This window comes from Streptomyces sp. NPDC032822 (genome assembly GCF_055578825.1).
The window spans coordinates 1-94,682 of sequence record NZ_JBVIOL010000024.1; the positions used below are offsets into that span (position 1 = coordinate 1).

General features: G+C 70.6%; 99 protein-coding genes and 2 pseudogenes. 51 read left to right on the plus strand and 50 right to left on the minus strand.

Annotation, left to right across the window (positions count from 1 at the left end; all coding sequences use genetic code 11):
- Positions 1 to 267 (plus strand): annotated as a pseudogene (locus ACZ5VD_RS38625) (ABC transporter); the annotation flags it as partial.
- The gene (locus ACZ5VD_RS38630) at positions 264 to 1,049 is read left to right on the plus strand and encodes an ABC transporter permease (protein ID WP_468553142.1); all 786 of its coding nucleotides are present in this window, start codon (positions 264 to 266) and stop codon (positions 1,047 to 1,049) included. The pseudogene ACZ5VD_RS38625 and the gene ACZ5VD_RS38630, both read left to right, overlap by 4 nt.
- Positions 1,050 to 1,269: 220 nt before the next feature.
- Here the strand turns inward: ACZ5VD_RS38630 and ACZ5VD_RS38635 are convergent, their stop codons facing one another.
- Both ACZ5VD_RS38635 and ACZ5VD_RS38640 read right to left on the minus strand, forming a co-directional pair.
- Entirely contained in the window at positions 1,270 to 1,455 is a 186-nt protein-coding gene (locus ACZ5VD_RS38635; protein ID WP_468553241.1) for a hypothetical protein, read from the minus strand.
- 164 nt (positions 1,456 to 1,619) lie between these two features.
- Positions 1,620 to 1,958 carry a winged helix-turn-helix transcriptional regulator gene (locus tag ACZ5VD_RS38640; protein WP_468553144.1) on the minus strand — a complete coding sequence of 113 codons (339 nt, stop codon included), beginning with the start codon at positions 1,956 to 1,958 and terminating at the stop codon, positions 1,620 to 1,622.
- Positions 1,959 to 2,015: 57 nt separating this feature from the next.
- Between ACZ5VD_RS38640 and ACZ5VD_RS38645 the strand changes: the two genes are divergently transcribed.
- Both ACZ5VD_RS38645 and ACZ5VD_RS38650 read left to right on the plus strand, forming a co-directional pair.
- Positions 2,016 to 2,987: an NAD(P)-dependent oxidoreductase gene (locus ACZ5VD_RS38645; RefSeq protein ID WP_468553145.1), complete on the plus strand. Its 972-nt coding sequence runs from the start codon at positions 2,016 to 2,018 to the stop codon at positions 2,985 to 2,987.
- A gap of 206 nt (positions 2,988 to 3,193) precedes the next feature.
- Positions 3,194 to 4,039: a nitroreductase/quinone reductase family protein gene (locus ACZ5VD_RS38650; RefSeq protein WP_468685131.1), complete on the plus strand. Its 846-nt coding sequence runs from the start codon at positions 3,194 to 3,196 to the stop codon at positions 4,037 to 4,039.
- A 61-nt stretch (positions 4,040 to 4,100) separates the two neighbouring features.
- Here the strand turns inward: ACZ5VD_RS38650 and ACZ5VD_RS38655 are convergent, their stop codons facing one another.
- The 4 genes from ACZ5VD_RS38655 to ACZ5VD_RS38670 form a co-directional block, all read right to left on the minus strand.
- Positions 4,101 to 6,155, minus strand: coding sequence for a HelD family protein (locus ACZ5VD_RS38655; protein WP_468685133.1), 2,055 nt, complete (start codon positions 6,153 to 6,155; stop codon positions 4,101 to 4,103).
- Between the two features lie 73 nt (positions 6,156 to 6,228).
- Entirely contained in the window at positions 6,229 to 6,837 is a 609-nt protein-coding gene (locus tag ACZ5VD_RS38660; RefSeq protein WP_468685136.1) for a TetR family transcriptional regulator, read from the minus strand.
- 60 nt (positions 6,838 to 6,897) lie between these two features.
- A complete protein-coding gene (locus ACZ5VD_RS38665; RefSeq protein ID WP_468685137.1) occupies positions 6,898 to 9,099 on the minus strand; it encodes a phosphotransferase in 2,202 nt (733 codons plus the stop codon).
- Between the two features lie 160 nt (positions 9,100 to 9,259).
- A complete protein-coding gene (locus ACZ5VD_RS38670) occupies positions 9,260 to 10,345 on the minus strand; it encodes a phosphotransferase (protein WP_468685139.1) in 1,086 nt (361 codons plus the stop codon).
- Positions 10,346 to 10,600: 255 nt separating this feature from the next.
- Between ACZ5VD_RS38670 and ACZ5VD_RS38675 the strand changes: the two genes are divergently transcribed.
- Positions 10,601 to 11,365 (plus strand): HAD family hydrolase, encoded by a 765-nt coding sequence (locus ACZ5VD_RS38675; protein WP_468685141.1) that lies wholly within the window; start codon positions 10,601 to 10,603, stop codon positions 11,363 to 11,365.
- Here the strand turns inward: ACZ5VD_RS38675 and ACZ5VD_RS38680 are convergent.
- Positions 11,355 to 12,236, minus strand: coding sequence for a GntR family transcriptional regulator (locus tag ACZ5VD_RS38680; protein WP_468685142.1), 882 nt, complete (start codon positions 12,234 to 12,236; stop codon positions 11,355 to 11,357). The genes ACZ5VD_RS38675 and ACZ5VD_RS38680 overlap by 11 nt on opposite strands.
- Positions 12,237 to 12,406: 170 nt before the next feature.
- Between ACZ5VD_RS38680 and ACZ5VD_RS38685 the strand changes: the two genes are divergently transcribed.
- Positions 12,407 to 12,589, plus strand: coding sequence for a hypothetical protein (locus tag ACZ5VD_RS38685; protein WP_468685143.1), 183 nt, complete (start codon positions 12,407 to 12,409; stop codon positions 12,587 to 12,589).
- Positions 12,590 to 12,619: 30 nt separating this feature from the next.
- On the opposite strand, the gene ACZ5VD_RS38690 is transcribed toward ACZ5VD_RS38685, so the two are convergent.
- Together ACZ5VD_RS38690 and ACZ5VD_RS38695 are read right to left on the minus strand one after the other, a co-directional pair.
- Entirely contained in the window at positions 12,620 to 13,420 is an 801-nt protein-coding gene (locus ACZ5VD_RS38690) for an HAD family hydrolase (protein WP_468685144.1), read from the minus strand.
- Positions 13,369 to 14,253 (minus strand): winged helix-turn-helix domain-containing protein, encoded by an 885-nt coding sequence (locus ACZ5VD_RS38695; protein ID WP_468685147.1) that lies wholly within the window; start codon positions 14,251 to 14,253, stop codon positions 13,369 to 13,371. The genes ACZ5VD_RS38690 and ACZ5VD_RS38695 overlap by 52 nt, the downstream gene beginning before the upstream one ends.
- 280 nt (positions 14,254 to 14,533) lie before the next feature.
- Between ACZ5VD_RS38695 and ACZ5VD_RS38700 the strand changes: the two genes are divergently transcribed.
- On the plus strand, positions 14,534 to 14,722 hold the full coding sequence (locus ACZ5VD_RS38700) for a hypothetical protein (RefSeq protein WP_468553156.1): 189 nt from the start codon (positions 14,534 to 14,536) through the stop codon (positions 14,720 to 14,722).
- Positions 14,723 to 14,779: 57 nt separating this feature from the next.
- On the opposite strand, the gene ACZ5VD_RS38705 is transcribed toward ACZ5VD_RS38700, so the two are convergent.
- Positions 14,780 to 15,622, minus strand: a complete 843-nt coding sequence (locus tag ACZ5VD_RS38705; RefSeq protein WP_468553157.1) for a winged helix-turn-helix domain-containing protein — start codon at positions 15,620 to 15,622, stop codon at positions 14,780 to 14,782.
- Positions 15,623 to 15,887: 265 nt separating this feature from the next.
- On the opposite strand from ACZ5VD_RS38705, the gene ACZ5VD_RS38710 reads away from it, so the two are divergent.
- The gene (locus ACZ5VD_RS38710; protein ID WP_468553158.1) at positions 15,888 to 16,064 is read left to right on the plus strand and encodes a hypothetical protein; all 177 of its coding nucleotides are present in this window, start codon (positions 15,888 to 15,890) and stop codon (positions 16,062 to 16,064) included.
- 231 nt (positions 16,065 to 16,295) lie between these two features.
- Here the strand turns inward: ACZ5VD_RS38710 and ACZ5VD_RS38715 are convergent, their stop codons facing one another.
- The 3 genes from ACZ5VD_RS38715 to ACZ5VD_RS38725 all read right to left on the minus strand — a co-directional run bounded on the left by ACZ5VD_RS38715 (position 16,296) and on the right by ACZ5VD_RS38725 (position 19,502).
- Entirely contained in the window at positions 16,296 to 17,636 is a 1,341-nt protein-coding gene (locus tag ACZ5VD_RS38715) for a GNAT family N-acetyltransferase (RefSeq protein ID WP_468553159.1), read from the minus strand.
- Between the two features lie 193 nt (positions 17,637 to 17,829).
- Positions 17,830 to 18,822: an asparaginase gene (locus ACZ5VD_RS38720; RefSeq protein ID WP_468553235.1), complete on the minus strand. Its 993-nt coding sequence runs from the start codon at positions 18,820 to 18,822 to the stop codon at positions 17,830 to 17,832.
- A gap of 86 nt (positions 18,823 to 18,908) precedes the next feature.
- Positions 18,909 to 19,502, minus strand: a complete 594-nt coding sequence (locus ACZ5VD_RS38725; protein WP_468553160.1) for an RsiG family protein — start codon at positions 19,500 to 19,502, stop codon at positions 18,909 to 18,911.
- Positions 19,503 to 19,659: 157 nt separating this feature from the next.
- On the opposite strand from ACZ5VD_RS38725, the gene dtd reads away from it, so the two are divergent.
- Positions 19,660 to 20,085 (plus strand): D-aminoacyl-tRNA deacylase, encoded by a 426-nt coding sequence (gene dtd, locus ACZ5VD_RS38730; RefSeq protein ID WP_468553161.1) that lies wholly within the window; start codon positions 19,660 to 19,662, stop codon positions 20,083 to 20,085.
- Between the two features lie 13 nt (positions 20,086 to 20,098).
- Here the strand turns inward: dtd and ygfZ are convergent, their stop codons facing one another.
- The 6 genes from ygfZ to ACZ5VD_RS38760 all read right to left on the minus strand — a co-directional run bounded on the left by ygfZ (position 20,099) and on the right by ACZ5VD_RS38760 (position 25,086).
- Complete coding sequence (gene ygfZ, locus ACZ5VD_RS38735) at positions 20,099 to 21,064, minus strand: CAF17-like 4Fe-4S cluster assembly/insertion protein YgfZ (protein ID WP_468685148.1); 966 nt, start codon at positions 21,062 to 21,064, stop codon at positions 20,099 to 20,101.
- Between the two features lie 10 nt (positions 21,065 to 21,074).
- Complete coding sequence (locus ACZ5VD_RS38740) at positions 21,075 to 21,530, minus strand: Fur family transcriptional regulator (RefSeq protein ID WP_468685150.1); 456 nt, start codon at positions 21,528 to 21,530, stop codon at positions 21,075 to 21,077.
- A gap of 16 nt (positions 21,531 to 21,546) precedes the next feature.
- Positions 21,547 to 22,122 (minus strand): heme-binding beta-barrel domain-containing protein, encoded by a 576-nt coding sequence (locus tag ACZ5VD_RS38745; protein WP_468553164.1) that lies wholly within the window; start codon positions 22,120 to 22,122, stop codon positions 21,547 to 21,549.
- 242 nt (positions 22,123 to 22,364) lie between these two features.
- The gene (locus tag ACZ5VD_RS38750; RefSeq protein ID WP_468685199.1) at positions 22,365 to 23,213 is read right to left on the minus strand and encodes a hypothetical protein; all 849 of its coding nucleotides are present in this window, start codon (positions 23,211 to 23,213) and stop codon (positions 22,365 to 22,367) included.
- Between the two features lie 254 nt (positions 23,214 to 23,467).
- Positions 23,468 to 24,310, minus strand: a complete 843-nt coding sequence (locus ACZ5VD_RS38755; protein ID WP_468685152.1) for a hypothetical protein — start codon at positions 24,308 to 24,310, stop codon at positions 23,468 to 23,470.
- Positions 24,307 to 25,086, minus strand: coding sequence for a hypothetical protein (locus ACZ5VD_RS38760; protein ID WP_468685154.1), 780 nt, complete (start codon positions 25,084 to 25,086; stop codon positions 24,307 to 24,309). The genes ACZ5VD_RS38755 and ACZ5VD_RS38760 overlap by 4 nt, the downstream gene beginning before the upstream one ends.
- Positions 25,087 to 25,189: 103 nt before the next feature.
- Between ACZ5VD_RS38760 and ACZ5VD_RS38765 the strand changes: the two genes are divergently transcribed.
- Positions 25,190 to 25,552 carry a DsrE family protein gene (locus ACZ5VD_RS38765; protein WP_468553167.1) on the plus strand — a complete coding sequence of 121 codons (363 nt, stop codon included), beginning with the start codon at positions 25,190 to 25,192 and terminating at the stop codon, positions 25,550 to 25,552.
- Between the two features lie 172 nt (positions 25,553 to 25,724).
- Here the strand turns inward: ACZ5VD_RS38765 and ACZ5VD_RS38770 are convergent, their stop codons facing one another.
- The 8 genes from ACZ5VD_RS38770 to ACZ5VD_RS38805 all read right to left on the minus strand — a co-directional run bounded on the left by ACZ5VD_RS38770 (position 25,725) and on the right by ACZ5VD_RS38805 (position 31,062).
- Positions 25,725 to 25,985: a DUF3099 domain-containing protein gene (locus tag ACZ5VD_RS38770; protein WP_468553168.1), complete on the minus strand. Its 261-nt coding sequence runs from the start codon at positions 25,983 to 25,985 to the stop codon at positions 25,725 to 25,727.
- Positions 25,986 to 26,089: 104 nt separating this feature from the next.
- Positions 26,090 to 26,377, minus strand: coding sequence for a DUF1416 domain-containing protein (locus tag ACZ5VD_RS38775; protein ID WP_004986406.1), 288 nt, complete (start codon positions 26,375 to 26,377; stop codon positions 26,090 to 26,092).
- Between the two features lie 62 nt (positions 26,378 to 26,439).
- Complete coding sequence (locus ACZ5VD_RS38780; protein WP_468553169.1) at positions 26,440 to 27,279, minus strand: sulfurtransferase; 840 nt, start codon at positions 27,277 to 27,279, stop codon at positions 26,440 to 26,442.
- A gap of 135 nt (positions 27,280 to 27,414) precedes the next feature.
- Positions 27,415 to 27,495, minus strand: coding sequence for a putative leader peptide (locus ACZ5VD_RS38785; protein ID WP_350310325.1), 81 nt, complete (start codon positions 27,493 to 27,495; stop codon positions 27,415 to 27,417).
- Between the two features lie 203 nt (positions 27,496 to 27,698).
- On the minus strand, positions 27,699 to 28,436 hold the full coding sequence (locus tag ACZ5VD_RS38790; RefSeq protein ID WP_468553170.1) for an LmeA family phospholipid-binding protein: 738 nt from the start codon (positions 28,434 to 28,436) through the stop codon (positions 27,699 to 27,701).
- 176 nt (positions 28,437 to 28,612) lie between these two features.
- The gene (locus ACZ5VD_RS38795) at positions 28,613 to 29,821 is read right to left on the minus strand and encodes a hypothetical protein (RefSeq protein WP_468685155.1); all 1,209 of its coding nucleotides are present in this window, start codon (positions 29,819 to 29,821) and stop codon (positions 28,613 to 28,615) included.
- 2 nt (positions 29,822 to 29,823) lie between these two features.
- Positions 29,824 to 30,078 (minus strand): MoaD/ThiS family protein, encoded by a 255-nt coding sequence (locus ACZ5VD_RS38800; RefSeq protein ID WP_468553172.1) that lies wholly within the window; start codon positions 30,076 to 30,078, stop codon positions 29,824 to 29,826.
- 102 nt (positions 30,079 to 30,180) lie between these two features.
- Positions 30,181 to 31,062, minus strand: a complete 882-nt coding sequence (locus ACZ5VD_RS38805; protein ID WP_468553173.1) for an alpha/beta hydrolase — start codon at positions 31,060 to 31,062, stop codon at positions 30,181 to 30,183.
- Between the two features lie 217 nt (positions 31,063 to 31,279).
- On the opposite strand from ACZ5VD_RS38805, the gene ACZ5VD_RS38810 reads away from it, so the two are divergent.
- The 8 genes from ACZ5VD_RS38810 (at position 31,280) to ACZ5VD_RS38845 (ending at position 40,339) form a co-directional block, all read left to right on the plus strand.
- Complete coding sequence (locus ACZ5VD_RS38810) at positions 31,280 to 32,068, plus strand: response regulator transcription factor (protein ID WP_468553174.1); 789 nt, start codon at positions 31,280 to 31,282, stop codon at positions 32,066 to 32,068.
- A 105-nt stretch (positions 32,069 to 32,173) separates the two neighbouring features.
- On the plus strand, positions 32,174 to 33,196 hold the full coding sequence (locus ACZ5VD_RS38815; RefSeq protein WP_468553175.1) for a LacI family DNA-binding transcriptional regulator: 1,023 nt from the start codon (positions 32,174 to 32,176) through the stop codon (positions 33,194 to 33,196).
- A 142-nt stretch (positions 33,197 to 33,338) separates the two neighbouring features.
- Positions 33,339 to 34,544 (plus strand): S1C family serine protease, encoded by a 1,206-nt coding sequence (locus ACZ5VD_RS38820; RefSeq protein WP_468685157.1) that lies wholly within the window; start codon positions 33,339 to 33,341, stop codon positions 34,542 to 34,544.
- Between the two features lie 35 nt (positions 34,545 to 34,579).
- Positions 34,580 to 34,762, plus strand: coding sequence for a hypothetical protein (locus ACZ5VD_RS38825; protein ID WP_468553177.1), 183 nt, complete (start codon positions 34,580 to 34,582; stop codon positions 34,760 to 34,762).
- A 136-nt stretch (positions 34,763 to 34,898) separates the two neighbouring features.
- A complete protein-coding gene (locus ACZ5VD_RS38830) occupies positions 34,899 to 35,633 on the plus strand; it encodes a response regulator transcription factor (protein ID WP_468553178.1) in 735 nt (244 codons plus the stop codon).
- Positions 35,630 to 37,084, plus strand: a complete 1,455-nt coding sequence (locus ACZ5VD_RS38835; RefSeq protein WP_468553179.1) for a HAMP domain-containing sensor histidine kinase — start codon at positions 35,630 to 35,632, stop codon at positions 37,082 to 37,084. The genes ACZ5VD_RS38830 and ACZ5VD_RS38835 overlap by 4 nt, the downstream gene beginning before the upstream one ends.
- An 18-nt stretch (positions 37,085 to 37,102) precedes the next feature.
- Positions 37,103 to 38,059, plus strand: coding sequence for an aminoglycoside phosphotransferase family protein (locus ACZ5VD_RS38840; protein WP_468553180.1), 957 nt, complete (start codon positions 37,103 to 37,105; stop codon positions 38,057 to 38,059).
- Between the two features lie 78 nt (positions 38,060 to 38,137).
- Entirely contained in the window at positions 38,138 to 40,339 is a 2,202-nt protein-coding gene (locus ACZ5VD_RS38845) for a pectinesterase family protein (RefSeq protein WP_468553181.1), read from the plus strand.
- Between the two features lie 17 nt (positions 40,340 to 40,356).
- Here the strand turns inward: ACZ5VD_RS38845 and ACZ5VD_RS38850 are convergent, their stop codons facing one another.
- On the minus strand, positions 40,357 to 40,509 hold the full coding sequence (locus tag ACZ5VD_RS38850; protein WP_468685159.1) for a hypothetical protein: 153 nt from the start codon (positions 40,507 to 40,509) through the stop codon (positions 40,357 to 40,359).
- A gap of 46 nt (positions 40,510 to 40,555) precedes the next feature.
- On the opposite strand from ACZ5VD_RS38850, the gene ACZ5VD_RS38855 reads away from it, so the two are divergent.
- A complete protein-coding gene (locus ACZ5VD_RS38855; protein WP_468685161.1) occupies positions 40,556 to 40,957 on the plus strand; it encodes a response regulator transcription factor in 402 nt (133 codons plus the stop codon).
- Positions 40,958 to 40,969: 12 nt separating this feature from the next.
- Here ACZ5VD_RS38855 and ACZ5VD_RS38860 read toward each other — a convergent pair whose 3' ends face one another.
- On the minus strand, positions 40,970 to 42,211 hold the full coding sequence (locus ACZ5VD_RS38860; protein ID WP_468685162.1) for a serine hydrolase domain-containing protein: 1,242 nt from the start codon (positions 42,209 to 42,211) through the stop codon (positions 40,970 to 40,972).
- 175 nt (positions 42,212 to 42,386) lie between these two features.
- Between ACZ5VD_RS38860 and ACZ5VD_RS38865 the strand changes: the two genes are divergently transcribed.
- Entirely contained in the window at positions 42,387 to 43,577 is a 1,191-nt protein-coding gene (locus ACZ5VD_RS38865; protein ID WP_468553185.1) for an MFS transporter, read from the plus strand.
- Here ACZ5VD_RS38865 and ACZ5VD_RS38870 read toward each other — a convergent pair.
- Both ACZ5VD_RS38870 and ACZ5VD_RS38875 read right to left on the minus strand, forming a co-directional pair.
- On the minus strand, positions 43,549 to 43,764 hold the full coding sequence (locus ACZ5VD_RS38870; protein ID WP_468553186.1) for a DUF397 domain-containing protein: 216 nt from the start codon (positions 43,762 to 43,764) through the stop codon (positions 43,549 to 43,551). The genes ACZ5VD_RS38865 and ACZ5VD_RS38870 overlap by 29 nt on opposite strands.
- On the minus strand, positions 43,748 to 44,590 hold the full coding sequence (locus tag ACZ5VD_RS38875; protein WP_468553187.1) for a helix-turn-helix domain-containing protein: 843 nt from the start codon (positions 44,588 to 44,590) through the stop codon (positions 43,748 to 43,750). Before ACZ5VD_RS38875 ends, ACZ5VD_RS38870 begins: the two co-directional genes overlap by 17 nt.
- A gap of 183 nt (positions 44,591 to 44,773) precedes the next feature.
- Here ACZ5VD_RS38875 and ACZ5VD_RS38880 point away from each other — a divergent pair, with 183 nt between their 5' ends.
- From ACZ5VD_RS38880 to ACZ5VD_RS38890, 3 genes are read left to right on the plus strand one after another with little or no spacing between them, the layout of a single operon-like run.
- On the plus strand, positions 44,774 to 45,088 hold the full coding sequence (locus ACZ5VD_RS38880) for a hypothetical protein (protein ID WP_468685163.1): 315 nt from the start codon (positions 44,774 to 44,776) through the stop codon (positions 45,086 to 45,088).
- The gene (locus tag ACZ5VD_RS38885; RefSeq protein WP_468685165.1) at positions 45,085 to 45,396 is read left to right on the plus strand and encodes a hypothetical protein; all 312 of its coding nucleotides are present in this window, start codon (positions 45,085 to 45,087) and stop codon (positions 45,394 to 45,396) included. Before ACZ5VD_RS38880 ends, ACZ5VD_RS38885 begins: the two co-directional genes overlap by 4 nt.
- Complete coding sequence (locus ACZ5VD_RS38890; RefSeq protein WP_468685167.1) at positions 45,393 to 45,644, plus strand: hypothetical protein; 252 nt, start codon at positions 45,393 to 45,395, stop codon at positions 45,642 to 45,644. Before ACZ5VD_RS38885 ends, ACZ5VD_RS38890 begins: the two co-directional genes overlap by 4 nt.
- A 13-nt stretch (positions 45,645 to 45,657) precedes the next feature.
- Here ACZ5VD_RS38890 and ACZ5VD_RS38895 read toward each other — a convergent pair whose 3' ends face one another.
- From ACZ5VD_RS38895 to ACZ5VD_RS38915, 5 genes are all read right to left on the minus strand, one after another.
- Positions 45,658 to 47,433, minus strand: a complete 1,776-nt coding sequence (locus tag ACZ5VD_RS38895; protein WP_468685169.1) for an ABC transporter ATP-binding protein — start codon at positions 47,431 to 47,433, stop codon at positions 45,658 to 45,660.
- A gap of 186 nt (positions 47,434 to 47,619) precedes the next feature.
- The gene (locus ACZ5VD_RS38900) at positions 47,620 to 47,748 is read right to left on the minus strand and encodes a hypothetical protein (RefSeq protein ID WP_468553192.1); all 129 of its coding nucleotides are present in this window, start codon (positions 47,746 to 47,748) and stop codon (positions 47,620 to 47,622) included.
- 99 nt (positions 47,749 to 47,847) lie between these two features.
- Positions 47,848 to 47,976, minus strand: a complete 129-nt coding sequence (locus tag ACZ5VD_RS38905) for a hypothetical protein (RefSeq protein ID WP_468685170.1) — start codon at positions 47,974 to 47,976, stop codon at positions 47,848 to 47,850.
- A 163-nt stretch (positions 47,977 to 48,139) separates the two neighbouring features.
- The gene (locus ACZ5VD_RS38910) at positions 48,140 to 49,390 is read right to left on the minus strand and encodes an LmeA family phospholipid-binding protein (RefSeq protein WP_468685172.1); all 1,251 of its coding nucleotides are present in this window, start codon (positions 49,388 to 49,390) and stop codon (positions 48,140 to 48,142) included.
- Positions 49,391 to 49,472: 82 nt separating this feature from the next.
- Positions 49,473 to 51,299 carry a bifunctional metallophosphatase/5'-nucleotidase gene (locus tag ACZ5VD_RS38915; RefSeq protein WP_468553195.1) on the minus strand — a complete coding sequence of 609 codons (1,827 nt, stop codon included), beginning with the start codon at positions 51,297 to 51,299 and terminating at the stop codon, positions 49,473 to 49,475.
- A gap of 203 nt (positions 51,300 to 51,502) precedes the next feature.
- On the opposite strand from ACZ5VD_RS38915, the gene mshD reads away from it, so the two are divergent.
- Both mshD and ACZ5VD_RS38925 read left to right on the plus strand, forming a co-directional pair.
- Positions 51,503 to 52,429: a mycothiol synthase gene (mshD, locus tag ACZ5VD_RS38920; protein WP_468685173.1), complete on the plus strand. Its 927-nt coding sequence runs from the start codon at positions 51,503 to 51,505 to the stop codon at positions 52,427 to 52,429.
- 1 nt (position 52,430) lies between these two features.
- Complete coding sequence (locus ACZ5VD_RS38925) at positions 52,431 to 52,844, plus strand: hypothetical protein (RefSeq protein WP_468553197.1); 414 nt, start codon at positions 52,431 to 52,433, stop codon at positions 52,842 to 52,844.
- 111 nt (positions 52,845 to 52,955) lie between these two features.
- Here the strand turns inward: ACZ5VD_RS38925 and ACZ5VD_RS38930 are convergent, their stop codons facing one another.
- The 5 genes from ACZ5VD_RS38930 to ACZ5VD_RS38950 form a co-directional block, all read right to left on the minus strand.
- On the minus strand, positions 52,956 to 53,624 hold the full coding sequence (locus tag ACZ5VD_RS38930) for an ABC transporter (RefSeq protein ID WP_468685175.1): 669 nt from the start codon (positions 53,622 to 53,624) through the stop codon (positions 52,956 to 52,958).
- 88 nt (positions 53,625 to 53,712) lie between these two features.
- Positions 53,713 to 55,257: an ABC transporter permease gene (locus ACZ5VD_RS38935; protein ID WP_468553199.1), complete on the minus strand. Its 1,545-nt coding sequence runs from the start codon at positions 55,255 to 55,257 to the stop codon at positions 53,713 to 53,715.
- The gene (locus ACZ5VD_RS38940) at positions 55,254 to 56,117 is read right to left on the minus strand and encodes an ABC transporter ATP-binding protein (RefSeq protein ID WP_468553200.1); all 864 of its coding nucleotides are present in this window, start codon (positions 56,115 to 56,117) and stop codon (positions 55,254 to 55,256) included. Before ACZ5VD_RS38940 ends, ACZ5VD_RS38935 begins: the two co-directional genes overlap by 4 nt.
- A 73-nt stretch (positions 56,118 to 56,190) precedes the next feature.
- Entirely contained in the window at positions 56,191 to 57,030 is an 840-nt protein-coding gene (locus ACZ5VD_RS38945) for a cupin domain-containing protein (RefSeq protein ID WP_468553201.1), read from the minus strand.
- Between the two features lie 31 nt (positions 57,031 to 57,061).
- Complete coding sequence (locus tag ACZ5VD_RS38950; protein WP_468553202.1) at positions 57,062 to 57,604, minus strand: RNA polymerase sigma factor; 543 nt, start codon at positions 57,602 to 57,604, stop codon at positions 57,062 to 57,064.
- A 110-nt stretch (positions 57,605 to 57,714) separates the two neighbouring features.
- On the opposite strand from ACZ5VD_RS38950, the gene ACZ5VD_RS38955 reads away from it, so the two are divergent.
- The 11 genes from ACZ5VD_RS38955 (at position 57,715) to pstB (ending at position 69,725) form a co-directional block, all read left to right on the plus strand.
- The gene (locus ACZ5VD_RS38955) at positions 57,715 to 58,122 is read left to right on the plus strand and encodes a GntR family transcriptional regulator (protein ID WP_468685176.1); all 408 of its coding nucleotides are present in this window, start codon (positions 57,715 to 57,717) and stop codon (positions 58,120 to 58,122) included.
- Entirely contained in the window at positions 58,119 to 59,009 is an 891-nt protein-coding gene (locus tag ACZ5VD_RS38960; RefSeq protein WP_468553204.1) for an ABC transporter ATP-binding protein, read from the plus strand. The genes ACZ5VD_RS38955 and ACZ5VD_RS38960 overlap by 4 nt, the downstream gene beginning before the upstream one ends.
- Positions 59,006 to 60,082, plus strand: a complete 1,077-nt coding sequence (locus tag ACZ5VD_RS38965; RefSeq protein WP_468685177.1) for an ABC transporter permease — start codon at positions 59,006 to 59,008, stop codon at positions 60,080 to 60,082. Before ACZ5VD_RS38960 ends, ACZ5VD_RS38965 begins: the two co-directional genes overlap by 4 nt.
- The gene (locus ACZ5VD_RS38970) at positions 60,079 to 61,008 is read left to right on the plus strand and encodes a hypothetical protein (protein ID WP_468685178.1); all 930 of its coding nucleotides are present in this window, start codon (positions 60,079 to 60,081) and stop codon (positions 61,006 to 61,008) included. The genes ACZ5VD_RS38965 and ACZ5VD_RS38970 overlap by 4 nt, the downstream gene beginning before the upstream one ends.
- A gap of 333 nt (positions 61,009 to 61,341) precedes the next feature.
- Positions 61,342 to 63,573 carry an RNA degradosome polyphosphate kinase gene (locus ACZ5VD_RS38975; RefSeq protein ID WP_468553207.1) on the plus strand — a complete coding sequence of 744 codons (2,232 nt, stop codon included), beginning with the start codon at positions 61,342 to 61,344 and terminating at the stop codon, positions 63,571 to 63,573.
- Complete coding sequence (locus ACZ5VD_RS38980) at positions 63,554 to 64,717, plus strand: CHAD domain-containing protein (protein ID WP_468685180.1); 1,164 nt, start codon at positions 63,554 to 63,556, stop codon at positions 64,715 to 64,717. The genes ACZ5VD_RS38975 and ACZ5VD_RS38980 overlap by 20 nt, the downstream gene beginning before the upstream one ends.
- Positions 64,718 to 64,742: 25 nt before the next feature.
- Positions 64,743 to 65,237: an NUDIX hydrolase gene (locus ACZ5VD_RS38985; protein WP_468685182.1), complete on the plus strand. Its 495-nt coding sequence runs from the start codon at positions 64,743 to 64,745 to the stop codon at positions 65,235 to 65,237.
- 337 nt (positions 65,238 to 65,574) lie between these two features.
- A complete protein-coding gene (gene pstS, locus ACZ5VD_RS38990) occupies positions 65,575 to 66,699 on the plus strand; it encodes a phosphate ABC transporter substrate-binding protein PstS (RefSeq protein ID WP_468553210.1) in 1,125 nt (374 codons plus the stop codon).
- 139 nt (positions 66,700 to 66,838) lie between these two features.
- Entirely contained in the window at positions 66,839 to 67,849 is a 1,011-nt protein-coding gene (gene pstC, locus ACZ5VD_RS38995; protein ID WP_468553211.1) for a phosphate ABC transporter permease subunit PstC, read from the plus strand.
- The gene (pstA, locus tag ACZ5VD_RS39000; RefSeq protein WP_468553212.1) at positions 67,846 to 68,901 is read left to right on the plus strand and encodes a phosphate ABC transporter permease PstA; all 1,056 of its coding nucleotides are present in this window, start codon (positions 67,846 to 67,848) and stop codon (positions 68,899 to 68,901) included. The genes pstC and pstA overlap by 4 nt, the downstream gene beginning before the upstream one ends.
- 47 nt (positions 68,902 to 68,948) lie before the next feature.
- Entirely contained in the window at positions 68,949 to 69,725 is a 777-nt protein-coding gene (gene pstB, locus ACZ5VD_RS39005) for a phosphate ABC transporter ATP-binding protein PstB (RefSeq protein WP_468553213.1), read from the plus strand.
- A gap of 525 nt (positions 69,726 to 70,250) precedes the next feature.
- Here the strand turns inward: pstB and ACZ5VD_RS39010 are convergent.
- Entirely contained in the window at positions 70,251 to 71,249 is a 999-nt protein-coding gene (locus tag ACZ5VD_RS39010; RefSeq protein ID WP_468553214.1) for an inorganic phosphate transporter, read from the minus strand.
- A gap of 7 nt (positions 71,250 to 71,256) precedes the next feature.
- Positions 71,257 to 71,877, minus strand: coding sequence for a DUF47 domain-containing protein (locus ACZ5VD_RS39015; protein WP_468553215.1), 621 nt, complete (start codon positions 71,875 to 71,877; stop codon positions 71,257 to 71,259).
- Between the two features lie 199 nt (positions 71,878 to 72,076).
- Between ACZ5VD_RS39015 and ACZ5VD_RS39020 the strand changes: the two genes are divergently transcribed.
- Complete coding sequence (locus ACZ5VD_RS39020; RefSeq protein WP_468553237.1) at positions 72,077 to 72,454, plus strand: metal-sensitive transcriptional regulator; 378 nt, start codon at positions 72,077 to 72,079, stop codon at positions 72,452 to 72,454.
- An 8-nt stretch (positions 72,455 to 72,462) separates the two neighbouring features.
- Here the strand turns inward: ACZ5VD_RS39020 and ACZ5VD_RS39025 are convergent, their stop codons facing one another.
- Both ACZ5VD_RS39025 and ACZ5VD_RS39030 read right to left on the minus strand, forming a co-directional pair.
- Positions 72,463 to 72,642, minus strand: coding sequence for a hypothetical protein (locus ACZ5VD_RS39025; protein WP_468553216.1), 180 nt, complete (start codon positions 72,640 to 72,642; stop codon positions 72,463 to 72,465).
- A gap of 116 nt (positions 72,643 to 72,758) precedes the next feature.
- Complete coding sequence (locus ACZ5VD_RS39030) at positions 72,759 to 73,601, minus strand: SCO4651 family lipoprotein (protein ID WP_468553217.1); 843 nt, start codon at positions 73,599 to 73,601, stop codon at positions 72,759 to 72,761.
- A 680-nt stretch (positions 73,602 to 74,281) separates the two neighbouring features.
- On the opposite strand from ACZ5VD_RS39030, the gene ACZ5VD_RS39035 reads away from it, so the two are divergent.
- Positions 74,282 to 75,838, plus strand: a complete 1,557-nt coding sequence (locus ACZ5VD_RS39035; protein ID WP_468685184.1) for an FAD-binding oxidoreductase — start codon at positions 74,282 to 74,284, stop codon at positions 75,836 to 75,838.
- 111 nt (positions 75,839 to 75,949) lie between these two features.
- On the opposite strand, the gene ACZ5VD_RS39040 is transcribed toward ACZ5VD_RS39035, so the two are convergent.
- From ACZ5VD_RS39040 to ACZ5VD_RS39050, 3 genes are all read right to left on the minus strand, one after another.
- Positions 75,950 to 76,657 (minus strand): phosphatase PAP2 family protein, encoded by a 708-nt coding sequence (locus ACZ5VD_RS39040; protein ID WP_468553219.1) that lies wholly within the window; start codon positions 76,655 to 76,657, stop codon positions 75,950 to 75,952.
- A 170-nt stretch (positions 76,658 to 76,827) separates the two neighbouring features.
- A complete protein-coding gene (locus tag ACZ5VD_RS39045) occupies positions 76,828 to 77,772 on the minus strand; it encodes a C40 family peptidase (RefSeq protein ID WP_468685200.1) in 945 nt (314 codons plus the stop codon).
- A 163-nt stretch (positions 77,773 to 77,935) separates the two neighbouring features.
- Positions 77,936 to 78,673 (minus strand): trypsin-like serine peptidase, encoded by a 738-nt coding sequence (locus ACZ5VD_RS39050; RefSeq protein ID WP_468553220.1) that lies wholly within the window; start codon positions 78,671 to 78,673, stop codon positions 77,936 to 77,938.
- 66 nt (positions 78,674 to 78,739) lie between these two features.
- Here ACZ5VD_RS39050 and ACZ5VD_RS39055 point away from each other — a divergent pair.
- Positions 78,740 to 78,994: pseudogene (locus ACZ5VD_RS39055) on the plus strand (DUF397 domain-containing protein); the annotation flags it as partial.
- Between the two features lie 117 nt (positions 78,995 to 79,111).
- Here the strand turns inward: ACZ5VD_RS39055 and ACZ5VD_RS39060 are convergent.
- Positions 79,112 to 80,098 carry an oxidoreductase gene (locus ACZ5VD_RS39060; protein WP_468685186.1) on the minus strand — a complete coding sequence of 329 codons (987 nt, stop codon included), beginning with the start codon at positions 80,096 to 80,098 and terminating at the stop codon, positions 79,112 to 79,114.
- A 79-nt stretch (positions 80,099 to 80,177) separates the two neighbouring features.
- Between ACZ5VD_RS39060 and ACZ5VD_RS39065 the strand changes: the two genes are divergently transcribed.
- The 8 genes from ACZ5VD_RS39065 (at position 80,178) to ACZ5VD_RS39100 (ending at position 90,144) form a co-directional block, all read left to right on the plus strand.
- On the plus strand, positions 80,178 to 80,783 hold the full coding sequence (locus ACZ5VD_RS39065; protein ID WP_468685188.1) for a TetR/AcrR family transcriptional regulator: 606 nt from the start codon (positions 80,178 to 80,180) through the stop codon (positions 80,781 to 80,783).
- Between the two features lie 328 nt (positions 80,784 to 81,111).
- A complete protein-coding gene (locus tag ACZ5VD_RS39070) occupies positions 81,112 to 82,443 on the plus strand; it encodes a S53 family peptidase (protein WP_468685190.1) in 1,332 nt (443 codons plus the stop codon).
- 393 nt (positions 82,444 to 82,836) lie between these two features.
- A complete protein-coding gene (locus tag ACZ5VD_RS39075) occupies positions 82,837 to 83,145 on the plus strand; it encodes a hypothetical protein (protein ID WP_468553239.1) in 309 nt (102 codons plus the stop codon).
- A gap of 204 nt (positions 83,146 to 83,349) precedes the next feature.
- Entirely contained in the window at positions 83,350 to 84,183 is an 834-nt protein-coding gene (locus tag ACZ5VD_RS39080; RefSeq protein WP_468685191.1) for a DUF8175 domain-containg protein, read from the plus strand.
- Positions 84,173 to 85,507, plus strand: coding sequence for a hypothetical protein (locus ACZ5VD_RS39085; protein WP_468685193.1), 1,335 nt, complete (start codon positions 84,173 to 84,175; stop codon positions 85,505 to 85,507). The genes ACZ5VD_RS39080 and ACZ5VD_RS39085 overlap by 11 nt, the downstream gene beginning before the upstream one ends.
- Positions 85,504 to 87,063 (plus strand): SCO6880 family protein, encoded by a 1,560-nt coding sequence (locus tag ACZ5VD_RS39090; RefSeq protein ID WP_468553227.1) that lies wholly within the window; start codon positions 85,504 to 85,506, stop codon positions 87,061 to 87,063. The genes ACZ5VD_RS39085 and ACZ5VD_RS39090 overlap by 4 nt, the downstream gene beginning before the upstream one ends.
- 11 nt (positions 87,064 to 87,074) lie before the next feature.
- Positions 87,075 to 88,490 carry an ATP-binding protein gene (locus tag ACZ5VD_RS39095; protein WP_468553228.1) on the plus strand — a complete coding sequence of 472 codons (1,416 nt, stop codon included), beginning with the start codon at positions 87,075 to 87,077 and terminating at the stop codon, positions 88,488 to 88,490.
- Positions 88,491 to 88,578: 88 nt separating this feature from the next.
- Positions 88,579 to 90,144 (plus strand): type IV secretory system conjugative DNA transfer family protein, encoded by a 1,566-nt coding sequence (locus tag ACZ5VD_RS39100; RefSeq protein ID WP_468685195.1) that lies wholly within the window; start codon positions 88,579 to 88,581, stop codon positions 90,142 to 90,144.
- A 49-nt stretch (positions 90,145 to 90,193) separates the two neighbouring features.
- Here the strand turns inward: ACZ5VD_RS39100 and ACZ5VD_RS39105 are convergent, their stop codons facing one another.
- Positions 90,194 to 90,748 (minus strand): GNAT family N-acetyltransferase, encoded by a 555-nt coding sequence (locus ACZ5VD_RS39105; RefSeq protein ID WP_468553230.1) that lies wholly within the window; start codon positions 90,746 to 90,748, stop codon positions 90,194 to 90,196.
- Between the two features lie 93 nt (positions 90,749 to 90,841).
- Here ACZ5VD_RS39105 and ACZ5VD_RS39110 point away from each other — a divergent pair, with 93 nt between their 5' ends.
- The 4 genes from ACZ5VD_RS39110 (at position 90,842) to ACZ5VD_RS39125 (ending at position 94,582) form a co-directional block, all read left to right on the plus strand.
- Positions 90,842 to 91,762: an ABC transporter ATP-binding protein gene (locus ACZ5VD_RS39110; protein WP_468553231.1), complete on the plus strand. Its 921-nt coding sequence runs from the start codon at positions 90,842 to 90,844 to the stop codon at positions 91,760 to 91,762.
- The gene (locus tag ACZ5VD_RS39115; protein ID WP_468685197.1) at positions 91,759 to 92,550 is read left to right on the plus strand and encodes an ABC transporter permease; all 792 of its coding nucleotides are present in this window, start codon (positions 91,759 to 91,761) and stop codon (positions 92,548 to 92,550) included. The genes ACZ5VD_RS39110 and ACZ5VD_RS39115 overlap by 4 nt, the downstream gene beginning before the upstream one ends.
- A gap of 86 nt (positions 92,551 to 92,636) precedes the next feature.
- Positions 92,637 to 93,902, plus strand: coding sequence for a sensor histidine kinase (locus ACZ5VD_RS39120; RefSeq protein WP_468685202.1), 1,266 nt, complete (start codon positions 92,637 to 92,639; stop codon positions 93,900 to 93,902).
- A complete protein-coding gene (locus tag ACZ5VD_RS39125; protein WP_468553233.1) occupies positions 93,899 to 94,582 on the plus strand; it encodes a response regulator in 684 nt (227 codons plus the stop codon). Before ACZ5VD_RS39120 ends, ACZ5VD_RS39125 begins: the two co-directional genes overlap by 4 nt.
- Positions 94,583 to 94,682: the final 100 nt, after the last annotated feature.

The window sequence follows — 94,682 nt, forward strand, 5'->3', positions numbered from 1 at the left end:
GCCACCGCCCTGCGCGAGGTCACCCCCGACGACGAAGCCCTCTCCCTGAACATCCCCAGCGACGGCAGCCAGCGTGAACTGCGCTCCATTCTCGATCGGCTGGACTCGGCCGGCATCGAGGCGGACGAACTGACCGTGCACACCCCCGACCTCGACGACGTCTTCTTCGCCCTCACCAGCACAACCACCGACGCCACGACCACCACCACGCCCAACCAGGCCAACCAGGCCAACCAGGCCAACCAGGCCAAGGAGACCGTCCGATGAGCACCCTCGCCCTCGCCGTCCGCGACTCCTCCACCATGCTGCGCCGCAACCTCCTGCACGCACGGCGCTACCCGTCGCTCACCCTGAACCTGCTGCTCACGCCCATCATGTTGTTGCTGCTCTTCGTCTACATCTTCGGCAATGTGATGAGCGCGGGCATCGGCGGCACCGACCGCTCCGACTACATCGCCTACATCGTCCCGGGCATCCTGATGATGACCATCGGCGGCACCGTGATCGGAACCGCGGTCTCCGTCTCCACCGACATGAACGAAGGCATCATCGCCCGCTTCCGCACGATGGCGATCCACCGTGGGTCGGTGCTCATCGGGCACGTCGTGGGCAGCGTGTTGCAGTGCATCGCCAGCGTGGTCCTCGTCGGCGCCGTCGCCGTGGCCATCGGCTTCCGGTCCACCGACGCCACCGCCCTGGAGTGGCTCGCGGCGCTCGGACTGCTCGCGCTGTTCTCCCTGGCACTCACCTGGATCGCGGTCGGGATGGGCATGGCCAGCCCGAACGCCGAGGCCGCCGGCAACAGCGCACAGCCCTTGATCCTCCTCCCGCTCATCTCCAGCGCCTTCATCCCGGCCGACACCATGCCGGGCTGGTTCCAGCCGATCGCCGAGTACCAGCCCTTCACCCCCGCCATCGAGACCCTGCGTGGGCTCCTCCTCGGCACCGAGATCGGCAACAACGGCTGGATCGCCCTCGCCTGGTGCGTCGGCCTGACCGTGCTGGGCTACCGCTGGTCGACCGCGTCGTTCAACCGCGACCCGAAGTAACCCCGTGACAGCACGCCCCGCCTCCCGCACCTCGTCCCGCCCCAGGGCGGCGTACTCCGACACCGCGTCGGCGTACGCCGCCCCGTCGGCGTCCTCGCCCGCAGGACCGGCCCAGCGCATCCCGTGCCACATCCGGCGGGCCCGGCACCAGAAGACCCGCCCACGAACCCCGACGGGTCCCTCTACCGCCACCCGCGTGGCCGGGCCCTCACCCGCCTGCCTAGCTGGCGAGTTCCGCCGGTTCGTCCAGCCGGGTCAGCTTGTGCGGGTTCCTCGTCACGTGGACGCGGGTGCGCCGCCCGTCCTCCACCACGAGGCCCACCGCGACCGGTTCGCCGTCGACGTCGGCCCACTTCAGCCAGGACTCCTGTACCCCGTCCTCCGCGTCGGCCGCCGACCCGGGCATCTCGCAGGCGACCGTGAAGACACCGCCGGGCCCGCGTAGGTGACACCACCCGCCGCCGTACCCACCTTTTTGTGCGTACTTGGCACCGCCCGACGCACACCCGAGGCTGGTGTCAGTGCCAGGGCCGACACGGCCGGTACAGCCAACACGGCCGCGAACAGGCCTCAATGAGCCGCCAGTCTCTCCAGGCGGCGGTGGCCCCAGTCGGAGAGGGGAGCGAGTACCTCGGAGAGTTCCCGGCCGAAGTCGGTCAGGGAGTACACGGTCTTGAGCGGGAGTACGTCGTGCACCTCCCGGTGTACGAGCCCGTCCGCCTCCATCTCGCGCAGGGCCTGGGTCAGCACCTTCTCGCTGAGTCCGGGCAGCCGGCGGCGCAGCTCGGCCGGTCGGTGCGGGCCGGACTCCAGCAGCCACAGCAGTGCGGTCTTCCACTTGCCGTCGATCACGGCGATCGCGGCGGTCACTCCACAGACGTTCGGATCCTGAGCGCGTCCGCGCGTCATTCGCTCTCCCCCTTTTCGTTTCTGTCTTTCATCCTTCACGAGGAGTCGAGCCGAACCATGTCCACACCCACCGACCGGCCCTCCCCCACGAACCGGCCCTCCCCCACCGCCCGATCCTCCGCCTCCGACCAGTCCGCCCCCTCCGACCAGTCTGCCCTCACCGTTCTCGGGCTGGGCCCGATGGGCCGTGCCCTCGCCGGTGCCCTGCTGGAGGCCGGGCTGCGGATCACCGTCTGGAACCGCACGCCCGGCCGGGACGGCGAGTTGCTCGCCCGCGGGGCGACCGGCGCACCCTCCGCGGCCGAGGCGGTCGCGGCCAGCCCCCTGACCGTCGTCTGCGTGGTGAACTACGACGCGGCCGACGCGATCCTGCGGGACGCCGCCGTCACCGACGCCCTCAAGGGCCGCACCGTCGTGAACCTGACCGCCGACACCCCCGACCGCGCCCGGGCCACCGCCGACTGGGCGGCCACCCACGGCGTCCGCTACCTGGACGGCGCGATCATGACGCCGACCACCACCATCGGCACCCCGGACGCGGTGTTCCTGCACAGCGGCCCCGCCGACCTCTACCGGGAGCACCGCCCCGTGCTGGACGCGCTGGGCGGCACCCACACCCACCTCGGCGAGGACGTCGGCCGGGCGGCGTCGTACGACATCGCCCTGCTCGACCTCTTCTGGACGGCGATGGCGGGCTACGCGCACAGTCTGGCGCTGGCCCGCGCCGAGGGCATCACCGCCCGCGAACTCGCCCCCTACGCCCAGGGAATCGCCGCGATCCTGCCGCCGCTCATCGCGGAGATCGCGGCGGACGTCGACGACGCCACCTACTCCGGCGAGGGCAATCCGATCACCTCGGCGGTCTCCTCCATGTCCCACATCGTCCGGGCAGCCGAGTCGCACGGCATCGACGCGAGCGTGATGCGCGCCGCCGAGGGTCTCGCCCGCCGCGTGGTCGGCCTCGGCCACGGCGAGGACGGGTTCATGCGGGTCACGGAGCTGCTGGGGCGTACCGCGGGGAGGTCCTGAAATCCGGTGGTGGCGGGCGGGTGACGGCCGCTACTGTTGCCGCCATGACTGCCGGGTCGGCCTTGTGCCGTGAGCGAGTCGGGTACCCGGCCTCTGAGTGAGGCCGGGGTGGGCCAGGGGCCCGCCCTCTTCTCTGTGCGTTTCGTCAGCGCTTCACAGCGCTTCGTCAGGACGGAAACCAGCTACAGAGAAGGAAGAGAAGAGACTTGCCCAACGACTTCAACCGATCGGTCATCGACGAGTTCCGTGCCAACAAGGGCCGCATGGGCGGCTACTTCGAAGACGCCCGGCTGATCCTGCTCACCACCACCGGCGCCCGCACCGGCACCCCGCACACCACCCCCGTCGGCTATCTCCCTGACGGCGGTGAGCGCATCCTCGTGATCGCCTCGGCCGGCGGCTCGGACCGGCATCCGCACTGGTACGGCAACCTCATCGCGCATCCCCAAGTCACCGTGGAGAACGGCGCGTTCACCTACGAGGCGCGGGCCGAGGTGCTGGAGGACGAGGAGCGGGCGGAGGTCTTCGCCCGGGCCGTCGAGGCGGATCCGGGCTGGGCGGAGTACCAGAAGAAGACCGAGCGGGTGATTCCGGTGGTGGCCCTGTACGAGATCGCGCAGGACGGCCCGCCGAACTTCAACGCCGGCTCCATCGGCGAGGCGATCAGGGTCGTCCATGACGCCTTCCGCCGCGAACTCACGCAGATCCGCGAGGAGATGAAGGAGGCGACCGCGGGCGGATCCACCCTCGGCGCCCAACTCCGGGTCAACTGCCTGACGTTCTGCCAGGGCCTCCACAACCACCACACCGGCGAGGATCTCGGCATGTTCCCGGTCCTCGCCGACCGCCACCCGGAGGCAGCGCCCGCGGTGGCGCGGCTGCGCGAGGAGCACGGGAAGATCGCCGACCTCGTCGAGGACCTGCGCCGGGTCGTGACCGCGGCGAACCCGGATCCGGACACCGCCCGCGCCGAGGTCGAACGCCTGGCGACGGAACTGGAGGCCCATCTGGCGTACGAGGAGGCGGAGTTGATCCCGCTCCTGGACGCCTGACCCTGAGTTCGGGTTCGAGCCCGAAACCGAACCCGAAACCGGGCCCGAACATGGAGGCCTCCTAGAACGGCAACGGCCGCCCGTGCACCACCTCCAGCCGGGACACCGCCCGCGTGAGCACCACATACAGCCGGTGCAGCCCCCGCCGCTCCGCGTCCACGATCGCGGCGGGCTCGACGGCGACGACATGGTCGTACTCAAGACCCTTGACGAGGGTCGCGGGTACGACGCTCACGCGGGCGGCCGGCACGTCCGGGCCCGCCGCCTCGATCCCGGCCGCGTCGAGCGCCCGCCGCACCCGGTCCAGGTCGGCGTCGGCCATGACGACCCCGACGGACCCCTCGCGCGCCACCGCATCCCGCACGGCATCCACGACGGCCCTCATCAGACCCGCGGACCCCTCCCCATCCGTATCCGCGTCCGCTACCGCGCGGATCCTCAACTCCCCGTCCCCGCGCAGGGAATGCCCGGCCGGGACGTCGACGTCCAGGTGGGCGAGGAGCCGGTTGGCGAACGCCACGACGGCCTTGGGCACCCGGAAGCCGAGGGTCAGCGGTACGACGGTCGCGTCCGGTTTCCCCAGGTGGCGCAGGGTCTCGGGCCAGGACCGGGCCGCCCAGGGCGTGGTCCCCTGCGCGAGGTCGCCGAGGACGGTCAGCGAGCCGAAGGGGGCCCGGCGGGCGATGGCCCGGCACTCCATCGGGGAGAGGTCCTGCGCCTCGTCGACGACGAGATGACCGTAGGCCTGTGGATGCTCGACGAGCCCGGCGACCTCGTCGAGGAGGACGAGGTCGGCGGCCGACCAGCGCGCCGACTTCCACGACCGCGGCGGCCCGGCCCAGAGCAGGGCGCGCTGCTCGTCGGCGTCCAGCAGCCCGTCGGCGGCCTCCGCCAACACCCCGCTGTCGGTGAGGAGTTCGGCGACGACCTCCTCCGGTCTGACGTGTGGCCACACGGCGTCGAGGTACGCCCCGAGAGCCCGTGCCCGCGCGACCTTCTGCACCCAGGCGGCGTTCCGCGGCCCGGCCCGCCGCTCGGCGCGCAGTTGCACACACCGCACGGCCCGGCTGCGCACCCGTTCCCGCCCGACACCGTACGGCGGTTCCTCGGCCCGCACGTCGGCCACGATCTGAGCGAGTTCGGCGGCGGAGACCCGCCAGCGGTACGTCCCGTCGGGCACCTCGACGGAATCCGTACGGTCGGCCGACACCCGCGCGTACAGCGCCCGCCGCAGCACCTCGGCCATCCGTTCGTCGTGCTTGACGACGGCCGTCCGCTCGTCGTCGGTGCCGGTGACCGGATGCCGGGCGATCTCCTCCAGGAGCGTCGCCTGCCGGACGCCCGTCTCGCCCAGGGCGGGCAGGACCGCCGCGATGTACGACAGGAAGGTCCGGTTGGGTCCGAGGATCAGCAGGCCACCGCGCCGGATGCGCTGCGGGTGGGTGTAGAGCAGGTAGGCGGCGCGGTGCAGTCCGACGGCCGTCTTGCCGGTGCCCGGGGCGCCCTGCACGCACACCGATCGGGTCAGGTCCCCTCGTACGAGATCGTCCTGCTCGGGCTGGATGGTCGCGGCGATGTCCCGCATGGGTCCGACGCGGGGCCGTTCGATCTCGCGGGCGACGATGTCGCTGACCTGCGATTCTCCCTGGCCGAGGTGTTCGTCCTCCAGGCCGGTGAGGTCGCCCGAGGTGCCGGTGCTGCCCTGCGCCCAGCCGAACCGGCGCCGGACGGCGACGCCCTGCGGGTCGCGGTCGCTCGCCTGGTAGAAGGCGCGGGAGACGGGGGCGCGCCAGTCGACGACGAGGGGCGGGGCGGCGGGGTGCTCGCTGATCCGCAGTCGGCCGAGGTGGTAGCCCTGGCCCGCGTGCTCGCCGGTCGCGAAGTCCAACCGCCCGAAGAACAGCGGCCCTTCGGGCAGCTCCCGCATCTCCTTGGCCCGGCTGCGCAGCCGGTACCCGAGCACTTCGGCGTCGGCTCCGGAGGCGGAGACGTCCTCGCCGGTGACGACGTGTTCCCCGGCCCCGTCGACCATCGCTGTGAGGGCGGCGCGGCAGCGGTCGTGGTGGGCGCGTTCGTGGCGGAGGGTGTGGTGGAGGGAGGGGTCGGGTGCCGTCATTCCAGCGAGCGCACCCGAAATAACGTAACCGAGTTAAATTTATTATCCGGTTCCGTCAGGCGGGTCCCGCTGTTCAGGCGAACTCCGGCAGCCCGGCCTCCAACACCCCGAACGCCCGCTCCGCCGCGGCCACCGCGTCCCCCCGCACGTCCTCCACCCGTTCCCCGTCCGCGATCCGCCGCCAGTTCTCCAGCGCGAGAATCCGCCGCACGGCCGTGATCTGCCCCGCCGCCAGCCGCGCCTCCAACCCCCCGCCGAGCGCTTCGGCCAGCGCGGCCTCCGACCGTTCGAGATGGGCGTACATCCGGGCGACCAGCGACGGCGTCCCATAGAGCAGGGTGTGGAAGGCGAGCACCGCCGGATGGTCGTTGAGCCCGGTCACCGGATCAGACCGCTCCAGCCCGTCCAGGAAGTGCCGCCGCAGCGAGACGAGCGGCGCCCCCTCCCCCTGCGTCACCACCCGCGCCGCCTCCCCCTCGTGATCGGCGATCCGGTGCAGGACGAGATCCTCCTTCGCCGGGAAGTACCGGAACAGCGTCGGCTTCGAGATCTCCGCCGCGGCCGCCACCTCGGCGACGGACACCGCGTCGAACCCCTTCTCCAGGAACAGACGGATGGCGAGGTCGGAGACGACCTGGTACATCCGCTGCTTCTTGCGCTCGCGCAAGCCGATCTCAGCCATGCTCGTGAGCCTACGCACCTCCCGCTCGACCTCGTTTCACCGCGGCCGAGGTGACCGGGTCTAGCGCAGGGCAAAGGTGAAGTAAGGGTTCTCCGGCCAGCATGTCGGCAAGCCGAGTACGCCGCCGACCTCCAGGAGCGTGGTCGCGTACGAGTCCACGGCTCGGCGGACGTTGGGGGCGTCGAGGCTCTCCCCGGTCACCAGGCGGTCGAGATCGACGTACGCGGAGCGCACCACCTCAAGCCTTGAGTAGACGGGCCAGTCCGCGGACATGTTGCTCGTGAACTCGGGGGCCAGTCGGTGCCGCCAACGGTGGAGCATACGCTCGCGGGCCTCCTGGCAGGCCGGTGTCAGATGCATGTGGCGGACCAGGTCGTAGAGAGGATCTCCGACGAGCGCCATGTCCCAGTCGATGATGGTCAGAGCCAGCTCGTCGTCGCGGCGCACGAGGTTCCAGGGATTCAGCGCGCCGTGCAGGAGGGACGGTTTCCGGTGACTCACCTCGAAGGGGGCCAGAAGCTCGGCCAGCCGGTCCGCGTCGGGCAGCCCGAGGCTTTTGGCGAACTCCTGCGACTCCTTCGGCAAGTTCCTGACCAGCTCGACGAGTTGCTCCTTGAGCCAGTCACAGAAGGAGAAGCCCTTCAGGTACGCCATCGGGTCGACCTGGGCGGCGTCCACCTCGGTCAGGGCCGCGAGCTGGTCGATCAGCGCGTCGGCCTCCCAGGGGCGGAGTCCGTCGACGGGATGATCGGGCAGTGTCTCGCCCCGAGGCACCTCGTAGCTGTGGATGACGAACGGGCCCCGCAGCCGATCCGCGCCGAGCGCCAGGACGCGCGGAGCCGCCACCGCCAGCCGTGACTCCTCGATGATCCTCAGCACGGCGTGCTCACTGAGGTGGCTGCGTTCGGCCCGACGGACCTTGGTCAACCGACGCCGCACCACGACCGGATCGTCGGAACCCGGGACCTCGACCACCGTGTTCAGGTAAGTGGAGCCCTTGAGCACCTGTTCGGCGGGGGCCCTGGCTTCCCGAGCCAGAACCTTGCGGACGACGGAGAAGGGAAAGTCCGGGCGCTCCGGAAAACGCCTGTCCGGCTTCCATTCGTTCTTCGCGTCGGGGCGGATCCGCCGGCCGAGGCCCGGGCCCACTCGCCGCCTGGACTGCCACTGGCGCAGAATCCGCTCGATCTTCGCCCTGTCGGGCGTATTCCGCAGCTCCAGCGGGCCCGCACCGGCCTCCAGGGCCGCGGAGACGGCGGCGGTCGCGTCGTCCAGGCTCTTCTGGTCGTACGAGTTCTCCACGGACGTCGCGGCCCGCATGACGTCGGAATAGACGGACTGCGCCCGCTCGAAGTCCTCGTAGCGGGGCAGGTCCCTCTCCACACCGTAGGTGGCCTTGGGGCAGAACCTCAGCATGGCCTTCGTCCACCAGGCGATGACATCGTCCCGCTGCCCGACCGGGTACCGCATCCGGACCAGATGGGTCGCGAGATCGTGCAGGGGATCGCCGTAGGTCGCGAGTTCCCAGTCGGCACAGATGAGGGGCGGGTCGTTGTCGTACGACACGATCAGGTTCTCGCGGTGCAGGTCGGCGTGGAGCAGACTGAACGGACGTGAGGCCATGTCGGGTACGCGTTCGGCGAGGCGGACGAGAGCGTCCTCGGGTACCCCCAGGTCGGCGAACAGACCACGGAAATCGGGCCAGTTGGGCTGCCGGATCTGCTGGTCCGCCTCCTGGGCGAGCGTCTTCAGGAATCCCTGGCTGTCGCCGTCGGCGGGCCATCCCACCGGTACGCGAGGCAGCGCCGCCGAGGGCACCATGGCCATCTGCGCGAGCAGCGTGGTCAGCGCCTCGATGAGCACCGTGTCCACGGGCTTGCCGTACCGGCACATCGCGGACAGCGGCAACCCGCCCGCATAGCTGTGGATCGCGAAGCCGTCCCCTTCCAGCAGGCATTCAGGTGCATGGCGCAGCGCGCCTTTGACGGCGTCCAGGATCGCCTTCTCGTTCCGCCAGGTACGGATCACCACCGGCAGTGCGTCCTCGCGCCGGATCCGCACCATCACCGAGGTACCGGGCTCGCGGCCGACCAGCGGAGCCACGTCCTCCGTGAGCGGCAGTACGTAGTTCTCGTTGTGATGTCCACCGCTCGGCTTCCCGCTCTTCTTGGCACGCGCCACGAAGGCGCCGAGGACGTCGGCCTCGTCGGGGGTGGCAGGCTTCGCGAGAAGAACAGGGCGAGGGACGGGAGTTGCGCCCACAGGTCGCTCCGGTGTGATTGAGCTGACGGCAGAGCCGGATGCGCGCACATTAGTGCACGGCCCGACCTCCAGACACACGAACCTACAGTGACCGATGCCTCACACACCGCACGCGCCCCTCCCTGGAGGGGCAGAGCCTCGGCATCAGTTACCGCACAAATCAGGTGAGTTCGGCTGGTACGGCACCTTGTGTCCGGTTCCAGTGGACGAGCGCGGCCATGATCCGCGCGCGGCCCGGCACTTCGGCCAGCCCGAGGGTCTCGGCGGCGCCGTCCAGGACCGTCTGCAGTCTCTGGGCGGCGCGGGGGAGGCCGGCCCAGTTGAATCCCGTTCCCTCACGCAGCGACAGCGACACCCGCATGACGTCGGTGAAGACCGACTGCGTTTTCTTGAAATCGAGAATCAGTGGAAGATCGCTCTCCCAGCCGTACGAACTACCGGGCCGGATACGTTCGACGACCCTGCACCATTCCCGGGTCATACGGCGCTCCTGATCGGCCGTGTACCGCATGAGGTAGAGGTGCGTGGCAAGGTCGTAGAGCGGGTCGCCCAGCATGGCCAGCTCCCAGTCGATGGTCCAGAGTTGACCGCGTCCGTCGACGATGAAGTTCTTGCGGTGCAGATCCGCGTGCAGAAGGCAGAACGGGCGTTCCTTCAGCCCGGACACCCTCTTTCTGATCCGGCTGAAGCATTCGCTCTGCACGCCCAGTTCAGCGAAGAGCGCCCCGAACTGTGCGTGGTTCTTCTCGAAGACCTGCTCCTCGCTGAAGGCGATCAGGCGTTCCAGAAAGGCGTCACAGTCACCGTCCTCGGGGCGGTCCTTGTGCTTACAGCGCCGTTCCACTCCCAGCATGGCCGGAGTGATGTGCACCATCTCCCGGAACAGTTCGACGATCTGGTCGAAGACCGCTTCGGGAACGTGCCGGTTCCACAGGAGGTGCCGTCTGACGGTTCGCCCCTCGATGAACCCCTGCAGTCCCATTCCCTCGACGTCGAGGATTTCGGGGATGCGGGTGATCCGCCCCTGCAGAGCGCGGAGCAGTTCCTCCTCCGACTGGAAGCATCTTCGGTCGTACCAGAGGATCTCGGCGCGCGGCTCCCGGATCTTGACGATCCGCGTCCCGCCCGGCATGGGCAGCACGTACGTCTCGTGGTGGTACCCCTTGAGCGGGCCTTTGACCACACTGGAGCCGCCGCCCAGTTCGTTGGCGCGGCGCTTGGCACCGGAGACCAGTTGGGGAGTCATTCTCTGGGTTCAGCCCGTTCCGATGGAGCCGATGAAGTAAGGGACGGGGCACGTTACTCCACTGGCGCCGGGCATCGAGGGAGAACCCGTCCATCGGACCCTTCGGGTCCCCGTCACGGGCGAACCGGCGCACGCTCGACCGAGTACAGGGACGGATACGCATCCACGACCGCCCCCGGTCGTTTGTGAGGCGACACCCCCGGGACGGGCGCACAAAGCCCCGCGGGAGAGACTGTCGCGACGGCGAGGAGCCCCATGACAGACGCGATCGACGACCAGGACACCGTGTTACGCCTGCTCAGGCCGGCCAGAGCGGTGCTCTTCGACTTCGACGGACCGGTCTGCGACCTCTTCCGCGGAGTGTCCACCGCGGGCGTGGCGGAACAGGTCAAGCGGAAGGCCCGGCGAGGCTGGGGCCCTCTCGACACGGACGTCGAGGATTGCGACGACTCACACGGCATCCTCCGGCAGTTGAGAGACATGTACGACCGATCGGCTCCGGGGTCACGCGGCCGGCGCCCGCTCGACCTGGCCGAACGCGTCGTCGCCCGCCAGGAGGGGAAAGCCGTCAAGACCGCGCCGGCGGCGCCGGACATCGTCACTCTCGTCGACCTTCTGCGCGAAATCCCGGTGCGTCTGGTGGTGGTGAGCAACAACGCCGAGCAGCCCATTCGCAGATATCTCCAGCAGCGGGATCTGAAAGGGAAGTTCGAGGGTGTGTTTGGCCGCGACCCGGAGAACGCGGGTCTCATGAAACCTGATCCGCACTGCGTGAACCGCGCCCTGGAACACCTTTCACCTGGCGACGCCCCCTGCCTTCTGATCGGCGATCAGCTCACCGACCTCAAGGCCGCCCAGTCGGCCGGAACACCGTTTATTGGTTACACACAGGACAGTTCCCGCGCACGGCAGATGATGCGGGACGGAGCCGACGCCGTGGTCTCCTCCTACGCTCCCGTCATCGCGGCCACCCGAGAACTCCTGGCCTCCCGGCGGACGCCGACACCCGCTATTCGGTAAGCAGGTTCCAGACGGATTCGAACCACTCCTGCATGCTGTCCACGAACACCGTTCCCTGCGCGTAGGGATCGGGGTCCTTGACGTGATGGGTGAGTCCGGCGCTCACGCCCACCACGTCGAGGGCCGACTCGATCTCCCGGCCGTCGTCCAGCACGATGTTCCGCCGGTAGACCTGGTAAGGGCCGAGTACCGCCTCTACCCCGTTGAGCAGATAGAGCTTGAACTGTGGCATCAACGGGACTCGACGGATCGTCACCTCCGCTGAGGAGACCAGCCGTTCCGCCTCCAGATTGCGCAGGACCGAGCGGACGGACGAGGTGTGCCGCTGGGAGATGGCCAGGTAGCGGTCCCGCAGGAGTTCGTCGTAGACGCCGTCCTCGGTCCGCCAATAGGGCGTCGCCAGCGCCTCGGAGGGCAGCAGCATGCGCAGGGCGATGCGCTGCGGGGCAATCTCCTTGAGCCGTATCCGCTCCGCCTGGAGGCGGATGTGGGTGTCCAGCGACTCGGACGTCAACGTGAAGACGTCCAGCGTCACTTCGGGCTGCTCGAAGGCGTGGTCGACAAGGGGGCGCAGCGTGACCATGCGGTCGGGCTGCTTGCCGCTCGTCGGGGAGTGGATCCGCTGCACCTTGATCACCCTGGAGCCGCTGCCCTGCCGGGAGACGATCCAGCCCTCGTTGACCAGTTCTCGCAGTACCCGCTGGACCGTGTCCCGGGACACACTGAACTCCGCGGCGAGTTCACGCTGCGACGGCAGGAGCGACCCTTCGGGATAGACGCCTTCGGCCATCCGTGCCCGCAGGGCAACCGCGACGCGCTCGAACTCCTTGCCGCCGCCGTCGCCGATGGTGCCGATGGTGCTGCCACTCACACAGCGACCGTACCTCCCCCTTCCGCCAAGCAAACCAGTTTCAGTCAAATCCGTCCGTCAACTTGACTGCCAGTTAAGGGATCAACCAGTCCGGGAAGAACCAGATTGCGTCAACCAGTCCAATTGGACTGGAAGTTGATCGCTTCTCGGGAAGTGGATCTGGGGGAGTCATGGTCGTCATTCAGCTGTTGTCCGCCGTCGCCGCTCTGGGCATCGACCAGATGCTGCAGTCGCGCTACGGCGCGCTCGGTGTGCTGTGCCTGCTCCTCGTAGGGGTGGGCTTCCGGGCCCGCCACACGGCCTGCCTGTCCGCCGGGGCCGTGATCTTCGTTCTACTGATGCTGCAGGCCTAGGGCGGCCCGTCCGACGGTGCCTCCACCGGCTCAGGACTGCTCCAGGATCACCGCACGCACCGATTCCAGTGAGTCGACGATCGTCGTCGCACCCGCCTCACGCAGCAGTTTCGCCTTGTGTCCGTTACGCGCGTAGCCGAGGAACGGAACGCCGGCGCTGCGCGCGGCCAGGTAGTCCGAGGGTGCGTCGCCGATCATCAGGGCGGCGGAGGGCGCGGCGCCCATCGCGTTCAGGGCACGGTTGAGGCAGTGCGGGTCCGGCTTCAGACGCTGGAGGTCCCGAGTACGGCCATAGATGTGCGGCGTGAAGCAGGTCGCCAGGCCGCGGCCGGCCAAGTACTCGCGGACCACACGGGGGGAGTTGTTGGTCGTGATGGCCAGGCGGGAGCCGACCGCCGTCCAGGTACGGATCAGCGGGTCGGCGTACGCGGTGGGCATCGCCGAGGACGCGGCCCGCAGTTCTTCCTGGGTGAGACGTTCCTCCAGCTCCGCAACCAGGTCGCTGCCGGGATGCCGGCGGTCCACGGCACGCAGCACGACATGCGGGTCCACGGATCCGCGTTCCGTCTCCGTCAACAGCCCACGCAGGCCTCGCCCTTCCAGCCATTGCACGAGTCGGACGGCCACCCGCTCCGCCGAGTGCCCGGCGAACAGACGACAGATCGGACCGTCGAAGTCCCACAGGACAACGCGAGCAGGTCTGATCACTTCCCGGAGGTTCCCTGTGTCGTTCTCTGTCTTTTCCGTCACCGGATCAGTCTGCGTCGTATCAGAAGCCACTAGGAGAGTGTCAGGTCCGTCGTGATGGTTTCCCAGAGGGCGTTGAACCACTTCTGGGATTCCTCCACAAATGCGGCGTCGCGCTGGCCGGCCGCGCTGTCGAAGGAGAAGAGGAGGGACTCGGTGCCGAGGACGTCGTACATGTCGAGGGTTCCGCTGTCCGACAGTTCCTCGCGGCGGGTGACCATGTAGTACGCCATGAGGGCTTCCGCTTCGTTGAGGAGGTACAGCTTCACCGGCGGGGTGAACGGCAGGGCGCGGAACGTCACCTGCACGTCGATGCCGTGCGAGGAGCGCAGGGCGCGCAGGTTGTGGCGCAGGACGTGACCCTGGGCGTTGCGCTGGTCCAGCCAGCGCTGGTGGACCGGGTCGCCGTCACCGTCGCCGCCGTCGACCTGGACGGGGAAGGCCAGGTTGATGTCCCTGGACGGCAGCAGGATGCGGACCTCGATCGAGTCGGGCCGGACGCGGCCCTCGTGGACGAGCCGGATCGGCACGCTGAGCCCCATCATCAGCGTCTCCGCCGTCAGGCAGACCGCGTCGATCCGTACCTCCGGCGCGGCGAACGCCTCCGCCAGCCGTGGCGCCAGCCCCACCATCGTCGGCTGGGGCTCCTCGCGGGAGTCCTGGGTGACCTCCGCGATCCGCGGCGGGCTCCCCTTGCTCACGTTGCTGAGCAGCCCGTCCTCCTGGAGCACCCGCAGTGCCTGGCGCACAGTGCCCCGCTCGACGTTGAACTCCTCCGCGAGGTCCGCCTGGGTGGGGAGGCGCTGGCCCGCCTTGAGGTCACCCGCGCGGATGCGTTCGCGCAGGATGTCGGCGATTTCCTGGGGGGAGAGCCTTCTGCTGCCGTTCACTGCCACGTTCTCCTGGGTCACGACCAAACGCTACAACTGGGATCCATCCATGGGGAGTTGTTTGGAAGTTGTTTATAGGTACCTGCCAAGTGGGGACAACATAGTCAGAGTTGGTTGCCAACTTGGTTGAGTTGGCGGAAGTTTTGCCTCCCCATCGGCCGATACTCCACCACCCACCGGTCGGAACCCACCGATCGGAACCTCACCGGCCACCGCCCGTCACCACCCACCCGTCACCCACCGCCGCCCCACGAGCACCCCCCACCCCGCCCCTACCGCCTCCAGGAAGCCCGAAGGGGGAACCACCGTGCCCGTCATCGCCCTCATCGCCGCCGTGTTCGTCGTCGGCATCGAGCAGACCGTCCAGTGGAAGTACGGCGTCGCCGGCGTCGTCGGACTGCTGCTGCTCACCATAGGCATCAAGGCCAGGAACCCGGCCGTCAGCTCCACCGGAGCGGTCGTGCTCGCCCTGCTGGTCGCGAGGCCCGCCCTGTGACCGACCGGTGTTCTCGCAAGAGCGACCGGTACCCCGATCAACCCCTGTGGGAGACCATCAGCTCGTGAGCAGCAGCTCCGAACTGATGGTCTCCCACAGTGCGTTGAACCACAGGTGGGACTGCTCCACGAACGTCGTGTCGCGCAGGCGCGTGCCCTGGGCGAAGGCGAAGAGCATCGAGCGGGTGCCCTCGGCGTCGTACATCTCCAGCCGCTCGTGGTCGATCTCCTGCGCGCGGCGCGTCAGCGTGTAGTACGCGAAGAGCGCCTCCTCGCCGTTGAGCAGGTACAGCTTCACCGGCGGGGTGAACGGCAGGGCGCGGAAGGTCACGTGTACGTCGATGCCGTGGGTGGCGCGCAGGGCGAGCAGGTTGTGCTTCAGCACCTGGCCCTGGGCGTTGCGGTGGGCCAGCCAGTGTTCGTGGACCGGGGCTCCCTCGCCGTGGCCCGCGACCGGGACCGGGAAGGCGAGGTCGATGTGCCGGCTCGGCAGCAGGACGCGGACGTCGACCTTGGCCGGTTTCAGCTGTCCGGCGTGGATCTGCCGCAGCGGTTCGCCGATGGCGAGGGTGAGGGACACCGAGGTCAGACAGAGGGCGTCGATCTCGACGTGCGGGGCCGCGAAGGCGGCCGCGATCCGGGGGGCGAGGGCCACCGTGGTCGGCTGCGGCAGGCCCCCGGGACCGGCCGGCGTCCCGCCCAGCCCCAGGTCCGGAGCCACGGTCGCCGGGCTCCCCTTGGAAACGTTGGTCAGCAGGCGCTCCGACTGCAGGATGAACAGCGCCTGCCGTACGACCCCTCGCTCGACCTCGAACTCGTCGGCCAGCCTGGCCTGGGTGGGCATGCGCTGGCCCGGCCGCAGTGCCCCGGACCGGATCCGGGCACGCAACTCGTCAGCCACCTCGCGATGTGTCCTGTGTGGCTGTGGTGACCTCTGCCGACCGTTGACGGCGAGGTGTTCCTGGTCCACGACCAAACCCTACAACTTCTCGCCATCTTTGGGCAGTTCAAGTGAAGGTGGTTATGAGTCGCTTCCAAGTGGAGAGAACTACAGTGAAGTTGGTCACCAACTTGAGCAACATGGTCAAACTTCCGCAAGGTTGGCTATCAAGGTGACCGACAGGGACCACCGTTCCGCAAGGGACTGTCCCGCTGGGGGGACTGCCATGCCGCTCATCGCCCTCGTCATCGCCGGCCTCGCCGTCGGCTTCGAACAGCTCGTCCAGTGGAAGCTCGGCGCCATGGGCATCGTCGCCTTCGTCGCACTCACCGTCGGCGTCAAGGTCAAGAGCGTCGCGATCGGCGGCATCGGAGCGGTGATCCTCGTGATGCTGCTCGCCTAGTCCGCTGACCGGGCTCCCTTCCGGAGGGGAGCCGGGAGCCCGGTCGGTTCGCACAGCCACAACTGAACACGGGAAACACACCGGCACAGCCACAACTCAACAGCCCGCTACGGATATACCGCACAGCCACAACTCAACAGCTCGCTACGGACACCGCACAGCCACAACCGAACAGCCCGACAACCGAACAGCTCGACGTGACAGCTCAACAACCCAGTGCGAAAAGGAGGTTCAGAACATGTCCGGGCACCAAGGCCGCCTGGACGTACGCAGCAGGGCGTCGGCCGACCGGGCGGCGCCCGCTCGTACTTCCCGGACCCGGCCGAGGGCCGCCAGCCGCACCGCCGACTCGTCACCGAGCCACAGGGCCGACAGCTCCCCGACATCGAGGGCGAGTTCGGCGCTCTGCCCCGTCGGCGTACAGGACCCGCCCGTCGCCGATGCCTCCAGCCGGTACCGCCCGCCGGTCAGGCCGTCCCTGTCGGTCACCTCCAGAACCAGCGAGCCCTCCCCCTCGTACGTCCGCGCCTCCAGAGCCCGTACGACGTCCAGGATCCGCACCCACAGCCAGTCGCCCTGGGTGGTGGCCGTGGCCGCCCTCGGGTTGGGCAGGAGGAAGGGGAGCAGGTCGTCGGGGGCCCGCCAGCCGCTCTTCACCTTGGTGATCCAGTCGATGGAGCACAGGTAGCGCCACAGGGCGCGTTCGGCGGCCGGGGTCGCCGCGAGCAGCCAGGACACGGACACCGTGTCGTGCGGCTGCTTGCCGTCCCAGTTGTCGTCGGCCCGGTACGCGACCAGGCCCTCGACCTCGCCGGCCGCCGAGCGGTACACCGCGTGGAACGGCTCGGTCCACGACTTCTCGTACCGTACGGCCCCGGTGTTGACCTTCCACCACAGCTCGTCGCGGCTGACCGCGCCGGGCTGGGCGCGGCGCACCCGCTCGTGGAGTTCGGGGCCGAGCTTGCGGACGTCCTCGCCGTCCACGAGGTCGATACGGCCGCCGTCGTCGGGGCTGCCGGAGCGGCGGGGGTCGAGGCCGGTGCGCGGGACGTCGACCGTCCACTCCGTCATCCAGGTGGCGGGGCCGAAGCCGTAGCGGCCGTAGATCTGGTACTCGGCGGCGATCAGGGTGGCGACGACGTCACCGCGGTCCTTCGCCGCCGCCAGGTCCTGGGCCATCATCCGGGTGAGGAGGCCGCGGCGGCGGTGGGTGGCGGTGACGGTGACGGCCGACACGGCGTTGGCGGGGACGGTCGCCCCGCCGACGGTGGTGAGTTCCTGGTCGAAGGACTTGAAGCTCGCCACACAGCGGCCGTTCTCGAAGGCGCCGAGGTAGCGCCCGCCCAGGCCGAACTGGATACGGCGGGCTGCGAGTTCGAACTCGGAGGCGATCGGCTCGCGCAGGAAACCGGCGTTCACCGCGCGCAGCCACTCGGGGAAGTCGGCCTCGGTGACCGGGCGCACGTCGATGGCGTCCCTGGTGTCTCCGGCATCTCTGGCCTCGGCGGCGAAAGGGGACGCGGAGGCGTCGGAGGTCTCGCGGGCATCGGAGGCGGGGTGCGGGTGGCTCATGGAATCACGGTAGGCGTACGCCTGTACGGTGTCGCGGAATTAACCTCCCCGCCGCCTTTCCCTCTCCGCCTCTCCCCTCTCCTCCTGTCCCCCATCCCCGTCCTCCGGCCCCGTACTCCGGCCCCGTCCTCCGGCCCCGTACTCCGTCCCCCGTCCCCCGTCCCCCGTCCCCCGTCCCCCTCTCCCCTCTCGATCAGAACGCGGCCCGGATCTCCCCCACCTCACGGCTGCCGCCCGTCAGCGGTGCCCGCCCGATCCGTCCCACCACCGGCGAGTCCACGCCCATCAGCTCCAGCGCACGCCCCAGCACCGGCCCCAGCGCCCGTCCGCCGCCGTCCTCGACCTTGAAGGCGAGGGCACGGCCGTCCTCCAGCGCCACCGCCTGGACCGCCTCCGCGCCCATCTTCGACAGGGTGCCCGGGACCTCGCGCATCAGCCAGGTGTCGGGGCGGCGGGTGCCGGCGACGTACTCGGGGTGGGCGCGCATGGCGTCGGCGACACGGCGTTCGGCGGAACCGGGAGCGGCCAGGACGAAGCTGCGGAAGGCGCGGGCCAGGCCGGTCAGGCTGATCGCCATCAGGGGCGCCCCGCAGCCGTCCGTTCCGACGGCCGCGACCGGCTCGCCGGCCGCCTCCTCCACCACCTCGTGGATGATCCGCTGCAACGGATGCGCGGCCTCCAGATACGTCTCCAGCGGCCAGCCGCGCAGTTCGCTCGCCGCCAGCATCGCCGTGTGCTTGCCGGAGCAGTTCATGGTGACGCGGGAGCGCGCCGCGCCCGACGCCAGGTACGTCTCCCGCTCCTCCGCGTCCAGCGGCAGATCCGGCGGGCACTGGAGCAGGGCCTCGCTCAGCCCGTGCTCGTCCAGCATCTTCTGGACCAGGTCGCGGTGGAAGGGTTCCCCGGAGTGGCTGGCCGCGGCCAGCGCCAGCCGCTCGCCCGCGAGATCCAGGCCCGCCCGCAGGACGCCCGCCGCCTGCATCGGCTTGTTGGAGGAGCGCGGGAAGACCGGGACGCTCACGTCACCGAGCGCCAGCTCCACGGACCCGTCCGCGGCCAGCAGGACCAGACTGCCCCGGTGCCGCCCCTCGACGAACCCGGAACGCACGACCTCGGCGAGGACGGGCGGTGCCGCGGACATCGCGGTCGTCGCGGATGTCGCAGCCCCCGCGGATATCGCGGACATCGAGGAGTCGGACATGGCGGTGGCCTTCCGGTGAGGGGTGACCCGCCCGGGCGGCGGGCCCCGGGATCGCCGGTACGGCAGCCGCCTCAGGTGAGCAGGTCGTCGACTTGTGCTTCCCCTTCACGGTACCTGCGGGCGATCTCCGCGCTGCAGTCGTCGGTCGTGCGCTGCAGCCGCTGCCGGCGCCGGGACACCTGCTGCTCGTACCGCACCAGGCGGCCCATCGCGGTGTTCAGCTCCAGGTCGGTCCGGGCCCCCAGGTCCGACAGCTCGACCTCGGCGAGCATCTCCGCGGCCAGCAGCCGGTACTCCTCGCTGTGCGGGGTGCCCAGGGTCACATGGCGGGCGGAGGAGCGGTGCCGGGCCGGGGCGTCGGTCAGGATCTCCGGGAGCCGGTCGACCATGGACACCTCCCCCAGGGCCATGACGGAGGCCACTCCCGCGGGAGACCGTCGGAGCAGTTCGGCGCGCAGGATGTCGATACGGCCCTGGAGCAGTCGTCTCACATAGCTGAGGTCGGCCTCGTCCCGCTGGGCGTCCCGGCGCAGGGCGCGCAGTTCGGGAAGGCTCGGGACGGACAGGTCGGGCGCGGGCGGGTCAGCGGGCAGCAGCGGGCTGTCCGTGCGCTGCACGGGCGGCCGCTGGGTACCCAGCCGCCCCCCGGTACTCGGTGTGCTCATGTGCCTCTACCGTCCCCTCGACCGGCTTGTGGGAGCATCGTGCCACCCCAAGTGGCCGCTATGTGACCGAGTGCCCCCGATCGGCCCCAGATGGACGGTTAAGGATCAAAAATGAGGCCCGTGCAGAGCACTGCCGGCCGCCCGGCATGATGGTCGTATGCGTGCAGTGGTGCAGAGGGTGGACGGCGCGAGCGTCGTCGTGGAAGGCGAGACGGTCGGGGCGATCGAGGGCGAGGGACTGTGCGTCCTCGTCGGCGTGACGCACGAGGACACCAAGGAGAAGGCGGCCGGGCTGGCCCGCAAACTCTGGTCGATCCGCATGCTGGCCGACGAGAGGTCGTGCAGCGACATCGACGCCCCGCTCCTCGTCATCAGCCAGTTCACCCTCTACGGCGACGCCCGCAAGGGCCGCCGCCCCACCTGGAACGCGGCGGCCCCGGGCGACGTGGCCGAGCCGCTCGTCGACGAGGTGGTCGCCCAGCTGCGCTCCCTGGGCGCGACGGTCCACACGGGCCGCTTCGGCGCGCAGATGCGGGTGTCCCTGACGAACGACGGCCCGTTCACCGTGCTCATCGAGATGTAGGACCCGCCGCGGTCTACGGCTCTACGACGACTTCCTGGGCCGCGGCCGTGGAGTCGGCCAGCAGCCGCGCGTCCAGCGGCACGTTCCGCTTCACCAGGGCCAGCGCGACCGGGCCCAGCTCGTGGTGGCGTACGGACGTCGTGATGAAGCCGATCTTGCGGCCCTCGGGGCCCTCGTCCGCGAGCCGGATCTCCGTACCGGCGGCCGGCAGGTGGACCTCGCTGCCGTCGAGGTGCAGGAAGACCAGCCGGCGGGGCGGCTTGCCCAGGTTCTGCACCCGGGCGACGGTCTCCTGCCCGCGGTAGCAGCCCTTCTGGAGGTGCACCGCGTTGCCGATCCAGCCCAGCTCGTGCGGGATGGTGCGGTGGTCGGTCTCGAAGCCGAGGCGGGGGCGGTGCTGCTCGACGCGCAGCGCCTCGTAGGCCAGCAGCCCGGCCGCGGGGCCGGTCTTCTCGGCGTACGGCTCCAGGTCCGCGCGCGGGAGGAAGAGATCACGGCCGTACGCCGTCTCGCGGACGACGACGCCCTCGGGGACCGCGGCGATGGAACCGGCCGGCAGGTGGACGACGGCGATGTCGGCGGTGCGGTCGGCGACCTCGGCCCGGTAGAAGAACTTCATCGACTCCAGGTAGGCGACCAGCGCCTCCTGGGTGCCGGGCTCGACGTGGATCCAGGTGGTCGTGCCGTCGTCGACGAGGTACAGCGCGTGCTCGATGTGGCCGTGCGCGGAGAGGATCAGCGCCTCGGTGGCCTGGCCCGTGGGGAGGTCGCTGACGTGCTGGGTGAGCAGCAGGTGCAGCCAGCTCAGCCGGTCCTCGCCGGTGACGGTGACGACCCCGCGGTGCGAGAGGTCGACGAAACCGGTGCCGCCGGCGAGGGCGCGCTGTTCACGGAACAGGTCGCCGTAGTGGGCGGCGACGCCTTCGTCCACACCTTCGGCGGAGACTGCGCCGGACAGGGACAGCAGGGGGCTCTTCATATGGCTAAGCCTACGACTCGGTAGTTGAATTTTTGAGTGTGCAGTCCTCGCACCGGCCGAAGATCGCGAAGTGCTTCATGTCGGTCTCGAAGCCGAAGGTGTCGCGCAGTTTCGCGGTGAACTCGGCGGCGACCGAGATGTCGGCCTCGATGACGTTGGTGCAGTCCCGGCACACCAGGTGGATGTGGTGGTGCCGGTCGGCCAGGTGGTACGTGGGCGCGCCGTGCCCGAGGTGGGCGTGGCTGACCAGCCCGAGCTCCTCCAGGAGCTCCAGGGTCCGGTACACGGTGGAAATGTTGACCCCCGACGCCGTCTTCCTCACTTCCACGAGGATGTCGTCGGGGGTCGCGTGCTCAAGGGTGTCCACGGCTTCCAGGACAAGCTGGCGCTGAGGCGTCAGCCGGTAGCCGCGCTGGCGCAGATCGCTCTTCCAGTCAGTGCCTTCGGTGCTTTCGGTACTCACCACACCAGAGAGTCTAGGACTACTTGAAGAACGCGATGCCGTCGTCCGGCATGTCGTCGGGGAGGGCCTTGGCCCAGCGCTCGACGTCCTCCGGGGTGACGACCTTCTTCAGGTGGGCCGACATGTAGGGGCGCAGCTCGACCTCGGGGGTCTGCTTCTCGCCGACCCACATGAGGTCGCTGTGGACGTAGCCGTAGAGACGCTTGCCGCCGGTGTAGGGGCCGGAGGCGGCGGTGCGTGCGACCGCGTCCGTGACGATGTCGATCTGCGGCTTCTGCTTGGCCAGCTCGCCGTACCAGACCTCGACGACACCGTCGTCGCGGACCATGGTGACCTCGACCTTGCGGTCGGCGTCGATCCGCCAGAAACCGGACTCGGACTCCAGCGGCCTGACCTTGTTGCCGTCGTTGTCGAGGACCCAGGTGTGGGAGTGGTACTCCAGGAAGTCCCTGCCGTCGTGCGTGAAGGTGACCTCCTGTCCGAAGTTGCACTTCTCGGAACCGGGGAAGTCGTGCACGCCCGCGCCGGCCCAGTTGCCGAGCAGGAAGACGAGCGGGACGAGGTCCTTGTGGAGGTCGGACGGGATCTCGATCATGAGCAGCAGTTCCTAGCAGCAGTTCCTACGTGGGTCAGCGCTGGCCCTGGTACAGCTTCTTCACCGTCAGCCCGGCGAAGGCGAGCACGCCGACGCAGACCAGGACCAGCAGGGCTTCGAAGAAAACCTCAAGCACGGGGTGCTCCTCGCACGATCATGAGACAGCGGTACACGGGGAAAGCCGGGCCCCAGCTTACGCGGCCGGGGCCCGGCTCTCTCCGTGAGGTACACCCTCCCGGGCATCACCCCAGAAGCTGGCTCTGCAGGGTCACCGTCTGCTGGAACGGAACGGCCTTCGCCCCGCCCTTCCGGGACTGGACGATCACGGCGAGGACGTCACCGGCGGCCAGGTACGCCTGCCGCACCTGTTCGGCGCCGTACGGCTCCGCCTCCGTGTACACCGAGTACTGGACCTGCTCAACCTTGGCCGACTCCGGGAAGTCCTCGTCGAAGACCAGGGAGTTGGTGTCGCGCAGGATATGGGTCGGGCTGTTGTACGGAGCGACGTCGGTGGTGAACGCCTCGTCCACGACGGCCGCGGTGTCGAAGTGCAGGAGGTAGATCCCCGTGTGCGTGCCGTCCTCCGTGGTCCAGCCGCGGGCCGCGATGTGACGCAGTCCGTCGTCCACGAGCTCCTGTCCGAACGCCTCGCGGTCGTCCTCGGCGTACTCCGCGAGGAAGTCCTTCGTCGCCAGCCAGCCGTCGTCGCCGCGCAGCGCCTTGTCCTGCGTCGCCCCCGCGGGGGCGGGCAGCACGAGGGCCCGCAGGTCGGCGTAGTGCGCCCCGGCCTTGTTCGCCTCGGCGAACGGCCCAGGACTCCCCGACGGCAGCGGCGGCTTCGTCAGCTCCGGGTAGTCCCAGCGCCCGTCCGACTCCGTCGCCAGTCCCGGTACGTCCGTCCGCTCCATCCGCGTGATCCCGTACGCGGCCGACGCCCCCACCACGGCGAACACCACGACGGCGGCGGTCCACCGCGCCACGGCCCGCAGGACCCGACGGTCCTTGAGGGCCGCCTGGGGCACCGGTGCCTGGAGGGGCGGGCCCTCGGGGAGCGGGGGCAGCGGGGGCAGGAGGGTCTGCGGCTGGTCCACGGAGACGGGGGCGGGGACGAGCGTGGGAGTGGGGACGGGGGTGGTGAGGTGGGGCTCGGGGACGGCCGACGGCTCCGGGGTGATCTCCGACTCGGGGGCGACCGGCGGCTCGGGGGCGGTGACGGGCCCGTCGGCAGCCACCCGCTCGGGGGCGGGCGTCGGCTCGGGGGCGGTTGTCGGCTCGGAGACAGCTGTCGGTTCCGGCTCAGGCTCCCGGTCCTGCGACGGGCGGTCCGTGGTCTGTGGCTGCTCGGTCATACCGACTCCCCCGGTTCGGCTATGCGGTCGAGCTGCTCGCTCAGGAGCATCGCGACGCCCTTGGTGTCGAGTGGCCTGGCGCCGTCCGCGGTGGCGGTGACCAGGACATCGCCCTGGTAGGCGGAGCAGTACATGCCGTCGAGGTCCGCGTCGTCGTCCTCCGGCAGGAGGAAGCACTCGGCGTTCTTGTGGCCCTTGACCTCGGGGCCCTTGCGGAAGATGTCCAGGGCGTCGAGGAACTCGTTCTGGAACGTGGACTCCTCCCGGACGGCCGCCCGGGACTCCAGCTGCACCAGCACGACGCTCACCTCGTAGATGCCCTCGTTCTCGCTGAGGGAGTCGGCCTCGCCGCTGAGGTAGCTGCGCATCGCCATGCCCTTGACGCGCTGCTTGTCGATCTCCTTCTCCAGCTGCCTGCGCTGGCTGCGGGGCAGGTCGCTCAGCGACTCCTTGCGCAGGGCGGTCGCCTGGGCGCCGCTGAGCGACGCGTCGGAGCCGAACTCACCGAGGTCGGGGCCACGGGTCCAGCCGTCGGTGCCGTACGGCACGAGGACGCCGGCGAGCCCCTTGGCGGCGGGTGCCTTCGCGTCCTCGGCCGTGGTCTTCGGGAACTTCCAGACGGGGGCGCCGGCGTCACGGTCGGCGTCCCGCACGGTCACCGCCGTGTAGCCGACCCCGGCGACGACGGCGGCGGCCAGCACGAGGGACCCGGCCAGGGCGGCGACAAGGCCACGCCGGACGGGCTTCCTGACGGGCGACGGCGGCACGGCCTCGACGGGGCCGGCCTCGATGGGAACGGCCTCGACGGGACCGACCTGTTCGTTCTGGTTGTCGGTCACAGCCGCTCCATCTGGCGCTTCGCGAGGTCCATGATCTTCTTCTTGCCGATCGGCTTGGAGTCGTAGATCCAGATCTCCATGGCGATGTCACCGCGCCAGGCGTGCGCCTCCGCGCTGTAGAGCGGCAGGTAGCCGGCCTTGTTCTCGGGCTCGTTGTGGACGAACGCCATGCCGCTCCCGGTACCGGGGACGGTCCAGCTCTCGGTGGAGTCCTCGGCGTCCGCGAAGTACAGGTTGCCCTCCGACCGGTCGGCGGCCGCGGGCGACTCCTCCTGGCGGTACTGGATCAGCCGGATCTCCTGCAGGGTCGTACCGGACTTCCAGCCGGTGACGGCCCCCCGGCGGAACTCGTCGCCGACGAGGTTGCCGAAGATGTCGCCCGGCGACTTGTACAGGTCGGCGTAGTCGACCAGGTCCAGCCAGCCGTCGTCGCCGGACAGCCAGTCCGCGTCCTTCGTGCCGCTCGGCTTCTTCAGCAGCAGCTTGCGCAGGTCGCCGTCGGTCCTCACCCGGCGGTCCTGCGCGCCGGACAGCGGTTCGGGCCCCTCGCCCTTCGCCTGCGGCAGGCTCTGCTGCGACAGCGAGGGCAGCCGCGTCGGCTCACGGTCGGCCTGGACGAGATAGCCGGCGCAGGCGCCGGCGACCAGGCCGAGGACGGCCGCGCCGGCGATCAGCAGCGTGGTGCGGCCACGGCGGCGAGGCCGGGACGGTGACGGAGGAGCAACCGGGACGACCGGGACAACCGGTGCGTCGGCTACCGCTTCGGGTACTTCCAAGACGTTCCCCCCACAGAACATGAACAGCGCATTCCGTATGCGCGCGGAGAGGAGACTCCTGGTCAGAGTGCGCGGTTGTAAGGGAGTTGATTACGATTCGGCCATGGCGAAGAAGCTAGTGATCAAGGTGACGGCGGGCGCGGACTCCCCCGAGCGGTGCTCACAGGCGTTCACGGTGGCGGCGGTGGCCGTGGCCAGTGGCGTGGACGTCTCCCTCTGGCTGACCGGCGAGTCCGCGTGGTTCGCGCTGCCGGGCCGGGCGGCCGAGTTCGACCTCCCGCACGCGGCCCCGCTCCCCGACCTCCTCGACTCGGTGATCGCCGCCGGCCGCGTCACCCTCTGCACCCAGTGCGCGGCCCGCCGGGACATCACGGAGAAGGACGTCATCGAGGGCGTACGCATCGCGGGCGCCCAGGTGTTCGTCCAGGAGGCCCTGGGGGACGAGACACAGGCGCTCGTCTACTGAGACACCGACGACCCGCGGCACGGCGTCTCAGCCCGTCCGGCGTTCAAGGACGAGGCCGTTCAGGGCGAGGAGGCCTGAGGCATGGCCCCCGGTGGAGTCACCGATGGAGCCTCGGTGGAGCCCGCACCGACGTCGGTCGGCACCGTAGCGGCGGACCACCAGGACCCGGCGTCTACGGCCGTCGCTTCTTGCCGTCCAGTTCGTCCCACCAGTCGTCGGACTTCGGGTCGCCGGAGGGGTCGTCCCACCAGCGGTCGTCGGGGCCTCGGCGGTTGGCGACCATGGCGGCGACCGGGGGGATCAGCATGGCGACGACGCACATGCCGACGGCGACGGGGACGGACCACAGGCGTACGACGGACCAGGCCAGGACGAAGAGGCCGATGCAGGTCGCCATCATGGCGAAGTAGAGGTGCCGGCGCCGGGCGTACATGCTTCCAGGGTAGGTCCGCGCACGCCGAAGGGCCGCACCCCGTGTCGTCGGGGTGCGGCCCTTCAGCCGTCAGGCTGCGCGTCGCGCTGTACTGCCGCCCTGTGTCAGACCGCGATCGCGACCTCGGCCAGACCGCCCTGCTGGGCGACGACCGTGCGGTCGGCGGTGCCCCCGGGGACGAGCGCTCGGACGGTCCAGGTGCCCTCGGCCGCGTAGAAGCGGAACTGGCCCGTCGCGGAGGTCGGGACCTCCGCCGTGAACTCGCCCGTCGAGTCCAGCAGACGTACGTAGCCCGTCACCGGCTCGCCGTCGCGGGTCACCTGACCCTGGATCGTGGTCTCACCGGGCTTGATCGTCGAGGCGTCCGGGCCGCCGGCCTTCGCTCCACACATGTCTTTCTCCATCAAGAGGTCTGACCGGAAGGAAGGCCGGTCGGGGTGTACGAGGTGTTCGCTTACTTGTTGGCGCCGAGCTCGATCGGCACGCCGACCAGGGAGCCGTACTCGGTCCAGGAGCCGTCGTAGTTCTTGACGTTCTCCACGCCGAGCAGCTCGTGCAGGACGAACCAGGTGAGCGCGGAACGCTCACCGATGCGGCAGTAGGCGATGGTGTCCTTGGCCAGGTCCACCTGCTCGTCGGCGTAGAGCTCCTTGAGCTCGTCGTCCGACTTGAAGGTGCCGTCGTCGTTGGCGTTCTTCGACCACGGGATGTTGCGCGCGGACGGGACGTGGCCCGGACGCTGCGACTGCTCCTGCGGGAGGTGGGCCGGCGCGAGCAGCTTGCCGCTGAACTCGTCGGGCGAGCGGACGTCGACCAGGTTCTGCGCGCCGATCGCGGCGACCACGTCGTCACGGAAGGCGCGGATGGCCGTGTTCTGCGGCTTGGCCTGGTAGGAGGTCTCGGCGCGGGCGGGGACCTCCTCGACCAGCTCGCGGGCGTCCAGTTCCCACTTCTTGCGACCGCCGTCGAGAAGCTTGACGTTCTCGTGGCCGTACAGCTTGAAGTACCAGTAGGCGTACGACGCGAACCAGTTGTTGTTGCCGCCGTAGAGGATCACCAGCGTGTCGTTGGCGATGCCCTTCGCGGAGAGGAGCTTCTCGAAGCCCTCCTGGTCGACGAAGTCACGACGGACCGGGTCCTGGAGGTCCTTGGTCCAGTCGATGCGGATCGCGTTGCGGATGTGGTTCTTCTCGTAGGCGGACGTGTCCTCGTCCACCTCGACGATGGCGATGCTGGTGTCGTCCAGGTGGTCCTGGACCCAGTCGGCGTCGACCAGGACGTCGCTGCGGCTCATGCTCTTTCTCCTCCGGGGCAGTTACGGCGGGCTGTGCAAGGTGAAGTGGTGCGCGTGCAGGCCGTCGGGGCGCGTACGCGCACGGATACCCAGGGCAGGGCGGCGGGGATACGGAAGCCTGCTGCGGGCTTCCGCTCAGAAAGTGCGACAGAGCATGGCGGCGACGCGGCACAGGTCTACTGCCCGCCGCTTCGTGAGATCCGCCTGACGCTTCATGGGCTCGATCGTAGGGACGGACAGCGCCGCGTGTCACCGGTGTGTCGTATTTTGAGACGCGATCGTCCGGGATGTGAGATAACGACGGCGCCCGGGCCGTGTTCCCACGGTTCCCGGGCGCCTGTAGTCGTCGTCACATCTGCTGTACGGACGCCGCCGTCTCGCCCCTCGGACAGCGGCGGTCGGTGTGGCCCGTGCCGGTCCTACCCCGCCAGCCGGACGTTCGAACCCTTCACCGTGATCTCCACACCGGTCTTCGCCGCCTGCACCGTGTCGAGCTTGATGCCGCCGGGCAGTCCCTCGATCTTCTGCTCGAAGTCGGTGACCGACCGGGCCCGGCTCTCGGCCAGGTCGACGCCGGCGAACGACGGCAGGTTGTCGGCGTGCACCTTCACCGTGTCGCCCTCGGCGGTGACCGTGCTGAGGACGGAGACCGGCTCCGGCAGCTTGGTGCCGAGCACCGTCGCCTCGACCTCGACCTTCACCTTGCCGTTGCCGCCGTCGGAGAGGCCGACGACCTCGGCGGTGACGCCGGGGGCGATCTGGGTCGGCTCGGACTTGGCGGTCTTCAGCAGCTCGGCGTACGTCACGGACGCGGTGCCGGTCGCCGTGGTCGCGGTGGCGGAGCTGTAGTCGCCGGAGAACGCGACGCCCTTCATGCTCGCCTTGAGGTCGTCGATGAGGATCTTGCCACCGCTGGTCCCGGTGTCGGCCTCGTAGTCGTCGATGCCGACCTCGACGTCGTCCAGCCGGCCGCCGACGACCTGGGTGAGGAACGGGAAGCCCTTGATGGCGACGTCGGGGGTGGCCGCCAGGCCCTCGGTGGTCTTCAGCTTGTCCGCCACCTCGTCCTCCGCGAAGTTCACCGCGAGACGGTCGGCCAGCACGAACAGGCCGCCGAGGATCACGACGAGGATCAGAAGTATTCGCAGTGCGCGCATGCGGTGTCCCCCACGACAGCGTTCGGGCGACGGTCGGTCGACCGATGACGGTTGCCGGTTGGCCGTTGCCAGTTGATGGTTGCGGTTGACGGACGGGTGGCCGCCGAGCGTGAGAGTAACCCCGGGTCGGTCAGGGAACGGCAAATTGTCGATCACCTGTGACAGGGCCCGCAGGCTCAGCCCAGCGCCCGCCCCAACACGTAGACCGCCGGTGCCGCAGCCGCCAGCGGCAGGGCCACACCCGCCGTGAAGTGCACGAACCTCGACGGGTAGTCGTAGCTCGCCACCCGGTGGCCGATCAGCGCGCACACCGCCGCGCCCGCGCCGAGCAGCGCGCCCTTCGCGCCGGTCCCGGTCATCCCGCCGACGGCGATGCCCGCGCCCGCCGCGGCGAGCAGGGCGACGACCACGGAGGCCGGGGTCGGCAGCGGCAGCGCGCGGGCCAGGACGGCGACCGCCACCGCGGCCGCGCCGACCGTCACCGCGTCCGGGTCGGCCGCGAGGTGGCCGGCCGCGAGGATCGCCAGGGCCGCCGAGGCCACCCCCGCCATCAGGCCGTACATCCGCTCGTCCGCGTCGGCGTGCGAGCGCAGCTGGAGGACCAGGGAGAGCAGGACCCAGACGCCGAGCGTGCCGAGGATCGCGGCGGGCCCGTTCTCACGGCCGGCCACGAGCAGCACGGTGTCCGCGACCAGCGCCCCGAGGAACGCCAGCGCGATGCCCTGCCGGGCGGGCCACATGCCGTTGAGCCGGAACCAGCCCGCCGCGGTGACGGCCTGGAGGACGACGAGGGGAACGAGGAGGGCGTACGAGCCGACGGCCGCCGTACCGGAGAGGAGCAGGCCGAGCAGCGCGGTGAGCGCGGCGGGCTGCATGCCCGGTTCGATGATCGGGGAGCGGCCTTCGAGGCGGGCCCGCTGGGCGTCGGTGATCCGGGCGTTGCCGGCGACGGTGGTGGGACCGTAACCGGCCGGGGACGGCTCCTGGGCCTGAGCCTGAGCGGGCATCGGAGCCGGGGAAGGCATCGGGGCCCGCGCCGGCATCGGGGTCTGCGGGGGCATCGGGGCCTGCGGGGGTGCCTGCCGGGGTGCCCCATAGGCGTCATAGCCGTCGTACGAGGCCTGCGCCGGCGCCTGTTGCGGCAGATACGCCGTCTCGGCCGACGAGGGCTGCGGCTGCCCGGGCTGCACCGTCTGGTGCACCTGCGTCTCCCAGGTCTGCCCCTGCCACTGCTGGGTGTACTGCTGGGCGGCCTGCGGGTCCTCGTACGGCTGCTGCTGCCCGGGCCACGGCTGTTGCTGCGGGGGCGCCTGCTGCTGATACGGGTCGTACCCCTCGTACCCCTGCTGGTAAGGGGTACCGCCCTCATACGGCTGGTTGCTCATCGTCATCCTCCTGCGAACGGCGGGAGCACCTCGACCGTGCCGCCGTCGGCCAGCCGTACCGTCTCATGTCCGCGGGTGCCCACGGGGTCACCGTCGACGAGGAACGAGCATCGCTGCAGGACGCGCACGAGTTCACCGGGGTGTCGCCCGCGCACGGCGTCGAGTGCCTCGGCGAGGGTGACCGCGTCGAACGGCTCCTCGGCGATCCCGGCCGCGGCCTTCGCGGCGGCCCAGTAGCGCACCGTGACCTTTGGCATCTGCTTCCTCTGTCGATTGACGGTGGACACCGCTCAGGTTAGGCCCTGTCGTCACCTGCCCGTCGTCCGCACGCGAGGCAGACGGGCATGTGACGACAGGGCCTAGCTCGCCTGTGAAAGGGCCCAGTCCCCGATGCGGGCCAGGAGTTCGTCGGTGGAGGCGTGTTCCGCGTGGCCCATACCGGGCTCCAGCCAGAGTTCACCCTGGTCACCGGCGGCGCGGGCCAGCATGCGGGGGTGGTCGAGGGGGAAGTAGCCGTCCCGGTCGCCGTGCACGATCAGGAGGGGGGTCGGGGCGATCCGTGCCACCGCCTCCACCGGGGACAGCGGGACCGGGCTCCACTCACGGTGGTGGATGCGGGTGCGGAGGCCGTAGCGGCTCACCAGCCGGCCCCCGGGGCGTGTTACCAGCCAGTGCACGCGGCGCATAGGGGCCGTGCCGCGGTAGTACCAGCGGGCGGGAGCGCTCACCGAAACCACCGCGTCCGTCGCCGCTTCCGTGCGCCCCTCGCGCTTCGCCCCGGCGGATTCCGGGGAGCCGTACAGCGCCGCGTGCCGCAGCACCACCGAGCCGCCCATGGAAAAGCCGACGGTCGCCACCCGCGTATGGCCGAAAGTACGTGCCCATTCCACCGCGGCGGCGAGGTCCAGCACCTCCTTGTCGCCGACGGTGGACCGGCCGCCGGAGGCTCCGTGGCCGCGGAAGGAGAACGTGACCACGGCCCCGTACTGGGCGAACGCGCGCACGATCCGGCGTATGTGGGGGCGGTCCGCGTCGCCGGTGAATCCGTGTCCGATCACGAACACCAGGTCACGGGAGGGTGGCCTTCCGGCGTCGTATACAACCGCTCCCGGGTCGTATACGGAATCGATGGAAATCCCGTCGGCGGTGCGCAGAAACGTCCGTATAGGTGTGCGTCTGCTCGTCTCGGAGTGCGGACGAATGGTGGAACGCGCCACATGACCTGCCGGACCAGTGCTCATGTGGGCTATTCTGCTGGGCAGAGGACTCGGGCACCGTAGCCCCCGGGTCCTTTTGTGCTTTCGGGAGCGCCGTATACGAAGCGGGAAACCACAGGTGACCGCGGGTGATACCGGATCTCAAGATCGCCGAGCAATTCCGCAGTGCCGTAGTTCGCAGTAACCGTAGTAACCGCAGTGCCGCAAACGTCCTCGCAGGGACCGAGGAGGAACCAGACGTATGAGTTCGCTGCTGCTCCTGACCAATGCCCTCCAGCCGTCGACGGAGGTGCTTCCTGCTCTTGGCCTGTTGCTGCACAACGTGCGCGTGGCACCGGCGGAAGGCCCCGCTCTCGTCGACACCCCCGGTGCCGACGTCATCCTCATCGACGGGCGCCGTGACCTCCCGCAGGTCCGCAGCCTGTGCCAGCTGCTGCGTTCGACCGGGCCCGGCTGTCCGCTCATCCTCGTCGTCACCGAGGGCGGCCTCGCGGCCGTCACCGCCGACTGGGGCATCGACGACGTACTGCTCGACACCGCCGGCCCGGCGGAGGTCGAGGCCCGGCTGCGCCTGGCGATGGGCCGCCAGCAGATCGTCAACGACGACTCCCCCATGGAGATCCGCAACGGCGACCTGTCGGTCGACGAGGCGACCTACTCGGCCAAGCTCAAGGGCCGCGTCCTCGACCTCACCTTCAAGGAGTTCGAGCTCCTGAAGTACCTCGCCCAGCACCCGGGCCGCGTCTTCACCCGCGCCCAGCTGCTCCAGGAGGTCTGGGGCTACGACTACTTCGGCGGCACCCGCACGGTCGACGTGCACGTACGACGGCTGCGCGCCAAGCTCGGGCCCGAGCACGAGTCGCTGATCGGAACCGTCCGCAACGTCGGTTATCGATTCGTTACCCCCGAAAAGGGTGACCGCACCTCGGACGAGGCGAAGGCCAAGGCGGCCCAGGCCGCCCAGGCAAAGCCGGAGGATGCGGACGAGGCGGTCGCGCTGGACGGTACGGAGATCTCCGCGGAGGCATGACGGACGTCCGGGCGGGGCACCGCTTCCACACGGGTGCGCCGCTTCCGCTCAGGGAGCCTGCCGTACGCCCTGCCCAGAGCGGGTCCATCCGCGTAGACTCCGCGCGTGGCCAAGGTAACCAGGGATGATGTGGCGCGGCTGGCGGGGACGTCCACTGCCGTCGTCAGCTATGTCATCAACAACGGACCCCGGCCGGTTGCCCCGGCCACGCGCGAGCGTGTCCTCGCCGCGATCAAGGAACTGGGGTACCGACCGGACCGGGTCGCCCAGGCGATGGCGTCCCGGCGCACGGATCTCATAGGCCTGATCGTGCCGGACGCACGCCAGCCCTTCTTCGGGGAGATGGCGCACGCGGTCGAACAGGCCGCGTCCGAGCGCGGAAAAATGGTGCTGGTCGGCAACTCCGACTACATCGGCGAGCGCGAGGTCCACTATCTGCGCGCCTTCCTCGGCATGCGGGTCTCCGGCCTGATCCTCGTCAGCCACGCGCTGAACGACAACGCCGCCGCCGAGATCGACGCCTGGGACGCCCGCGTGGTGCTCCTGCACGAACGTCCGGAGGCCATCGACGACGTCGCCGTCGTCACGGACGACCTGGGCGGCGCCCATCTCGCCGTCACCCATCTGCTGGAGCACGGCTACGAGTACGTCGCCTGTATGGGCGGCACCGCGGAGACCCCCTCGGTCGGCGACCCGGTCTCCGACCACGTCGAGGGCTGGCGGCGCGCGATGGACGAGGCCGGGATCTCCACCGAGGACCGGCTCTTCGAGGCCCCGTACAACCGCTACGACGCGTACCGCATAGCGCTCGGCATCCTCTCCGGGCCCCGGCGCCCGCCCGCGGTCTTCTGCTCCACCGACGACCAGGCCATCGGTGTCCTGCGCGCGGCGCGCGAGCTGCGCATCGACGTGCCGGGCGAGCTGGCGGTCATCGGCTTCGACGACATCAAGGAAGCCGCCCTCACCGACCCGCCCATGACCACGGTCGCCTCGGACCGCTCCGCGATGGCCCGGGCCGCCGTGGACCTCGTCCTCGACGACGGGCTGCGGGTGGCGGGATCCCGGCGGGAACGCCTGAAGGTGTTCCCGTCCCGGCTGGTGACCCGGCGGTCCTGCGGCTGCGAGTGAGGGCCCCGAAGCTTTTGTGAGGAATCTCTGAGAGACCTCGCCAAGCTGCGAGAACCGTCTTTATATCGGGCGAACGAGGTTCTGGTGGGCTTCTCAGGGAGCACTCAGCCAGCTCTCATGGTCGGCCGACAGGCTACTTCCCATGACCGAGAGCTTCCGCCGCAGCGGCGAGTACGAGAACCCGTACCAGGGCGACCAGCAGCACGGCTCCTCGCCCGTGAACCCCGAGTGGCCGCCCCCGCCGGCCCACCAGCCCTCGCAGGTCTCCCAGCCCGCACAACCGTCCGCGCCGACCGGGTTCGCCGCGGCGGGTGCCTACGGCGGTGGGGCCGGCGACGGCTATGGATCCGCCGTCGGTGACGGCAACGGCTACGGACACGCCGGTGGTGACGGCAACGGTGGTGGCGGTACGGCCGTCATGACGGCGGTCCCCGCCGAGCCCGCCGCTCCGGCCCCCAAGAAGCGCGCCCGCGGTCCCCTCGCCCTGCTCGCCGCCGTGGCGATCGTCGCCGCGGCCATCGGAGGCGGCACCGCCTACGGCATCCAGGAGCTGACCGGCAACGACACGGTCGCCACCAGCAGCACCAGCACCAATGTGGTGGCGTCCTCCGCCAAGGGCACGGTCGCCGGGGTGGCCAAGGCGGTCAGCCCGAGCATCGTCGAGATCAACGCCACCTCCAACGCGGGTGAGTCCACCGGCTCCGGCGTGATCATCACCGGCGACGGCGAGATCATCACCAACAACCACGTCGTCTCCGGCGCCACCTCGATCAAGGTGAGCACCAGCGACGGCAAGACCTACACCGCGAAGGTCGTCGGCACCGACAGCAAGAAGGACCTCGCGCTGATCAAGCTGGAGAACGCCTCCGGCCTGACCGCGGCCACCCTCGGCAACTCCGCAGGCGTCCAGGTCGGCGACGAGGTCGTGGCGATCGGCTCCCCCGAGGGCCTGACCGGCACGGTCACCAGCGGCATCGTCTCCGCCCTGAACCGTGACGTGACCGTCTCGACGGACGAGAGCCAGAGCCAGGGCCAAGGTCAGGGCCAGGGCCAGGGCGGTGGCAGCGGCCAGTGGCCGTTCGAGTTCGGCGGCCAGGAGTTCAACGGCGACACCGGCTCCTCGACGACGACCTACAAGGCGATCCAGACGGACGCCTCGCTGAACCCGGGCAACTCCGGCGGCGCGCTGATCGACATGAACAGCAACATCATCGGCATCAACTCGGCGATGTACTCGGCCAGTTCGGACTCGTCCACGGCCGGAAGCGCGGGCCTCGGATTCTCCATCCCGATCAACACCGTCAAGTCCGACCTGGCCACACTGCGGGCCGGCGGCTCCGACAGCTGACCGGCGCACCCACCACGTTCCGTAGGGAGTACGTCATGTTCCAGCAGGTATCGCACACGGTCGCCGACACCGACCCGGCCGGCTTCACCCTGGCCCTTGAGGTGGCGTACGAGCTGCACGCCCCGGTGACGACGCGGGCGCCCGAGGTGGCCGCCTCCCTCGGCGCGGGGCACCGCGCGAGTGCCGCCCGCAGCCGCCGCCGTACCGTGCGCGGCTGACCCCCCGCCGGGAGTCCTTCCCACCCGGCTCCTTCTGCAGCGCCAGCCGGGAAACATGCGAGGCTGAAAGCGTTCAGCACCCTTCAGCGCCTTTCAGTCCCCTGTTGTCCCACCGCACCCGAGGAATCCGAAGCCCATGAGCCCCGCCGAAGGCGACCGTGACACCCAGCGCATCCTGATCGTCGACGACGAGCCGGCGGTGCGTGAAGCACTCCAGCGCAGCCTCGCCTTCGAGGGCTACGACACGGAGGTCGCGGTCGACGGCGCGGACGCCCTGGAGAAGGCGACCGCGTACCGGCCCGACCTGCTGGTCCTCGACATCCAGATGCCGCGCATGGACGGCCTCACCGCCGCCCGCCGCATCCGCGGGGCGGGCGACACCACGCCCATCCTGATGCTGACGGCCCGCGACACGGTCGGCGACCGGGTCACCGGGCTCGACGCGGGCGCGGACGACTACCTGGTCAAGCCCTTCGAACTCGACGAACTGTTCGCCCGCGTCCGGGCGTTGCTGCGCCGCAGCTCCTACGCGGCGGCGGCCGGCGCGGCGGTCGAGGAGGACGAGGCCCTCACCTTCGCCGACCTGCGCATGGACCTCGCGACGCGGGAGGTGACCCGGGCCGGGCGGGCGGTGGAACTCACCCGTACCGAGTTCACGCTCCTGGAGATGTTCATGGCGCACCCGCGCCAGGTCCTCACCCGCGAGCAGATCCTCAAGGCCGTCTGGGGCTTCGACTTCGAGCCGAGCTCCAACTCCCTGGACGTGTACGTGATGTACCTGCGCCGCAAGACCGAGGCGGGCGGCGAGCCGAGGCTCGTGCACACGGTGCGTGGTGTGGGGTATGTGCTGCGGCAGGGCGGCGCGGAGTGAACAGGCTGCTGCACCGGTTCCGGACTCTTCCCATCCGGGCCCGGCTGTCGATGCTGGTCGCGGCCGCGGTGGCGTTCGCGGTGGCGGCGGTTTCGGTTACCTGTTGGTTCATCGTGCAGGGGAAGTTGTACGACCAGGTCGACAGCGACCTGCAGCGGTCGCGGATGAAGGGTCCCGGGCAGTACGCCGATATGGCGAACGCGCTCACTGTGTGCACGCAGACTCCGCAGATCACCAACAGCTTCCGGAACCTGTATTCCCAGGCGGTCAAGCCGAACGGAACGGCCTGCGTCATCGGCGACTCGCTGGGCACGATCAAGGTCACCCAGGCCGACAAGGACGTGATCAAGAACGGGGCCAGCAACCGGGGCACCCTCCGCAACGGCACCGACCAGGACGGCAACGCGGTGCGGGTACTGACCGTGCCGGTACCTGCCCAGAACACCACCACAGGTGAGACGTACTACGTCGCCCTCTCGGTCGCGGTGTCCCTGAAGAGCACCCAGTCCACGCTCAACGAGCTGGCCCTCATCCTGCTCCTTGTCTCCGGCATCGGAGTCGTCGGCGCCGGCGCCGCCGGTCTCGCGGTCGCCCGTGCCGGTCTGCGCCCCGTCGACAAGCTCACCGATGCCGTCGAACACGTGGCCCGTACCGAGGACTTGAGCATCCGCATCCCCGTGGAGGAGGACAGCGAGGACGAGGTCGCCCGCCTCTCCCACTCCTTCAACTCGATGACCTCCTCCCTCGCCAACTCCCGCGAGCTGCAACAGCAGCTGATCGCGGACGCCGGTCACGAACTCCGCACCCCTCTGACGTCCTTGAGGACCAACATCGAACTCCTCACCCGCAGCGAGGAGACCGGCCGCCCCATTCCGGAGGCGGACCGCAAGGCGCTGCTCGCGTCGGTGAAGGCGCAGATGACCGAACTGGCCTCGCTGATCGGCGACTTGCAGGAGCTGTCGCGTTCACAGGGGCAGCGGGGTGAGCGGCTGCAGGTGGTGTCGCTGGAGGAGACCGTGGAGGCGGCCCTGCGCAGGGCACGGCTCCGTGGCCGCGAGCTGACGATCAACGCCGACCTCCAGTCCTGGTACGTCCGGGCGGAACCGGCGGCCCTGGAGCGCGCGGTCGTCAACATCCTCGACAACGCGGTGAAGTTCAGCCCCGAGGGCGGCACCGTCGAGGTGCAGCTCGCCCACGGTGTGCTCACCGTCCGCGACCATGGCCCCGGCATCCCGCAGGACGAACTCCCGCACGTCTTCGACCGCTTCTGGCGCTCCCCGAGCGCACGCGCCCTGCCGGGTTCGGGTCTCGGCCTGTCGATCGTGGCGCGGACGGTGGAGCAGGCGGGCGGTCAGGTGACGCTGGCCCGCGCGGACGGCGGCGGCACGGTGGCGACCGTACGGCTGCCGGGGGCGCCGACGCCGCCGCCGGAGACGCCCGCCGCCGAGTGAGTCCCGTAGGGTGCCCGGATGATCGTGGTACCGGAGACATTCGTACGGACCACCGTCGACCGTGAGGGAGCGGCGGGCCGCGCCTGGCTCGCCGAACTGCCCGGTATCGTCGGCGAGTTGGTGGAGCGCTGGGAGTGCGTGCCGGACGGCGAGGTCCTGCACGGCGGTGTCGGACTGATCGTCCCGGTGCGGCGGCGCACGCCGGACACGGCCGCCGTGCTGAAGGTGTCGTTCCCGCATCCGGGCAACGTCCATGAGCCGGACGCGTTCGCCGCGTGGGGCGGGCGGGGCGCCGTCCTGCTGTACGAGCGGGACGACGAACGGTTCGCGATGCTGCTGGAGCGGGCGCGGACGCGGACCCTGGCGGAGCTCGGGTCCGGGGACGAGGACGAGATCGTCGCCGTCGCGGGGCGGCTCAACCGTCGGCTGGCCGTGCCCCCGCCGCCCGGGTCGCCGCGACTGCCCCGGCTGCGGGACCGTGCCGAGGAGTGGGAGCGCGAACTGCGCGCCGACGCGGCCGAACTGACGCACACCATGGCGCCCCGCACCCTGGATACCGCCCTCGCGACCGTGCGGGAACTGGGCCGCGTCCAGCCGGACGTCCTCGTCCACGGCGATCTCCACGCCGGGAACATCCTGGGCGCCGACCGTGAACCCTGGCTGGCCGTCGACCCCAAGGGATACGTGGGTGACCCCGCCTACGACGGCGGCACCCTGCTCAAGTCCCGCGCCCTGGCCCTGATCGAGGCCGACGACCTGGTCAAGGCGGTCCACCGCACGCTGGACGTCTTCGCGGAGGCGGCGGAACTCGACCGGGTACGGGTGCGGCGGTGGGCCCAACTGCACGCCGTGCAGGCGGCGTTCCACGGGCGACGGCACGGGTTCCGGGTCGCGCGCACCGGGGAGCTGCTGGACTGGATCGTCCGGTTCGCGGAGGGCCTGGCGGACCTGCTCGCCGAGAACGCGCGTCGGTAGCGGCCGGGACCCGGCAACCTTTCCGTCCGGGGTGACGACCCTTCAGCGGCCCGACCCCCCGCACGGAAGGTTCGCCGCATGAGCGACACGAGCGAGCACCACGGCAGCAGCGCGCACCACGGCACCGCCGAGAACCCCGGCCCCACCCAGGACCTCGGCACCACCGTGGACCTCACCGAGGATCACGACAAGGCGTCCGCCGAGCCCCGCCACCGCCGTCGCCGCACAGGCGTCGTCGCGATCGGCATCCCCCTCGCCCTGGCCCTCGCCGGAACCACGGCCGACGGCACGGATCTCGGACTGTTCGGCGAGGACGCCCGGCGCACGGCCGCCGCGGCGACCGCGGCCGCTCCCGCCTGGGCGGCCGACACCGCCGACGGCTTCGCCTCGGTCAACGCCCTGGGCCAGAACGGCACCTACGGCGGCCGGGACGGCAGGACCGTCACCGTGAAGACGCTCGCGGAGCTGGAGAGGTACGCGACGGCCGCCGAGCCGTACGTCATCGTCGTCGCCGCGACCATCACCATGGCCCCGGTCGGCAAGGAGATCAAGGTCGCCTCCGACAAGACGATCGTCGGGTCCGGGACGTCCGGGCACCTCGTCGGCGGCGGGTTCTTCCTCGGCTCCGGCGTCCACAACGTGATCATCCGGAACCTGACCATCCGGGACGCCTACCAGGGGGTGTGGAACGACAAGGAGCACGACTTCGACGCCATCCAGATGGACGGCGCCCACCACGTCTGGATCGACCACAACGACCTGCGGAACATGGCCGACGGGCTCATCGACGTCCGCAAGGACAGCACGTACGTGACGGTCTCCTGGAACAAGCTGAGCAACGACAACAAGGCCTTCGGCATCGGCTGGACCACGAACGTCGTCACCGACATCACGATCCACCACAACTGGATCCGCGAGACCGAGCAGCGCAACCCGTCGACGGACAACGCGGCCCACGCGCACCTCTACAACAACTTCCTGGAGGACGTGGCGGGCACCACCGTCAAGTCCTCGTACGGCAACTACTCGCGCGGCGCGACGAGGATGCTCCTGGAGAACTCCTACTTCCAGGGCATGAACAACCCGGTCATCAGGGACAGCACCGCGACGATCGTCCAGAAGGGCAACACCTTCGTCTCGACGACCGGACGCAACGAGAGCGGCGGCACGGCCTTCGACGCGAAGACCTACTACGCCTACACGCCAGACAAGACGGCGGACGTGCCGGCGCTGCTCAAGTCCGGTGCGGGGCCGAGGAGTTCCCTGGGCACGGCCGCAGCCGCGACCACGGCCGGCACAGTCGGCACGACCGCCGCTGCCGCCACCACCCTCACCGTCGCGAAGGACGGCAGCGGGCAGTACACGACCGTGCAGGCCGCGGTGAACGCCGTACCGGCGAACAACCCGGCGCGGGTGGTGATCGCCGTGAAGCCGGGCACGTACCGCGAGCTGGTGAAGGTCCCCTCCAACAAGCCGCACGTCACGATCCAGGGGACCGGCGGCAGCCGCAAGGACACGGTGATCGTCTACAACAACGCGGCCGGGACACCGAAGCCCGACGGCTCCGGGACCTACGGCACGGGCGGCAGCGCCACCGTCGCCGTCGAGGCCGACGACTTCCAGGCCCGGAACCTGACCCTCTCCAACGACTTCGACGAGGCCGCCAACCAGTCCCTCTCCGGCCACCAGGCGGTCGCCCTGCGCACCGCGGCCGACAAGGTCCTCCTGGACTCCGTCATCGTCAGCGGCGACCAGGACACCCTGCTGGTGGACACCGCGGCGAAGGACCGGCTGGGCCGCGTCTACATGGCGAACTCCTATGTCATCGGCAACGTCGACTTCATCTTCGGCCGGGCGACCGCGGTGATCGACCGGTCGGTCATCACGCTGAAGAAGCGCTGGAACGGCACCTCGGCCGGCTACATCACCGCCCCGAGCACGGCGGCGGGCCGCAAGGGCATCCTGATCACCGGCTCCACGGTCAACGGCGACGTCTCCGACCGCACCTTCTACCTCGGCCGCCCCTGGCACGCCGGCGGCGACGCCACCCTCGACCCGCAGACCACGGTCCGCGACACCAGCCTCAGCGCCGCGATCCGGACCGCTCCCTGGACCGACATGAGCGGCTTCTCCTGGAAGGACGACCGTTTCGCCGAGTACAAGAACACCGGCGCGGGCGCGGGTTCCGCGAGCACGGACCGCCCCCAGCTGACGGACGCCCAGGCCCTGGGCCAGGAGACGGCGGACTGGCTGGGCGACTGGACACCGTCGGCCTCCTGACCCCGAGGGTCCCACCCCTACGATCCCCCCGGTCGCGCACCTGTCCGCGCGCTGGGGGTGTCGGTCCACGACGGCGACGGCGACAGCAGCGGTGCCTCGACGACCTGCGGATCGAGGGCGTCGGCGCCGAGGTCGCGCAGCCGCGTCCGCCCGTCCCCCAGCTCACCCACACCCGCTTCTCAGCCCCACCACAGCCCGCCCCCGCACGTTGGACGGATGGCGGCTCGGAAGACTCTGCTCGCCGACGACGACGAGGCCGTACGGGAAGGGCTCGGGCGGCTGCTGCGGTTCGAGGGGTGCGAGACGGTGTTCGCCGCGGCCGGCCGCACCGCCCTCGAACTCGCCGGTCTGCACCAGGACGCACCCGCCCTGGTGCTGATGGACGTGACCATGCCGGAACTGGACGGCCCGGCCGCGATCCGGCGGATCCGTGCCTTGGGCTCCACCGTCCCGATCCTGATGCTCACCGGCCGGAACGCGGTCGGCGACCGTATGGTCGCGCTCGACAACGGCGCCGACGGCTACCTGATGAAGCCCTTCGCCGCCGAGGAACTCCTCGCCCGGGTCCGGGCCCTGCTGACGGTACGGGGGCTGGGCTACGCGCTGCGCACGGCGTGAGACCCGCCGGCCCTAGCGGGAGAAGGGGGCCGCGACCGGACGGTCGTAGACGTTGTCCGGGGTCACGATCTCGGTGACGGCCCGGGCGACCAGCGAGGACGGCTCCTGACCCCCGTAGGTGATGTCGGTGTTGAGCATGACCACCAGGGTGGCCTTCTTCGACGGCAGGTAGACGGTCACCGTCTCGTAGCCCGGGATGGAGCCGTTGTGCCCGATCCAGCCGCCGGCCTTGAAGATGCCGAGGCCGTAGCTGAGGCCGGGGTGGCCGGTCGGCAGCGTCTTGAGCCGCTGCTTCTGCGTCTGCGGGCTGAGCAGCGTCCCGGTCGCGACGATCCTGGCCCAGCGGCGCAGGTCGTGCAGGTCCGAGATCATCGACCCGGCCGCCCAGCCCCAGCTGGGGTTCCAGTCCGTGGAGTCCGCGACCTCGCCGCTCAGCGTCTGGTCGGTGTAGCCGCGCGGGTGCGGGTCGGGGAACTCGGCGCCCTGGGGGAACAGCGTGTGGTGCAGCCGGGCCGGGCCGAGCACCCGCTCGTCAATCACGTCGGCGAGACGGTGACCGGTGACCTTCTCGATCACCAGGCCCAGCAGGATGAGATTGCTGTTGGAGTACTGGAACTCCTTGCCCGGCGCGAAGGTGTTCTTGTGCCGGTAGCCGTACGCGAGCACCTCCCGCGGGGTGAACTCGCGGCCCGGGTCGCTCAGCAGATCGTGCACGAAGTCCGGGTCGGCGCTGTACGGGAACAGTCCGCTGCGCATCTCGGCGAGGTGACGCAGTGTGATCCGGCGCCCGTTCGGCACACCGTGGACATAGCGGGAGATCGGGTCGTCCAACCGGATCCGGCCGTCGTCGACGAGCTGGAGCAGCGCGGTGACCGTGAAGGTCTTGGTCTCGCTGCCGATCCGGAGGAATCCGTCGGTGGTCATCGGCCGGCGGGTGGCGGTGTCGGCGACCCCGGTCGCGCGGACGTAACTTCCCTTGCCCGGCATCCACAGTCCGACGACGGCGCCGGGGATCCCGGCCTCCTTGCGGACACCCGCGACGGCCCTGTCCAGCCGGGCGGTCAGCGCGGCACCGAGTCCGCCCGGCGGACAGTCGTCCTGGCCCTGCCGGTCGAAGCGCTCGTGCCGGTCGGACCTGTCGGCCGCGCCTGTCCCGTGGACGGCGGCGGCGGGGCTCGCCGCCATCGGGGCCAGCACGGACGCCACGAGCAGCGCCGCGGCGAACAGTCGGCGGGAGGGGGTACGTCGTCGCATGGAGGGCGCCTCGGGGTCGGGATCAAGTGTTCGGACCGCAAGATCACCATCCGTCCGGACGACACGGGCCTCCCTTCCGTACGACTGTCCGACGAATCCACTCGTTCGGCGCCGGTTGGGCCGGTCGGCCGACCTCCCCCGGCCCGCCGACTCCATCGGGATTACCTTCGGCGGCATGGACGGTGATCGCCGAGGATGGCGCCGGTGCTCGCTCGGCGGGGCGGTGTTCGCCGTGTGCATGGCCGGGACCACCCTGCCGACCCCGCTGTACGGCCTCTACCAGGAGAAACTCGGTTTCTCCGAGTTGACGGTGACCGTGGTGTACGCCGTGTACGCCTTCGCCGTCATCGGCGTACTGCTGCTGGCGGGCAACGTCTCGGACGCCGTGGGCAGGCGGCCGGTGCTGCTGGCGGGGCTGGGGTTCGCGGCGGCGAGTGCCGTCTGCTTCCTGTGCGCCACCGGGCTGGGCTGGCTGTACGCGGGGCGCCTGCTGTCGGGGCTGTCCGCCGGCCTGTTCACCGGGGCCGCCACGGTCTACGTGCTGGAGCTGGCACCGCGCGGCGGCGCCTCCCGGGCCACCTTCGTGGCGACCGCCGCCAACATGGGCGGGCTCGGCTGCGGTCCGCTGCTCGCCGGAGTGCTCGCGCAGTACGCCGCCTGGCCACTGCATCTGCCGTTCGTCGTCCACCTCGCCCTGGTCGCCGGCTCGGCGGCCGTCCTGCTGTGGCTGCCGGAGACCGTGCGCGAGCGAACCCCGCTGCACACGGTACGGCCGCGGCGTCCCGGCCTGCCCCCGCAGGTACGGGCGGTGTTCGCGCCCGCGGCTGTCGCCTCGTTCGTGGGGTTCGCCCTCTTCGGGGTCTTCACGTCGGTCAGCCCGGCGTTCCTCGCGCAGTCCCTGGACGTCGACAACCACGCCGTGAGCGGGCTGGTCGTCGCGCTGGCCTTCTTCTCCTCGACGGCGGGCCAACTGGCCGTCGGCCGGGTCGGAGTGAACCGCTCACTGCCACTGGGCTGCGCCGCCCTCATCGCCGGACTCGCCCTGCTCGCGGGTGCGCTGCGGTGGGATCTGCTGGCCCTGGTCGTCCTCAGCGCGGTCGTGGGCGGGACCGGACAGGGGCTGGCGTTCCGCGGAGCACTGTCCGCGGTGGCCGAGGCGTCGCCCCCGGACCATCGCGCGTCGGTGATCTCGACCCTGTTCGTGGTGGCGTACGCCGGTATCTCCGTGCCGGTGATCGGGGTGGGCGTGCTGTCCGATCCGCTCGGGCTGGAGGGGGCGGGCCTGGTGTTCATCGCGTGCATGACCGTGCTGGTGTCGACGGCGGGGGTGTATCTGGTCAGGCGGTTGAAGCGGGGCCACTCTTGACGTCCAGCAGGAAGCACGCCCAGGAGACGGCCCGGAAGACGAGCACGGGGCCCTGCGGGGCCTTGCTGTCGCGGACGGGGACGAGGCCGGGGTGGCCGTCGGCGACCTCGACGCAGTCGTTGGCTCCCCCTTCGCTGTAGCTCGACTTGCGCCATACAGCGGTGCTGAGATCAGGGGTGTGCGTCATGGTGTCTGTGCTCCTCCAGTACGTCCCTGATGAACGCGAGCGAGTCCGACGGGGACAACGCCAGGTCGCGGAGCCGATCGTAGGACAAGCGCTGCCGCAGAACCTCGTCCAGATCCTCGATCAACCGACTGCAACCGTTGCCTTCCTTGTAGGCAACGGCACTTCCGTCTCGCTGCCAAAGCAGGGTGAGGGACCCGTTCATATGGTGGTGCGCACCCGCTGAGAACGGGAGTACCTGCAACGCCACATTGGGCCACATCGCAGCGGCTTCAAGATGAAGCAGCTGGTCGTGCCACGTCTTGCCGTGGGCCGCAGGTCGCCGCAGCGCGAACTCGTCCATGATGACGCGGACATCGGGCCCAGGCTGCTGCCGCAGGAGGTACTGCCGTCCGAGCCGCGCCGCCACCTGCTCCTCGACGGCCTCGTCGCCGCCGTCCACCGTTGTCTGGGCGCCAGACAACACCTCCCGGGCGAAATCCTCGGTCTGCAGCAGCCCAGGCATCCCCGGCGTGAACAGCCACATGACCCGCGCCGTCGACTCCAGCCTCATGTACTCCTTGTACTGATCCTTGAACGCGTCCAACCGCGCCGCGTGCCAGTGTCGAACCAGCAGGTCACCGGCCCCGTAGTACCCGTCCAGGTCCTCCATGACGGTCACCTTGGACAGCCGCTCACCCGTCTCCAGACGGCTGAGGTAGCTCTTGTCGTACCCGGTCTCGTCGGCCAGTTGCCCCAGCGACTTGCCCGCGTTCTCCCGCAGGAACTTCAGCGTCCGGCCGAGCACGGCCCGCCCCGACTCCCGCTGTCCGTCAACCGATTCGCTCACGTCACCCCTCACCGTTGTCTGGGGCCGCAGACAACACCAACCCCCTTCCGCAGCGTACGTGCGAGCAGTGACGATCGAGGCACGAACGGTGATCACCGCTCGTCAGAACCACGCCACGACAAACCCCCGCGACCGATGCAGCTCGGTCCGGGGGCGTGGCCGACGCTTCGAAGGAGCGCCGACATGAGGGAACGTATCGCGGGATTCTGCGAGTTGCTCCTGCTCGCCATGGTGCACGCACTGCTGCCCGCCGGTGGCCGACACCGAGCCGTCCGGCGCCGGTGCCCTGCCACAGCGCAGCAGCCTCAACGCGTCGGCCTCCCCCTCGACGCCCACCCCTTCGAGCCCGACGCCCCGCTCGTACGCCCGTACCTCCTCACCCCGGAGGAACGCCACGAGCGCAGGCTCCAGCGGCAGCGGCGTCGGGCCCTCTGGCTCGCGGTCCACGGCATCGACGTAGGACCGCGTCACATCCACGGGATGGAGGTCTCCGCGTGAGTACCTCCGAACAGCCCCGCGCGACCGGCGACTTCCGCCTTCTGCCCTGGACCACCCCCGAAGGCAAACCCTGTTACCTCAGCGCCGACAGCGACGACAGCAGGCTCTCCCGGCTCGCCGACGACCTCGAAGCGGCCCAACTGGACTCGGGCGAACAGGTACTTGCGGGAGCCAGGGCCGTGCTGGCCGACCCCAAGGCGGGCGAGCGAGCCGTACGGTTCGCGCTCACCAGGGCGGCGGAGTGCCTGGCGGAGCTGATCCGTATCGCGGTCAGCCGCGGCGAACGCATCCCCCGGCGGGAACCGTGAACGGCAGCCTCACCGTGTCATCCTCCCGCGAGGGAACTCCCGAGGCGATGCGGGCCGCCCTACAGAGGCGCCCCGACCGGTTGCAGGGATTCGAGCAGGACAGTCTCAGCGCGGCAGGCGACTTCGATCAGGCCACGCTCGACGCCGTGACCGACAAGTGGTTCCCCTTCGCCTGCGCCTGCGCGACCCCGGGCTACCTGGACGAGGTCGAGCAGACGGTGAAACGGATGACCGAGGGCATCGTCTGACCGACCGGCTGCCTCACCACCGCAGCGTCAACGTGTCATCCGGTGCACCGGCCAGCACGCCCGGCGTCGGGCCTGCCAGTCGTGCGTACGCGCCTCCCCGTGCCACCAGTTCCGCGTGGGTGCCCGTCTCCACCAGGTGGCCATCGTCGATGACGAGGATGCGGTCCGCGTCGGGGGCGAGGCTGAGGTCGTGGGTGATCATGATCGTGGTGCGGCCGGCCATCAGGTGGCGCAAGGGGTGGACGACCTGGCGGGCGGCCACCGAGTCGAGGCCGGCGGTCGGTTCGTCGAGGACCAGGACGGGGGCGGCGCGGAGCATCGCGCGGGCGATGGTGACGCGTTTGAGCTGGCCGCCGGAGAGGACCGCCGTGCCGGGGGACAGGTGGGTGTCGTAGCCGTCGGGGAGTGCGGTGACGAAGTCGTGGGCGGCGGCGGACCTCGCGGCCCCTTCGATGTCCGCCTCGCTCGCGCCCGGGCGGCCGCACCCGATGTTCTCGCGGATGGTGCCGTTGAGGATCAGCGTCTCCTGGGGGAGGAGGGCGATCCGCTCGCGCAGGAAGTCCAGGGGGACGTCCGGGAGGGGGACGCCGTCCAGGGTGATCACGCCCGCCGAGGGGTCGTAGAAGCGGGTGAGGAGCTTGGACAGGGTGGACTTTCCGGCGCCGGACGGGCCCGTGACGATGACCAGTTCGCCGGGCGAGGTGGTGAAGGTGACCTCGTTCAGGGAGTCGCGGGCCGCGTGCGGGTAGCGGAAGGACACTCCGTGGAAGCCGACCCAGCCCTGGACGGGCCAGGCGCGGACGGGGTCGACGGGGTCGGCGACGGAGGGTTCGGCGTCGAGGATCTCGTTCAGGCGCTGGGCGCCCGCCGTGGCCGCGGTGAGGGTGAGGCCGAGTTGGCCGAGGTTGCGGACCGGGGGGTAGAGGTAGCCGATGAAGGCGGCGAAGGCGAGGAGTTGGCCCAGTGTCATACGGCCGGCCGAGATCTCCCAGACGCCCAGGCCGATGACGGTGAGCACGCACACCGTCTCGACCACTTCCACGAACTGCTCGTACATCTCGCCCAGTCGGGCACCGCGGACCGACGCCCTCATCCACGCGCGGGCCTCCCGGTCCAGGCGCTTCGCCTCGTCGCCCTGGCGGTTGTACGCCTGGGTGAGCACGATGTTGCCGAGGGACTCCTCGACCACCGACGTGATCGCGCCGTCGGCGACCCGTGCGTCCTGGGACGCCTCCTTGATGCGGCCGGAGAACCGGCGGGCGGCGAGCAGGAAGAGGGGGGCGAGCACGAAGGTGACGAGGGCGAGGTCCCAGCGGAGCCAGAACGCGGCGGCCGCGTAGAAGACGGCGGAGAAGGCGGCCGAGACCGTGCCCACCACGCCGGACACCACCATCTGTTCGATGGCCTCCACGTCTCCGGTCAGGCGCTCGACCAGGTCGCCCTGGCGGTGTTCCTGGAAGAAGTGCGGGGGGAGGTCCTGGACGTGACGGAAGACACCGGCCCGCAGGCGGAGGACGAATCTCTCGGCGGTCCAGGTGGCCAGGGAGTTGCCCAGGTAGCCGACCAGGGCGCCGAGCGCGGCGACGGCCAGCCAGGCGCCGGCCGGGCCCCAGAAGGCGGAGAGCGAGCCGGACGCCAGGGCGCTGTCGGTGAGCTGCGCGAACAGCAGGATCGAGGCGGTCTCGGCGAGCGCGGACACCACCACGCAGGCGATGATCGCCAGCAGCCACTTGCGGTCGCCGCGGGTCAGCGGCCAGAAGCGGCGGAAGGCCTCACGGACTTCCCTCATGGTCGGACACTCCCTCGGTCCCTCGTCGTCGGACACTCTCTCCGTCCCTCATGGACGGCCACTCCCTCTGCCCCTCGTGGGACAGCCGCTCCCTCTGTGTCCGAGCGGTGTCGGACATGGCCGAGGCGGGGCCTCCGGCGCGAGTCGTCCTCGCTGACCGGCGGCCCCGCCTCGCGGTGTCGCGCCTCAGCCCTTGTGGGCGACCGGACGGCGCTTCGGGGCGGCGGCCTTCTTGGGCGCGGGCTTTCCGGCCTTCTTCGGAGCCGGGGCGGCCTTGCGGGCCTTCTTCACGGGGGTGACCTTGTGGAAGCTCATATCTGTGTCCCTTTCTGCTGCGGTTCTGCAACAGTCCCTCTACCGATCTGCTGCAATTGCCTTTGAATTTATTTGATTTACGTCAGCGAATGCTGTGCGTCAGCCCTTGTGGGCGACCGGGCGGCGCTTCGGGGCGGCGGCCTTCTTGGGCGCGGGCTTTCCGGCCTTCTTCGGAGCCGGGTCGGGCTTGCGGGTCTGCTTCACCGGGGCGATCTTATGGAAGCTCATGTGGCTCTCCTCGTTTGCTTTCGCGTCGTTCGCTTTCGACATGGAAAACACTACGGGACGCCGACGCCGGAAAAAGCCGATTCCGCTGAGACCTCTATTAATTGGAGCTGAGAACAGATTTCAGGGACCATGCGGAACCAAGAGAGGACTCACACAGGATTTATTACGGGCCGAACGCGAGTCCCTGTCCCGAGAGCCGGACCCTGATCCCGTCCTTCTCGACCCGCACGTCCCGCAGCCGCAACTCGCCCCGGGGCGGCTCGGGCAGCCGGAAGGCGAGGGAGAGCCGGTCGGCGAGGACCGGGCGGGTGAGCCGGGAGAGGGCGTCGAGGAGCGCCGGGTCCAGGCCGAGGCGGTCGAGGACCTCGGGGTGGGCCAGGGCCAGGTCGAGGAGGTTGACCCGCATGGCCTGCCGGACGAAGTCGGGTGAGCCGGTCAGGACGGCGAGCTTGTCGTCGTTGCGCAACGCCTCCTGGACGCGCGCGTCGGGCACCCCCATGCCCCGCACCACCGACGGCACCGCCAGCAGCGCCCGCACCTTCTTGGTCTCACGGGCCAGCCGGGCGGCCGACTCGGGCGTCAGATGCAGGCCCTCCGAGGCACGGACACCGGGCCGGTACGTCGCCAGGTCCCCCACGTCCAGGCGCATTCCGCCGATCGTCGTGGCGATGCCCCGTTCGCCCTCGCGCCCGATGCGCACGTCGGCCCGCAGCCGCAGGTCGTGTCCGGCGACCGGCAGGGTGCCGCGCGCGAGGATGCGGTCGCGGCCGGCGCCCGTGAACGTCACCTGGGACGCGCCGAGTTCACGGTTCAGGTCGGCGAAGGAGAGCAGCACGTCACCGTGCAGTCGGGGAACACGGGCCCCGCGTATGGAGGTCGGCCCGTCGCCGTCGAGCGTGACGTCCTGTGCGGTCGCCGACACCGAGGCCAGCGTGACCCGGTCGGCCCCCACGTCCGGGACGGTCAGCCGCACCGAGTCCAGTCGCTTGCCGAGGAGTTGGGGCAGGAAGGGGAAGCCGCCGATCTCCACCTCGGGGGCCGCGGTCAGCTGGAGGCGGTCCTTGAGGGCGTCCGCCGCCTCGTGCTCGGCGTAGAGCACGGCCCAGCGGTCGCCGAGGGTGAGGAAGGCGCCGAGCACCGTCAGCGCCACCACCGCCTTCAGCGCGAACGGCAGTCCGGCGAAGCGGCCACCACGACGGCGCCGGCCGCCCCGGCGGTGGTTGGGCGGGGCCCAGGGCTCGTCCTCACCCGGTTCTTCGTACGCGCGCCCATCGGGCTCCGCATACGCGTGCGCATCCGGCTCCGCGTACGCGGGTACAGCGGGTTCTTCATACGCGGGTACAGCAGCTTCGCCGGCAGGTTCTTCGTAGGTGTCTGCAGAGGGATGCGTCGATATGTGGGGGGAGGTACGCATCGATCCATCCGATCATGCGCACCTCCCCCACCCGCAACCTGTACCCCGGGTTTGCGACTCAGCTCACCCTTGCCGGGCCGATCTACTGGACGATCGTGATCCGGTTCGCCGCCGGCGGCGCGATCGGGCTCGTCGCCGACGAGTTGGCCGTCAGATACTGCTGAAGGGCCGCCAGGTCGTCCGAGCCGACCAGGTCGTTCGTGCCCTGGCCCAGCGTGGTGATGCCGTCGCCGCCGCCCGCGAGGAAGCTGTTCGTCGCGACGCGGTAGGTGGCCGCCGGGTCGATGGCCGTGCCGCCCAGCTTCACCGAGTCCGTGACGATCCGGTCCGCGCCGGTCTTCGTCAGGTCGAGGGTGTACGTGAAGCCCGTCGACGGCAGCAGGATCTTCGGCGAGGCCGCGTTCGCGCCGCTCACCTGCTCCTGGAGGATCTTGATCAGCTGGGCGCCGGTGAAGTTCTGGAGGTTCACCGTGTTGGAGAACGGCTGGACGGTGAAGCCCTCCGCGTAGGTCACCACGCCGTCGCCCTCACCACCCTTGGCCGCGTAGGTGAGACCCGCCCGGACTCCGCCCGGGTTCATCAGCGCGAGGTCGGTCTCCGGGTCGAGTGCCTTGCCGTGGGCGAGTTGCGCGTCGGCGATGAGGTCGCCCATCGGGGACTCGGTGCCGGTGCTCGGGACGTCGGCGGAGATGTAGCCGATCGGCCGGTCGCCGATGGGTGCCGCGAGGGTGTTCCACTTGCTGATCAGCTCGGTCATGTCCGTCGCCTTGGGGACGGTCCGGGTGACCACGTGGTTCGCGGACTTCACGGCCGTACGGGCGATGTCACCCGTCCAACGGTCGTACGTCAGCGTCGTGTCCGTGTACAGGCGGCCGAAGGACGCGGCCGAGGTGACCGTGCGCGGCTTGCCCGACGGGTCGTTGATCGTGCACGCGTACGCGGCGTGGGTGTGGCCGGTGACCAGCGCGTCGACCTGCGGCGTGATGTTCTTGGCGATGTCGACGATCGGGCCCGAGATGCCGTCGCCGGCGCCGGGAGCGTCGCAGTTGTAGTTGTACGACGCCGAGGCCGGGGCCCCGCCCTCGTGGATCAGCGCGACGATCGACTTCACGCCCTGCCTCTGCAGCTCCTTGGCGTACTTGTTGATCGTCTCGACCTCGTCCTTGAACTTGAGGCCCTTGACGCCGTCGGCGGAGACGACACCCGGGGTGTCCTCCAGGGTGACGCCGATGAAACCGACCTTGACGTCCTTCTTCTTCCACACCCAGTACGGCTTGAGGATCGGCTTGCGGGTCTTCTCGCTCAGCACGTTCGCCGCGAGGTAGGGGAAGTCGGCGCCCTTGAACTTCTTGTTCGTGTAGCAGCCGGCGGTCGGGTGGCACCCGCCGTTCTGCAGGCGGCCCAGCTCCTTGGCGCCCTCGTCGAACTCGTGGTTGCCGACGGACGTGACGTCCAGGTCGAGCTTGTTCAGCGCCTCGATGGTGGGCTCGTCGTGGAAGAGACCCGAGATCAGCGGGGAGGCACCGACCATGTCGCCGCCGGCCGCGGTGACCGAGTACTTGTTGCCCTTGCGGGCGTCCCGCAGGTGGGTGGCGAGGTACTCGACACCACCGGCGTCGATCGTCTTGGTGGTGCCGTCCGCCTGGAGCTCGGTGACCCGGCCGGAGGAGCCGGCCGGCGGCTCCAGGTTGCCGTGCAGGTCGTTGAAGGACAGCAGCTGTACGTCCTGGTAGCGGCCCGACGTGTGACCGCCGGGCCTGCCCTTGCTCTCGCCCGCGCTCGCCGCGGACGGCAGCGCGGCGGCCAGCGCGCCGATGGTGGCGAGCCCGGCGGCCGCGGCGACCAGTCGGTACGTACGACGTCTGCGACGCACCGTTTCCGGCTGGTGCGGCTGGGATATGGCTGGCATGCGCCCCCCTGTGAATCCGGGTGAATCCGGTGAGGAAGTGAGTGACGAGGTGGGTGACGAGGTGCGTGAGGAACCGGTGAAGACGTGGCCTCGTCCCGGCGCAGCCTAGGGTCAACGCGCGTAGCGCGACAGAGGTTTCGTGGTTACATCCTGGTTGCTTCTTTGCTGCCACTTTGCCGGGGCCTCCCCTTACCCTCGTACGCATGACCAGCGACGACACCGAACGCACCGGCATCTCCCGCTCGATCGAGACCCATTCCTCGCTCTCCCCGGACCGGATCGAGGCGGTGCTCGGGCTGCTCGCGGAGGCGGCCCGGAGCGACGGACAGCAGGCGGTGTCCGAACAGGGGCGGTTGCAGCTGCGGGGCGGGGCGCGCGCGGGCGTGGCCCATCTGCTGCTGTCCGTGGGTACCGAACTGGTCGGCTACGCACAGTTGGAGGACACCGACCCGGTGGAGGCACCGGCCGCCGAGCTGGTCGTCCACCCCGCGCACCGGGGCCACGGCCACGGCCGGGCGCTCGGCTCGGCCCTCCTCGCCGCGTCCGGCAAGCGGCTGCGGGTGTGGGCACACGGCGGGCATCCGGCCGCACGGCACCTCTCGCAGGTGCTCGGCCTCGCCCTCTTCCGCGAACTCCGGCAAATGCGACGTTCCTTGACGGACCTGGACCTCCCGGACCCGGTGCTGCCCGAGGGCGTCACCGTCCGCGCCTTCGTGCCCGGCACCGACGACACGGACTGGCTCGCGGTCAACGCCGCCGCGTTCGCCCACCACCCCGAGCAGGGGTCGCTGACGCAGCGGGACCTCGATGACCGCAAGGCCGAATCGTGGTTCGACCCCGCCGGCTTCTTCCTCGCCTTCCGCGGCGACGAACTCGTCGGCTTCCACTGGACGAAGGTCCACGCGGAGGAACGGCTCGGCGAGGTGTACGTCGTGGGCGTGCGGCCCGGCGTCCAGGGCGGCGGACTCGGCAAGGCCCTGACGACGATCGGGCTGCGCCACCTTGCCGGACAGGGCCTGCCGACGGCGATGCTGTACGTCGACGCCGACAACAAGGCGGCGGTGTCGGTGTACGAGCGGCTGGGGTTCGTCACGTACGAGACGGACCTGATGTACCGGACGGAGACGTGACGTGACGAAACGAGACGTGACGAGACCGTGGACTTCGGGCCTGGGCGATGCGGGCCTGAGCGACTGGGTCGTGATCGCGACGTACGGCGACGACTACGTAGAGAACAAGATCTACGACGCGGGAAGCACGAAGGACGAGGCACTGGCATCGCTCCGCGCCCTCGTCCACACCTATCTGCCGCGGCCCTCGATCATCGAGCAGTGGCGCCGGGTGTACCGGTTCACCGACGGTGAGTCGTATCTGGTGGTGATCAGGGGCAGGGCCTCGAAATGGAAGTGCACCCTGCGTATCGCGGAACTGGTCTCGGACTCGGCCGATCCGGCCGTGGCCGAACGCGTGCGGGCGAGGGACGCGGCGGCCGAGATGGCTGCCGGACCGCAGGACCGGATCCCGCCCGGCCAGGACCAGGGCTAGGGGAAGAAGGGGAGGGGGAGGGGAAGGCTGGGGAGGTTCGGGCGCAGTTCCCCGCCCTCGCCTCCCGTCCTCACCCTGGACGCCCCGCCCTCGCCCCCGGACGCCCCGTCCTCACCCCCCGGCCGCCCCCGCCATCACCGACCGGGGTGGACGTCGCGGTACAAGCCTCCGCCGTACCGGCTCCATCCCACAGAGCCCCCACACCAGTACCGCCACCGCGAGGATCACCGCCCACCGCTCGTGGGCAGCGTCCCACTGCGGGTGGCCGACCGGGACGAACAGGGACCAGCGGGTCGGTATCAGCAGGTTGGCGAGTATGGCGGTGGTGAGGACGCCGGCCGCGACGGACGGGCCCGGTTCGGGCTCGCCGGCGAACCGTACGGCCGTCGCCGCGGCGGCCAGGGCGAAGGCGGCGGTCGCGGCGGCCTCCAGGGTGAGGGCGCCGACCGGGGGCCGGACCTTCTCCGGGACGAGGGCCAGTACGGCCGTCCACCACAGGGCGGCCACCGGCGCGACCCACGCCACCCGCAGCCCCGTCCGCACCCAGCGCCGGGTGGTGACCGGCGTGGTGAGGTGCCGGGCGGGGTCGTCCAGCAGGAAGGTCAGGCCGAGGGCGAAGACGAGGACGGCGGCCCGCACCAGGCTGAGCGTCAGCCACGCGTCCGGCGGTACGTCGGACAGCCGGGGCAGTGCGGCGAGCAGCAGCCCCACGGCGGCCCCCGCTCCGACCGCCCCCCAGGGGACCGTCCGCCCCACGCCCCGCACCAGAGCCCCGCTCACGCCCCGCACCCGCCGCTCCCTGTCAACGCCCCGTGTCCTCACGTCTCTGCCCCGCCTCTCCCACTCCGGCCCCCGTCACCCTCGTCCCTCACTCGCACTCGTCGGCGCCCGTGGGCACCTCGGTCCCCAGGATTCGCGCCACTTCCTGTGTGGTCACGCCGGGGGCCGTCAGCTTGGACCAGTGCTGCTTGACCGCGGCGGTGACCTCGGCGCGCGGGCGCTTGAGCAGTTCCACCAGCACCGATGTCTGTCCGCCGGACATGGACAGCGAGTTGGTGGAGCTCAGGACGATCGACGAGCCGCTGATGTTGTCGTCGATGCGGACGTTCTTGAGGTCGGTGATCGGGTCGGCGGCGCCGCCCACGGTCAGCCACATCACCGTCACCATCCGCCCGTCGCACAGTTCTCCGCCCTTCTCCTCGGTCCCCGCGACCAGCACGGAGGCGACGGCGGACGCGAACTCCGGGACGCGGTTGCCGCCCCAGCGTGTGCCGACGGTGACCTGGTAGGGCGTGGTGGACGCCTCGGTGGTCGTGGCGGCGTCGAGTCCGTAGGTGGCGTCGATCCGCTGCCGTACGAGCATCTTCTGTCCGGCCGCCGAGCCGGCCGCGAGGGACTGGACGCGGTCGACGACGCCCGCCCAGGTGCCGGTGCGGACGGTCCACTCCGGGTAGGCGCAGTACGTCGAGGCACCGTGCCGCAGGCAGGACTGCTCCTTCTCCGGGGTGGCGGTGATCCGCTCCCGGGCCGCGGTCAGCTCCGCCGAGACGCCTCCGGACTGGGCCACCGCGCCGGTGAGCATCAGGGCGAGGGCGCCCGCGAGAGCGGCCTTGACGGGCCAGGCCCGGCCCCCGCCGGCCAGCACGGCGGTCAGCGCCACCAGCAGGAGGAGACCGATCAGGTAGAGGGCGTGCCAGGCGGCGGGGCGCCCGATCAGATCGGACGGCAGCGATTCGGTGCCGCTCTCGCTGACGACCGGCGAGAGCCAGCGGCTCCACTCGGACTCGCCCGAACCGCCGCTGGAGAGGAACGAGGAGACGGTGTACAGGCCGATGACGATGACCGGCAGGGCGAACACCGTCGGGATCAGGCGGGCCATCAGCACGCCGAGGGCACCGCACAGCAGGACGTACAGGGGTCCGACGGCGAGTTCGGCCGGCGAACCGTGGCCCACCGCGCCCGGCCGCAGGGCCTGCCAGGTGAACTCGCCGAGCACGACGAGCGCGGTGAGCACGGCGAACGGCACCACCGACAGGACGTGCGCGACCGTACGCCGCCACGGCTCCAGCACCAGCACGTCGAAGTGCCGGTCGGTGCCGTGCCGACGGGAGCGCAGTGTGGCCCGGTTGACGCAGACCAGCAGCGCGATGCCGAACAGCAGGGGTGCGCTCTGGGTGCCCCGGTCGACGTCCTGGAGGGCCGGGAAGGCGTCCATACCCTCGCGTTCGGACAGCAGCGTCCAGAGGGTGTAGCCGACGTAGACGAGGAGGGTGACGAAGACCATGACGTACCTGACGAGGTCGCGGGCCTCGAAGCGGGCGAGGACGAAGACGGCGGCCCAGGCCTGGCGCGGTTCGCCGGGGGCGACGGGCGGGGCGGTCCGGAGGCCGCCCGGTTCCATGACGGTGTTCATGCTGCCGCCACCCCCGCGTCCGCGCCGTCGAGGGTCAGCAGGTAGCCGTCCTCCAGGGTGGGTTCGAGCTGTTCCGCGCCGGGTGGGGGATCGCCGACGTTGCGGAAGGAGCCGGTGCCGGTGCGCCAGCCGGCGAGTGCGCCGGGTTCGCGTTCCGTGCTGCTCCACACCCGGCCCGAGGCCCGTGCGGTCAGTTCGGCCGGGGTGCCGTCGAAACGGACCCGGCCGCCGGCCAGTACGACGACACGGTTGCAGAGCATCGCCACGTCCTCGGTCTGGTGGGTGGACAGCAGCACGGTCCGCCCCTCTCCGGCCTGGGCGATCAACTCCCGGAAGCGCATGCGCTGTTCGGGGTCCAGACCGACCGTCGGCTCGTCCAGGACGAGGAAGCCGGGGTCGCCGACGAGCGCGGCCGCCAGCGCGACCCGCTGCCGCATCCCGCCGGACAGCTTCTTGATGCGCTTGCCACGCACCTCGCCCAGGTCGACCTCGTCGAGGACGCGCCGCACCTCGCGGTGGCGGGCGCCCCGGTCGGTCAGCTCCTTGAGGATCGCCACGTAGTCGACGAACTCGAAGGCGGTGAAGTCCGGGTGGAAGCCGGGGACCTGCGGCAGATAGCCGAGCGCCCGGCGCACCTCCTGCCGCCCGCGCGAGGTGCCCGGGTCGTGGCCGAGCACGGTGAAGGCGCCCCGGTCCGGCGGCACGGCCGTGGCCAGCACCCGCAGCAGGGTGGTCTTCCCGGCGCCGTTGGGGCCCAGCAGCCCGGTGACGCCCCGCGTCAGGCGCAGCGACACGTCGTCGAGGGCGCGGGTACCGCCGTAGCGGAGGCTCAGCCCGGAGGCGGAGACGGCGGGTGTCATAGGGCACTCCCGTTGATGAAGAAGCAGTAGGGGAAGTAGGGGAAAAAGTCGGTGGTGTGGGTGCGGCGGGCCGTCATACGGCGCTCCCCCGCACCCGGTCGAAGCCGTCCCGCACGACGAACAGCAGCCCGAAGGCGAGCGCGGCGACCGCGGCGGCGACGCCCTGTCCGGCCGCGGTGAACGGCGCGATCGGGTCCGTGCCGTGCGGTCCGGCCGACGCGTTCGCGGTCAGCAGCAGGGCGATCCACGCGCCGCCGACCAGCGAGGGCGCGAGCACCGGACCGAGCCGGGGGGTGAGCGCGAGGCCGGTCGCGGTGAGGGCGAGGGCGGGCAGCAGCCAGGCGAGGGCACGCAGCCCGTACCCGGGAAGCGCCAGCGTGGCCAGTCCGTTCAGGCCGAGTCCGGCGACGAGGACGGCGACCGTACGGATCATCAGCAGCCGGAAGCCGTGCGTCGGCGAGACGACGGCCATCTCGTACGTCGGGTCCATCGCGGGTCCGTACGACAGGGCCACCCCGGCGAGCGGCAGCAGCGGGGCGAGCGCGAGGAACAGGGTGGGTGTGCCGGAGTCCGGGCGCATGTTGGCCACCGCGACGGTCATCACCAGGACGGCGACGACGGAACCGAGCCAGGAACCGCGCAGCACCGGTGTGGCCGCGAGCAGTCGTGCCACGTGGTCGGGGACCCCGACGCGGACCAGCAGCGACTCGAACCATCCCGGGCGGGGCGCGTCGAGTTCGGCGTCGAGCCGCTCCCATCCCGCGTCGAGGGCGACCGGGTCGCCGACCTCGGCCAGCACGCCCCGGCACTGCGCGCAGGCGGTGACGTGGGCGTCGGCCGACCAGAGGACGGGGGGTGCCAGCTCGCCCCGGGCGTAGGCCCGCAGGTCCTCCTCGGACACATGCCAGGTCATGCCGCCACCTCCCGCTCTCGTCGATAGGTCCTCATGCCAGCGCCTCCCGCAACTGCTTCCGGGCCCGCATCGCCCGCGTCTTGACCGTGCCCGGCGGAATGCCGAGGAGGACGGCCGCCTCCCGGGTGGTCAGCCCGTCGATGACCGTCGCCTGGAGCACGGCCCGCAGCTCCGGCGAGAGGCGGACCAGGGCGCCCGCGAGGTCGCCGTGCTCGACCCCCGCGAGCACGCGCTCCTCCGCGGACGCCTCGTCCCGGTGCCGCAACCGCGCCAGGGTCTGCCGCAGCCGCCCCCGCGCCCCGTCGCCGCGCAGCGCGTCGACCAGCCGCCGCGAGCCGATGCGCCACAGCCAGCCGGCGACGTCACCCTCCTCTCGGTAGCGGGCGGTTCCCCGCCACACCGCGAGGAACGTCTCCTGCACGACGTCGTCGACGACCCCGGCGTCGGAGCACCGGCCTCGCAGGCGTGCGGTGAGCCACGGCGCGAAGCGCCGGTACAGCTCCTCGAAGGCGCGCCGGTCCGCGTCCGCCGCGATGGCCCGCAGCAGCTCCCCGTCGCTTCTCGTTTCGCTCACATCTCCTCATCGGACGAGCCGGTTCGATCGGTTCACGCAATCACGCTTGACTTTCCGGCGTCTCCTCCATCACCCTTTCACTACTTAACTAGTGAAAGGGTGATCGCCCAGTGGTCGACTACCGCATCGACCGGCACAGCGGCGTGGCCACCTACGTCCAGATCGTCCAGCAGACCCGGCAGGCACTGCGCCTGGGCCTCCTGGAACCGGGCGACAAGCTGCCCACCGCCCGCGAGGTCGTGGAGGCCACCGCCATCAACCCGAACACCGTGCTCAAGGCCTACCGCGAGCTGGAGCGGGAGGGCCTGGTCGAGGCGCGCCGCGGCGTCGGCACCTTCGTCCGCCGCACCCTGGGCGCCGCCCCGACCGCCTCCCCCCTGCACGGGGAGCTCGACACCTGGGCGACGAAGGCCCGCGGGGCCGGAATGGACCGGGACGACGTGGCCGCACTCTTCACCGCCGTACTCGACAAGCACTTCGCCGTACTCGACCAGCACATCCAAGGAGACCCCTCATGACCGACACGGCGATCGCCACGGCCGCGCTCGGCAAGCGCTTCGGCCGCCGCGGAGGCTGGGCGCTGCGCGCGTGCACGCTCCGGCTGCCCACCGGCCGCGTCTGCGCCGTCGTCGGCCCCAACGGAGCGGGCAAGTCCACCCTGCTCGCCCTCACCGCCGGCCTGCTGGCCCCCACCGAGGGCACCGTGACCGTCCTCGGCACCACCCCGGGCGAGGCCCGCGCCAAGGTCGCCTTCGTCGGCCAGGACAAGCCGCTCTACCCGCAGCTGAACGTCGCCGAGACCCTGCGGATGGGAGCCGACCTCAACCCCGGCCGCTGGGACCCGGCCACCGCCGAGCGGATCGTGACCGGCGGCGAACTGAACCCCAGGTCCCGCATCCGCTCCCTCTCCGGCGGCCAGCGCACCCGTGTCGCGCTCGCCCTCGCCCTCGCCAAGCGGCCCGAACTGCTGCTCCTGGACGAGCCGATGGCCGACCTCGACCCGCTGGCCCGGCACGAGCTGATGGGCGTCCTGATGGCACAGGCCGCCGAGCACGGCACCACCATCGTGATGTCCTCGCACGTGGTCGCCGAACTGGAGGACTCCTGCGACCACCTGCTGCTGATCGGCGACGGCCGGGTCCGCCTGTCCGGCGAGATCGACGACCTGCTCGCCGCCCACGCGCGCGTGTCCGCCCCCGCCGGGACCGACCTCGCCCCGCACACCGTCGTCGAGTCCCGCACCGCCGGCCGCCAGCTCACCGCGCTGATCCGCCCGTCCGGCCCCGTCCCCGGCGACTGGCACACCGGCGGCCGGCTCTCCCTGGAGGAGCTGGTCCTCGCCCATCTGCGCAACCCCGGCGCGCCGGCCATGACCCCTGCGGAGCACAAGGAGAAGGCCGCGTGAGCACCGTGACCGACCTGCCCCGGACCACCCACGCCCCGGCCCCCGGCGCCCCCGCCGCGGCCCCGCGCCAGCTCCGCTGGCTGCTGCGCCTGCACCGGCCCGCCCTGTACACCTGGGCGGTCCTGATCGTGGCCCTCGCCGCCACCCTGCTCTGGCTCGGCGGCCCGCTCACCGACGCCTCGGCGGCGGCCTGGAAGCAGTACGACGCCTGCGGGATGGCCGCGTGCTCGTACGACCAGGACTCGATCCTGCTCTACAAGGACATCTCCCTGTACACGAGCTTCGCCGTCCTCGCGGTGCCCTTCGCGGTCGCCGCCTGGGCCGGCGCCTCGCTGATCGGCCGCGACCTGGAGACCGGCACCGCACGCCTCGCCTGGACACAGAGCGTCTCCCCCACCCGCTGGCTCGCCGCCAAGCTCACCCTCCCGGCCGCCCTGGTCGTCACCGGCACCGCCCTGGTGGCCCTGCTGCACCGGATGGCGTGGCAGGCGGGCCAGGGCCGCGTCGACACGGCCAAGGCCTGGTACAGCATCGAGACCCTCTACGCGGGCGGCCCCGTCGTCGTCGCCCTGGCCCTGGCGGGCCTGGCCGCCGGCGCCCTCCTGGGCCTGCTCCTCGGCCGGTCCCTCGCCGCGCTCACCGCCTCGGCCTGCGCCACGGCCGCCCTGTGGGGCGCGACCCAGCTGGCCCTGCCCCACCTCTGGCCGACCGTCACCCACGTCAGCAGCCTGCGCAACGGCCCCTCGGGCTCCGGCATCACCGTCGCGGAGGGCCTGCTCACCGCCGACGGCGACCGGCTCGCCATCCCCGGGTACTGCGGCAGCAGCGTCGACCCCTCCTGCGCCACCCTCTTCGACCGCATGGGCGCCGTCAGCTTCTACAAGGACGTCCACCCCTCGTCCCACTACTGGCCCCTCCAGCTGACGGCCACCGCCGCCCTGGTCGCCGTCGCCGCCCTGCTGACCGTGCTGGCGTTCCGGGTGCTGCGGCACCGGACCTCCGTCTCCGGGGCCGCCCGCGGCTCGGGAAGCACGCCCGGCAGCGGCCCCGTCCGCAAGGGAGCCGCCGTATGACCACCGTCGAGAACCTGCCGGTACCGCCGAGCCCGCCGGTACCGCCGAGCCCGCGGAGCCCGACCGGCGGACCCGGTCTCGCCGGTCTCGCCCGCACCGTGCTGCGCCTGCACCGCACGGCGCTCATCGTGTGGAGCGGCTTCGTCCTGGCCGCCGTGGCCGGACTGGTGTGGCTGAACGTGTTCACCGCGGACTCGGCGCACGACGCGCTGAGCAGCTGCCCCGAGGCGAACACCGGCTTCTGCGACGCCCTCTGGGCGAGCCTCGACTACAGCGAGCCCACGGGCTGGATCAGCACGCTCGTGTACTACAGCTTCTGGGCGGTCGCCGCCTGGGCGGGCGGCTCGCTGATCGGCCGCGAGCTGGAGAGCGGGACCGCGCGCCTCGCCTGGACGCAGGGCGTGACCCCCACCCGCTGGCTGGCCGTGAAACTCGCGCTGCCCGCCCTGCTGATCGTCCTCGGCGGCGCGGTCTTCGTCCCGGTCTACCGGTGGGCCTGGTCGGCGAACCGGGACCTGATGGGCGACGACTGGACCTTCGACGACGTGTTCGTGGCCCACGGCCCGGCACTGGTGGCCTACGGCCTGTGCGCCCTCGCCGTCGGCACGCTCACCGCGCTCCTGCTGGGCCGCTCACTGCCCGCGCTCGGCGTCGCCGTCGCCGTGATGGTCGTGCTCAACCAGATCGTGGAGCACTACCGCGCGGACTTCTGGCCCACGCTGACCCGGACCTCCACCGGCCGGTTCGAGACGCCCGACACCTGGTGGCAGATCGAGAGCGGCAGCAACGGCGGCGGCCGGTACACGGTCTACCACCCGCCGTCCCACTTCTGGCCCCTGCACCTCGTGGAGACCGGCATCCTCCTCGCGATCACCGCCGCGGCCACCGCCGCCGCCTTCTGGCTGCTGCGCCGCCGCACCCGCTGAGAACATCCCCGTACGGCTCTCCCGTACGGCCGTCCCGTACGTCCTCCCACGGGGGAGGAGGACGTACGGGACGGTGTCCGTCGCCGCACGTGGACGCCCGCGAGCCGTTCCCCGGTGTCCCGCACGCCATGTCGCCGTAACCATTGGTTCAGACGGACTTGCGACGCTCACTCAATGAAGCCCGTCGTGCCAGAGCCCTCGCCGCCCCCGGAGGGGATCACGGGGCCCATCGCGAGGCCCACAGCGGGGAACGGAGCCGCCCGCGTCGCCGCCACGATCCCTCCCGCGCTCTCCGACGCGCCTGTATCGCTCGTGGCGCGGAAGAATGGGTCCATGAGCCAGCCAGACACCCAGGCACAGGTCCAGCACGCCCAGCCCTCCGTGGGTTCCATAGCCGCGCACCGCCCGCACACCGTGGCGGCCGTCGTCTCCGACCTGGAACCCGACCTCGACGCCGACCTCGACGCGTACGAGGAATCACCGTTCGACGGCCCCCAGCTCCCCCAGGGCCGGTTCCTCGACCGGGAACGCAGTTGGCTCGCGTTCAACGAACGGGTCCTGGAACTCGCCGAGGACCCGAACACCCCCCTGCTCGAACGGGCGAACTTCCTCGCCATCTTCGCCAGCAACCTGGACGAGTTCTTCATGGTCCGGGTGGCCGGCCTGAAGCGCCGGATCCACACCGGTGTCGCCACCCGGTCCGCGTCCGGCCTCCAGCCCCGCGAGGTCCTGGAGATGATCTGGGCCCGCTCCCGCGAGCTGATGGCCCGCCACTCCGCCTGCTACCACGAGGACGTCGCCCCCGCCCTCGCCGAAGAGGGCATCCACCTGGTCCGCTGGAACGAGCTCCAGGAGAAGGAACAGGCCCGCCTGTTCACCCTCTTCCGCCACCAGATCTTCCCGGTGCTGACCCCCCTCGCGGTCGACCCGGCGCACCCCTTCCCGTACATCTCGGGCCTCTCCCTGAACCTCGCGGTCGTGGTACGGAACCCCGTCAGCGGCCACCGCCACTTCGCCCGCGTCAAGGTGCCGCCGCTGCTGTCCCGCTTCCTGGAGAGCTCCCCGGGCCGGTACGTCCCCATCGAGGACGTCATCGGCGCCCACCTGGAGGAGCTGTTCCCGGGCATGGAGGTCCTGGAGCACCACGCCTTCCGCCTCACCCGCAACGAGGACCTGGAGGTCGAGGAGGACGACGCCGAGAACCTCCTCCAGGCCCTGGAGCGGGAACTCATGCGGCGCCGCTTCGGGCCGCCGGTACGCCTGGAGGTCGAGGAGTCCATCGACCGCGAGGTGCTCGACCTCCTGGTGCGCGAGCTGAAGATCAGCGAGGCGGAGGTGTACCCGCTGCCGGGCCCCCTGGACCTCACGGGCCTCTTCCGCATCGCCTCCATCGACCGGCCCGAGCTGAAGTACAAGAAGTTCATCGCCGGCGTCCACCGCGACCTGGCCGAGGTCGAGTCGGCGTCCGCGCCCGACATCTTCGCCGCGCTGCGCACCCGGGACGTCCTGCTGCACCACCCGTACGACTCCTTCTCGACGTCGGTGCAGGCGTTCCTCCAGCAGGCCGCCGAGGACGACGACGTCCTCGCCATCAAGCAGACCCTGTACCGGACCTCGGGCGACTCCCCCATAGTCGACGCGCTCATCGACGCCGCCGAGGCCGGCAAGCAGGTCCTCGTCCTCGTGGAGATCAAGGCCCGCTTCGACGAGCACGCCAACATCAAGTGGGCGCGCAAGCTGGAGGAGGCCGGCTGCCACGTGGTCTACGGCCTGGTCGGCCTCAAGACCCACTGCAAGCTGTCCCTGGTGGTCCGCCAGGAGGGCGACACCCTCCGGCGGTACAGCCACGTCGGCACCGGCAACTACCACCCGAAGACGGCCCGGCTCTACGAGGACCTCGGCCTGCTCACGGCCGACCCGCAGGTCGGCGCGGACCTCTCCGACCTGTTCAACCGGCTGTCGGGCTACTCGCGCCGCGAGACGTACCGCCGCCTCCTCGTCGCCCCCAAGTCCCTGCGGGACGGCCTGATCGCCCGGATCAACAAGGAGGTCCAGCACCACCGTGCCGGACGCCCCGCGTTCGTCCGCATCAAGGTCAACTCGATGGTGGACGAGGCGATCATCGACGCCATGTACCGCGCCTCCCAGGCAGGCGTGCCCTGCGACGTCTGGGTGCGCGGCATCTGCGCGGTCCGCCCCGGCGTCACCGGCCTGTCCGAGAACATCCGGGTCCGCTCGATCCTCGGCCGCTTCCTGGAGCACTCCCGGGTGTTCGCCTTCGGCAACGGCGGCGAGCCCGAGGTGTGGTTCGGCAGCGCCGACATGATGCACCGCAACCTCGACCGCCGTATCGAGGCACTGGTGAGGGTCACCGACCCGGGTCACCGGGCGACCCTCAACCGCCTTCTGGAGACGGGCATGTCCGACACCACCGCCTCCTGGCACCTCGGCCCGGACGGCGAGTGGACACGGCACGCGACCGACCCGGACGGCCAACCCCTGCGCAACGTCCAGGAGATGCTCATAGACGCCCGGAGGCGCCGGCGTGGCACAGCAAAACCCTGACCCGACGAACCCCCTGTCCGGGCCCGTCGGGCACGTCACCGGGGACGCTCTCGCGGGCTATCTGCGCTCCCAGGCCACGGAGTTCCTCCGTGCGCTGCGGCTGCACCGCGAGGCCGGCGGCACGGCGGCCGGGGCGGAGGCGACCGTCGACGCGGCCCGTGCCCTGCGCCACTCGGTCCGCCGCATCAGCGGCAGCCTGCACACCTTCCGCCCCCTGCTCGACGCCGACTGGTCGGAGTCGATGCGCCCCGAACTGGCCTGGCTGTCGGGCACGTTGGCGATGGAGCACGCGTACGGGGCCCGGCTGGAGCGGCTCCTGCTGGCTCTGCACCGCCTGTCGGGCGCGGTCTTCCCGACCCAGTCGGTGACCGCCGCCGCTCCCGCCGCCGCTCCCGTCGGCGCGGGCGCGGGCGCGTCCCGAGTGACCGTGGGCAGTCGTTCCGCCGGTGCGGACCAGGCGGGCACGGCACGACCCGGCAGCGCCGGTCCCCCGTCCCACCCGGCGCCCGCACCCGACCGCGGCAACCTGACCGTCGGCGCGGCCAAGGCGGGCGCCCTGCTCGAACGCCAGCTCACCCTCGCCCGGACCCGGTCCCACAGCACCGCCCTCCAGGCGCTCGGCTCCTCCCGCTTCCACGCGGTCGCCGACAACATCGCCGTACTCGCCAGCGAGGTCCCCCTCACCCACCCGGCCCCCGGCACCGCCCTGCGCCCCTTCGCGACCGCCGCCGAGGAACGCCTCACGGACGCCGTCGCGGCGCTGCCCCTGGTCACCGCGGGCCACCCCTACAACGCCGAGGCCCTGATCCACGGCCTCTCCCCCGACCCGGCCCCGCACCCCCAGGACGCCCCCTGGCACCAGGTCCGCCTCCTGCTGCGCCTGCACCGCTACGCCCTGGAGATCCTCGACGGGCCGGACGCCCCCGTCGACCTGCGGCTGCTCACCGCGGGCCAGGCCCTCAACCACCACCGGGACGCCTCGGAGGCGGCGGCAGCGGCGGCCCAGGCGGCCCGGACCCCGCGGATCGCCCCGGCCACGGCGTACGCCCTCGGCGTGCTCCACGCCGACCAGCGGCACGAGGTGGAGGCGGCCCGTTTCGCGTTCCAGCAGTCCTGGCAGAAACAGGCGGTCGGTACGCCCTGACCGTGCGAGAAGGCGGTGAACCCCGGTGATCCACCCGAAGGAAACCCCCGGCCGGCAAGCACCCGGCCGACAAGCCCCTGCCCGGACAGCGGCCCCCGTCCAGGCGGCCGGCTGCGTCCTGTGGCGCCGCTCGTCCGCCGGCGGGCTGGAACTCGCGTTGGTCTACCGGCCCAAGTGGGCCGACTGGTCGTGGCCCAAGGGCAAGCTCAAGCGGGGCGAGACGTTCGAGGAGGCGGCGCTCCGCGAGGTGCTGGAGGAGACCGGGCACACATGCCGTCTGGGGGCGGGGCTGCCCTCGGCCCGGTACGTCGACCATCAGAACCGGCCCAAAGAGGTCCGCTACTGGGCGGCCGAGGCAACCGGCGGAGCCTTCGAACCCAACGACGAGACCACCGACCTCGTCTGGCTCACACCACGCCAGGCCCGCGAACGGCTGACGCACGAGAGGGACCAGGACCTGATCCCGGCCGCGCTCCGCACCCTCGTCCCGGACGACGGCCCCGAGGCCACCGGGTCGTGACGCCCGCCCCGGACCCTCGGGGACAACCGCCCGGAAGGGCCTGATCCGACCGGGGGACCGCGCCCTCCTCGACGCCCCGTGGACGCCCTGTTCCGGGCCCCGCGGCCGGCCCGGTCGTCGGAATCACCCTGTGTCCTCGACGTAAGCGTTCCGTGACCTCACCGCACCGCCCTCAGGGGTTCACCCCCCGTTCATTTATGGCCTTCGGCGCCTTCACCTGATCTGCCTACTTTCGGCCTTACACGATGCGGAGCGTGTGTCGAACAGACATCCGCGTCGACGCAGACCTCGCACGCCGCCGGTTCAGGACGGCGGCTCCTGGAAGGAACTCCCTCAAGTGAAGCTTCAGCGCATGAACCGGCGGGCCCTCACCCTCGGTGCTCTCGCCGTCTCCAGCGCCCTGGCCCTCACGGCGTGCGGCTCCGACGACACCGGCACCAGCGGCGGCAGCAGCGCCGGATCCACCGCCGCCGCCGGCAACATCAAGTGCGACGACGCCAAGGGCCAGCTCCTCGCCGACGGCTCCTCCGCGCAGAAGAACGCGATCGACGCCTGGGTGAAGCAGTTCTCCGCCGCCTGTGGTGTGCAGATCAACTACAAGGGCGGCGGCTCCGGCGCCGGCGTCACCGCGTTCACCCAGGGCCAGGTGGCCTTCGCCGGTTCCGACTCCGCGCTGAAGCCCGAAGAGGTCACCGCCTCCAAGGCGGTCTGCACCGGCGGCCAGGGCATCGACCTCCCGATGGTCGGCGGCCCGATCGCCGTGGGTTACAACGTCCCGGGCGTCGACAAGCTGGTCCTGGACGCCGCGACGCTCGCCAAGATCTTCGACAGCAAGATCACCAACTGGAACGACGCGGCCATCGCGAAGCTCAACCCCGACGCGAAGCTGCCCGACCTCAAGATCCAGGCGTTCCACCGCTCGGACGAGTCCGGCACCACGGACAACTTCACCAAGTACCTGATCGCCTCCTCCCCCGCCAACTGGAAGTACGAGGGCGGCAAGGCCTGGCAGGCCAAGGGCGGCCAGTCCGCCTCCGGCTCCTCCGGTGTCGCCCAGCAGGTCAAGCAGACCTCCGGCGCCATCAGCTACATGGAGCTGTCGTACGCCAAGGACGGCATCAACGCGGTCGCCATCGACACCGGCGCCTCCGCCCCGGTCGAGGCCACCGTCGACAACGCCACCAAGGCCATCGCGGCCGCCAAGGTCGTCGGCACCGGCAAGGACCTCTCGCTGGAGCTGGACTACGCGACCAAGGCCGAGGGCGCCTACCCGATCACCCTGGTCACGTACGAGATCGTCTGCGACAAGGGCAACAAGGCCGACACCCTGCCCGCCACCAAGGCGTTCCTGGGCTACATCGCCTCCGAGGACGGCCAGGGCGTGCTCGCCGACAGCGGCTACGCCCCCATCCCCGACGACATCATCGCCAAGGTCCGCACCACCATCGAGGGCCTGAGCTGATCCGCATGCGGCCGGTCCGGGGTCCGAGCGCCCCGGACCGGCCGCATCGTCCGGTGCACCGCCGCCAGGAGCCGCCGCGTACCGCGTCCGGCTCCACAGGGCCGTACGGCGCGTACGGTCCCGCAGACCGGAGAACCCGATGGACATAACCACGAAGCACACCGAAGCCCCGCCCCCCACCCCCGAACCACCCACGCCGACCGAGCACAAGCGCGCGGCCCGTGGCGCCACCCGCCCCGGTGACCGGATCTTCCTCGGCCTCTCCCGCGGCTCGGGCATCTTCCTGCTGGTGATCATGGCCGCCATCGCGGTCTTCCTCACCTACCGGGCGACCCTCGCGATCAGCAAGGACGACGCCAACTTCCTCACCGCCTTCGAGTGGAACACCAGCGTCCTCCCGCCGAAGTTCGGCATCGCGGTCCTCGCCTTCGGCACGATCGTCTCCTCGGTCATCGCCATGGTCATCGCCGTCCCGATCGCCGTCGCCATCGCGCTGTTCCTCACGCACTACGCCCCGCGCCGGCTCCGCGGCCCCATCGCGTACGTGATCGACCTCCTCGCCGCCGTGCCGTCCATCGTCTACGGCCTCTGGGGCGCCCTGATCCTCGTACCGCAGATGGACGGCCTCTTCGGCTGGCTGAACGACTACCTCGGCTGGACCGGCATCTTCTCCTGGGAGGGCGGCGCCCCCCGGTCGATGCTCACCGTCGGCATCCTGCTCGCGATCATGATCCTGCCGGTCATCACCAACGTGAGCCGCGAGGTCTTCCGCCAGGCTCCGCAGATGATCGAGGAAGCGGCCCTCGCGCTCGGCGCCACCCGCTGGGAGGTCATCCGCATGGCGGTGATCCCCTTCGGCCGCTCCGGTGTGATCTCCGCCTCGATGCTCGGCCTCGGCCGCGCCCTCGGCGAGACGATGGCCGTGGCCACCGTGCTCTCGCCGACCTTCGACATCCAGGCCAGCCTGCTCGACCCGGGCGGCGGCACCTTCGCCCAGAACATCGCCAGCAAGTTCGGCGAGGCCACCGAGTTCGGCCGGGACGCGCTCATCGCCTCCGGTCTGGTCCTCTTCGTCATCACCCTGCTGGTCAACGGCGCGGCCCGCGCGATCATCGCCCGCCGCAAGGAGTACTCGGGGGCCAACGCATGAGCACCGCCGTCGCCAAGAGCCCCAGCACCCTGCAGGGCGCCCGCCTCCCGAAATGGTCCCCGTACGCCATCGCCGTCGGCTCCGTCGCCCTGGCGATCGGCATCGGACTCGCCGGTGGCCTCCACAGCCGCGTCCAGTGGGGCCTGATCGCCGCGATCCTCTTCCTCGCCGGCACGTTCGGCATCGCCGCCCGCGTGGAAGGCCCCCGCCAGGCCAAGGACCGCATCGCGACCTCGCTGGTCTGGGTCGCCTTCCTGCTCGCCGTGGTCCCGCTGGTCTCCCTGGTCTGGGTGACCGTCGCGCGCGGTGTGAAGGTCCTCGACGTCTACTTCCTGACCCACTCCATGGGCGTGGTCGCCGACACCGAGCCCGGCGGCGGCATCTACGCCGCCATCCTCGGCAGCCTGGAACAGGTCGGCCTCGCCACGCTGATCGCCGCGCCGATCGGCGTGCTCACCGCCGTCTACCTGGTGGAGTACGGGCGGGGCAACCTCTCCCGGGCCATCACGTTCTTCGTCGACGTGATGACCGGCATCCCCTCGATCGTCGCCGGTCTGTTCATCCTCAGCCTGATGCTGCAGTTCGACATGCAGCCCTTCGGCTTCGCCGGCTCGCTCGCGCTGGCCATCCTGATGATGCCGGTCGTCGTCCGCTCCACCGAGGAGATGCTCAAGCTCGTCCCGAACGAGCTGCGCGAGGCGTCCCTGGCGCTCGGTGTCCCCAAGTGGCGCACCATCCTGAAGGTGGTCCTGCCGACCTCCATCGGCGGCATCACCACGGGCATCATGCTGGCGATCGCCCGTATCGCCGGCGAGACCGCCCCGGTGCTGCTCCTCGTCTGGGGCAACCCGTTCATCAACGCCAACCCCTTCGAGGGTGCGCAGGCGTCGCTGCCGCTGTACATCTACCAGCAGTACGCGAACAGCGCGGGCTCCGGAGCGGCGTACGACCGCGCCTGGGCGGCGTCACTGACGCTGATCGCCTTCGTGATGATCCTCAACCTGGTGGCCCGCGGGATCGCCCGCTGGAAGGCACCCAAGACCGGTCGCTGACGCGGCCACAGCGACTGATCTGACCGACCTGAAAGCGAAGTAGAGACATGGCCAAGCGAATCGACGTGAGCGGGCTCACCGCCTACTACGGATCACACAAGGCGATCGAGGACATCTCGATGACGGTCGAGCCGCGCTCGGTGACGGCCTTCATCGGCCCCTCCGGCTGCGGCAAGTCCACGTTCCTGCGCACCCTGAACCGGATGCACGAGGTCACCTCGGGCGGACGCGTCGAGGGCAAGGTGCTCCTGGACGACGAGGACCTCTACGGCCACGGCATCGACCCGGTGTCGGTGCGGCGCGAGGTCGGCATGGTGTTCCAGCGCCCTAACCCGTTCCCCACGATGTCGATCTTCGACAACGTGGCCGCGGGACTGCGCCTGAACGGCAGCTACAAGAAGAGCGAACTGGCGGACATCGTCGAGAAGTCCCTCAAGGGCGCGAACCTCTGGAACGAGGTGAAGGACCGCCTCAACAAGCCCGGCTCGGGCCTGTCCGGCGGCCAGCAGCAGCGGCTGTGCATCGCGCGGGCCATCGCCGTGGAACCGAACGTGCTCCTGATGGACGAGCCCTGCTCGGCCCTGGACCCGATCTCGACCCTCGCCATCGAGGACCTGATCGGGGAGCTCAAGGAGCGCTTCACGATCGTCATCGTCACGCACAACATGCAACAGGCGGCCCGCGTATCCGACCGCACCGCCTTCTTCAACCTCGCGGCGGTCGGCCAGCCCGGCAAGCTCATCGAGATAGACGACACGGAACGCATCTTCTCCAATCCGTCCGTCCAGGCCACCGAGGACTACATCTCGGGCCGCTTCGGCTAGACCGTCCCCCCTGAGACTCCTCGCGGTGCTGCATGGCGGTGCCACCGCGAGGTCGAGAAGGGCCCGCCCCCCGGCTCCCGGGGGGCGGGCCCGTTCCGTCTGTCGTGGGTCGGGGACGTGCCGGGGGGTGTCCGTCCTCGGAACGGCGCGGAATCCGTCCCTCAAAAGGGAACCGGCACCCCCCGCGCCGCCCCTGCGGGCGAACACCCCCCGACCCGCCCCCTCACCGCCGTACCCACCTGACCCAGCCAGACCCCTCACGGGGAGGGAGACGTGACACCGAAACTCGCTCCCGCCCCCCTGAGTTGCGCAGTACCCGCCGCTTCTCGGCCGGCCGCGGGGCGAGGGCGGCGGTTCCCTCTCGACTCACCGAGTCGGGGCGAGGGCGGCGGTTCCCTTTCGACTTACCGAGTCGGGTGGTGGGTGGGCATAGGCTCGGGGGTCTGGGGGCGGAGCCCCCAGGACACACGGGCCGCACGGGCCGCACGGGGTGGTGCCGGGTTCCGGGTAAGGGAACGGCGGCGGCTACAGGAACGCCAGGTTCACTACCCCGTACGCGCACGCCGCCACGAACCCCGCCGCCGGCATCGTGATGAACCAGCCCAGGATGATGTTCTTGGCGACACCCCACCGCACGGCGTTCACCCGCTTCGTCGCGCCGACGCCCATGATCGCGGACGTGATGACGTGAGTCGTCGAGATCGGCGCCTTGAAGAGAAACGCGGTCGTGAACATGATCGACGCGCCCGTCGCCTCCGCGGCGAACCCCTGCGGCGGATCCAGCTCGATGATCTTCCGGCCCAGCGTCCGCATGATCCGCCAGCCACCCGCGTACGTACCGAGCGACAGCATCACGGCACACACGATCTTCACCCACACCGGGATCGGATCACCGTGGTCCTCGACATCGGCGATGACCAGGGCCATCACCACGATGCCCATCGTCTTCTGCGCGTCCTGAAGACCGTGCCCGAGCGCCATCCCGGCCGCCGAGACCGTCTGCGCGATCCGGAAGCCCCGCTTCGCCTTGTGCGGGTTGGCGCGCCGGAAGATCCACATGATCGCCGTCATCACCAGATAGCCGACCACCAGGCCCACCACCGGCGAGATGAACATCGGGATGACGACCTTCTCCAGCACCCCGTCCCAGTACACCGTCGTGCCACCGGCCAGCGCCGCCCCGACCATCCCGCCGAACAACGCGTGCGAGGAGGACGAGGGCAGTCCGAAGTACCAGGTGACGAGGTTCCAGGTGATCGCGCCGACCAGCGCCGCGAAGAGGATTCCCATCCCCTTCGATCCCTCGGGCGTCTCAATCAGCCCTTCGCTGACGGTCTTGGCGACCCCGGAACCGAGAAACGCACCGGCCAGGTTCATGACCGCGGCCATGGCGAGAGCCGCCCGCGGGGTGAGTGCCCGCGTCGAGACCGACGTGGCGATGGCGTTCGCCGAGTCGTGGAAGCCGTTGGTGTAAGTGAAGAAGAGCGCGACCGCGACGGTCACGACCAGAGCAAGGGTGTCCATGAAGAGGTCAGGACTCCTTGACGGCGATGGTCTCCACCGTGTTCGCCACGTGCTCGAACGCGTCGGCCGCTTCCTCCAGCACATCCACGATCTGCTTGAGCTTGAGCACCTCGATGGCCTCGTACTTGCCGTTGAAGAGCATGGCCAGCAGCTTGCGGTGGATCTGGTCGGCCTGGTTCTCCAGCCGGTTGACCTCGATCCAGTACTCGGTGAGATTGTCCATGGTGCGCAGGTTCGGCATGGCCTCGGCGGTCAGCTCGGCCGCCCGCGCCAGCACCTCGATCTGCTGCTCCACGCCCTTGGGCAGGTCCTCGACCTGGTACAGCACGACCAGGTCGACGGCCTCCTCCATGAAGTCCATGATGTCGTCGAGCGACGACGCGAGGTTGTAGATGTCCTCACGGTCGAACGGCGTGATGAACGAGGAGTTCAACTGGTGGAAGATCGCGTGCGTCGCATCGTCACCTGCGTGTTCCGCGGCCCGCATACGCTCTGCGATCTCGGCCCGGCCGGCGGTGTCCGCCCCGAGCAGTTCCATGAGGAGCTTCGAGCCCGTGACGATGTTGTCCGCGGATGCGGCGAACATGTCGTAGAAGCTCGTCTCCCTGGGGGTCAGACGAAAGCGCACAAGGGGTCCTCGGGGTGCATCGGTTTCGGTCAGGCTGATGCTAGGCGCATCATCCGGCCACGGCTAATGGGCCGTCCCCCAGTGTCGCCCATCAGGCAGAGTGTTCGGCACGGGGGCCGCTCGCATGCCCCATACCCAGCAAAGTTCGGTACGATATACCCTGTAGGGGTATATGTCTGCAGGACGGCCGGAGGACACGATGGACGCGACGACGACCACAGGGCCCGGCGCTGAAGTGCCCTCCGCCGACGCGGACGTCACAGAACCGGACATCGTCACCGACCACGACCGCGGTGTGCACGGCTACCACAAGCAGAAGGACGAGCACCTCAAACGCCTGCGCCGCATCGAGGGCCAGATCCGCGGCCTGCAGCGGATGGTCGACGAGGACACCTACTGCATCGACATACTCACGCAGGTCTCCGCCTCCACCAAGGCCCTGCAGTCCTTCGCGCTGCAGCTCCTGGAGGAGCATCTGCGCCACTGCGTCGCCGACGCCGCCGTCAAGGGCGGCACCGAGATCGACGCCAAGGTGGAAGAGGCGACCAAGGCGATCGGCCGCCTGCTGCGCACCTGACCGCCTCCTCAGTAGCCGGAGGCGTCCGCTCGTTCCTCGGCCACTTTCAGCACCTCGTCGATGCTCTCCAGGCTGAGCCGTTCCTCGCCGGCCGCCGAGGCCGCGATGATCAGCTCTCCGCACAGCTCGATCTCGGCGAGGGCCACGTGGTCCTGAACTGCCGTACCGCCGACCGGAGCCACGCGCATCACCTCTTCTCTGCCGTCACCGACTTCCTAGAGTAGGGAGCCGCTACACACCGCGCATGGCACGGAAGGGCTAGTCCTTGACGCCCGTCACGGTCCCGTGCCCGACGCGGGCCGGCTCATTCCTCGGCGATCCGGCCCGCGTAGATGTCGCCGGCGGCCGGCAGCCGTACGTCGGCGGGGACCCCGAAGTCGTACAGCAGCGTCGTCGAGGCGACCGCCACGGTTCCCTTCCGGTGACCGTTCACAAAGCTGAACCGGTGCCGGACCTTGCGGATGCGGCCCTCGTCGTCGAGGTAGACGTCGAACGGAACCGCGGCCGTGGCGAACCCTTTCGCCGCCGCCGCGAGCGGCCCCTTGTTCCCCGCGGACGCCTCCCGGGCCGCCCGCCCGAGGTCCGCGGTCCCGCGGTAGTGCCGTACGGCCGTCCCCGCGACCTCGGTCCTTCCCACGTACGTCGCCGTCCGCGTCCCGCGCAGCACCTCGGCGGCGGCGAGCGGATCGGTGGCGCCGCCGGTGACGAGGTTCCCGTCCGAGAGCGTGGCGGTGTCGACCCGCACCCACTTGTCGGCGGGCACTCCGGCCCCCCGGTTCTTCATGAACAGGGCACCGGGAGCGAGGAGTTCGGTGATGGGCCGATGGTCGCGGGCCCCCGCCGGATCCTGCGGCAGCATCACCTTCAACTGCCCCAGCTGCCGCCGGTAGTCGTAGACGCCCAGCCCTCGAATGGTCACCCGGGTTCCGCCGGTGGCCATCTCCATGGATGTGCGGGCCTTCGAACTCCCGGCGTCCACCAGGGTGTCGGCGGCCCGGTGCAGGGTCTCGACCGGGTCCCCGGACCGCGCGTCCTCGTCGAGGGCGGCATCGCTCCCGGCGCATCCCGTGGCCCCGAGACACACACCGGCCAGGACTCCCGCCGCGACCACCACGCCGCCCGTCCGCCTGTGCCGTTGCTCCGCCATCGCCTGCCTACCCCCGGTACGTCCGTCACGGGCCCCCCGTCGTTCCGATTAACGACGAGTAGATGGCGTCGTCACGCGCATACCCACCCTTTACGTGGCCTGGGTACCGTTGTCGCCGTGGCACAGCAGGACAGGGTCCCCCCACCCCCAGACCGACCGACGCACCTCACGACGACCGTGGAACAAGGCCGCTTCTGCTCGGCCCGCTGCACCTGCGGCTGGCGCGGCCCGGCCCGCCGAGCAAGAAGCCAGGCAAGAACAGACGCGGCATCCCACACCCCCGACTGACCCCCCACCCCCCGAGCCCACCAACACGGCCTGGCGCCCGCACACCCGCCACGGGAGCCGGCCCCCGCCCGACCAACCCCCCGACGCCCCCAGCCCGCGAGCAGCCGTGCCGCCGACCCCCGCACCCACCAACCCCCCAGCCTGCGGGCAGTCGTGCCGCTGGGGCGGCACGGGTGGGCGCAGGCGGCACCCCGCAACGCCGGGCTGCGCACCCACCCCTCGCCGACCACAGCCCCGGCCCACACGCCCACCCCCTCGGCACCGACGCCCCAGCCCCGCAGCTACGGCACGGCTACGGCCCATGGAACCCCCACCCCCCAATCCCCCGTCTCGTTCCACGAAGGCCCACACAGACGCCCCCCACACGCAGACACACACGCAGAGGCAGGGACATGGAACGGCGCACACTCATCGCCGCCGGCGCGGCCACCCTCACAGCCGCCGTCACGGCCTGCAAGGCAACCGGCGGCGACTCGGCGACCGGCACCTCCACCGCGTCCCGCGCCTCCGGCGCCGCGTTCAAGTCGGCCGGCGCCACCGTCCCCGCCAACTGGTCCGCCCTCGCCCGCACCCTCGACGGCACCCTGGTCCGCCCCGGCGACTCGGCCTGGCCGGCGGCCCACCAGCTCTACAACACCCGCTTCGACTCCCTCAAACCGTCCGCGGTCGCCTACGTCGCCCACCCCGACGACATCCGCACGACCCTCGCCTACGCCCGGGCCCACGCCTTCCACGTGGCGATCCGCAACGGCGGCCACTCCTACGCGGGCTGGTCGTCCGGCAACGGCCGCCTGATCATCGACGTCTCGAAGCTGAACCGCGTACGGGCCACCGGCAACACGGCCGTCGTCGGCGCCGGCGCCAAGCTGATCGACGTCTACCGCGCGCTCGCCGCGAAGGGCGTGACCATCCCGGCCGGCTCCTGCCCCACCGTCGGCGTCTCCGGCCTCACCCTCGGCGGCGGCCATGGCGTCGTCTCCCGTGCCTACGGCCTGACCTGCGACAGCCTCACCCAGGCGACCCTGATCACGGCGGACGGCAAGCAGCTGACGGCAAACGCGACCGAGAACAAGGACCTCTTCTGGGCCCTGCGCGGCGCGGGCAACGGCAACTTCGGCGTCGTGACGGAACTGCGCTTCAAGACCCACCCGGCCCCGCAGGCGGTGACGGCGTATCTCTCCTGGCCGTGGTCGAAGGCGGCGGCGGTCGTCAAGGCGTGGCAGGCGTGGGGCCCGACCCAGCCGGACGAGATCTGGTCGTCCCTGCACCTGGCGGGCACCTCGGGCGGCCGGGCCACCATCTCGGTCGCCGCTTTCTCCATCGGCACGTACGGCGAACTCAAGAACGCCGTCGATCGCCTCGCGGACAAGGTGGGCGCCCCCGCGAGCAGTGTCTCGCTGCGCCGCCGGGGCTACGAGGAGGCGATGGAGATCTACGCAGGCTGCTCCTCGTTCTCCTCCGACGCCCAGTGCCACCTGCCCGGCACCACCCCCGGCCGTTCCCCGCAGGGCGCCCTGAACCGGGAGACCTACGCGGCGAAGTCGGACTTCTTCGACAAGTCCCTGTCCGCGGCCGGGATCCAGACCCTGCTCAAGCAGCTGACGTCGGTCCGCGGCGGCTCGGGCAGCATCGCGTTCACGGCCCTCGGCGGAGCCGTCAACCGGGTCTCCCCGACGGCGACGGCGTTCGTCCACCGCCGCTCCCGGATGCTGGCCCAGTACATCGCCTCCTGGCGGGCGGGCACCAGCGGCTCGACGGCCCAGTCCTGGCTGACCGGGGCCCACACCGCGATGAAGCCGCACGCCTCGGGCGCGGCCTACCAGAACTACACGGACCCGACCCTGACGGACTGGCGCAAGGCGTACTACGGCGACGCGGCGGCCCGCCTGGCGAAGCTGAAGAAGCAGTACGACCCGAACCGCTTCTTCACCTACCCCCAGGCCCTGTAGGACCGAGGGCGGGACCAGAGCCGGGTGGGAAAACAGGACCGGGCCTGAGGCTGGGCTTGAGGCTGCGGCTGGGACGGGGTGCCGCGGATGTCCTCAGGCCGGGTACCGGGGCTACGCGGCGAGATCCCGTTCCTCCGCGTCGGCGGCCTCGCGCCGGGCTCCCGGGATCACCGTGTCCTGTCCGTCGTGCGACCGACCCCGCGCGCTGATCAGCCAACCGGCCCGGGGCGAGCGCTCGACGGCCTTGGCCACCGGCGTGAGCAGGGCCATGGCGAGGGGCGACAGCAGCAGGGCCACGGCGGTTCCGAGCGCGAATCCGCCGACCACATCGGTCGGGTAGTGCACGCCCATGTAGATGCGGCAGAAACCTTCGAGCAGGGCGAGCCCGAGCCCGAAGAACCCGAACTTCCGGTTGGCGACGAAGAGCCCGACGGCCATGGCCATGGTGATCGTGGCGTGGTCGCTCACGAAGGAGAAGTCGGTCTTGCCGGAGACGAGGACTTCCAGTCCCTCATGGGTGAGGAAGGGCCGGGGCCGCTCCACGAACCCTCGTATCGGCACGTTCACGAGTACCGCGACGCCGGCCGCGAGCGGGGCCCACACGAGGGCCGCCACCGACGAGGCCGCGTCCTCGCCGCCGCGCCGCCGTACGGTCCACCAGCACCACACGATGAGCAGCACCATGGCGAGCAGCAGTCCGTACTCACCGACGTACCCCATGGCCCGGTCGAACCAGGCCGGGGCGTCCTTGGCGAGCCCGTTGATGTCGTACAGCAGATCGACGTCAGGGTTCGACCCGGATTCTGCGAGTCCAGCCATGGCGCTCGGCCCCTTCGTCGTCTCTCTCGCTGCCTGTTCGGCTACGTCACCAGGAACGCACGGCTCCTGTTGATACGTTCCACACTCCACCGAATGATCACTCAGACGTTATCGAAGAGAGACTCATCGCCGCAGCTCAGGGGGCAGGTTCACGATCTGTTCGACCCTGCTCAGACGGTCGTGGGCAACGCTTTCGCGCCATCTTCGGTGACCCGGGTGGCCCCGAAGTAGTCCGGGGTGTCGATCGGGTCGAACCGGATCACAGCACCCGTTCGCGGCGCGTCGATCATGTACCCGCCGCCCACATAAATCCCCACATGCCGGATGGCCCGTGAATTGGTGAGGTCGTCCGAGAAGAACACCAGATCGCCGGGGAGCAGCTCGGCCCGCTCCGGATGCGGCCCCGCGTTGTACTGGTCGTTGGCGACCCGCGGCAGTGTGATCCCGACACTCTCGTAGGCGGCCTGCGTCAGCCCCGAGCAGTCGAAGCGTCCGCCCTGGTCAGCGGTACCGGTACCGCCCCACAGATAGGGCGTGCCGAGCTTCTTCTGCGCGTAGTAGATGGCACCGGCCGCCTGCTTCGACGGATCGACCCGGCTGACGGGAGCCGCGAAGCTGTCCTCCAGCGTCGTGATCGTCTTCACGTAGTTCTGGGTCTCCTTGTACGGCGGCACACCCCCGTACTTGATGACCGCGTAGGCACCCGCGTTGTACGAGGCCAGCATGTTTTCGGTCAGATTTCCGGGAACGTCCTTCACATACGAGGCGAGCGAGCAGTCGTACGACGCCGCCGACGGAATCGCGTCATTCGGATCCCAGACGTCCTTGTCGCCGTCCCCGTCGCCGTCGACGCCGTGCGTGGCCCAGGTCCCGGGGATGAACTGCGCTATCCCCTGAGCCGCCGCCGCGCTCTGGGCCTTCGGGTTGAACCCGCTCTCCTGGTAGAGCTGGGCGGCGAGCAGTGCCGGATTGATGGCGGGGCAGAGGTTGCCCCACTTCTGCACGAGGGTCTGATAGGCGGCCGGGACCGCGCCCTTGGCCAGCGCCTTGGCGCCGCCGCCCACGCCGTTGGCGAGGTTCCCGGCGACGATGTACACGCCGACGACGAGCAGCATCACGAAGCTGAGCCCCGCCGCGAGAGCGGCGCCCGCCACGATCCATGCCTTACGCACCGTCAACCGCCCCTCGCCCGGTGGGAGTCCGCCCGCGTCAGTCTAGGAGCTTCCCACCGGGAACCGGCCGCAACCAGTGCACCCGCGACGGATCAGCGAGTCCGGATCACGCACCGCGCACGGCGTCGCGGTACAACGCGGCGGCCTCCGCGCGCAGCACCACGCTGTACGAGACATCCACCGTGGCCCCGCCCCCGTCATGCCCGCCCAGCACCCCGACGACGGCCCCGTCCCCGTTCACCCAGGGACTCCCGCTCGTCCCCCCGCTGAATCCGGGACACGCGATGCGCTGCTGCGTACCGCTGTGCCGGGCAGGCCTGTTGGTACAGCGGACGGGCACCTCGCGTCGGTTCGGATACCCGGTGACGGTCACGGCGGTGGCCCCGGTCCCCGCGTCGGCGACGAACCTGTTCCCGCCCCCGACGGCATCCTCGACCCCCTTGCCCGCCCGCTCGCCGACGACCGCGAAGGCCACGTCACTGTCCTCGTCCTGCCGCTTGGCCCACCCGTCGGGCAGATACCGCCGCGTCACCCGCCACCTCCCGTACGGCGCCCTCCCGTCCCGGTACCCGGGCACGAACACCAGGTCCCCGGCGGTCCCGTCCAGACAGTGCGCCGCGGTGACGAGGAGATCGCGGTGCGGACTGTGCACCACGGACGCGGTACAGAAGTGCTGTCCGCCGTCGAACAGCGCCCCCACCCGGGCGGTCTGCCGCGTCGCGGCGGCTACGGCGGTCACACCGAGGGGGCCTGACCCGTCGTCGGCGGCCGCCTCGGAGGCGGAGACCGAGGTGACGGCGAACAGGACGACGACGTGGAGGAGAGTTCGTGGCACGCGCTTCATCGGAACCCAGCGTTCCGCACGAAGGTGAGAAACGGGTCAGGCGGCCCCGGGGATACGGTGAACCCCGTGTCTGACATTCCCCCCGACCTCACCTGGACCCGAGCCGCCCCACCGGAGGCGACCGGACCCGGCCCCTGGATCGAGATCGCCTTCGGCGAGGGCAGGGCCGAGGGCGACGACGGGGACGCCCCCGTCTATCTCCGCGAGACCAGCGCCCCGGACAACGTGGTCACCACCAGCCGACGCAAATGGGACGCCTTCGTACTCGGCGTACAGGCAGGCGAGTTCGACCACTTCGTAGAGGGAGCGGAGGGAGCGGAGGAAGTGGAGGGAGCAGAAGGAGTCGGGGAAACGGGCGGCCCCGTGGAGGAGTCCCCACCGACGTCCTCGGCGTCCCAGGCCTCCCCGGCCTCCCCTTAGAGACCGCGCCTCGTCACGTCAGAGACCGCGTCCCGCCGCTGCTTCCGTGGCGCTCGTCGACGTCGACGGAAACACCACCCCCGTCAGCTCCTCCGACACCGTCCACAGGCGTCGTGCCGTCACCGCGTCGCTCGCCGCCGCCGTGCGGCCGACCAGGGTCGGGGCGCCCCGCATCTCGCCCAGCCCGTCCGGGCCGACGTAGCTCGCGCCGGGGAGGTCCTGGGTCGCCGCGTACAGCGTCGGCAGGGTGCCCGCGCGGTCGTCCTGGGCGAAGAACCTGTTGCCGAGGCTCATGAAGAAGCGGGCGACGGGGCTCGCGGCGTGGCTCTGGAGGTTGGTGGCCGCGTAGCCGGGGTGGGCGGCGACCGCGCGGGCCGGGGAGCCCGACTCCGTCAGGCGGCGCTGGAGTTCCAGCGTGAACAGCAGATTGGCCAGCTTGGACTGGGCGTAGACGGCCCGCGGGTCGTAGTCGGCGTCGCGGTTCAGGTCGTCGAAGCGGATCGCCGCGCCGTTCCACCGGTGGGCGCCGGAGGAGACGGTGACGATCCGGTCGGTGATGTGCGGCAGGAGCAGGTTCGTCAGGGCGAAGTGGCCGAGGTGGTTCGTGCCGAACTGCATCTCGAAGCCGTCCCGGGTGCGCTGCTTCGGGATCATCATCACGCCGGCGTTGTTGATGAGCAGGTCCAGGGGGCGGCCCTCCACCTCCCAGGCGGCCGCGAAGTCCCGTACCGAGGACAGGTCGGCCAGGTCGAGCCGGCGCACCTCCGTGCTGCCGGTCACCGTCGCGGCCGCCGCCCGCCCCCGCTCCGGGTCCCGTACGGCGAACACCACGTGCGCGCCCGCCCGGGCCAGCGCGTCGGCGGCCGTCAGGCCGATGCCGCTGTTGGCGCCGGTGACCACCGCGGTGCGGCCGGCGAGGTCGGGGAGGCGGGCCGCGTTCCACTTGCCCGCCCCACCCTTGTCCGTCTTCTCGTCCTTCTTCTTCTCGGTGCTCTTCTCAGTCATGACCTCAATGTAGGCGGTGTCAACAATGCTGTCAATGACAACAATGCTGGCATCGCCTACATCCGGCTACGATGGGCGCATGCCCGAGAGCCGCCCCTATCACCACGGAGACCTGCGCTCCGCCCTGCTGGAAAGCGCCGAGCGCACACTGCGGGAGAAGGGGGCCGGCTCACTGTCCCTGCGCGAGATCGCCCGCGACGTCGGCGTGAGCCATGCCGCCCCCGGCCGCCACTTCAAGGACAAGCAGGCCCTGCTCAACGCCCTGGCGCTGGCGGGCTACGAGCGGCTGGACCGGACCCTGACCGCCGCCGACGCCCCCACCCTCCCGCTCCAGCCCCGCCTCACCGCCCTCGCCCGGGCCTACCTCGGCTTCGCCACCGCCAACGCCGAGATCCTGGAGCTGATGTACAGCCGCAAGCACGACCCGGACGCCTCCGGGCAGATGGCCGCCGCCGTCGACCGGACGGTGGGCTCGCTGGAGCGGGTCATCGCGGACGCCCACCGGCAGGGCGAGATCGGCGAGGTCGACCCCGAGCGCCTCACCCTCGCCATCGGGGCCGCCCTGCACGGCATCGCCTCGTTCACGGCCAACGGCATGGTCACCCCGGACGGCGGCCTCGCCACCGTCGAGGACCTGGTCCACCACCTGATCCACGGCCTGAAGCCCCACCGGTCCACGACCTGAAGCCCCACCGACCCCCGGCCTGAAGCACTGCCGATCCCCGGCCTGACGCCCGCCGATCCCCGCCGGCCACCGAGTTCCACCTGGCCGAAACCTGTGCGCCGACTGTGCGCCGGGTCAAGTCGCGGCCATCACCCCTCCATCGCCCGGCCATTGATCAGCAATCCCCCAACCCCCTTCGGTAAGGCGGAAGTCAGGATTCCGCAGCCCCCTTGTTGTCACGTACTCAACAAGCAACAGTCGTCGGCGGGCCGCCGCCCGCCGCCGGGGACCACGTACCGGTGGCAACACCCGCACTGCCCCTGTCAACCCCCTACCAGGAGGCTGTACGTTGCGTACGACACCCCCCAACACCCCTGCCATACGTCGCAGATGGACCCACATCGGCTCGGCCGCCGCGGCCACCGCGGCACTCGTGTTCGCCGGACTCGGCACCGCGGCCCAGGCAGACGCCGCCCCGGCGGCCACCACCGCCCGGGCCACCGCCTCCTCCTCGAAGGTGACCTGGTCGGCCACCCCCTGTGCCACGCCCAAGAAGAAGGGCGATCTGGCCTGCAACTCCCTCCGCGTCACCGGCGGCGTCACCGCCTTCCAGAAGCACGAGGCAGCCGTCGACGGCGTCACCCCCAAGGCCGCCGACGCCTCCACCCCCTCCGGCTACGGCCCGTCCGACCTCCAGGACGCCTACGGCCTGACCGACGCGGCGGCGAGCAACGGCTCCGGTGAGACGATCGCCATCGTCGACGCCTACGACGACCCGAACGCGGCCGCCGACCTCGCCAAGTACCGCTCGTACTACGGCCTCTCCGCCTGCACCGTCGCCAACGGCTGCTTCAAGAAGGTCAGCCAGACCGGCTCCACGACCTCCCTGCCCACCGCCGACAGCGGCTGGGGCCAGGAGATCTCCCTCGACCTGGACATGGCCAGCGCGACCTGCCCGAACTGCAACATCCTGCTGGTCGAGGCCACTTCGTCCTCCATGGCCAACCTCGGCAAGGCCGTGAACGAGGCGGTCAGCCTCGGCGCCAAGTTCGTCTCCAACAGCTACGGCGGCTCGGAGTCCTCCTCGGACACGTCGTACGACTCCTCGTACTTCAACCACCCGGGCGTCGCCATCACCGTCAGTGCCGGTGACTCCGCCTACGGCGCCGAATACCCGGCCGCCTCCAAGTACGTCACCTCGGTCGGCGGCACCAAGCTGTCCACCTCCTCCACCAGCCGCGGCTGGACGGAGTCCGTCTGGAAGACCAGCAGCACCGAGGGCACCGGCTCCGGCTGCTCCTCGTACGACGCCAAGCCGAGCTGGCAGACCGACACCGGCTGCACCAAGCGCATGATCTCGGACGTCTCGGCCGTCGCCGACCCGGCGACCGGCGTCTCGGTCTACGACTCCTACGGCGTCACCGCCGGCTGGTACACCTTCGGCGGCACCAGCGCCTCCTCGCCGATCATCGCCGGCGTCTACGCCCTCGCCGGCACCCCGGGCAGCGGCGACTACCCCGCCGAGTACCCGTACAACGCCGCCGGCACCTCGGCACTCAACGACGTGACCTCCGGCAACAACGGCACCTGCTCCACGAGCTACTTCTGCACCGCCGGCTCGGGCTACGACGGCCCGACCGGCTGGGGCACCCCGGAGGGCACCGACGCCTTCACCGGCTGACCACCCCTCACCAGAACTCGCCAGTGTGGGCCGTGGGGGCCCACGGGCGGCATGGGGACGAACGGGCCGCGGCATCCAGCCGCGGCCCGTTCGCCATGAGAACATTCATTCCGACCACTCACCCGACTGGCGGTCACCCACCGTGTCCGGTCGCGAAAGGGGTCAACGACGGAACCACACCACAGGTTCCGCTCAGGCCTCATTGCCCGGCGTGACCTGCCGTGATACACAGAGTGACGATACGGCTCCTGACAAGGTATTCGTACGAAACCCGCCAACCAATGCCGCCAAGTCGACATACGACAGCGTCATTGTCGGCGAGAATGAGACCTGACCTCTGCGCCCGTGCAGAGGACGCGGAACCGGAACTACCCACCAGGGGCGGTGACTTACATGCTCTTCGCGGCCGACAAGGGAGACATCAACACCATCATCGGGGGGATCGCTCCGGACTGGGGTCCCTTCGGGGCACTGGGGACCGAGGCGAAGACGATGGTCCAGGTCGTCATGGCCGTCGCCATCCTGCTCTGCCTCGGCATCGCGATCTGGGGCGCGGCGAAACAGCGCATCGGCGCGACCGCCCTGCGCGACACCTTCAGCGCCGAGCAGGGCAAGGGCCTCATCGTCGCGGGCCTGACCGGGGTCTTCATCATCGGCTCCCTCGGCACGCTCTTCACCATCGTGTACGGCATGGCCGTGTAGGCGGACGTCCACCGCCCGTGTGTGGCGCGCCCGCTCGGCCCTCTCCCCACCCCACCCGTCCGTCGTGCCCACCGGCTGAGGTTGCGTTTCCCTGATGTCCCTGACCCTGATGTCGAGTCACCACACCGCGCCCGCGCGGGAACCAGCACGGCTACCGTCGTACTCCTACGCGTTTCCACACGACGTCGAGGGGGCGGACGCGGCATGAGTCCCGGTGACGAGCAGGACACCTCCGGTGGGTACGGCGGCACGGGCCAGACCCGCACCACCCGCCTCCCCGACCGCGACACCGACGTCTACGGCGGCGCCCGACGCGGCGGCAGATCCTCCTCCCGCAGCCTCGTCACCGTCGTCGGCGTCATCGTCCTCCTCATCGCCGCAATCGCCTTCGCGAACCGCGGAGGAGACGATTCCCCGTCATCGGACGACGCGGGCTCCCAGCCGGAGGCCGCCTCCACGGCAGCGAGCGGCAAGCAACCGGTGGAGACAAAGGCGGGCGGAATCCCCACGGGATATGCGCGGGATGAGCGGGGGGCGCAGAGCGCGGCGGCGAACTACTCCGTGGCACTGGGGTCGGCCGACATGTTCAACAAGGCCAAGCGGGATGCCGTCCTTCAGACCATCATGGCCCCCGCGCAGGTCTCGGGCCTGGAAGCAACGCTGGACAAGGCGTACACCCCCGAGTTCAACAAGAATGTCGGCCTCAATGAAGACGGATCGGCACCGTCGGGCTACACCTTCGTATCCCGCACCAGCCCGATCGGCACACGGGTCACCGAGACATCCGCCAACAGTACGAGCGTCGAGGTGTGGTGCAGCGGCCTGCTCGGCCTCACGGGCGAGAACTCCACGAACCCAGTGACCAACAGTTGGTTCACCATCGCCATGAAGCTGGACTGGACCGGCGGTGACTGGAAGATCGTGACGCACTCTCAGAAGGAAGGCCCAGCGCCGGTTCCCGGTGACGACCGGGCCTCCAGCGCCGACGAGATGGCGAAGGCCGTCGAAGAGTACGGAGGGTTCTCCTATGCCCGCTAAACGCCGTGTGCTCGAAGTGGCCGCTGTCGTCACAGCCGTACAGACCGCAGCGGTACTCATGGCCACGCGTGCCTTCGCCGCACCCACACCGACGCCGACGCCGACCGACAGCAGCGACTGCTCGCTGATCGCTCCTCCCGCAAGGAAGTACTGCGACGAGGGCGGCTCAGGAGGTGGAAGTTCCGGCGGCACCCCCACCCTCACCGACACCCTCGACCCCCTCTCCTCCCTCGCCAAGGGCTGCGCCGACGCCGCCGCCTGGACCGTCGGCAAGCTCAGCGAGGCCGTCAAGGACACAGCGAACGTCGACTTCACGAACGCGAAGTTCCTCCAGCAGTACGCGGTCGTCTTCGCCGCGTCGACGATCCTGACCCTTCTGCTGTGGATCCTGGCCGTGGCCAAGCGGGCCGTGCGGGGCGTCCCCCTCACCACGGCGATCAGCGAGGCGATCGGGTTCCTCTGGCTGACCGTGCTCGCGTCCGCGTTCACCCCCCTGATCCTCTACACGGTCGTCTCGGCGACGGACGGCGTCTCAGAGGTCCTGGCGAAGGCGAGCGGCGACCAGACCGACACCTTCTTCGGCACGTTCTCCGGCGCCCTCAGCAAGGGCGAGGACATCGGCGGCGGCCCGATCATGCTGATCGTGGTGTCCCTGGTCAGCATCCTGGCCGCCGGAGTGCTGTGGCTGGAGCTGGTCATCAGGGCGGCGCTCCTGTACGTCGGCGCCCTCCTCGGCACCGTCGTCTACGCCGGCCTGGTCGACAAGAACCTGTGGGGCCACGTCCGCCGCTGGGCGGGCATCATGATCGCCGTCATCCTCGTCAAACCGGTCATCGTCATCGTGCTGGGTCTCGCCGGCGCGCTCTCGGCGGAGGACGGCCCCGACGCCTTCTCCGCCGTCGTCTCCGGCCTCGCCATCATCCTGCTCGCGATCTTCGCCAGCGCGATGATCTACCGCTTCGTCCCCGGCTTCGGCGACGAGATCGCGGGCTCCCGCAACAACCGCATCATGCAGGGCGCGGAGGGCAAGGCCGCAGCCGTCATGACCTCCCCCGCCACCCTGGTCGCCCAGGGCATCAAGACCCACAGCGCCCGCGCCGACAACAACGGCGGCGGCGGGGGCCAGAACTCCGGCGGCGCCCGCCCGAGCAACCCCGCATCCGGCGGAGTCGCCGCGCACAGCAGCCGCACCCCGAACGGAGGCGGCGGATCTGTCCCCTCCGCCGCACCCGCTCCCCGCGCCGGCAACAGCCCGGTGAACAGCCCGCACGCCGGCAACACACGCAACAGCAGTACCAACCGCACGGGAGGTGAAGGGCGTTGACGACCGAGTCCCACGTGTCCCATCAGATCGCGCCCCGCCGGACATATCTGATCGGCCGCGCCCGGCCGAACGCGATCGTCGGCAGGAACCGCGAGTCCGGCGAGATCGCGCTCATCATCGGCGGCGCGTTCCTCGGCATGATGTGCGGGCTCCTCGTCCCGGTACTGGCCCTGCGCATCGTGCTGCTGACGGGCTTCCCCATGCTCGCGCTCGCCGCGGTCTACGTGCCGTACAAGCGCCGGACGTTCTACAAGTGGTTCGAGATCAACCGCAGTTACAAGCGCACCCTCAAGCAGGGCACCGTCTACCGCTCCGGCGTCATGGAGGCCGGCACGCACGTCGACGGCCGCGAGGTGGAGATCGGCCCGCCGCCCGGGATCGGCCGCATCAACTGGCTCGCCGCCCCGTTCGGCCCCGACGAGATCGCCGTACTGCTGCACGCGGACCGCAGAACCGTCACCGCGGCGATCGAGATCGAGGGTCCCGGCGTCGGACTGCGCGACTCCGAGGACCAGGAAGCCCTCGTCGACCGCTTCGGCACCCTCCTCAAGCACGTGGCCAACGGCGACGGCTTCGTCACCCGGCTCCAGATGCTCGCCCGCACCCTCCCCGCCGACCCGGACGCCCACGCCAAGGACGTCGCCATGCGCGGCGACGAGAAGTCGCTGGGCTGGCTCCGGCAGTCGTACGACCAGCTGCAGTCCATGGTGTCCACCAGCAGCGAGCAGCACCGCGCGTACCTCGTCGCCTGTATGCACTACACCCGCGAACTGGCCGCCGAGGCCCAGGCGATGGCCCGCGCCGCCCGCCCGCACCACGGCCGCAAACTGGACCGGGACGCGGGCCTCGCCGTCGTCATGGCCCGCGAGCTCACCGACATCTGCTCGCGCCTCCAGGAGGCCGACATCCGGGTACGGCAGCCGCTGGGCCAGGGCCGGCTCTCCTCGCTCATCCACTCCATGTACGACCCGGACCACCCCATCGACCACATCCAGGCGATGACCCAACGCAACGCCTGGCCGGCCGAACTGGACGCCATGGAGCCCAAGTACCTCCAGGCCAAGACCCGGGAGTCCTCCACCCGCGCCCCCTGGTGCCACTCCACGGCCTGGGTGAAGGAGTGGCCGATGACCCCCGTCGGCGTCAACTTCCTCGCCCCGCTCCTCGTCCACACCCCGGACGTCATCCGGACCGTGGCCGTCACGATGGACCTCGAACCCACCGAGGTCGCCATCGAGCGGATGCTCACCGAGAAGACCAACGACGAGGCGGAGGCGTCCCGCGCGGCCAAGATGAACCGCACCGTCGACCCGCGCGACGTCGCCTCCCACAACCGGATCGACCAGCGCGGCGAGGACCTCGCGAGCGGCGCGGCCGGCGTCAACCTGGTCGGCTACATCACGGTCTCCTCGCGCAACCCGGAGGCTCTGGCCCGCGACAAGCGCACCATCCGGGCGTCGGCCGGAAAGTCGTACCTGAAGCTGGAGTGGTGCGACCGCGAGCACCATCGCGCCTTCGTGAACACGCTCCCGTTCGCCACCGGCATTCGAAGGTAGGGGCAAGCCGCATGCGGGATCCGATGTCCATCCTCACCGACGCCTTCACGTCCTTCCTCTTCGGGAAGGTCGAGTCGACCCGCCTGCCGGTACGCACCTCCACGGGCCAGGCCCAGGCGGTGTACCTCCCGACCGCCGCGCCCGGCCTCGGCGACTCGGGCGTCATCATCGGCCGCGAGGTCTACTCCGGCAAGGGGTACATCTACGACCCCTTCCAGCTGTACGGACAGCAACTCCCGGCGCCCCACTGGCTGGTGCTCGGCGAGTCCGGCAACGGCAAGTCGGCCCTGGAGAAGACGTACGTCCTGCGCCAGCTCCGCTTCCGTGACCGCCAGGTCGTCGTCCTGGACGCCCAGGGCGAGGACGGCTTCGGCGAATGGAACCTCATCGCGCAGGAGTTGGGGATAACCCCCATCCGGCTGGACCCGATGGCGGCCCTGGACATGGGGATCCGCCTCAACCCGCTCGACCCCGCGATCACGACGACCGGACAGCTCGCCCTGCTCCGGACCATCATCGAGGTCGCCCTCGGACACGGCCTCGACGAGCGCTCCGGCTTCGCCCTCAAGGTGGCGCACGCCTACGTCAACGAGACGATCGTCGAACGCCAGCCGGTCCTGACCGACATCGTCGAGCAGCTACGGCACCCCGAACCGGAGTCCGCCGAGGCGATGAACGTCGCCATAGACGACGTACGCGCCTGGGGCCTGGACGTGGCGCTGGTCATCGACCGCCTGGTCGACGGCGACCTGCGCGGCATGTTCGACGGCCCCACGACGGTCGGCATCGACCTGGACGCGCCCCTCATCGTCTTCGACCTGTCCCACATCGACCGGAACTCCATCGCCATGCCGATCCTGATGGCGATCGTCGGCGTGTGGCTGGAGCACACCTGGATCCGCCCCGACCGGAAGAAGCGCATCTTCCTGGTCGAGGAGGCCTGGCACATCATCAACAGCCCGTTCGTCGCCCAGCTCTTCCAGCGGCTGCTGAAGTTCGGCCGCCGCCTCGGCCTGTCCTTCGTGGCGGTGGTCCACCACCTGTCCGACGTGGTGGACGGGGCCGCGGCGAAGGAGGCCGCGGCCATCCTGAAGATGGCGTCGACCCGGACGATCTACGCCCAGAAGGCGGACGAGGCGAGGGCGACGGGCCGGGTGCTCGGTCTGCCCCGCTGGGCCGTGGAGATCATCCCGTCCCTCACCCCCGGCATCGCGGTCTGGGACGTCAACGGCAATGTCCAGGTGGTCAAACACCTGATCACCGACACCGAACGCCCCCTGGTCTTCACCGACCGCGCGATGACCGAGTCGTCCGCCGACCGCGCGTCGACCGACGACGCCCTGCGCGCCGCCGAGTTGGAGGCCGAGGAACGGGCGGCGGCCTTCGTCGAACACCACCTCGGCGACTCCGAGTCGACGGTGGCGTAGGGCATAGGGCACAACAGGACGCGTGCCGCAGGACGCAGGACGAGAACAGCAGAAGAGCCAGGAGAACCAGGAAAAGCCGGGGAGAGCCATGAGACCGGGTGACGCGCACGAGCATCGGCAGAACGCCCAGGGAGGCATCCCCGACGGCCTCCTGGTCGGCATACTCGCCTTCCTCCTCGGCCTCACCCTGCTGATCTGGTCCGCCGCGGGCCTGGCCGCCGTGTTCGCCCACGGCTCCTGGCCCGACGGTGTCCTCTTCACCCGCACCCCCCTGGCCATCCGCCACCTCATCGCCCACCCGCACGACATGGCCGGCGCCTGGCCCGACGCCCCCGCCTCCACACTCTCCGGCTACGGCCTGTTCTGGGGCCTGTTCATCGGCCAGGTCCTGATCATCATCGTCCTGACGGTGTTCGTCCTGGGCACGGTCGCCCGATGGCGGGCGGTCAGGGCGGCCAGGGCCGGGAAGCGGACGGGGACACCGGTGTCGGCTCCAGCGCCGCAGCCACAGCCACAGCCGGAGCCGGTGCGGGCACCGCAGACGCACGAGGTCCCGGTACAGAGAGCGGAGCCACAGCCGCAAGCGCACCCCCAGCCCCAGCCCCAGCCCCAGCCGCACCCCCAACTGCAGCCGCAGCCGACGGCAACCTTCCAGGAAGCCGCGCCCGTCGCATCGCCTCACCTCTCGACGAACGGTGAACGGCCAGGCGGATGGGAGGCGATCCGCACCGAAGGCGTGGTGCTGTACGCGCCCCCGGAAGCCCGCCACACCACCGCCGCCCAAGCCGTACGGGACGCGGAGGGTCCCGCCCTCGTCATCACCTCGAACCCCACCCTCTGGCAGGACACCAAGGACGCCCGCGCCAAACTCGGCCCGGTCCACGTCTACGACCCCGCCCACCTCTGCGACACCCCGGCCCGCCTCCACTGGTCGCCCACCACCGGCTGCGAGGACAAGCAGACCGCGATCACCCGGGCCGCCGCCCTCCTCGCCCCGATCCGCCCCACCGCGAAGATGGACCAGGCCGTCGCCGACGTAGCCGAAACGCTCCTGCGGAGCTACCTGCACGCCGCCGCCATCGACGGCCGCACCATCCGCCACGTCCACCGCTGGTCCCAGGGCAGCCAGATCCAGGACGCCGTACGCACCCTCCGTACGAACCCCAAGGCCGCCCCGGGCGCCGCCGGCGAACTCGAAGCCGCACTCACGGCCCACCCCGAACGCCGGGACATCGCCCAGGAGTTGACGACCAGGGCGCTCTCCGCCCTCTTCACGCTCCACATCCGCGAGGCGTGCACGCCCAACCGAACTGATGCCCTCGCCCTGGATTCCTTCGTGGACGAAGGGGGCACGCTTTATGTGGTCGGTGAATCCATCGAGGACCCCCGGACCCATCCGGGCGCGATGCCGCTGCTCACCGCCCTCGCCTCAAGCGTGGTCGAGCGCGGCCGGCGCATGGCCGAACGGTCATCCTCCGGTCGCCTCGACCCACCACTCACGCTCGTCCTGGACGACGTAGCCGCCGTGGCTCCGCTTCCCCAGCTCCCGGAGCTGCTGGCCACCGGAACGGACCGTGGCCTGCCGACCCTGGCCCTGCTCCGCTCCCGCGAACAGGCCCGCTCCCGCTGGCCGGACACCGAACTACCGGTGTGAGCAGCCCTCTTCCCCTCCCCGGGACCCGGAACACCCACCCTCCGTACCCTCAGTCCCGCCCCCGCTCCAGGACGAACTCGAACTCCCGCTCCTCCGGCCGACCGGGCATCGGCACGGTCACCCCGCTCGGCTCGAACCCCACCTTCCGGTAGAACCGCTGCGCCCGCCCGTTCTCCTCGTGCACGATGAGCCGCACCCGCTCGGCCCCGCGCCCCCACGACCACTCCAGGGCAGCGTCGAAGAGCACCTCGGTCAGCCCGCTGCCCCGCTCCTCCGGCCGGACGAACACCCCGACGACATGCCCCTGCTTCCGCTCCACCACAAGCCCGGCCCAGTCCGTCGTCCCGGCCTCCTCGACCAGCACGGTCAGCGTCCCGACCCACCGCCCGTCCGGGCCCTCGGCGATGATCTGCTGCGCCCCGTCCGCCCCCTCGGCGGACCCGGCCACCCGCTCCTTCCAGAAGGCGTCCGGCTTCGCCTCGGCCTCCTCGTACGTCTCCAGGAAGGCGAGGTGCGCGACCGGATCCCGCAGCGCCACGAGCCGCAGTTCCCTGGCGGCAGGCCACTCATCAGCACGGACGGTCCGGATCACATAGCTACTCATGCCCGCCACCGTAGTACCCGGGTACTACCCCCCTCACCTCGAATACCGCCCCGGTCCGACGCCCGCCACCGCCTCCCGGACGAGCATCGAGGCATGATTACGGCACAGGAACTGACCAAACGCTACGGCGACCGGACGGTCGTCCGCGACCTGTCCTTCACCGTCCGCTCCGGCACGGTCACCGGCTTCCTCGGCCCGAACGGCGCCGGCAAGTCCACGACCATGCGCATGATCCTCGGCCTGGACGCTCCCACCCACGGCCATGCCACCGTCGCCGGCCGCGCCTACGCCGCCCACCCCGCGCCCCTGCACGAGGTCGGCGCCCTCCTGGAGGCCCGCTCCGTCCACCCCGGCCGCACCGCCCACCACCACCTGCGTGCCCTGGCCCACACCCACGGCATCCCCAAGTCCCGCGTCGACCAGGTCCTGGACCTCACCGGGCTGACCGAGGTGGCCCACCGCCGCGTCAAGGGCTTCTCCCTCGGCATGGGCCAACGCCTGGGTATCGCCGCCGCGTTGCTCGGCGACCCGGCCACCGTCGTCCTCGACGAACCGGTCAACGGCCTCGACCCCGAGGGCGTCCTCTGGATCCGCAACCTCCTCAAGTCCCTTGCCGCGGAAGGCCGTACGGTCTTCGTCTCCTCCCACCTGATGAGCGAGACGGCCCTCACCGCCGAGCATCTGGTCATCATCGGCCGAGGCCGCCTCCTGGCCGACACCACGGTCACCGAGTTCGTACGCCGCTCGGGAGCGGGCACGGTCAAGGTCGTCACCCCGGACCCGGAGACCCTCGTACGACTGCTCCAGGCACCCGGCGTCACCCTCACCGCCACCGCCCCCGGCACCCTCGAAGTCCACGGCACGGACGCCGGACACATCGGCCGCACCGCCGCCGCCCACGCCCTCCCCCTCCTCGAACTCACCCCGAACACCGCCTCGTTGGAGGAGGCCTTCATGCATCTCACACACGACACGGTGGAGTTCGCCGCGCCCCTGGAAGGAGCCGCGGCATGAGCCTCACCGCACCCGCCCCGACCCCGGCCTACCGCGTGACCCCGTCCCGGGTCCTGCGCTCGGAGTGGCACAAGCTGTGGACCCTGCGCTCCACCTGGGTCACCCTCGTCGCGACGAGCGCCCTGACCCTCGCCATGGGCGCGGGCCTCGCCGCGGCCTACGACGGCGGCGGAGGGGACGAACTCGACACGGTCGTCCTCGTCCTCCTCGGCACCCAGTTCGCCCAGATCAACCTGGGGGTCCTCGGCATCCTCTCGACGGCCGGCGAGTACTCCACGGGCCAGATCCGCGCCACCATGACCGCGGTCCCGAGCCGTCTGCCCGTCCTGTGGTCCAAGGCCGCCGTCCTGGCCGCCGTCGCCTTCGCCCTCACCCTGTGGACGAACCTGCTCACCTTCCCCCTCGCCCAGTCCTTCCTCACCGGCACCGCCCACGAGGCCTCATTCGGCGACCCCGGCATCCTGCGCGCCCTCATCGGCAACGCCGCAGGCCTCGCCCTCCTCGGCGTGCTGGCGCTCGGCCTCGGCGCCCTCGCCCGCTCGGTCCCGATCGCCACCGGAGCGTTCATCGGCCTCGTCATGATCCTCCCCGAGGTGCTGACGATGCTCCCGTACGCCGTCGTCGACGACGCCGTCCGGTACTTCCCGGGCCGCGCCCTGGAAACCCTCACCACGGCCGCGCCGATGCCGGACTCCCCCTCCCCCGGCATGGCCTTCCTGGCCCTGCTCCTGTGGACGACGGCGACCCTCGCGGCAGCCGCGGTGGTCCTGAAACGACGGGACGTGTGACGCGAGCACGGGAAGCCCCCACCATGGACCCCGTGGCGGAAGAAGAGACGCGGCCCACACCGGAGGCCCGAGTACCGGGGACGCCCCTGCCGGAGACACGCGTACCGCAGACACACGTACCGGAGGCCCGGGCGACGGAACCCCTCACCGAGTACGTCCACCGCCTCAGCCGGCGCGTCCGCGCCTTCGACCGCGGCCACCCCCTCGTCTGGGACCTGCACCTCGCCGGCTTCTGGGTGACGGCGGCCCTGATCGACTACTTCGGCGACGGCTGGCGCAACGTCACGCACGCCCCCGACACCCCGGGCCTCCTGGTCCTCACCCTGAGCCTGGCCCTTTCCGTCCCGCTTCTCCGGCGACGCACCCACCCGCGGGCCGTCCTCCTCGCCATCACCCCGTTCGCCCTGCTCAACGCCTGGACCGGCACGGCCCTCCAGGCCGCCCTGCTCCAACTCCTCGTCATCTTCCACATCGCCCTGCGCAGGCCTCCGCGCAACCTGTGGTGGGCGACGGCCGTGGCCATCACCCCGGTGGCGGTGGGCGGTCTCCGCCACCCGCAGGCCGGCCTGGACCAGGTCATCGTCCCGGGGCTGATGTCCATCGCCGTGGCCATCGCCATCGGCATCACGGTCCGCACCCGCCGCAACTACACCGAGGCCCTGGAGGACCGCGCCCGCCGTCTGGAGGTCGAGCGCGACCAGCAGGCCCGCCTCTCCGCCGCCGCCGAACGCGCCCGTATAGCCCGGGAGATGCACGACATCATCGGCCACAACCTCTCCGTCATCACCGGTCTCGCCGACGGTGGCCGGTACGCCGCCGCCAAGTCCCCCGAGCGGGCCGCCCAGGCCCTCACGGCCATCTCCACCACCAGCCGCCAGGCCCTCACCGAACTCCGCCGCCTCCTGGACGTCCTCCGCGAGGAGGAAGGGGAAACCCCACCGGAGCTCACCCCCCAGCCCACCCTCACCGACCTCGACCAGCTCCTCGACGGCGTCCGAGCAGCCGGTCTCCCCATCCGCACCACCGTCCAAGGCACCCCCGCCATCACCCCCGGCCGCCAACTCACCGTCTACCGAGTCGTCCAGGAAGCCCTCACCAACACCCTCAAACACGCGGGCCCCACCGCCACCTCGCAGATCAACCTGTCCTACGACGACACGGGCGCCGTCACCGTCACGGTCACCGACACCGGCCGCGGCGGCCCCGAACCCGACGGTTCCGCAGGCCGCGGTCTCCCCGGAATGCGTGAGCGAACCGCCTTGTACGGCGGCACACTTGAGGCCGGTCCACGCCCGCACCCCGAAGCGGGCTGGCGCGTCCGCCTTCACCTCCCGGAGGAATCCCCGCAGTGACCACGGTCCTCATCGCCGACGACCAGCCCCTGCAACGCTTCGGCTTCCGCATGCTGCTGGAGAGCCAGGACGACATGACGGTCCTCGGCGAGGCGACGAACGGCGCGGAGGCGACCCGCCTGACCGCCGAACTCCACCCCGACGTCGTCCTGATGGACGTCCGCATGCCCGGCCTGGACGGCATCGAGGCCACCCGCCGTATCGTCGCCGCCGGAGCCCGCACCCGCGTCCTCATCCTGACGACCTTCGACCTGGACGAGTACGCCTACGCCGGCCTGCGCGCGGGAGCCTCCGGCTTCCTGGTCAAGGACGCCCAGCCGGAGGAGCTCCTCTCCGGGATCCGCGCGGTGGCGACGGGCGACGCGGTGGTCGCCCCCGGCCTGACCCGACGTCTCCTGGACACCTACGCCCACCACCTCCCGACCGGAGTCCCCATGGACCCGGGCAACCCGGGCCAGGCGGAGAACGACCCCCGAATCGCCTCCCTCACGGAACGCGAACGCGAGATCCTCACGGTCATCGGGCAGGGCTGGACGAACTCCGAGATAGCCGGCCGTCTCCACCTGGCCGAGTCCACGGTGAAAACCCACGTGGGCCGCGTTCTCGCGAAGACGGGCTGCCGGGACCGGATCCAGGCGGTGATCCTGGCGTACGACACAAGACTGGTGGAGCCGTCCTGAAGCAGGACCGGAAACACAAAAAAGGCCCACACCATAAGGTGTGGGCCTTTTCCATAAAGTTTGTTCGGCGGCGTCCTACTCTCCCACAGGGTCCCCCCTG

Excerpts from the sequence above, each read along its gene's own strand:
- ACZ5VD_RS39030 (WP_468553217.1), bottom strand. The coding sequence starts at position 73,601 with ATGGCGGAGCAACGGCACAGGCGGACGGGCGGCGTGGTGGTCGCGGCG.
- ACZ5VD_RS39050 (WP_468553220.1), bottom strand. The coding sequence starts at position 78,673 with ATGAAGCGCGTGCCACGAACTCTCCTCCACGTCGTCGTCCTGTTCGCC.
- ACZ5VD_RS38645 (WP_468553145.1), top strand. The coding sequence starts at position 2,016 with ATGTCCACACCCACCGACCGGCCCTCCCCCACGAACCGGCCCTCCCCC.
- ACZ5VD_RS38880 (WP_468685163.1), top strand. The coding sequence starts at position 44,774 with ATGAGGGAACGTATCGCGGGATTCTGCGAGTTGCTCCTGCTCGCCATG.
- ACZ5VD_RS38675 (WP_468685141.1), top strand. The coding sequence starts at position 10,601 with ATGACAGACGCGATCGACGACCAGGACACCGTGTTACGCCTGCTCAGG.
- ACZ5VD_RS38725 (WP_468553160.1), bottom strand. The coding sequence starts at position 19,502 with ATGAGCACACCGAGTACCGGGGGGCGGCTGGGTACCCAGCGGCCGCCC.
- ACZ5VD_RS38785 (WP_350310325.1), bottom strand. The coding sequence starts at position 27,495 with ATGAAGCGTCAGGCGGATCTCACGAAGCGGCGGGCAGTAGACCTGTGC.
- ACZ5VD_RS38745 (WP_468553164.1), bottom strand. The coding sequence starts at position 22,122 with ATGATCGAGATCCCGTCCGACCTCCACAAGGACCTCGTCCCGCTCGTC.
- ACZ5VD_RS39060 (WP_468685186.1), bottom strand. The coding sequence starts at position 80,098 with ATGACTGAGAAGAGCACCGAGAAGAAGAAGGACGAGAAGACGGACAAG.
- ACZ5VD_RS38845 (WP_468553181.1), top strand. The coding sequence starts at position 38,138 with ATGAGCGACACGAGCGAGCACCACGGCAGCAGCGCGCACCACGGCACC.
- ACZ5VD_RS39110 (WP_468553231.1), top strand. The coding sequence starts at position 90,842 with ATGATTACGGCACAGGAACTGACCAAACGCTACGGCGACCGGACGGTC.
- ACZ5VD_RS38715 (WP_468553159.1), bottom strand. The coding sequence starts at position 17,636 with ATGAGCCACCCGCACCCCGCCTCCGATGCCCGCGAGACCTCCGACGCC.
- ACZ5VD_RS39025 (WP_468553216.1), bottom strand. The coding sequence starts at position 72,642 with ATGCGCGTGGCTCCGGTCGGCGGTACGGCAGTTCAGGACCACGTGGCC.
- ACZ5VD_RS38865 (WP_468553185.1), top strand. The coding sequence starts at position 42,387 with ATGGACGGTGATCGCCGAGGATGGCGCCGGTGCTCGCTCGGCGGGGCG.
- ACZ5VD_RS39085 (WP_468685193.1), top strand. The coding sequence starts at position 84,173 with ATGCCCGCTAAACGCCGTGTGCTCGAAGTGGCCGCTGTCGTCACAGCC.
- ACZ5VD_RS38970 (WP_468685178.1), top strand. The coding sequence starts at position 60,079 with ATGACCACCGTCGAGAACCTGCCGGTACCGCCGAGCCCGCCGGTACCG.
- ygfZ (WP_468685148.1), bottom strand. The coding sequence starts at position 21,064 with ATGAAGAGCCCCCTGCTGTCCCTGTCCGGCGCAGTCTCCGCCGAAGGT.
- ACZ5VD_RS38780 (WP_468553169.1), bottom strand. The coding sequence starts at position 27,279 with ATGAGCCGCAGCGACGTCCTGGTCGACGCCGACTGGGTCCAGGACCAC.
- ACZ5VD_RS39115 (WP_468685197.1), top strand. The coding sequence starts at position 91,759 with ATGAGCCTCACCGCACCCGCCCCGACCCCGGCCTACCGCGTGACCCCG.
- ACZ5VD_RS38795 (WP_468685155.1), bottom strand. The coding sequence starts at position 29,821 with ATGAGCAACCAGCCGTATGAGGGCGGTACCCCTTACCAGCAGGGGTAC.
- ACZ5VD_RS38900 (WP_468553192.1), bottom strand. The coding sequence starts at position 47,748 with ATGAGCTTCCACAAGGTCACCCCCGTGAAGAAGGCCCGCAAGGCCGCC.
- ACZ5VD_RS38975 (WP_468553207.1), top strand. The coding sequence starts at position 61,342 with ATGAGCCAGCCAGACACCCAGGCACAGGTCCAGCACGCCCAGCCCTCC.
- ACZ5VD_RS38640 (WP_468553144.1), bottom strand. The coding sequence starts at position 1,958 with ATGACGCGCGGACGCGCTCAGGATCCGAACGTCTGTGGAGTGACCGCC.
- mshD (WP_468685173.1), top strand. The coding sequence starts at position 51,503 with ATGACCAGCGACGACACCGAACGCACCGGCATCTCCCGCTCGATCGAG.
- ACZ5VD_RS38630 (WP_468553142.1), top strand. The coding sequence starts at position 264 with ATGAGCACCCTCGCCCTCGCCGTCCGCGACTCCTCCACCATGCTGCGC.
- ACZ5VD_RS39020 (WP_468553237.1), top strand. The coding sequence starts at position 72,077 with ATGGACGCGACGACGACCACAGGGCCCGGCGCTGAAGTGCCCTCCGCC.
- ACZ5VD_RS38905 (WP_468685170.1), bottom strand. The coding sequence starts at position 47,976 with ATGAGCTTCCATAAGATCGCCCCGGTGAAGCAGACCCGCAAGCCCGAC.
- ACZ5VD_RS38635 (WP_468553241.1), bottom strand. The coding sequence starts at position 1,455 with ATGCCCGGGTCGGCGGCCGACGCGGAGGACGGGGTACAGGAGTCCTGG.
- ACZ5VD_RS38810 (WP_468553174.1), top strand. The coding sequence starts at position 31,280 with ATGAGTTCGCTGCTGCTCCTGACCAATGCCCTCCAGCCGTCGACGGAG.
- ACZ5VD_RS39100 (WP_468685195.1), top strand. The coding sequence starts at position 88,579 with ATGAGACCGGGTGACGCGCACGAGCATCGGCAGAACGCCCAGGGAGGC.
- ACZ5VD_RS39045 (WP_468685200.1), bottom strand. The coding sequence starts at position 77,772 with ATGCTGCTCGTCGTCGGCGTGTACATCGTCGCCGGGAACCTCGCCAAC.
- ACZ5VD_RS38860 (WP_468685162.1), bottom strand. The coding sequence starts at position 42,211 with ATGCGACGACGTACCCCCTCCCGCCGACTGTTCGCCGCGGCGCTGCTC.
- ACZ5VD_RS38660 (WP_468685136.1), bottom strand. The coding sequence starts at position 6,837 with ATGGCTGAGATCGGCTTGCGCGAGCGCAAGAAGCAGCGGATGTACCAG.
- ACZ5VD_RS38765 (WP_468553167.1), top strand. The coding sequence starts at position 25,190 with ATGGCGAAGAAGCTAGTGATCAAGGTGACGGCGGGCGCGGACTCCCCC.
- ACZ5VD_RS39095 (WP_468553228.1), top strand. The coding sequence starts at position 87,075 with ATGCGGGATCCGATGTCCATCCTCACCGACGCCTTCACGTCCTTCCTC.
- ACZ5VD_RS38720 (WP_468553235.1), bottom strand. The coding sequence starts at position 18,822 with ATGTCCGCGATATCCGCGGGGGCTGCGACATCCGCGACGACCGCGATG.
- pstC (WP_468553211.1), top strand. The coding sequence starts at position 66,839 with ATGGACATAACCACGAAGCACACCGAAGCCCCGCCCCCCACCCCCGAA.
- ACZ5VD_RS39065 (WP_468685188.1), top strand. The coding sequence starts at position 80,178 with ATGCCCGAGAGCCGCCCCTATCACCACGGAGACCTGCGCTCCGCCCTG.
- ACZ5VD_RS38895 (WP_468685169.1), bottom strand. The coding sequence starts at position 47,433 with ATGAGGGAAGTCCGTGAGGCCTTCCGCCGCTTCTGGCCGCTGACCCGC.
- ACZ5VD_RS38915 (WP_468553195.1), bottom strand. The coding sequence starts at position 51,299 with ATGCCAGCCATATCCCAGCCGCACCAGCCGGAAACGGTGCGTCGCAGA.
- ACZ5VD_RS38775 (WP_004986406.1), bottom strand. The coding sequence starts at position 26,377 with ATGTGTGGAGCGAAGGCCGGCGGCCCGGACGCCTCGACGATCAAGCCC.
- ACZ5VD_RS38945 (WP_468553201.1), bottom strand. The coding sequence starts at position 57,030 with ATGACCTGGCATGTGTCCGAGGAGGACCTGCGGGCCTACGCCCGGGGC.
- pstB (WP_468553213.1), top strand. The coding sequence starts at position 68,949 with ATGGCCAAGCGAATCGACGTGAGCGGGCTCACCGCCTACTACGGATCA.
- ACZ5VD_RS38840 (WP_468553180.1), top strand. The coding sequence starts at position 37,103 with ATGATCGTGGTACCGGAGACATTCGTACGGACCACCGTCGACCGTGAG.
- ACZ5VD_RS39075 (WP_468553239.1), top strand. The coding sequence starts at position 82,837 with ATGCTCTTCGCGGCCGACAAGGGAGACATCAACACCATCATCGGGGGG.
- ACZ5VD_RS38830 (WP_468553178.1), top strand. The coding sequence starts at position 34,899 with ATGAGCCCCGCCGAAGGCGACCGTGACACCCAGCGCATCCTGATCGTC.
- ACZ5VD_RS39035 (WP_468685184.1), top strand. The coding sequence starts at position 74,282 with ATGGAACGGCGCACACTCATCGCCGCCGGCGCGGCCACCCTCACAGCC.
- ACZ5VD_RS38910 (WP_468685172.1), bottom strand. The coding sequence starts at position 49,390 with ATGCGTACCTCCCCCCACATATCGACGCATCCCTCTGCAGACACCTAC.
- ACZ5VD_RS39010 (WP_468553214.1), bottom strand. The coding sequence starts at position 71,249 with ATGGACACCCTTGCTCTGGTCGTGACCGTCGCGGTCGCGCTCTTCTTC.
- ACZ5VD_RS39105 (WP_468553230.1), bottom strand. The coding sequence starts at position 90,748 with ATGAGTAGCTATGTGATCCGGACCGTCCGTGCTGATGAGTGGCCTGCC.
- ACZ5VD_RS39080 (WP_468685191.1), top strand. The coding sequence starts at position 83,350 with ATGAGTCCCGGTGACGAGCAGGACACCTCCGGTGGGTACGGCGGCACG.
- ACZ5VD_RS38855 (WP_468685161.1), top strand. The coding sequence starts at position 40,556 with ATGGCGGCTCGGAAGACTCTGCTCGCCGACGACGACGAGGCCGTACGG.
- ACZ5VD_RS38770 (WP_468553168.1), bottom strand. The coding sequence starts at position 25,985 with ATGTACGCCCGGCGCCGGCACCTCTACTTCGCCATGATGGCGACCTGC.
- dtd (WP_468553161.1), top strand. The coding sequence starts at position 19,660 with ATGCGTGCAGTGGTGCAGAGGGTGGACGGCGCGAGCGTCGTCGTGGAA.
- ACZ5VD_RS38800 (WP_468553172.1), bottom strand. The coding sequence starts at position 30,078 with ATGCCAAAGGTCACGGTGCGCTACTGGGCCGCCGCGAAGGCCGCGGCC.
- ACZ5VD_RS38655 (WP_468685133.1), bottom strand. The coding sequence starts at position 6,155 with ATGACGGCACCCGACCCCTCCCTCCACCACACCCTCCGCCACGAACGC.
- ACZ5VD_RS38710 (WP_468553158.1), top strand. The coding sequence starts at position 15,888 with ATGCCGCTCATCGCCCTCGTCATCGCCGGCCTCGCCGTCGGCTTCGAA.
- ACZ5VD_RS38960 (WP_468553204.1), top strand. The coding sequence starts at position 58,119 with ATGACCGACACGGCGATCGCCACGGCCGCGCTCGGCAAGCGCTTCGGC.
- ACZ5VD_RS38790 (WP_468553170.1), bottom strand. The coding sequence starts at position 28,436 with ATGCGCGCACTGCGAATACTTCTGATCCTCGTCGTGATCCTCGGCGGC.
- pstA (WP_468553212.1), top strand. The coding sequence starts at position 67,846 with ATGAGCACCGCCGTCGCCAAGAGCCCCAGCACCCTGCAGGGCGCCCGC.
- ACZ5VD_RS39040 (WP_468553219.1), bottom strand. The coding sequence starts at position 76,657 with ATGGCTGGACTCGCAGAATCCGGGTCGAACCCTGACGTCGATCTGCTG.
- ACZ5VD_RS38685 (WP_468685143.1), top strand. The coding sequence starts at position 12,407 with ATGGTCGTCATTCAGCTGTTGTCCGCCGTCGCCGCTCTGGGCATCGAC.
- ACZ5VD_RS38940 (WP_468553200.1), bottom strand. The coding sequence starts at position 56,117 with ATGACACCCGCCGTCTCCGCCTCCGGGCTGAGCCTCCGCTACGGCGGT.
- ACZ5VD_RS38820 (WP_468685157.1), top strand. The coding sequence starts at position 33,339 with ATGACCGAGAGCTTCCGCCGCAGCGGCGAGTACGAGAACCCGTACCAG.
- ACZ5VD_RS38935 (WP_468553199.1), bottom strand. The coding sequence starts at position 55,257 with ATGAACACCGTCATGGAACCGGGCGGCCTCCGGACCGCCCCGCCCGTC.
- ACZ5VD_RS38670 (WP_468685139.1), bottom strand. The coding sequence starts at position 10,345 with ATGACTCCCCAACTGGTCTCCGGTGCCAAGCGCCGCGCCAACGAACTG.
- ACZ5VD_RS38870 (WP_468553186.1), bottom strand. The coding sequence starts at position 43,764 with ATGACGCACACCCCTGATCTCAGCACCGCTGTATGGCGCAAGTCGAGC.
- ACZ5VD_RS38825 (WP_468553177.1), top strand. The coding sequence starts at position 34,580 with ATGTTCCAGCAGGTATCGCACACGGTCGCCGACACCGACCCGGCCGGC.
- ACZ5VD_RS38805 (WP_468553173.1), bottom strand. The coding sequence starts at position 31,062 with ATGAGCACTGGTCCGGCAGGTCATGTGGCGCGTTCCACCATTCGTCCG.